At 68.7% G+C, this 91,765-nt stretch carries 82 protein-coding genes (1 of these 82 cut by a window edge); 31 read left to right on the top strand and 51 right to left on the bottom strand.

Features of this window, described 5'->3' with window-relative positions:
* Positions 1–864 carry the 5' portion of a 30S ribosomal protein S1 gene (gene rpsA, locus V2S04_RS12130; protein ID WP_413638672.1) on the bottom strand. It extends 591 nt beyond the left edge of the window, so the window shows 864 of its 1,455 coding nt (coding positions 1–864); it begins with the start codon at positions 862–864; its stop codon lies off the left edge, out of view.
* A 187-nt stretch (positions 865–1,051) separates the two neighbouring features.
* Between rpsA and V2S04_RS12135 the strand changes: the two genes are divergently transcribed.
* Positions 1,052–1,984 carry a 5'-3' exonuclease gene (locus V2S04_RS12135; RefSeq protein ID WP_413638673.1) on the top strand — a complete coding sequence of 311 codons (933 nt, stop codon included), beginning with the start codon at positions 1,052–1,054 and terminating at the stop codon, positions 1,982–1,984.
* A gap of 1 nt (position 1,985) precedes the next feature.
* Here the strand turns inward: V2S04_RS12135 and V2S04_RS12140 are convergent, their stop codons facing one another.
* The gene (locus V2S04_RS12140; protein ID WP_413638674.1) at positions 1,986–2,975 is read right to left on the bottom strand and encodes a PHP domain-containing protein; all 990 of its coding nucleotides are present in this window, start codon (positions 2,973–2,975) and stop codon (positions 1,986–1,988) included.
* 15 nt (positions 2,976–2,990) lie between these two features.
* Entirely contained in the window at positions 2,991–4,055 is a 1,065-nt protein-coding gene (gene trpD / locus V2S04_RS12145) for an anthranilate phosphoribosyltransferase (RefSeq protein ID WP_413638675.1), read from the bottom strand.
* Positions 4,056–4,243: 188 nt separating this feature from the next.
* On the opposite strand from trpD, the gene V2S04_RS12150 reads away from it, so the two are divergent.
* The 5 genes from V2S04_RS12150 (at position 4,244) to V2S04_RS12170 (ending at position 9,249) form a co-directional block, all read left to right on the top strand.
* Positions 4,244–4,900 (top strand): heme-copper oxidase subunit III, encoded by a 657-nt coding sequence (locus V2S04_RS12150; RefSeq protein WP_099196042.1) that lies wholly within the window; start codon positions 4,244–4,246, stop codon positions 4,898–4,900.
* Positions 4,901–4,920: 20 nt separating this feature from the next.
* Positions 4,921–5,754 carry a c-type cytochrome gene (locus V2S04_RS12155; protein WP_413638676.1) on the top strand — a complete coding sequence of 278 codons (834 nt, stop codon included), beginning with the start codon at positions 4,921–4,923 and terminating at the stop codon, positions 5,752–5,754.
* Positions 5,755–5,790: 36 nt separating this feature from the next.
* Positions 5,791–6,870: a ubiquinol-cytochrome c reductase iron-sulfur subunit gene (locus V2S04_RS12160; RefSeq protein WP_099196030.1), complete on the top strand. Its 1,080-nt coding sequence runs from the start codon at positions 5,791–5,793 to the stop codon at positions 6,868–6,870.
* On the top strand, positions 6,867–8,678 hold the full coding sequence (locus V2S04_RS12165) for a cytochrome b (RefSeq protein ID WP_413638678.1): 1,812 nt from the start codon (positions 6,867–6,869) through the stop codon (positions 8,676–8,678). Before V2S04_RS12160 ends, V2S04_RS12165 begins: the two co-directional genes overlap by 4 nt.
* Before the next feature lie 151 nt (positions 8,679–8,829).
* Positions 8,830–9,249 (top strand): rhodanese-like domain-containing protein, encoded by a 420-nt coding sequence (locus V2S04_RS12170; RefSeq protein WP_413638680.1) that lies wholly within the window; start codon positions 8,830–8,832, stop codon positions 9,247–9,249.
* A 109-nt stretch (positions 9,250–9,358) separates the two neighbouring features.
* Here the strand turns inward: V2S04_RS12170 and V2S04_RS12175 are convergent, their stop codons facing one another.
* The 5 genes from V2S04_RS12175 to V2S04_RS12195 all read right to left on the bottom strand — a co-directional run bounded on the left by V2S04_RS12175 (position 9,359) and on the right by V2S04_RS12195 (position 14,378).
* Positions 9,359–9,781: a cytochrome c oxidase subunit 4 gene (locus V2S04_RS12175; protein WP_099196033.1), complete on the bottom strand. Its 423-nt coding sequence runs from the start codon at positions 9,779–9,781 to the stop codon at positions 9,359–9,361.
* Between the two features lie 2 nt (positions 9,782–9,783).
* Complete coding sequence (gene ctaD, locus V2S04_RS12180) at positions 9,784–11,508, bottom strand: cytochrome c oxidase subunit I (protein ID WP_413638681.1); 1,725 nt, start codon at positions 11,506–11,508, stop codon at positions 9,784–9,786.
* A gap of 3 nt (positions 11,509–11,511) precedes the next feature.
* Positions 11,512–12,405 carry a cytochrome c oxidase subunit II gene (gene coxB / locus V2S04_RS12185; RefSeq protein WP_413638682.1) on the bottom strand — a complete coding sequence of 298 codons (894 nt, stop codon included), beginning with the start codon at positions 12,403–12,405 and terminating at the stop codon, positions 11,512–11,514.
* Between the two features lie 89 nt (positions 12,406–12,494).
* Positions 12,495–12,863, bottom strand: coding sequence for an iron-sulfur cluster insertion protein ErpA (erpA, locus tag V2S04_RS12190; RefSeq protein WP_099196036.1), 369 nt, complete (start codon positions 12,861–12,863; stop codon positions 12,495–12,497).
* Between the two features lie 108 nt (positions 12,864–12,971).
* Positions 12,972–14,378, bottom strand: coding sequence for a dipeptidase (locus tag V2S04_RS12195; protein WP_413638684.1), 1,407 nt, complete (start codon positions 14,376–14,378; stop codon positions 12,972–12,974).
* A 44-nt stretch (positions 14,379–14,422) separates the two neighbouring features.
* Between V2S04_RS12195 and V2S04_RS12200 the strand changes: the two genes are divergently transcribed.
* Positions 14,423–14,983, top strand: coding sequence for a DUF3043 domain-containing protein (locus V2S04_RS12200; RefSeq protein ID WP_413638685.1), 561 nt, complete (start codon positions 14,423–14,425; stop codon positions 14,981–14,983).
* Positions 14,984–15,016: 33 nt separating this feature from the next.
* Here V2S04_RS12200 and V2S04_RS12205 read toward each other — a convergent pair whose 3' ends face one another.
* From V2S04_RS12205 to dnaE, 5 genes are all read right to left on the bottom strand, one after another.
* Complete coding sequence (locus V2S04_RS12205) at positions 15,017–16,036, bottom strand: quinone-dependent dihydroorotate dehydrogenase (RefSeq protein ID WP_413638782.1); 1,020 nt, start codon at positions 16,034–16,036, stop codon at positions 15,017–15,019.
* 12 nt (positions 16,037–16,048) lie between these two features.
* Positions 16,049–16,525, bottom strand: a complete 477-nt coding sequence (gene nrdR, locus V2S04_RS12210; RefSeq protein ID WP_413638686.1) for a transcriptional regulator NrdR — start codon at positions 16,523–16,525, stop codon at positions 16,049–16,051.
* A 30-nt stretch (positions 16,526–16,555) separates the two neighbouring features.
* Positions 16,556–17,869: a histidinol dehydrogenase gene (gene hisD / locus V2S04_RS12215; protein ID WP_413638687.1), complete on the bottom strand. Its 1,314-nt coding sequence runs from the start codon at positions 17,867–17,869 to the stop codon at positions 16,556–16,558.
* Positions 17,870–17,873: 4 nt separating this feature from the next.
* Positions 17,874–19,196: a hypothetical protein gene (locus V2S04_RS12220; RefSeq protein WP_413638688.1), complete on the bottom strand. Its 1,323-nt coding sequence runs from the start codon at positions 19,194–19,196 to the stop codon at positions 17,874–17,876.
* Between the two features lie 94 nt (positions 19,197–19,290).
* Positions 19,291–22,809, bottom strand: coding sequence for a DNA polymerase III subunit alpha (gene dnaE / locus V2S04_RS12225; protein WP_413638689.1), 3,519 nt, complete (start codon positions 22,807–22,809; stop codon positions 19,291–19,293).
* Positions 22,810–22,871: 62 nt separating this feature from the next.
* Between dnaE and V2S04_RS12230 the strand changes: the two genes are divergently transcribed.
* Complete coding sequence (locus tag V2S04_RS12230; RefSeq protein WP_099196368.1) at positions 22,872–23,354, top strand: NUDIX hydrolase; 483 nt, start codon at positions 22,872–22,874, stop codon at positions 23,352–23,354.
* Here V2S04_RS12230 and V2S04_RS12235 read toward each other — a convergent pair.
* From V2S04_RS12235 to V2S04_RS12330, 20 genes are all read right to left on the bottom strand, one after another.
* The gene (locus tag V2S04_RS12235; RefSeq protein ID WP_413638690.1) at positions 23,344–23,919 is read right to left on the bottom strand and encodes a GNAT family N-acetyltransferase; all 576 of its coding nucleotides are present in this window, start codon (positions 23,917–23,919) and stop codon (positions 23,344–23,346) included. The two genes, V2S04_RS12230 and V2S04_RS12235, sit on opposite strands and share 11 nt — an antisense overlap.
* Positions 23,920–23,962: 43 nt before the next feature.
* Complete coding sequence (locus V2S04_RS12240) at positions 23,963–24,895, bottom strand: RluA family pseudouridine synthase (RefSeq protein WP_413638691.1); 933 nt, start codon at positions 24,893–24,895, stop codon at positions 23,963–23,965.
* Between the two features lie 2 nt (positions 24,896–24,897).
* The gene (gene lspA, locus V2S04_RS12245) at positions 24,898–25,479 is read right to left on the bottom strand and encodes a signal peptidase II (RefSeq protein ID WP_413638693.1); all 582 of its coding nucleotides are present in this window, start codon (positions 25,477–25,479) and stop codon (positions 24,898–24,900) included.
* A gap of 7 nt (positions 25,480–25,486) precedes the next feature.
* The gene (locus V2S04_RS12250; RefSeq protein WP_413638694.1) at positions 25,487–26,038 is read right to left on the bottom strand and encodes a DivIVA domain-containing protein; all 552 of its coding nucleotides are present in this window, start codon (positions 26,036–26,038) and stop codon (positions 25,487–25,489) included.
* Positions 26,039–26,181: 143 nt separating this feature from the next.
* Complete coding sequence (locus tag V2S04_RS12255; protein WP_099196372.1) at positions 26,182–26,481, bottom strand: YggT family protein; 300 nt, start codon at positions 26,479–26,481, stop codon at positions 26,182–26,184.
* Positions 26,482–26,484: 3 nt separating this feature from the next.
* A complete protein-coding gene (locus tag V2S04_RS12260) occupies positions 26,485–26,958 on the bottom strand; it encodes a cell division protein SepF (RefSeq protein ID WP_099196373.1) in 474 nt (157 codons plus the stop codon).
* Between the two features lie 43 nt (positions 26,959–27,001).
* Entirely contained in the window at positions 27,002–27,679 is a 678-nt protein-coding gene (locus V2S04_RS12265) for a YggS family pyridoxal phosphate-dependent enzyme (protein WP_413638695.1), read from the bottom strand.
* Positions 27,676–28,818, bottom strand: a complete 1,143-nt coding sequence (ftsZ, locus tag V2S04_RS12270; RefSeq protein WP_099196375.1) for a cell division protein FtsZ — start codon at positions 28,816–28,818, stop codon at positions 27,676–27,678. Before ftsZ ends, V2S04_RS12265 begins: the two co-directional genes overlap by 4 nt.
* Positions 28,819–29,024: 206 nt before the next feature.
* On the bottom strand, positions 29,025–30,035 hold the full coding sequence (locus tag V2S04_RS12275; RefSeq protein WP_413638696.1) for an FtsQ-type POTRA domain-containing protein: 1,011 nt from the start codon (positions 30,033–30,035) through the stop codon (positions 29,025–29,027).
* A gap of 1 nt (position 30,036) precedes the next feature.
* Complete coding sequence (gene murC / locus V2S04_RS12280) at positions 30,037–31,437, bottom strand: UDP-N-acetylmuramate--L-alanine ligase (RefSeq protein ID WP_413638697.1); 1,401 nt, start codon at positions 31,435–31,437, stop codon at positions 30,037–30,039.
* A gap of 12 nt (positions 31,438–31,449) precedes the next feature.
* Positions 31,450–32,523, bottom strand: coding sequence for a UDP-N-acetylglucosamine--N-acetylmuramyl-(pentapeptide) pyrophosphoryl-undecaprenol N-acetylglucosamine transferase (locus tag V2S04_RS12285; protein ID WP_413638698.1), 1,074 nt, complete (start codon positions 32,521–32,523; stop codon positions 31,450–31,452).
* Between the two features lie 28 nt (positions 32,524–32,551).
* A complete protein-coding gene (gene ftsW, locus V2S04_RS12290; protein WP_413638699.1) occupies positions 32,552–33,781 on the bottom strand; it encodes a putative lipid II flippase FtsW in 1,230 nt (409 codons plus the stop codon).
* 15 nt (positions 33,782–33,796) lie between these two features.
* On the bottom strand, positions 33,797–35,299 hold the full coding sequence (gene murD, locus V2S04_RS12295) for a UDP-N-acetylmuramoyl-L-alanine--D-glutamate ligase (RefSeq protein ID WP_413638700.1): 1,503 nt from the start codon (positions 35,297–35,299) through the stop codon (positions 33,797–33,799).
* Complete coding sequence (mraY, locus tag V2S04_RS12300) at positions 35,296–36,396, bottom strand: phospho-N-acetylmuramoyl-pentapeptide-transferase (protein WP_413638701.1); 1,101 nt, start codon at positions 36,394–36,396, stop codon at positions 35,296–35,298. The genes murD and mraY overlap by 4 nt, the downstream gene beginning before the upstream one ends.
* Positions 36,393–37,805 carry a UDP-N-acetylmuramoyl-tripeptide--D-alanyl-D-alanine ligase gene (locus tag V2S04_RS12305; RefSeq protein ID WP_413638702.1) on the bottom strand — a complete coding sequence of 471 codons (1,413 nt, stop codon included), beginning with the start codon at positions 37,803–37,805 and terminating at the stop codon, positions 36,393–36,395. Before V2S04_RS12305 ends, mraY begins: the two co-directional genes overlap by 4 nt.
* Before the next feature lie 30 nt (positions 37,806–37,835).
* Positions 37,836–39,638 (bottom strand): peptidoglycan D,D-transpeptidase FtsI family protein, encoded by a 1,803-nt coding sequence (locus tag V2S04_RS12310; protein ID WP_413638704.1) that lies wholly within the window; start codon positions 39,636–39,638, stop codon positions 37,836–37,838.
* A gap of 20 nt (positions 39,639–39,658) precedes the next feature.
* Positions 39,659–40,246: a hypothetical protein gene (locus V2S04_RS12315; RefSeq protein WP_413638706.1), complete on the bottom strand. Its 588-nt coding sequence runs from the start codon at positions 40,244–40,246 to the stop codon at positions 39,659–39,661.
* A complete protein-coding gene (rsmH, locus tag V2S04_RS12320) occupies positions 40,243–41,181 on the bottom strand; it encodes a 16S rRNA (cytosine(1402)-N(4))-methyltransferase RsmH (protein WP_413638707.1) in 939 nt (312 codons plus the stop codon). Before rsmH ends, V2S04_RS12315 begins: the two co-directional genes overlap by 4 nt.
* Before the next feature lie 96 nt (positions 41,182–41,277).
* Positions 41,278–41,709, bottom strand: a complete 432-nt coding sequence (mraZ, locus tag V2S04_RS12325) for a division/cell wall cluster transcriptional repressor MraZ (RefSeq protein ID WP_413638708.1) — start codon at positions 41,707–41,709, stop codon at positions 41,278–41,280.
* Between the two features lie 253 nt (positions 41,710–41,962).
* Positions 41,963–42,349 carry a DUF3040 domain-containing protein gene (locus V2S04_RS12330; protein WP_099196305.1) on the bottom strand — a complete coding sequence of 129 codons (387 nt, stop codon included), beginning with the start codon at positions 42,347–42,349 and terminating at the stop codon, positions 41,963–41,965.
* 92 nt (positions 42,350–42,441) lie between these two features.
* On the opposite strand from V2S04_RS12330, the gene V2S04_RS12335 reads away from it, so the two are divergent.
* Positions 42,442–43,521 (top strand): polyprenyl synthetase family protein, encoded by a 1,080-nt coding sequence (locus V2S04_RS12335; RefSeq protein ID WP_413638783.1) that lies wholly within the window; start codon positions 42,442–42,444, stop codon positions 43,519–43,521.
* Between the two features lie 15 nt (positions 43,522–43,536).
* On the opposite strand, the gene V2S04_RS12340 is transcribed toward V2S04_RS12335, so the two are convergent.
* On the bottom strand, positions 43,537–43,881 hold the full coding sequence (locus V2S04_RS12340) for an Rv2175c family DNA-binding protein (RefSeq protein WP_340088442.1): 345 nt from the start codon (positions 43,879–43,881) through the stop codon (positions 43,537–43,539).
* A gap of 136 nt (positions 43,882–44,017) precedes the next feature.
* Between V2S04_RS12340 and V2S04_RS12345 the strand changes: the two genes are divergently transcribed.
* Positions 44,018–45,214 (top strand): LysM peptidoglycan-binding domain-containing protein, encoded by a 1,197-nt coding sequence (locus V2S04_RS12345; RefSeq protein ID WP_413638709.1) that lies wholly within the window; start codon positions 44,018–44,020, stop codon positions 45,212–45,214.
* 82 nt (positions 45,215–45,296) lie between these two features.
* Positions 45,297–47,246 (top strand): Stk1 family PASTA domain-containing Ser/Thr kinase, encoded by a 1,950-nt coding sequence (gene pknB, locus V2S04_RS12350; protein ID WP_413638710.1) that lies wholly within the window; start codon positions 45,297–45,299, stop codon positions 47,244–47,246.
* Positions 47,247–47,337: 91 nt separating this feature from the next.
* Here the strand turns inward: pknB and V2S04_RS12355 are convergent, their stop codons facing one another.
* Entirely contained in the window at positions 47,338–48,675 is a 1,338-nt protein-coding gene (locus V2S04_RS12355) for a class II 3-deoxy-7-phosphoheptulonate synthase (RefSeq protein ID WP_413638711.1), read from the bottom strand.
* A gap of 84 nt (positions 48,676–48,759) precedes the next feature.
* Entirely contained in the window at positions 48,760–49,458 is a 699-nt protein-coding gene (locus V2S04_RS12360) for a lysophospholipid acyltransferase family protein (RefSeq protein ID WP_413638712.1), read from the bottom strand.
* A 115-nt stretch (positions 49,459–49,573) separates the two neighbouring features.
* Between V2S04_RS12360 and V2S04_RS12365 the strand changes: the two genes are divergently transcribed.
* Positions 49,574–51,400 carry an AMP-dependent synthetase/ligase gene (locus V2S04_RS12365; RefSeq protein ID WP_413638713.1) on the top strand — a complete coding sequence of 609 codons (1,827 nt, stop codon included), beginning with the start codon at positions 49,574–49,576 and terminating at the stop codon, positions 51,398–51,400.
* A gap of 49 nt (positions 51,401–51,449) precedes the next feature.
* Here the strand turns inward: V2S04_RS12365 and def are convergent, their stop codons facing one another.
* A complete protein-coding gene (def, locus tag V2S04_RS12370; RefSeq protein WP_413638714.1) occupies positions 51,450–51,941 on the bottom strand; it encodes a peptide deformylase in 492 nt (163 codons plus the stop codon).
* Positions 51,941–53,740: a MinD/ParA family protein gene (locus V2S04_RS12375; RefSeq protein WP_413638715.1), complete on the bottom strand. Its 1,800-nt coding sequence runs from the start codon at positions 53,738–53,740 to the stop codon at positions 51,941–51,943. The genes def and V2S04_RS12375 overlap by 1 nt, the downstream gene beginning before the upstream one ends.
* Positions 53,741–53,885: 145 nt before the next feature.
* On the opposite strand from V2S04_RS12375, the gene V2S04_RS12380 reads away from it, so the two are divergent.
* Complete coding sequence (locus V2S04_RS12380; RefSeq protein WP_340088448.1) at positions 53,886–54,698, top strand: ParA family protein; 813 nt, start codon at positions 53,886–53,888, stop codon at positions 54,696–54,698.
* Positions 54,699–54,760: 62 nt separating this feature from the next.
* Here the strand turns inward: V2S04_RS12380 and V2S04_RS12385 are convergent, their stop codons facing one another.
* The 3 genes from V2S04_RS12385 to V2S04_RS12395 all read right to left on the bottom strand — a co-directional run bounded on the left by V2S04_RS12385 (position 54,761) and on the right by V2S04_RS12395 (position 56,559).
* Positions 54,761–55,306: a MerR family transcriptional regulator gene (locus V2S04_RS12385; RefSeq protein WP_413638716.1), complete on the bottom strand. Its 546-nt coding sequence runs from the start codon at positions 55,304–55,306 to the stop codon at positions 54,761–54,763.
* A gap of 99 nt (positions 55,307–55,405) precedes the next feature.
* On the bottom strand, positions 55,406–56,095 hold the full coding sequence (locus V2S04_RS12390; RefSeq protein ID WP_099195444.1) for a MerR family transcriptional regulator: 690 nt from the start codon (positions 56,093–56,095) through the stop codon (positions 55,406–55,408).
* Entirely contained in the window at positions 56,095–56,559 is a 465-nt protein-coding gene (locus V2S04_RS12395; protein WP_413638784.1) for an FHA domain-containing protein, read from the bottom strand. Before V2S04_RS12395 ends, V2S04_RS12390 begins: the two co-directional genes overlap by 1 nt.
* Positions 56,560–56,708: 149 nt before the next feature.
* On the opposite strand from V2S04_RS12395, the gene lpdA reads away from it, so the two are divergent.
* Entirely contained in the window at positions 56,709–58,106 is a 1,398-nt protein-coding gene (gene lpdA / locus V2S04_RS12400) for a dihydrolipoyl dehydrogenase (RefSeq protein ID WP_413638718.1), read from the top strand.
* 99 nt (positions 58,107–58,205) lie between these two features.
* Here the strand turns inward: lpdA and V2S04_RS12405 are convergent, their stop codons facing one another.
* The 6 genes from V2S04_RS12405 to V2S04_RS12430 form a co-directional block, all read right to left on the bottom strand.
* Positions 58,206–58,943, bottom strand: a complete 738-nt coding sequence (locus tag V2S04_RS12405) for a methyltransferase domain-containing protein (RefSeq protein ID WP_413638720.1) — start codon at positions 58,941–58,943, stop codon at positions 58,206–58,208.
* Positions 58,933–60,096 carry a type III polyketide synthase gene (locus V2S04_RS12410; protein WP_413638721.1) on the bottom strand — a complete coding sequence of 388 codons (1,164 nt, stop codon included), beginning with the start codon at positions 60,094–60,096 and terminating at the stop codon, positions 58,933–58,935. The genes V2S04_RS12405 and V2S04_RS12410 overlap by 11 nt, the downstream gene beginning before the upstream one ends.
* Before the next feature lie 70 nt (positions 60,097–60,166).
* A complete protein-coding gene (locus V2S04_RS12415; protein WP_413638723.1) occupies positions 60,167–60,775 on the bottom strand; it encodes a CYTH domain-containing protein in 609 nt (202 codons plus the stop codon).
* A gap of 13 nt (positions 60,776–60,788) precedes the next feature.
* The gene (locus V2S04_RS12420; RefSeq protein ID WP_099195450.1) at positions 60,789–61,004 is read right to left on the bottom strand and encodes a response regulator; all 216 of its coding nucleotides are present in this window, start codon (positions 61,002–61,004) and stop codon (positions 60,789–60,791) included.
* 40 nt (positions 61,005–61,044) lie between these two features.
* Complete coding sequence (locus V2S04_RS12425) at positions 61,045–61,515, bottom strand: prepilin peptidase (protein ID WP_413638725.1); 471 nt, start codon at positions 61,513–61,515, stop codon at positions 61,045–61,047.
* A gap of 53 nt (positions 61,516–61,568) precedes the next feature.
* Entirely contained in the window at positions 61,569–61,859 is a 291-nt protein-coding gene (locus tag V2S04_RS12430) for a DUF1905 domain-containing protein (protein ID WP_413638726.1), read from the bottom strand.
* 101 nt (positions 61,860–61,960) lie between these two features.
* On the opposite strand from V2S04_RS12430, the gene V2S04_RS12435 reads away from it, so the two are divergent.
* Genes V2S04_RS12435 through V2S04_RS12445 form a run of 3 tightly spaced genes read left to right on the top strand, consistent with a single transcriptional unit; the run spans position 61,961 to position 67,772 of the window.
* A complete protein-coding gene (locus tag V2S04_RS12435) occupies positions 61,961–62,689 on the top strand; it encodes a hypothetical protein (protein WP_413638728.1) in 729 nt (242 codons plus the stop codon).
* The gene (locus tag V2S04_RS12440; RefSeq protein ID WP_413638729.1) at positions 62,686–64,257 is read left to right on the top strand and encodes a DNA polymerase Y family protein; all 1,572 of its coding nucleotides are present in this window, start codon (positions 62,686–62,688) and stop codon (positions 64,255–64,257) included. Before V2S04_RS12435 ends, V2S04_RS12440 begins: the two co-directional genes overlap by 4 nt.
* The gene (locus V2S04_RS12445) at positions 64,257–67,772 is read left to right on the top strand and encodes an error-prone DNA polymerase (RefSeq protein ID WP_413638730.1); all 3,516 of its coding nucleotides are present in this window, start codon (positions 64,257–64,259) and stop codon (positions 67,770–67,772) included. The genes V2S04_RS12440 and V2S04_RS12445 overlap by 1 nt, the downstream gene beginning before the upstream one ends.
* A 27-nt stretch (positions 67,773–67,799) precedes the next feature.
* Here the strand turns inward: V2S04_RS12445 and V2S04_RS12450 are convergent, their stop codons facing one another.
* Complete coding sequence (locus V2S04_RS12450) at positions 67,800–68,165, bottom strand: hypothetical protein (RefSeq protein ID WP_413638731.1); 366 nt, start codon at positions 68,163–68,165, stop codon at positions 67,800–67,802.
* A gap of 77 nt (positions 68,166–68,242) precedes the next feature.
* Between V2S04_RS12450 and V2S04_RS12455 the strand changes: the two genes are divergently transcribed.
* The 6 genes from V2S04_RS12455 (at position 68,243) to V2S04_RS12480 (ending at position 72,944) form a co-directional block, all read left to right on the top strand.
* Positions 68,243–70,453, top strand: coding sequence for an MMPL family transporter (locus tag V2S04_RS12455; RefSeq protein WP_413638732.1), 2,211 nt, complete (start codon positions 68,243–68,245; stop codon positions 70,451–70,453).
* A 5-nt stretch (positions 70,454–70,458) separates the two neighbouring features.
* Entirely contained in the window at positions 70,459–70,896 is a 438-nt protein-coding gene (locus tag V2S04_RS12460) for a pyrimidine dimer DNA glycosylase/endonuclease V (protein WP_413638733.1), read from the top strand.
* Between the two features lie 49 nt (positions 70,897–70,945).
* A complete protein-coding gene (locus V2S04_RS12465) occupies positions 70,946–71,371 on the top strand; it encodes a pyridoxamine 5'-phosphate oxidase family protein (protein WP_413638734.1) in 426 nt (141 codons plus the stop codon).
* Between the two features lie 113 nt (positions 71,372–71,484).
* The gene (locus V2S04_RS12470) at positions 71,485–71,745 is read left to right on the top strand and encodes a Rho termination factor N-terminal domain-containing protein (protein WP_413638736.1); all 261 of its coding nucleotides are present in this window, start codon (positions 71,485–71,487) and stop codon (positions 71,743–71,745) included.
* A 45-nt stretch (positions 71,746–71,790) separates the two neighbouring features.
* Positions 71,791–72,489, top strand: coding sequence for an NADPH-dependent F420 reductase (locus tag V2S04_RS12475; RefSeq protein WP_413638737.1), 699 nt, complete (start codon positions 71,791–71,793; stop codon positions 72,487–72,489).
* On the top strand, positions 72,486–72,944 hold the full coding sequence (locus V2S04_RS12480; RefSeq protein ID WP_413638738.1) for a hypothetical protein: 459 nt from the start codon (positions 72,486–72,488) through the stop codon (positions 72,942–72,944). Before V2S04_RS12475 ends, V2S04_RS12480 begins: the two co-directional genes overlap by 4 nt.
* Before the next feature lie 469 nt (positions 72,945–73,413).
* Here V2S04_RS12480 and V2S04_RS12485 read toward each other — a convergent pair whose 3' ends face one another.
* Positions 73,414–73,920, bottom strand: coding sequence for a metallophosphoesterase family protein (locus tag V2S04_RS12485; RefSeq protein WP_413638740.1), 507 nt, complete (start codon positions 73,918–73,920; stop codon positions 73,414–73,416).
* Between the two features lie 201 nt (positions 73,921–74,121).
* Here V2S04_RS12485 and V2S04_RS12490 point away from each other — a divergent pair, with 201 nt between their 5' ends.
* Positions 74,122–75,108 carry a TerC family protein gene (locus V2S04_RS12490; RefSeq protein WP_413638742.1) on the top strand — a complete coding sequence of 329 codons (987 nt, stop codon included), beginning with the start codon at positions 74,122–74,124 and terminating at the stop codon, positions 75,106–75,108.
* Positions 75,109–75,337: 229 nt separating this feature from the next.
* Here V2S04_RS12490 and V2S04_RS12495 read toward each other — a convergent pair whose 3' ends face one another.
* The gene (locus V2S04_RS12495; RefSeq protein WP_413638743.1) at positions 75,338–75,712 is read right to left on the bottom strand and encodes a VOC family protein; all 375 of its coding nucleotides are present in this window, start codon (positions 75,710–75,712) and stop codon (positions 75,338–75,340) included.
* A gap of 77 nt (positions 75,713–75,789) precedes the next feature.
* On the opposite strand from V2S04_RS12495, the gene V2S04_RS12500 reads away from it, so the two are divergent.
* Together V2S04_RS12500 and V2S04_RS12505 are read left to right on the top strand one after the other, a co-directional pair.
* Complete coding sequence (locus tag V2S04_RS12500) at positions 75,790–76,227, top strand: MarR family winged helix-turn-helix transcriptional regulator (protein ID WP_413638744.1); 438 nt, start codon at positions 75,790–75,792, stop codon at positions 76,225–76,227.
* A 57-nt stretch (positions 76,228–76,284) separates the two neighbouring features.
* Positions 76,285–77,529 carry a DUF2254 domain-containing protein gene (locus V2S04_RS12505; RefSeq protein ID WP_413638745.1) on the top strand — a complete coding sequence of 415 codons (1,245 nt, stop codon included), beginning with the start codon at positions 76,285–76,287 and terminating at the stop codon, positions 77,527–77,529.
* Positions 77,530–77,596: 67 nt separating this feature from the next.
* On the opposite strand, the gene V2S04_RS12510 is transcribed toward V2S04_RS12505, so the two are convergent.
* On the bottom strand, positions 77,597–78,295 hold the full coding sequence (locus V2S04_RS12510) for a Type 1 glutamine amidotransferase-like domain-containing protein (RefSeq protein WP_413638746.1): 699 nt from the start codon (positions 78,293–78,295) through the stop codon (positions 77,597–77,599).
* A 984-nt stretch (positions 78,296–79,279) separates the two neighbouring features.
* Here V2S04_RS12510 and V2S04_RS12515 point away from each other — a divergent pair.
* The 5 genes from V2S04_RS12515 to V2S04_RS12535 all read left to right on the top strand — a co-directional run.
* Entirely contained in the window at positions 79,280–80,935 is a 1,656-nt protein-coding gene (locus tag V2S04_RS12515; protein ID WP_413638748.1) for an ABC-F family ATP-binding cassette domain-containing protein, read from the top strand.
* Positions 80,932–82,200, top strand: a complete 1,269-nt coding sequence (locus V2S04_RS12520) for an MFS transporter (RefSeq protein WP_413638749.1) — start codon at positions 80,932–80,934, stop codon at positions 82,198–82,200. Before V2S04_RS12515 ends, V2S04_RS12520 begins: the two co-directional genes overlap by 4 nt.
* Before the next feature lie 186 nt (positions 82,201–82,386).
* Entirely contained in the window at positions 82,387–83,289 is a 903-nt protein-coding gene (locus V2S04_RS12525; protein ID WP_413638750.1) for a tyrosine-type recombinase/integrase, read from the top strand.
* 800 nt (positions 83,290–84,089) lie between these two features.
* A complete protein-coding gene (locus V2S04_RS12530; protein WP_413638751.1) occupies positions 84,090–87,941 on the top strand; it encodes a hypothetical protein in 3,852 nt (1,283 codons plus the stop codon).
* Positions 87,938–91,765: hypothetical protein (locus tag V2S04_RS12535; protein WP_413638753.1), on the top strand; the 3,828-nt coding region annotated here is incomplete at its 3' end. The genes V2S04_RS12530 and V2S04_RS12535, both read left to right, overlap by 4 nt.

Below are 91,765 nucleotides of genomic sequence, written 5' to 3' on the forward strand. Positions count from 1 at the left end.
GACCTGCCACGGGTCCTCCTGCGTCGCCTTCAGCGACAGCGACACGCGCTCGCGGTCCAGGTCGACCTCGAGGATCTCGACGGTGACCTCCTGGCCGACCTCGACGACCTCGGACGCGTGCTCGATGTGCTTCCACGAGAGCTCGGAGACGTGCACGAGGCCGTCCACGCCGCCCAGGTCGACGAACGCACCGAAGTTGACGATCGACGAGACGACACCCTTGCGGACCTGACCCTTGTGCAGGTTGTTCAGGAACGTGGTGCGCGACTCGGACTGGGTCTGCTCGAGCAGGGCGCGGCGGCTGAGCACCACGTTGTTGCGGTTCTTGTCGAGCTCGAGGATCTTCGCCTCGAGCTCCTGGCCCAGGTACGGGGTGAGGTCGCGGACGCGGCGCAGCTCGATGAGCGAGGCGGGCAGGAAGCCGCGCAGGCCGATGTCGACGATGAGGCCGCCCTTGACGACCTCGATGACGGTGCCGGTGACGACGCCGTCGTTCTCCTTGATCTTCTCGACGTCGCCCCAGGCGCGCTCGTACTGGGCGCGCTTCTTGGAGAGGATCAGACGGCCTTCCTTGTCCTCCTTCTGGAGAACGAGGGCCTCGACCTGGTCGCCGACGGCGACGACCTCGTTGGGGTCGACGTCGTGCTTGATGGAGAGCTCGCGCGAGGGGATGACACCCTCGGTCTTGTAGCCCACGTCGAGCAGAACCTCATCGCGGTCGATCTTGACGATCGTGCCCTCGATGATGTCGCCGTCGTTGAAGAACTTCAGGGTCTTCTCGACCGCGGCCAGGAAGTCCTCAGCAGAGCCGATGTCGTTGATCGCGACCTGCTTGGTGGCCGGGGCGGTCGTTGCGCTAGTCATGTAGTGGGTTGTCCTTGTGAATGGATGATCGGGCTTCGACGGGCGGCGCGCACGCCGGGATGGATCCTCGAAGCGGTTGGATGTTGAGTGCGATGCCACGAGGGCAGGCGCAGACCTGCCACGAGTGACGCTTCAGATTATCAGATCCGCCGCGGGCGCGCTCCCCCTCTCCTCCTATGCTGGAGCGGTGACCGATCGACTGATGCTGCTCGACACCGCCAGCCTCTACTTCCGGGCGTTCTTCGGCGTTCCCGACAAGGTGAAGGCACCGGACGGATCATCGGTGAACGCGACCCGCGGGCTGCTCGACATCATCGCCAAGCTCGTCACCCTCTACCAGCCGACGCAGCTCATCGCGTGCTGGGACGACGACTGGCGCCCGCAGTGGCGAGTCGACCTGATCCCGAGCTACAAAGCGCATCGAGTCGTGGAGGAGGTCGCGGCAGCTCCGGACGTCGAGGAGGTCCCGGATGCCCTGCAGCAGCAGATCCCCCTCATCCGCGAGACGCTGGACGCACTCGGCATCCCGATCATCGGCGTCGCCGAGCACGAGGCCGACGACGTGATCGGCACCCTGGCCACGCGAGCCGACCTTCCCGTCGACATCGTCACGGGGGATCGCGATCTGTTCCAGCTGGTCGACGACAGCCGCGATGTGCGGGTGATCTACACGGCACGGGGCATGAGCAATCTCGAGATCGTCACCGACGAGACCGTGGTCGCCAGATACGGCGTCCTCCCCTCCCAGTACGCCGACTTCGCCACGCTGCGCGGCGACACCTCCGACGGACTTCCCGGGGTGAAGGGCATCGGCGAGAAGACCGCGGCGACGCTGCTGCGCGCGCACGGTGATCTCGCCGGCATCCGTGCCGCGGCAGCGGCAGGGCAGCTGACCGCCACCGCAGCCACCCGGTTCGCGGAGGCGTCGGACTACCTCGACGTCGCCCCCACGGTCGTGCAGGTCGCGACCGACCTCGACGTCTCCGCGCCGGGCATCGCCCTCACCGCGCCGACCGGCGCGGACCTGGATGCCGTCGACGCCCTCGCCGAGAGGTGGAACCTGGGCACCGCGATGGGCCGGGCGCTCAGCGCTCTGGCATCCGAGCGCGGATCCGACTGACTCAGCCGCGAGCCCAGCCGAGCAGCCGCTCGACACCCCAGGTGGTGACGATCCGCTCCGGCGGGACACCGGCGGCCTCCGCGCGCTCTGCGCCGTGATCCAGCAGCGAGAGCTGGCCCGGGGCGTGGGCGTCGGAGTCGATCGAGAACAGGCACCCCTCCTCGAGCGCGATCGCGATCAGGTCGTCAGGCGGGTCCTGGCGTTCCGGTCGCGAATTGACCTCGACGGCCACCCCGTTCTCGGCACAGGCCGCGAACACCGCCCTGGCGTCGAAATCCGAGCGCGGACGCGTGCCGCGCGAGCCCTCGACGAGCCGACCGGTGCAGTGCCCGAGAACGTTCACCCGCGGGTGGGCGACCGCTCTGAGCATGCGCCGCGTCATCGGAGCGGCATCCATGCGCAGCTTGGAGTGCACGGAGGCGACGACGATGTCCAGCGCGCCGAGCATATCCTCGGTCTGATCGAGCGCACCGTCCTCGAGGATGTCGACCTCGATCCCGGCGAGCACCGTCAGGCGGTCATCCGACTGCGCGCGGACGAGCGGGATCTGCTCGCTCAGCCGCTCCGCCGAGAGTCCGCGCGCGACCTTCAGCCGCGGCGAGTGGTCGGTGATGGCGAGATACTCGTGACCCAGTGCCCGCGCCGCCGCCACCATCGTGTCGATCGGCGTGGTTCCGTCCGACCAGTCCGTATGACTGTGCAGGTCGCCCTTCAGCCGGGCGCGAAGCGCCGAGGGGCGCTCGGGCTCGACCTCGCCGCGCAGCTCGAGAAGGTATTCCGGCACTCGGCCCTGCTGCGCCTGGCGGATCACCGCGAAGGTGGAGTCTCCGATGCCCTTCTGCGCCTTCAGCAGCGTGGGATCGGCCAGGACATCGGCCGGCAGCGAGGAGACGACCGCCGCCGCCTGCCGGAAGGCCTTGGCACGGTAACGGGATGCGCGCTCGCGTTCGAGCAGCGAGGCGATCTCGAGGAGGGCGTCGGCGGCATCCATGGCGGTCCCCTGCGCTCAGGCGGGAAGCGGCTCCCGCGTGACCTGCACCCACTGGTCGAGCTTGGCTGCGGCACGCCCGTCGTCGATGACGGCCGCGGCGCGCGCATGGGCGTCGCGCAGCCGCTCGACGATGGGAATCTGCGTCAGCGTCGAGTCGTGCGACAGCTCGTAGGCGACGATGCCAGCCGCGGCGTTCAGCAGCACGATGTCGCGTACGGCGCCGGTCTCGCCCGACAGGGTGCGTCGCAGCACGGCGGCGTTGTGCTCGGGCGAGCCGCCGACGAGGTCGTCGAGCTCGGCGAGCGGGATGCCGAGGTCGCGCGGGTCGAGATCGTGCTCGTGGATGTCGCCGCGGGTGACCTCCCAGATGCGGCTGTGCCCGGTGGTGGTGAGCTCGTCGAGTCCGTCGTCACCGCGGAAGACCAGCGCAGTCGCGCCGCGGGTGCGGAACACGCCGGTGATCAGCGGCACGCGATCGAGCTGCGCCACGCCGACTGCGTTCGCCTCGGCCCGCGCGGGGTTGCACAGCGGTCCGAGCATGTTGAAGACCGTGGGCACCGCGAGTTCGGACCTGGCGACTCCCGCGTGCTTGAAGCCGGGATGGAACGCCGCGGCCCACGCGAAGGTGATTCCGGTGCGCTCGAGCGCCGCGGCCACCCGCGCCGGGTCGAGCGAGATGTCGAGCCCGAGCGCGGCGAGGACGTCGGAGGAGCCGGATGACGAGCTGGCGGCCCGGTTGCCGTGCTTGACCACCGGGATGCCGGAGGCGCCGATGATGATGGCCGCCGTGGTGGAGATGTTTACCGTGCCGATCCGGTCGCCGCCCGTGCCGACGATGTCGAGCACGTCGGAGGAGACCGGCAGGGGCACTGCGGCCTCGAGGATCGCGTCGCGGAAGCCCACGATCTCGTCGATGGTCTCGCCCTTGGCGCGCAGCGCCACGAGGAACCCGGCGAGCTGGGCATCCGTCACCCTGCCCTGCATCACCTGACGCATCGCCCAGGTCGACTCCCACACGCTGAGATCACGGCGGTCCAGCAGCGTCGAGAGCAGATCGGGCCAGGTGAGGGAGTCAGCCATGACTGCGATCCTAATCGCGGCTCGCACGTTGCCGATTCGAGATGACGCATGCCGGCAGGCCGCACATCCCGCGTTCTCTGCACGATCCCGGCACATTCGCAGGCCCTTCTTAGGTTCTCCTTAGTCGCAGGACAGCGGGACAGGCCACGTCGGTGCGAGAATCCGCGTGCGGAATCGGCCATAATGGTCTGGTGACCACCTCAGCGACGTATGCCCCGGCGGCAAGAACCATCAAGCGCCCCAATCCGGTCGCTGTCGGCACCATCGTGTGGCTCGGCAGCGAAGTCATGTTCTTCGCGGGACTCTTCGCGATCTACTTCACGCTGCGCAGCACCTCCCCCGAGCTGTGGGCCGACCGCACCGAGCTGCTGAACGTCGTCTTCGCAGCGGTGAACACCGCGATCCTGGTCGCGTCGTCGTTCACCTGCCAGATGGGCGTCTTCGCCGCTGAGGACCTGCAGCCGTACCGCATCGAGAAGGGCCGGGTGAACGCCTTCGGCCGTCGCCGCCTGTTCGGCTGGGGCATGGTCGAGTGGTTCTGGCTCACCTTCATCCTCGGCGCGATCTTCGTCAGCGGCCAGGTCTGGGAGTACGCGCAGCTGGTCGCAGAGGGAATGCCGATCCAGGCCGACTCGTACGCCTCGGCGTTCTACCTCACCACGGGCTTCCACGCACTGCACGTCACCGGCGGCCTGATCGCCTTCGTGCTGGTCATCGGCCGTGCGTACGCCGTCAAGAACTTCGGCCACAAGGAGGCGACCTCCTCGATCGTCGTGTCGTACTACTGGCACTTCGTCGACGTCGTCTGGGTCGCCCTGTTCGCCGTCATCTACTTCCTGAAATAAGAGCGGAGCGATTTTCCGAAATGGCACGAGAGAAGAAGCACCGCTCGCGCGGTCGCCGCAGTCCCCTCGCCGCTGCCGCCCTGATCGGCGCCGGCCTGCTGCTCACCGGCGGAGCCTACGCCGGCGCGTCGGCCGCGATGGCCTCCACGGCTGACACGCAGACCAGCGCGGCAGCAGAGCTGACCGTGGAGGACGGCGAGAAGCTGTTCACGGCGAACTGCGCCACCTGCCACGGTCTCGACATGCAGGGAACGTCGGAGGGACCGAGCCTGATCGGCGTCGGCGAGCTCTCCGTCGAGTTCCAGGTCGCCACCGGCCGCATGCCGCTGCAGATGCAGGGCCCGCAGGCACCGCAGAAGAAGCCGCAGTTCACCGACGCGCAGATCCGTGCGATGGCCGCGTACGTGCAGAGTGTCGCACCGGGGCCGACGTACCCGGAGGACTGGGTGACCGAGGGCAAGGAGAACCCCGACAACGCGCAGGACGAGGTCGACATCGCGCACGGTGCGGAGCTGTTCCGCATCAACTGCGCCATGTGCCACAACGTCGCCGCTGCCGGTGGTGCGCTCACCGAGGGCAAGTACGCCCCCGCGCTGACCTCGACCAGCCCGCTGCACATCTACGCGGCCATGGTCACCGGCCCGCAGAACATGCCGGTCTTCGGCGACATGAACCTGAGCACCGAGGACAAGCGCGACATCATCGCCGCCCTCGTATACCAGCAGGAGGCCGTGCAGATCGGCGGCTTCACGCTCGGATCGCTCGGTCCCGTGTCGGAGGGCCTGTTCATCTGGATCTTCGGAATCGGCGCGCTCGTCGCCCTCACCGTGTGGATCACGGCGAAGTCCAACTGACGCACTTTCATCGAAGAGTTACGTACGAGGAGCACCATGGCACACGACGACGACACGCAGGCTCTCGACAGGGCCTACCAGCCCTCGCGGGGGCTGGGCGTCGCAGTCAGCGATCCTGCGGAGAACCCGGGACTGCCGCCCCACCGTGAGCGCATGACCGATAAGGACCCGCGCGCCGAGAAGGCAGCGGTCCGCACGGTCTACACGCTGTTCTACCTGTCGCTCGCAGGCAGCATCTGGGCGGTCGCCGCGTACATGCTGTTCCCGATCGAGAGCGGCCTGGCGATCGACATCCGCCACAACAACATGTACATCGGCATCGGCATCGCGTTCGCGCTGCTGGCGCTCGGCATCGGCGCGATCCACTGGTCGAAGGCGCTGATGTCCGACAAGGAGTACATCGAGCACCGCCACCCCACCCGCGGCAAGGACGCAACCCGTGCCGCAGCGGTGCAGGCGTTCTCCGAGGCGAACGAGGACTCCGGTTTCGGCCGGCGCGCCGTCATCCGCAACTCGCTGATCGCCGCCGTCATCGCGTCGATCCTCCCCGGCCTCACGCTCTTCCGCGGTCTCGCACCGCACAACAACTCGCACGGCAACCCGATCGCGGGCGATCCGGTCGCGCTTCTCAAGCACACCATGTGGGAGAAGGGCATGCGCCTGGCCCGTGACCCGGAGGGCACGCCCATCCGCGCCGCAGACGTGACCCTCGGCTCGGCCTTCCACGTGATCCCCGAGCCGCTCGCCGAGCTGGGTCACGAAGAGGGCTACATGGAGGAGAAGGCCAAGGCCATCGTCCTGCTCATGCGCCTGCGCCCCGAGCAGCTGATCGAGGCCGAGGACCGCAAGGACTGGTCGTACGACGGCATCGTCGCGTACTCGAAGGTCTGCACCCACGTCGGCTGCCCCGTCGCCCTGTACGAGCAGCAGACGCACCACCTGCTGTGCCCGTGCCACCAGTCGCAGTTCGACGTCACGGACCACGCCAAGGTCATCTTCGGCCCGGCCGCGCGTCCCCTGCCACAGCTGCCCATCGCTGTCGACGATGAGGGCTACCTCATCGCACAGCGCGACTTCACCGAACCCGTCGGCCCGAGCTTCTGGGAGCGTCATTGAGCACCGCAACTCTTAAAGAGGACACCAAGCAGAAGCCCCTGGGCGGACGCTTCATCGGCGCGACGGCGAACTACATCGACGAGCGCACCAGCCTGTCGGGCTTCGTCAAGGAGCTGGGCCGCAAGATCTTCCCCGACCACTGGTCGTTCATGCTGGGTGAGATCGCACTGTGGGCCTTCGTCGCCGTCTTCCTGTCGGGGACGTTCCTGACGTTCTTCTTCCAGGCCTCGATGGCTCCCACGCACTACGTCGGCGCGTACGCGCCGCTGCGCGGCGTCGAGATGACGGCTGCCTTCGAGTCCGCCCTGCGCATCTCATGGGACATCCGCGGCGGTCTTCTGGTGCGCCAGATCCACCACTGGGCCGCGCTCGTGTTCATCGCGGGCATCGGCATCCACATGCTGCGGGTGTTCTTCACCGGAGCGTTCCGCAAGCCGCGCGAGCTCAACTGGGTCATCGGCTTCGTGCTGTTCATCCTGGCTCTCGCCGAGGGCTTCACCGGCTACTCGCTCCCCGACGACCTGCTCTCGGGCAACGGCCTGCGCATCATCGACGGCATGATCAAGGGCCTTCCCCTGATCGGCACGTGGACCTCGTTCCTCATCTTCGGCGGCGAGTTCCCGGGCGACGACATCGTCGGACGTCTTTACACCATGCACATCCTGCTGCTGCCGCTGCTCGTGATCGGCATGATCGTGCTGCACCTCATGCTGATGGTGATCAACAAGCACACCCAGTTCGCCGGTCCCGGACGCACCAACGACAACGTCGTGGGCTACCCGATGATGCCGGTCTACATGTCGAAGATGGGCGGCTTCTTCTTCATCGTGTTCGGCGTGATCGTCCTGATCGCCTCGTTCTTCCAGATCCTGCCGTTCTGGGACTACGGCCCCTACGACCCGTCACCCATCTCGGCAGGTACGCAGCCTGACTGGTACATCGGCTTCGCCGACGGCGCCCTGCGTCTCGCTCCCCCGCACCTGGATGTGCCCATCGGCAACTTCACCCTGTCGCTCGGCATCGTCATCCCGGTGCTGGTGCTCGGACTGTTCATCGTCGTCGTGGCGCTGTACCCGTTCATCGAGGCCTGGATCACCGGCGACAAGCGCGAGCACCACATCGCCGACCGTCCGCGCAACGCCCCGACCCGCACCGCCATCGGCGTGGCCGGCATGATCTTCTACGCCGTGCTCTGGGCCGCCGCATCGTCGGACCTCATGGCGACGCACTTCATGCTGACCATGGAGGGTGTCATCCACACGCTCCAGGCGCTGCTCTTCGTCGGTCCGGTTCTCGGCTACTTCGTCACGAAGCGCATCTGCATCGCGCTGCAGAAGAAGGACCGCGAGATCGTGCTGCACGGCTACGAGTCGGGACGCATCGTCCGCCTCCCCGGTGGCGAGTTCATCGAGGTGCACCAGCCCGTCGACGTGTACGACCGCTGGAAGCTCATCGACTACACGTCCTACGAGCCGCTCGTCGTGCGTCCCAACGCCAAGGGCCGCATCCCGTGGCACGAGAACCTGCGCAGCTCCATCTCACGCTGGTTCTACGAGGACCGCCTGCAGCCGCTGACCCAGGCCGAGATCGCCGCCGCAGACGCGCACCAGCGCCACACGCTGGCGCATGACGAGGAGATCGAGGCCGCAGAGATCGCGGGCGCTCACGAGCGTGCCGGTGTCAGCTCGGACGACCAGATCGCTCCGACCGACCTGCACGTCGGCGAGACCCCGAACACCCCGAGCTCGGTCATCGCCAAGGACCCGGCGAAGCCGCGCAAGAACAAGAAGGCGGAGGACGGCGAGTAAGCCGCCACTCCCCCGTGCACGACTGAGGGCCCGTCCGTTTGGACGGGCCCTCAGTCGTATCCCGTCCGCGCGAGTCGCTCGCCTGTCGGCGCCACGTCATGCACTGTCGTCATGCACCGTCGTCCCGACGGCGCGCGAGTAACCTGTCAGCATGATAGATCGACACGACTTCTTCGCCGCCAAGCTCGAGTACGAGACGGACCCCAGCGACGTGTACGCCGCTCAGAAGGCCGGCACGGGGCTCGTGATCGTCGATGTCCGCTCGGATGAGGCCTGGGCCCAGGGGCGCGCAGCGGGCGCGATCCACATGCACTACAGCGAGATCGCCGAGCGCGCGCCGCAGGAGATCCCCACCGGCGCCGAGGTGGTCGTGTACTGCTGGAGCCCGGGGTGCAACGCGGGCGCCAAGGGTGCTCTCGAGTTCGCGCGACTGGGGTACGCGGTGCGCGAGATGATCGGCGGGTTCGAGTACTGGGTGCGTGAGGGGTATCCCGTCGAGGATCGTGACGGCATCCATCGCCGCCCGATCGATCCCCTCACCGGGGTGCCGCGCGTGCGCACCCGCCCCTGAGACGCGCTCTGCCGCGACGGCGTCCCGCCGCGGGACAGGCGGGGCGCCCGATGGCACGAAGAAGGCCCCTGGATGCGTCCAGGGGCCTTCGTGACAGTGCTGTGCGTCGTCAGCGGGCGAAGTGCCCGCGGTAGTACTCGTACACCCAGCCGACGATCGCGACGAGGAAGATCGCCAGGCCGATCGGCAGCAGGAAGTGGCCGACAGCCAGACCCAGCAGGAACACCGCCGCCGAGGCGGCGAGGACCATCGGCCACCACGACCACGGCGAGAACTCGCCGAGCTCGGGGTCACCGTCGTCGATGTCGGCGGTCAGGACGTCTTCGGGCAGCTCGCCACCCTGCGCCTTGTACGTGCGGTGCAGGTAGACGGCCACCATGGCGCCCATGAACGCCACGAACAGCAGCGCCACGGTTCCCGCCCACTCGACGTAGCCGTGGAACGGGTCCACGAGGTTCCACACGGTGTAGACGATGGATGCGACGAGGAAGAACGCGGTGATGATCCACCACAGGACAACATTGCTGCGCATGCTTACTTGACCTCTTCCGCTGCGACGCCGACCGGGTGCTCTGCGGCCTCCGGGTGGTTCAGGTCGAACGCCGGTCGCTCACTGCGGATGCGCGGGATCGACGTGAAGTTATGACGCGGGGGCGGGCACGAGGTGGCCCACTCGAGCGACGCGCCGTAGCCCCACGGGTCGTTGACGGTGACCTTCGGAGCCTTGCGCGCCGTGATCCACACGTTGAGGAAGAACGGCAGCATCGATGCGCCCAGGATGATGGCGCCGATCGTGGAGACCTGGTTGCCCCACTCCCAGTTGTCGTATGTCGAGTAGTCGGCGTAGCGACGCGGCATGCCGTCGACGCCCAGCCAGTGCTGCACGAGGAAGGTCATGTGGAAGCCGATGAACAGCATCCAGAAGTGGATGTAGCCGAGTCGCTCGTTGAGCATGCGGCCGGTCCACTTCGGCCACCAGAAGTAGAAGCCGGCGAACATCGCGAACACGACCGTGCCGAAGACGACGTAGTGGAAGTGGGCGACGACGAAGTACGAGTCGCTGAGGTGGAAGTCCAGCGGCGGGGCCGCGAGGATGACACCGGTCAGACCGCCGAACACGAACGACACGAGGAAGCCGAGGGCGAAGACCATCGGGGTCTCGAAGGTGATCGAGCCGCGCCACATCGTTCCGATCCAGTTGAAGATCTTCACGCCGGTCGGCACTGCGATGAGCATCGTCATCAGCGCGAAGAACGGCAGCAGCACACCGCCGGTGACGTACATGTGGTGCGCCCACACCGAGACCGACAGCGCCGCGATGGCGATCGTCGCGTAGACGAGCGTCTTGTAGCCGAAGATCGGCTTGCGGCTGAAGACCGGGAAGATCTCGGAGACGATGCCGAAGAACGGCAGCGCGATGATGTACACCTCCGGGTGGCCGAAGAACCAGAACAGGTGCTGCCACAGCAGCACACCGCCGTTGGCCACGTCGTAGATGTGCGAGCCGAGCACGCGGTCGGCGGCGGCGGCCAGGATGGCGGCGGCCAGAACCGGGAAGGCCATCAGGATCAGCAGGCTGGTGATCAGCGTGTTCCACGAGAAGATCGGCATGCGCCACATGGTCATGCCCGGCGCGCGCATCGTGATGACCGTCGTGATGAAGTTCACCGCACCGAGGATCGTGCCGAAGCCGGAGAGGCCGAGGCCGAGCATCCACAGGTTTCCGCCGACACCCGGCGAGAACGACGAGTTGGCGAGCGGCTGATAGGCGAACCAGCCGAACGACGCCGCGCCCTGCGGCGTGAGGAAGCCGGCGATGGCCATCACCGAGCCGAACGTGAACAGCCAGAAAGCGAACGCGTTCAGACGCGGGAAGGCGACGTCGGGCGCGCCGAGCTGCAGGGGCAGGATCGCGTTGGCGAAGCCGGCGAACAGCGGCGTCGCGAACATCAGCAGCATGATCGTGCCGTGCATCGTGAACAGCTGGTTGTACTGCTCCTTCGTGGGCACGATCTGCATGCCGGGTGCGAAGAGCTCGGCGCGGATGATCAGCGCCATGACTCCACCGAGGAGGAAGAACAGCACCGACGCGATCAGGTACATGTACCCGATCGTCTTGTGGTCGGTGGAGGTCATCCACTTGACGATGATGTTGCCCTTCTGCTCCACGCGGGAGGAGGTGAGCAGCGCTGCCTGACGCGGAGGCAGAGTGGTCGGGCGGGCGCCCGGAACCGTGGTGGGTTCAGCTGTGGTGGTCATGGCTTACTCCTCTTCCTCGGAACCGGTGCTCGCACCGGTGCCGGGGAGATTGCTGAGTCGATCGTAGGCGTCCGTGATGTCGCCCGTGTTGCCCTGCTCGCGCAGGGTCTCGAGGTACGCGTCGTACTCGTCCTGCTCGACGACCTTCACGTTGAAGAGCATCATCGAGTGGTACTCGCCGCAGAGCTCGGCGCACTTGCCGTCGTACTCTCCGACGCGTGTCGGGATGAAGGACCAGGAGTTGTCCTTGCCGATGTACATGTCCTTCTTGTACAGGAAGTCGATGATCCAGAAGGAGTGGATGACATCGCGCGACTGCAGGTCGATGGTGACCTTCTTGTCGACCGGGAGGACGAGCGTCGGCAGCTTCTCGCGGTCGATGTCGCCGGCCTCGTCGGGGTCTGCCTGGACGCCCATGGTCCACACGGGGTCTTCTTCGTCCTCGGCCCCGTACTGGAAGTCCCACGCCCACTGCTTCGCGATGGCCGTGATCTCGACGTCCGGCTCATCCCACTGCGTCTCGATGTCGGCCTGATCACGAGCCGTGAAGAAGAACATGCCGAGCACGAGGATCAGCGGGATCACCGTGTAGAGGATCTCGATCGGCATGTTGTAGCGCAGCTGGACCGGAAGGCCCGTCTGCCCCGTGCGGCGGCGGTACATGACCAGGGCCCAGGCCATCAGCGCCCAGGTGATCACGCCGACGGCCAGCAGGACGACCCATGATGTGACCCACAGACCGGCGACCGTCTCGGTCTGATTCGTCGTGGGGGTGCCGTCTTCGACGAAGCCCGGAAGGAATCCATGGAGTTCGGTGGGAGTACATCCCGCCAGGGCCACAGCTGCCGCTGCTCCCAGCGGGAGCGCGGCCCAACGAAGGCGGCGTTTCGAGGGCACGATGCACCTTTCAGATCTCGGACAGGAGCGAACTCAAGTCTAGGGCAACCTCACACGCGATTCATGCCAACCACGCAGGTTGGCCCGCCTCAGTGGAAGCTGTCGCCGCAGGCGCAGCTGCCGGCAGCGTTGGGGTTGTCGATCGTGAACCCCTGCTCCGAGATCGTGTCCTTGAAGTCGATGGAGGCCCCGTCGAGGTACGGAACGCTCATGTTGTCGATGATGACCTCGACGCCGTCGAAGTCGACGGTCTCGTCGCCCTCCAGGTAGCGCTCGTCGAAGTACAGCTGGTAGATCAGGCCCGAGCATCCGCCGGGCTGCACGGCCACCCGCAGGCGCAGGTCGTCGCGGCCCTCCTGCTCGAGGAGGCTCTTCACCTTGAGCGCAGCGGCATCGGTCAGCGAGACGCCGTGGGCGGGCGCAGCGGTGGACTCAGAGGTCAGGGTGGTGTCGCTCATCTCAACTCCTTGCAACAGGCAGCGCGGTCTCGCTGCTCGTCTCGATTCTACCGCCGCCGGTGCCCGCAGGGCCGTCCATCGGCGTGCTGCGGGCACCGGCGGCGGGGATCAGGAGTCGGTGGTGCGGGCGTTCATGCGGGCGAGGAGAAGCGCCTCGGTGCGCACGGCGTTGCGGAACGTCTCGAGGTGCAGGGACTCGTTGGGGCTGTGTGCACGGGAGTGCGGGTCCTCGACCCCGGTGACCAGGATCTGGGCGCCGGGGAACTCGCGCACGAGGTCGGCGATGAACGGGATGGAGCCGCCGATGCCGAGGTCGACCGCGTCGACGCCGTAGCCGTCGCCCATGGCGGCACGCGTGAGCTGCACCGCCCACCCCGAGGTGTCGACGAGGAAGCCGTCGCCGAGGTCGACGTCGGTGAACGTGAGCTCGGCACCGAACGGCGCGTGGGCGCGCAGGTGGCGCTCCAGCGCAGCGTATGCATCGGCCGCGCTCTGCCCCGGGGCGACGCGGGCGCTGATGACGAGGCTCACCTCGGGCAGCAGCGTGTTGGACGCCGCGGCGACGCTGGTCACGTCCATGCCGGTGATGGTGATGGACGGCTTGTTCCAGATCCGGCCGAAGATGTCATCGCGTCCGATCGGGCTGACGCTCTCCAGCAGGCCCGCCTCCTCCCGCAGCGTCTGCTCGGAGTACTCGGGCGTCTCGGCCTCCCGGCTGGTCATGCCGTCGACGGCGACCGCGCCGTCGGCGTCCCACAGCGTCGCGAGCAGCGTGACGGCGGCCATCATGGCATCCGGAACAGCTCCTCCGAACATGCCGGAGTGCGAGGCGTGCTCCAGCGTGCGCACGGTGAGGGTGAAGCGCGCGTTGCCGCGCAGCGACACGGTCAGGCCCGGAGTGCTCGAGTCGAGGTTGCCCGAGTCGGCCACGACGATCGCATCCGCGCGCAGCGCGTCGGCGTTGTCGCGCAGGAAGCGGGCGAACGAGCGGGAGCCGTACTCCTCCTCCCCCTCGATGAACAGCGAGACGCCGAGATCGAGGTCGTCGCCGAGCACCTCGGCGACCGCGCGCAGCGCCGCTATGTGCGCCATGATCCCGGCCTTATCGTCGGCGGCACCGCGCCCGTACAGGCGGCCGTCGCGCACGGTCGGCTCGAACGGCGGCGTCTCCCAGAGCTCGTCCGCGCCCGGCGGCTGCACGTCGTGGTGGGCGTACAGCAGGATCGTCGGACGGCCGTTGCGTGCCGCTCGGGTCGCGAGCACGGCCGGCTGACCCAGCTCGTCGGTGTCGTCGACGTGCGCCCGCAGCACGCGCACCTCGTCGAACACCCCCGTGCCGCGTGCGAGCTCGGCGACCGCCTCGGCGGAGCGCTGCAGCTGCGTCTGGTCGAAGGCCGGCCAGGCGATGCCAGGGATGCGCACCAGTGCGCCGAGGTCGGCCAGAGCGGACGGGATGCCGAGGGCGACGGCCTCGAGCAGGCGGTTCTCGGACGCAGAGGATGCGGGGGATGTCATGCGAGTAATCTTAAGGCGAACCCGATTCCGAACTGAGGTCGAACGTGCCCACACCCACCCCTGAAGCCGACGACGCCCCCAAGACGCCCGCCGTGGGCAAGGGCCGCGCCACCCCGACCCGCGCCGAGCGCGAGGCGGCGAACCGCCGCCCCCTGGTCGCGAACACCAAGGAGGCGCGCGCAGCGGCGAAGGCCGATCTGCAGGCGCGTCGTGAGCGGGCGCGCATCGGCATGGAGAACGGCGAGGACAAGTACCTGCCGGCACGCGACCGCGGTCCTCAGCGCCGCTGGGTGCGCGACTACGTCGACGCCGGCTGGCACATCTCGGAGTGGCTGATGGCATCGATGCTGCTGGTGATCGTGCTCAGTCTCATCGACATCCGCGAGGTGCAGCTGTGGGCCATGGTCGGCCTGTGGGGCTTCATGCTTCTCGCCGTCGGCGACATGGTGCTGCTGAGCATGCGCGTGAAGAAGAAGGTCGCAGCGAAGTTCGGCCTCGAACGCCGCGAGCGCGGTCTCGGCTGGTACGCGGCCATGCGATCGCTGCAGATGCGCTTCATGCGCCTGCCGAAGCCCCAGGTCAAGCGCGGCCAGTACCCCGCCTGACCCGTCTTCCGCTCTTTCAGAGGCCTGTGCTGCTCAGCGGCGCAGGCCTCTGTTGATCTGCCTGGCCCAGAGCGGCCCGCGGTACAGGAAGGCCGTGTACCCCTGCACGAGTGTCGCACCGGCATCCAGCCTGCGCTGCACGTCCTCAGCCGTCTCCACTCCCCCGACCGCGATCACGCAGAAGTCGTCGGGCACCGCGGCCCTGACCACGGCGAGCACCTCGAGCGAGCGCGCCTTCAGCGGCGCACCGGAGAGGCCGCCGGCGCCCGCGGCCTCGACGACCGCGGGATCGGTGATCAGTCCGTCGCGCGAGATGGTCGTGTTGTGCGCGATGATGCCGGCCAGCCCCTCGGCGACGGCCAGCCGGGCGATCGCGTCGATCTCGTCGTCGGGCAGGTCGGGTGCGATCTTCACCAGCAGCGGCGTGTCGCCGGCCGCCTGCTTCACCGCACGCAGGAGCGGGGCGAGGGTCTCGACGGCCTGCAGACCGCGCAGGCCCGGGGTGTTGGGCGACGACACGTTCACGGCGAGGTAGTCGGCGAGCGGCGCGAGGCGGGTGGCGGAGACGACGTAGTCGCCGATGGCGTCCTCGACGGCGACCACGCGGCTCTTGCCGATGTTCACCCCGATCACCGCCCGCGGAGCGCGGCGGCGCAGCGCCTCGAGGCGGCGCGCGGCGGCGTCGGCCCCGTCGTTGTTGAAGCCCATGCGATTGATCACGGCGCGGTCGGGGACGAGGCGGAACAGGCGCGGCTTCGGGTTGCCGTCCTGCGCGATGGCCGTCACCGTGCCGACCTCGATGTGCCCGAATCCCAGCGCGTCGAGCCCGCGCACGCCGACGGCGTTCTTGTCGAAGCCTGCTGCGACGCCGAACGGGGACGGGAAGACCAGGCCGAGCGCCTGCACCTGCTGCTCGGGGCGCGGTGCGGTCAGTGCGCGTGCAGCCCACGCGAACGGACGCACGCCGAGCACGCGGATGACCGCCATGGCGGCGTGGTGCGCGAACTCGGGGTCGAAGCGCGCGAGGACGTGGCGGAAGAGCAGTGAGTACATCACTGCCCAAGGTTACCGGTCGGCGGAATTAGTCTCCGCCGGCGCGTGGTCGGCGCGCAGATCGCCGATCGCGCGCTCGAAGTCCTCGAGCGAGTCGAACTCCTGGTAGACGCTGGCGAATCGGAGGTAGGCCACCTCGTCGAGCTCGCGCAGCGGTCCGAGGATCGCGAGGCCGATCTCGTTCGTGTCGAGCTGCGAGACGCCGGTCTGGCGGACCGCCTCCTCGACCTTCTGCGCGAGCAGTGCGAGATTCGCCTCGGTGACCGGGCGCCCCTGGCATGCCTTGCGCACACCCGAGATCACCTTGTCACGGCTGAAGGCCTCCATCACGCCGGAGCGCTTGATGACGATCAGGCTCGCCGTCTCGGTGGTCGAGAAGCGGCCGCCGCACTCCGGGCACTGCCGTCTGCGACGGATCGACAGACCGTCGTCGCTGGTTCGCGAGTCGATGACGCGGGAGTCCGGATGCCGGCAGAAGGGGCAGTGCATGATCCGTCAGCCTACTCGCCCGAGCTCAGCTCACCTGGGAGCGTCCGGGAAGCGCGCATCGACGGCGTCGCCGTGCGCGGGGAGCACTTCGGCGTTCGCGAGTGCGATGACGCCGGCACGCACCTCGGCGAGAGCGGCGTGGTCGTACTCGATGACCTGCTGCGGACGCAGGAACGTGTACGCACCGAGACCAGCCGCGTAACGCGCCTGGCCCCCGGTGGGCAGCACGTGGTTGCTTCCGGCCATGTAGTCGCCGAGGCTGACGGGGGTCTGGTCGCCGACGAAGACCGCACCGGCGCTCGTGAAGCGCGCCGCGGCATCTGCGGCGTCGGCGAGGTGCAGCTCGAGGTGCTCCGGAGCGTAGGCGTTGCTGAAGGCCTCGGCCATCGCGCGGTCGTCGACGAGCACGATGGCCGACTGGGGGCCGGCCAGGGCCTCGGCCACGCGCGCGGCGTGGGTCGTGACCGCGGCGAGCCGCCCGACCTCGCCGGCGACGCGCTCGGCGAGCTCGGGAGAGTCGGTGACGAGCACGGCGGATGCCTGCTCGTCGTGCTCGGCCTGACTGATGAGGTCGACAGCGATGAGGGTGGGGTCCGCGTCGGCGTCCGCGACGATGAGGATCTCGGTCGCACCCGCCTCGGAATCCGTTCCCACGATGCCGGCGACCACGCGCTTGGCCGAGGCCACGTAGTTGTTCCCCGGCCCCGAGACGACGTCGACCGGGTCGAGTCCGAGGTCTGCGACACCGTGCGCGAGGGCGCCGATCGCGCCCGCGCCGCCGATCGCGTAGATCTCGTCGATGCCGAGCAGGTCGGCGGCCGCGAGGATCGTGGGGTGCACCCTGCCTTCGTGCGCCGCCTGGGGCGGCGAGGCGAGGGCGATCGAGGTGACGCCGGCGACCTGCGCCGGCACGACGTTCATCACGACGCTGGATGCCAGCGGCGCCTTGCCGCCCGGGATGTACACGCCCGCGCGCGTCACGGGCTGCCACCGCTGCGTGATGCGCGCGCCGGGGCCGATGTCGGTGGTCTGCGGGCCGGGGACCTGCGCCGCGGAGCCACGGCGGACGCGGTCGATCGCCGCCTCGAGGGCGTCTCGCACCCGCGGGTCGACCGACGCCGCAGCCTCCGCCACGTGCTCGGCGGGAACGCGGATGGCGTGTCCGCTCACGCCGTCGAAGCGGGATGCCTGCTCACGCAGCGCCGATTCGCCCGACGTCCGCACCGCCTCGACGATGGCGGTCGCAGCCTCCAGCGCCTCGGCGCGCGCCTGCGTGGCCCGGGGCACCGCAGCGAGCATGTCGGAGGGAGAGAGCGACTGCCCTCGGAGATCGATCGTGCGCACGCGCTCAGCCTTTCGTGATGTCGGAGATGTCGTGGAGGTAGCCGATGCGGCCGTCCTCATGTCGCACGACGAACGCCCCGCCGCGGTCTTCGATGGCCAGCGCCCATGCGGTCGGTCCGACGCGGAACAGCGGCTCGCCGTGCTCGTCGAGCACGTCGCGGTCGGTGGGGGCGAGGATCCAGAACGGCTCCTGGGGCGTGGAGGCGGATCGGGTCGGCCGTGGGTCGGCGGTCTCCGCGCTGACGGCATCGACGTCGGCGGGGGCGTCCTCGCCGACGGAGCCCGCGATGCCGTCCCGGGCCGTGTTGTGCTCGACTGGGCGGCGCGGATTGGTCGTCGCGTCGACCGCGAAGATGTCCCTGAGCGCCTCGACGGCGGCCGTGTTGTACAGCACCTCGTCGGCGTCGCCGGTCGTCGTCTGCCGGTCGGAAGTGAGCTCTGCGGGCTGCGCCGAGGTCTCGTGGTGCGCCGCCTCGAACGCCCCGGCCACCTGATCGCCGGTCGCCTGATCCGCGGCATTCGGTGCCGCAGGGACGTCCCCAGCGGCGTCCGGTGCCGCGGGGACGCCCCCGGCGTTGTCCGGTGCCGCGGGTGCGTCTCCGGCGTCCTCGGCCGCGGGGATGACCACGGTGAGGGCGGTGTTGACGCGCGGCTCTGAGATCGACGCATCCGCCTGATCGGCGGCGAGGTCAGCCTCCCCCTCGTCCGGTTGCGGCGCGGCCGCCGACGGGGCGGTCTCCCGCTCGGGCCGAGGGCGCGAGATCACCGGGCGGACGGGGTTGGCATTGCGGTGCGCGAGCGTCTCCATGCGACCGCGAAAGTCGTCCTGCAGGCGCGGCAGAACGGGGGCGAACACCGTCGCCGCGACGAGCGCGAGCATCGCCAGCTGTCCGACGACCGCGACCCAGCCGATCAGGATGGCGCCGGTCGCGATGGTCGCCGCGACCTGCTGCCAGAGGATCTGAGCCCACGAGACCGCAGCAACGGAAGCCGCGACGGAGGCGAACTGGTCGATGCCCAGCGAGCCGACCCGGCGGATGCCCTCCGGCGAGAGCCGGCGCAGCACGATGAGGAAGACGGCCGCCGTGGGCAGTCCCATCATCAGGATCCAGTGGATGCCCGTGCTCCAGATCGTGTCGCCGATCGGCCCGATCGGGAAGAAGGAGACGACGAAGCCGACGAGCCAGGCGCCGACGAGGATCAGCTCGCGGAGGGTGAAGCCGATGATCCCGTACTCAGGCTCGACCTGATCCTCGTAGAGCACGCCTGCGTCGTCGTCCGAGGGTGCGTCGTCGTCGAGGCCGGTGCCGCGCCTGTCGAAGCTCATCGAACGGTCCTTTCCTTCACGGGTGGGTCGCCACGCGAGTCACGATCCTACCGAGCGGAGCAGGGAGTTCCGTGAGTCGTGTCGCGACGGGGGCTCAGCCGAGGCACGCGGGCCCGAGCAGCGACTTGAGGTCGCCGAAGAGGTCCGCGGACACGGTGACGGGCATCGGCACCTCGAACACCTTCGCCGAGCTGCCGCGATGCACCCGCAGCACCACCTCGGTCTCGCCGGCGTGGCGGCGCAGCACTTCCGCAAGGTCGTTCATGACCCGCTCGGTCGCGCGCTGCTCGGCCACGAGCAGCGAGAGCGGACCTGCGGCGTCGAACGAGCCCACGTCGGGTGCGAACGCCGACTGGGCGTGCAGGTTGAGCCCGTCGTCGCGACGGGAGACGCGGCCGCGTACGGCGAGGATGGCGTCCTGCTGCAGGGTGTGCTGGAACTCGGTGTACGTCTTGCCCATGAACATGACGGTCACCTCGCCGTTGAAGTCCTCGACGGTGATCATGCCGTAGGGATTGCCGCTGGCCTTCGCCACGCGATGCTGCACGCTGGTCACGAGGCCGGCGACGGTGACCTGATCGCCGTCCTGCAGATCCTCGGACGTCAGCAGGTCGTTGATCGAGATCGAGGCGTGCTTCGCGAGCGGCACCTCCAGACCCGCCAGCGGGTGATCCGAGACGTAGAGGCCCAGCATCTCGCGCTCGAACGCCAGCTTGTCCTTCTTCACCCACTCGGGGCGGTCTGGGACCTTGGCCGGTGCCGCCTCCTCCATGTCGTCGTACAGGCTGTCGAAGTCGAAGCCGATCGCTCCCTGCGCCTCGTTCCGCTTGCGATCGACGGCGGCCTCGACGGCGGACTCATGGATCTCCATGAGCGCGCGCCGGGTGTCGCCCATCGAGTCGAACGCGCCAGCCTTGATCAGCGACTCGACGGTGCGCTTGTTCGACACGTGCAGCGGCACCTTGCTGAGGAAGTCGTGGAACGACGTGAACGCGCCGTCCTTGCGCGAGTCGACGATCCCATCGACGACGTTGGCGCCGACGTTGCGCACCGCGCCGAGGCCGAAGCGGATGTCCTCGCCGACGGCCGCGAAGAAGTTGATCGACTCGGAGACGTCGGGCGGGAGCACCCGGATGCCCATGCGGCGGCACTCGTTGAGGTAGAGCGCCATCTTGTCCTTGGAGTCGCCGACGCTCGTGAGCAGGGCCGCCATGTACTCGGCCGGGTAGTGCGCCTTCAGGTATGCGGTCCAGTACGAGACGAGACCGTAGGCGGCGGAGTGCGCTTTGTTGAATGCGTAGTCCGAGAACGGCAGCAGGATGTCCCAGAGCGCCTTCACCGCGCCCTCGCCGTAGCCGCGTTCCTTCATGCCGCCGGAGAAGCCCTCGTACTGCTTGTCGAGCTCGGACTTCTTCTTCTTTCCCATCGCGCGACGCAGGATGTCGGCCTGGCCGAGGCTGAAGCCGGCGACCTTCTGCGCGATGGCCATGACCTGCTCCTGATAGATGATCAGGCCGTACGACTCCTCGAGGATGTCTGCCAGGGGCTCTTCGAGCTCGGGGTGGATCGGAGTGATCTCCTGCAGGCCGTTCTTGCGCAGGGCGTAGTTGGTGTGCGAGTTCGCGCCCATCGGACCCGGACGGTACAGCGCGATGAGCGCCGAGATGTCGCCGAAGTTGTCGGGCTTCATCAGACGCATCAGCGAGCGCAGCGGCGGACTGTCGAGCTGGAAGACGCCCAGCGTGTCGCCTCGCGCGAGCAGGTCGTAGACGGCGCGATCGTCGAGCCCGAGGTGCTCGAGGTCGAGCTCCTCGCCCCTGTTCAGCCGGATGTTGTCGAGCGCGTCCGAGATGATGGTGAGGTTGCGCAGCCCGAGGAAGTCCATCTTGATGAGGCCGAGCGATTCGCAGGACGGGTAGTCGAACTGCGTGACGATCTGGCCGTCCTGCTCGCGCTTCATGATCGGGATGATGTCGAGCAGCGGGTGCGACGACATGATCACGCCCGCGGCGTGCACGCCCCACTGCCGCTTCAGCCCCTCCAGGCCCAGCGCCCGATCGAAGACCGTCTTCGCCTCCGGATCGGAGTCGATCAGCGCGCGGAACTCGCTGGCCTCCTTGTACCGCGGGTGCGCGCTGTCGTACATGCCGCTGAGCGGCATGTCCTTGCCCATCACTGCCGGCGGCATCGCCTTCGTCAGGCGATCGCCCATGCTGAAAGGGAACCCGAGCACGCGCCCGGCGTCCTTGAGCGCCTGCTTCGATTTGATGGTGCCGTAGGTGACGATCTGCGCGACGCGCTCGGAGCCGTACTTCTCGGTGACGTACTCGATGACCTCCCCGCGGCGACGGTCGTCGAAGTCGACGTCGAAGTCGGGCATCGAGACGCGGTCGGGGTTGAGGAAGCGCTCGAAGATCAGGCCGTGCTCGAGCGGGTCGAGGTCGGTGATCCTCATCGCGTACGCGACCATCGAGCCTGCTCCGGAGCCGCGCCCTGGTCCGACCCGGATGCCGTTGTCCTTGGCCCAGTTGATGAAGTCCGCGACCACGAGGAAGTAGCCCGGGAACCCCATCTGCAGGATGACGCCGAGCTCGTACTCCGCCTGCTTGCGCACCTTGTCGGGGATGCCGCCCGGGTAGCGGTAGTGCAGGCCCGCCTCGACCTCCTTGACCAGCCAGCTGTCCTCCGTCTCGCCGTCCGGCACGGGGAACTTCGGCATGTAGTTGGCCGCCGTGTCGAACTCGACCTGGCAGCGCTCGGCGATCAGCAGGGTGTTGTCGCACGCCTCGGGGTGGTCGCGGAACAGCTGGCGCATCTCCTGCGCGGTCTTGATGTAGTACCCGTCGCCGTCGAACTTGAAGCGGTTCGGGTCGTCCATCGTCGAGCCGGACTGCACGCACAGCAGGGCCTCGTGCGCATCGGCCTCGTGCTGGTGCGTGTAGTGCGAGTCGTTGGTCGCGACCAGCGGGATGCCGAGGTCCTTCGCGAGTCGCAGCAGGTCGGTCATCACCCGGCGCTCGATGGCGAGTCCGTGGTCCATGATCTCGGCGAAGAAGTTCTCCTTGCCGAAGATGTCCTGGAACTCGGCTGCCGCGGCGCGTGCCGCGTCGTACTGGCCGAGGCGGAGCCTGGTCTGCACCTCGCCCGACGGGCATCCGGTGGTGGCGATGAGTCCCTTGCCGTAGGTCTGCAGCAGCTCGCGGTCCATGCGGGGCTTGAAGTAGTAGCCCTCCATGCTCGATCGCGAGCTGATGCGGAACAGGTTGTGCATACCCTGCGTGGTCTCGCTCCACATCGTCATGTGGGTGTAGGCCCCCGATCCCGAGACGTCGTCGCTCTTCTGATCGGGCGAGCCCCACGACACCCGGGTCTTGTCGCTGCGATGCGTTCCGGGCGTCATGTACGCCTCGAGACCGATGATCGGCTTGATGCCGGCGTTCTTCGCCGCGTTGTAGAACTCGAACGCCGCGAAGGTGTTGCCGTGGTCCGTCACCGCGATCGCCGGCATCCCGTAGTCGGCCGCGGCCTGCGTCATCGCGTTGATCTTCGCCGCACCGTCCAGCATGGAGTACTCGCTGTGGACATGCAGGTGCACGAAGGAATCTGAGGCCATGCAACGAGTCTACGAGGCGCCCCCGACACGGAAGCCGGAGGAGCACCGGCTACCCTGATCCGATGGCAACCCCTGAGTTCGTCCTCGCCCTGCGCGAGCACATCGGCACCGCACCGCTCTGTCTCGTCGGCACCACGGCGATCGTCTTCCGCGACGAGAAGGTGCTGCTGGGAAAGCGGGCCGACACCGGCGCATGGCAGGCCATCGCGGGCATCGTGGAGCCCGGCGAGGAGCCCGCGGACGCCGCGGCGCGGGAGTGCCTGGAGGAGGCGGGCGTCGTCGTGTCGGTCGACCGGCTCGCGCTCGTGCAGCAGATGCCCCGGATGACCTATCCCAACGGCGATCAGGTCGACTTCCTCGACATCGTGTTCCGCTGCTCGTGGGTGTCGGGTGAGCCGTATCCCGCAGACGGCGAGCTCACCGAGGTGGGCTTCTACGACCTCGCGGCGATGGGCGACGTCGACGATGATCACGTGCGGAGGATCGCCCTCGCGATGGCCGAGGACGACCCCGCGACCTTCCGCGGCGGACGCGTCAAGCGCTGAGCGCGAGCCGCATCAGCACGCGCGGGAACCCGTCGAGCACAGAGCCGGTGTCCGCCGCCTTCTCGAAGCCGGCGCTCTCGAACAGCGCGCGGGTGCCGACGTACATCATCGTCTGGTTGACCTTCGCACCGCGATTGTCGACGGGATAGCCCTCCACGGCCGGCGCACCCCGCTCACGCGCGTAGCCGACCGCACCCTCGATCAGCGTGTGCATGATGCCCTGCCGGCGATGTCCCGGACGCACGCGGAAGCACCACAGCGACCACACATCGAGCTCGTCGACCTGCGGGATGAGCCGGTTGCGGGCGAAGCTGGTCTCGCGGCGCGGGTGCAGCGCCGCCCAGCCGACCGGCTCGTCACCGAGGTAGGCGATGACACCGGGCGGCGGGTCGTGGTCGCACAGCTCCCTGACCCGATTCGCCCGCGCCTCGCCGCGCAGCGCGACGTTCTCCTTGCTGCCGATGCGGTAGCTCAGGCAGAAGCAGACGTTGGATGCGGGGTTCTTCGGCCCCACAAGGGTCGCGACGTCGTCGAAGCGCGTCGCCGGCCTCACCTCGATGCTCATCCGTGCAGTCTTGCGCATGCCGCCGACATCACGGCGACCGCGATCAGTTCTCGGAGCGCCCCGGGTCGAGCACCTCGAGCGCATGCCGAAAATCAGCCGGGTACGGGGATTCGAACTGCACCCAGTCCCCTGTCGCCGGGTGCGCGAAGGCGAGCTGGTGGGCGTGCAGCCACTGCCTGGTCAGACCGAGCCGCGCGGAGAGTGTCGGATCCGCGCCGTAGAGCGGGTCGCCCACGCAGGGGTGGCGGTGAGCGGCCATGTGCACACGGATCTGGTGCGTGCGGCCCGTCTCGAGGTGGATCTCGAGCAGCGAGGCGCCGGGGAACGCCTCCAGCGTCTCGTAGTGCGTGACCGAGGGCTTGCCGTCGGGGACGACGGCGAACTTCCAGCTATGGTGCGGATGGCGGCCGATGGGCGCGTCGATCGTGCCGCTCAGGGGGTCCGGATGCCCCTGCACGACGGCGTGGTAGATCTTCTCGACCGTGCGCTCCTTGAACGCTCGCTTGAGCGCGGTGTAGGCGCTCTCGGTCTTCGCGACGACCATGAGACCGCTGGTTCCGACGTCGAGCCGATGCACGACACCCTGACGCTCGGGGGCTCCGCTGGTGGCGATCCGGAATCCCGCGGCGGCGAGGGCGCCCACCACCGTGGGCCCCTCCCAGCCGAGCGAGGGGTGAGCGGCGACGCCGGTGGGCTTGTCGACGACGACGATGTCGTCGTCGTCGTGCACGATGCCCAGTTCGGGCACGGGGATCGGCTCGATCCGCGGCTCCTCCTTCGGCGACCAGCTCACATCCAGCCATCCACCGGCTCGCAGGCGGTCGGATTTGCCCAGCGGCGCTCCGTCGAGGCTGACCCCGCCCGCTTCGGCCACCTCGGCCGCGAAGGTGCGGGAGAAGCCCAGCATCTTCGCCAGCGCCGCGTCGACGCGCTGGCCGTCGAGCCCGTCGGGGACGGGGAGGCTGCGGGACTGCACGGTCAGGCTCCTGCCGACGCTGTGACGCCCTCATGCCCGTCGGCGGCGTCGTCTTCGGGGCTCTTCGCGTGATCGCGTTCACGGGTCCCGTCGAGACGCGCCCCGAAGACCACGAGCAGGGCCACCGAGATCATGCCGGAGACGATGAAGATGTCGGCGACGTTGAAGATCGCCGGCAGCATCCACGGCATCGAGATCATGTCGACCACATGACCCACCGCGAACCCGGGCTCGCGCAGCAGCCGGTCGGTGAGGTTGCCGAGCACACCGCCGAGAAGGCATCCGAGCACCACCGCCCACAGACGCGAGCGCACCTCGACGGTCTTCCAGACGATGACGGCCGCGACGACAACCATGGCGATCGTGAAGATCCAGGTCATGTCCGAGCCGATGGAGAAAGCGGCTCCGGAGTTGCGCACGTAGTACAGCTGCAGGAACTCGCCCAGCACGGGCACCGCTTCGTGCTTGGGGAGGTTCTCGATGGTGAGGTGCTTCACATACTGATCGGCGGCCAGCACGAGCGCCGCGAGAATCGCGACGGTCGCGCCGGCCGCCGACCGGTGAAGCGGACGACGTCCTGCCAAGAGTGACCTACAGGCCGATGGCGGAGACGGGCGTCGAGTCCGTCGAGGACTTCTGGTCGAGCTCGCGCAGCTGGCTCTCGATCATCGCGCGGAGCTTGCCGCGGTAATCGCGCTCGAACTCGCGCAGCTCGGTGATGCGTCCCTCGAGAGTGTTGCGCTCGCGCTCGAGTCGTGCCGACTCCTCGCGCTGCTTGGCCTCGGCCTCGGTGCGGATGCGCGCGACCTCGGTCTCGGCCTCCTCGATGAGCTGCTTGCGCTTGGCCTCGCCCTCGGCGACGTGCTCGTCGTGCAGGCGCTGGGCGAGCTCGATGATGCCGGCGGACGTGCCGGTGCTCGAGGTCTCCGCGGCGGGGGCGGGAGCCGCGGCGGGTGCCGGCGCGTTCTCGCCGGACTCGAACGCGGCGAGCTTCGCCTTCAGCTCGTTGTTCTCCTCGATGGTCTTGCGCCATTCAACGACGATCTCGTCGAGGTAGTCGTCGACCTCTTCGGGGTCGAACCCGTCCTTGAAGCGGACGTGCTGGAACTCCTTGTGGACGACGTCATCCGGGGTAAGTGCCATGGGTGGCTCCTCTTTCGATGAGTTCGGTTGCCAGGCGCTGAGAGCCGGCGGTGTGGTTCGTTCGACGCGTACCCGGGGCGCGCGCCTGGGAGCCAAGCATAGTCCCCCAGTCTGAGCTGCGCGATGCGGGCGCGCTCAGCGGCTCACGTGACGATCCGCACGATCGTCATCAGGATGAACACGCTGAGCATGGTCAGCATGAAGCCGAAATCCAGCGCGATCGACCCGATTCGAAGCGGCGGGACCAGCCTGCGGAAGAAGCGGATCGGAGGATCGGTGATCGTGTAGACGATCTCGGCCGCGACCAGTCCGGCGCCGGTGGGACGCCAGGACCGGTTGAACATCGGGATGTACTCGAGCACGAGCCGGACGATGAGCACGAGAACGTACAGCGTCAGCACCAGTTCGACGATGCCGCCGATGATGCTGAGGATCGTCCCCACGGGTCAGGAGTCGAACGAGGCGGAGTCCGCCTGCGCGATGCCGCCCTGACCCGACACGGCGATGTTCTCGGGCGAGAGCAGGAAGACCTTGCTGGTGACGCGCTCGATGCGGCCGTACAGCCCGAGCGACAGGCCGCTGGCGAAGTCGATCAGGCGGCGCGCGTCGGCGTCGCTCATCTGCGACAGGTTGATGATCACGGGAACGCCCTCGCGGAAGTTCTCGGCGATGATCTGCGCGTCGCGGTACTGCTTGGGGTGCACGGTGAGGATCTCGTTGACGGCGCCAGCCGCGGGCTGGCGCACGGCGACCGGGCGACGCAGGGGCGTCACGGGTGCCGGCGCGACCTCGTCGCGCTCGGGAGTCTCGTGCTTGTCACGAGGGGCTCGGGCCGGCGTCTGCGCGGCCTCCTCCTCGTAGACCTCTTCCTCATCGGCGAGGCCGAGATACACCATGGTCTTCTTCAGCGGGTTACCCATCGTGTCCTCCGGTTCGAACGTTCGGGCTGGTCTGGTTGAAAGGCTAACCCCGGTCGGGGCGCGGTCCTGTGATTGCGGAACCGATCCGCAGGTGTGTCGCACCCGCGTCGATCGCCGCTTCGAAATCGCCCGTCATGCCGGCGGAGATCCACGTGGCGTCGGGGGCGATGGTGCGGATGCGGTCGGCCACGTCACGCAGGCGCGCGAAAGCCCGCGCGGGCTCCTCGTCGAGAGGCGCCACGGCCATCACTCCGCGCAGCCGCAGCGAGCCGAGCTGCAGCACGTGCTCGCTGAGCGCCTCCGCGTCGGCGAGGGTGCTGCCGCCCCGACCGGCGTCCTCGGTCAGGTTGACCTGCACCAGCACGTCGAGAGGTCCGCGGCCGGCATCCGCGCGATGCAGCGCGTCGGCCAGCTTCACGCGGTCGACGGAGTGCACCGCATCCGCATCCCGACGGATGGCGGCTGCCTTGTTCGTCTGGGCCTGACCGATGAAGTGCCAGCGGACGTCCACGTCCTCGAGCTCTGCGCGCTTCGCCGACATCTCCTGCTGGCGGTTCTCACCGACATCGGTGACACCGAGCTCGTGCAGCTCGCGCACCAGGGCGGCCGGGTGGAACTTGGTCACCACGATCCGGGTGATCTCACCCGGATCCCGGCCGGCCCGGCGCGCGGCGTCGGCGATGCGCTCGTCGATCGCCGACAGCCGCGCGCGCAGCGTCACTTGAGGAACTCGGGGATGTCGATGTCGTCGTCCGAGAACGCAGGCTCGATGCTGGAGGCGACGGGCGCGGGTGCCGCGGCCGGCCTGACCGGCTCAGGGCGCTCCTCGGCGGCCTTCTCGTCCAGACGCACCTCGGGCAGCGGGTTCGCGGCCGGACGCTCGACGACCATCGGCTCCAGACGCGGTGCGGGCTCGCCACCGTCGAATCCTGCGGCGATGACCGTGACGCGCACCTCGTCGCCGAGCGTGTCGTCGATGACCGTTCCGAAGATGATGTTCGCCTCGGGGTGCGCCGCCTCCTTGACGAGGTCGGCGGCGTCGTGGATCTCGAAGATGCCGAGGTTCGAGCCACCCTGGATCGACAGCAGCACGCCGTGCGCGCCCTCGATCGACGCCTCGAGCAGCGGCGACTCGACGGCCAGCTCGGCGGCCTTGATCGCCCGGTCGGCGCCCCGCGCCGATCCGATGCCCATGAGCGCGGATCCGGCTCCCTGCATGACCGACTTCACGTCGGCGAAGTCGAGGTTGATGAGGCCGGGTGTCGTGATCAGGTCGGTGATGCCCTGCACACCGGCGAGCAGCACCTGGTCGGCGGTGGCGAAGGCCTCGATCATCGAGATGCCGCGGTCGCTGATCTCGAGGAGACGGTCGTTCGGCACCACGATCAGGGTGTCGACCTCTTCCTTGAGCTTGGCGACGCCCGCCTCGGCCTGGCTCTGGCGGCGACGACCCTCGAACGAGAACGGCTTGGTCACGACGCCGATGGTCAGAGCGCCGATCGACTTCGCGATGCGCGCGACGACGGGGGCGCCGCCGGTGCCGGTGCCACCGCCCTCTCCGGCGGTGACGAAGACCATGTCGGCGCCGGTGAGCGCCTGCTCGATCTCCTCAGCGTGGTCTTCGGCGGCGCGACGGCCGACCTCGGGGTCGGCCCCGGCACCGAGTCCTCTGGTGAGCTCGCGGCCCACGTCGAGCTTGACGTCAGCGTCGCTCATCAGCAGCGCCTGGGCGTCGGTGTTGACGGCGATGAACTCGACTCCGCGGAGTCCGAGCTCGATCATGCGGTTGACGGCGTTGACGCCGCCACCGCCGACGCCGACGACCTTGATCACGGCGAGGTAGTTCTGGTTCTGGCTCATGGCCGGCCTCCGTTATTCGAGCCTGACGAGGGATAAACCTTAAACCTCAACGAGAGGGTTAAACTGTTTCCCGGTATTGCGTTCTCGAGTTCGACGGTATGCGCAACGCCCGCGTGCGCGTGCACCGACACGGCGTGTCGCCGCGATCGACGCGCGAGATGCGCCCGGGCGCCGAGAGCCCGCGCTGCGCGGGGATCAGGAGAGCGTCAGCCGACGACGGGAACGGTCGGCGACGACACGTCGAACACCCGCGAATCCGGCGATGCGGCGATCAGGCGCACCAGCACCGCGGCCTTGCGCACCGAGTCCTTCTCACTGCCCCACACGACGCTCTTGCCATCGTTCAGTCGCAGGGTCACATCGTCACCGGATGTCGCGTGCACCTCGGTGACCGTGGCACGCAGATCGGCGGGCAGCGACCGCATCACCAGTCCGGCGCTGCGGAACGCCTCCGAGCCGATGCCGCCGGCGATGTCGAGCGCAGGCGCGCCCTCGGGCGGCTTCGGACTCGTGGAGAGCACGACGCCCGCCGCGTCGACCACCGAGTAGCCGTCGTCGACGCGGATGGCGCCGATCGGCAGGCGCTCCACGATCCGCACGACCAGCTGATGCGGCGGACGCGCCTCTAGCGCGTACGACTCGATGAGCGGGAACCCGGCGAGGGCGGACTTCACATCGTCGGCGTCGACCAGGGCGAGAGGGGCGCCGAGCTGGTCGGAGAGCGATTGCTGCACGAGCGCGGGATCGAGGGTCTTCGCACCGGCGACGGTGATCTCCTCGACGGCGAACAGCGGGCTGTAGGCGGCGATCACGCTGCCGAGCACGAGAGCGGCGACGGCGCCGATCGAGCCCCACACGGCGAACCGGCGTTGGCGCGAGCGCTGGGTGAACCGTCGGATCTCCGCGCGCAGCGCCTTGCGACGAGCTCGCGCCGCCCGCCACACCTCGCCGCTGCCGACCGGGTCGCTCACGGCTCGGCGATCGTCCTCCTCGATCACCGCGGTGACCGAGGAGACGTCCGAGGAGCCATCGTGATCGCCGTCCGCCTCGCCCTGGGTTGCTGCATCCGGATCCGGCGACGGCGTCGACGGCCCTTCGGCGGCCGAGCCGAACCGCAGCAGCGGGCCCCGCCGCCGACGCACCGGCGTCGCGTCGAGGGCGACGTCGTCCGCTGTCGGCTCCTCGGGCGACGCCGGGAGCGGTGCCGGGCGGCGCACCTCAGCCCTCGACGGGACGCCGCAGCGAGTCGAGCACCTGCGGGATGATCTGGTACACGTTCCCGCAGCCGAGCGTCACGACGTAGTCGCCGTCACGCGCGATCCGGGCGGTGTAGTCGGCGGCCTCCTGCCAGTCGGGCACGTAGTGCACGTTCGACGGGTCGGCGAACGCACCGCTGACCAGCTCACCCGTCACACCGGGAACCGGGTCCTCGCGGGCGCCGTAGACGTCGAGCATGACGGTGTGATCCGCCAGCTCCTCGAGCACTTCGGCGAACTCACGGTACATGTGCTGTGTGCGCGAGTACGTGTGCGGCTGCTGGATCGCGATGAGACGTCCGGATCCTGCGACGCCGCGCATCGCCTCGAGCGCGGCGCGCACCTCCGTCGGGTGGTGCGAGTAGTCGTCGTAGACGTGCACGCCGCGCGCCTCGCCGTGCAGCTCCAGGCGCCGGACGGTGCCCGCGAAGCCCTCGACGGCGCGGACCGAGGCCTCCAGGTCGTAGCCCAGGGTGATGAGCACCGCCACGATGCCGCCCGCGTTGATCGCGTTGTGCGCGCCGGGCACGGCCAGCTGCATGCGCACCGAGTCCGCGCCGTGCACCAGCGTGGCCGACACGCCACCCGCGGTGACGATGTCGTCGATGCGCAGGTCGGCGTCCGCCGCGCGTCCGAAGGTCACGACCGTGCGGTGGCTGAGAGCTGCGCGCACCCGCTGCGCTCCGGGGTCGTCGCTGGAGATCACCACGGCCTCGCCGGCCTCGTCGCCGAAGCGCACGAAGGCGTCGTAGAAGGCGTCCTCCGAGCCGAAGAAGTCGAGATGGTCGGGGTCGACGTTGGTGATCAGGGCGATGGCCGTGTCGTAGAGCAGGAAGGTGCCGTCCGACTCGTCGGCCTCGATGACGAACAGCTCGTCGGCGCCCGTGGCGCTCGAGAGGCCGAGCTGCTCGATGACTCCGCCGTTGACGAAGCTGGGGTCGGCGCCGAGCGAGCGCAGGGCGGTCACCAGCATGCCCGTCGAGCTCGTCTTGCCGTGCGCGCCGGCGACCGAGACCAGGCGGCGCCCGCCGATCAGCCAGTACAGGGCCTGGGAGCGGTGGATCACATGCAGCCCGCGCTTCTTCGCGGTGACGAACTCGGGGTTCTCTGGCCAGATCGCACCGGTGTGGATCACCGTGTCGGCGTCGCCGAGGTGCGCGGCGTCGTGCCCGACATGCACGGTGGCTCCGGCAGCCGCGAGAGCGCGCAGGTTGTCGCTGTCCGCCCGGTCGGAGCCGGAGACGCGGATGCCCGCGTCGAGGAACATCCTCGCGAGCCCGCTCATGCCGGATCCGCCGATGCCGATGAAGTGCGCGGACGAGATGGTCTCGGGAATCGGGAGGGAGAGGTCGGGTCTGATCATGTCGCTCCCAGTCTACTTTTCGCCGAGGGCGCGATCGACGAGCGCGATGAGGTCCTCGGACCCGGTGCGCGACCCGATGCGCTCGGCGGATGCCGCCATCGCCTCGATCCGCGCGCGGTCACGCAGGAGCGGGATGATCCGCTCACGCACGGCGTCGCCGTCGAAGCTCGCGTCGTCGAGAAGCAGGGCGGCCCCCGCGCTGACCGCGGAGGCGGCGTTCAGCCGCTGCTCGCCGTTTCCGACCGAGTAGGGCACGTACACGGCGGGGATGCCGAGCGCGCTGACCTCGCTGACCGTCGCCGAGCCCGAGCGCGAGACGATCACGTCCGCCAGCGCGAAGGCCAGGTCCATCCGGTCGATGTAGCGGCGCATGGCATAACCCGGCACCTCCGGATCGACGAGGTCGCTGCGCTCCCCCGTGGCGTGCAACAGCTGCCAGCCGGTTGCGAGGATGTCGCCCCACGACGCGGCCATCGCCTCGTTCAGCCGCAGCGCCCCCAGCGAGCCGCCGAACACGAGCAGCACGGGGCGGTCCGGGTCGAGGCCGAAGTACGCCGCGGCCTCGGCACGCGCGGCGGCGCGGTCGAGCTCGACGATCTCGCGACGCAGGGGCATCCCGACCACCTCACCGCGCCTGAGCGGGGTGCCTGCGAAGGCGACCCCGACGGCGGCGGCGGTGCGCGCGCCCAGCACGTTGGCCAGGCCCGGCTTCGCGTTCGCCTCGTGCACCACGAACGGCACCCGCTCGCGACGCGCGGCGATGTACGCGGGGGCCGAGGCGTAGCCGCCGAAGCCGACGACCACATCGACGCCGTGACGACGGATGTGCGTACGCACCTGCGACACCGCGCGCTGGAACCGCGCGGGGAAGGCGACCGCCGCGCCGTTCGGCCGGCGCGGGAAGGGCACCTTGTCGACGGTGAGCAGCTCGTAGCCGCGCTCGGGCACCAGACGCGCCTCCAGCCCCTCCTTCGTGCCGAGCACCAGGACGTCGTCGCCCTCGCGCTCGCGCAGCAGGTCGGCGACGGCGAGCAGGGGGTTCACGTGGCCGGCGGTGCCACCGCCGGCGAGGAGGTAGGTGCTCACTTCGTCTCGCTTCGCTCGCTCAGCACAGTCACCTGGCGACCCTACCCGCTGCCGCTGACGCGGCGCTGCGCGGGGTCGCGTCCGGCGCGGCGGGCGCATCGGAGGGGGGCATGGTGCGCGCGAACGCGAGCAGCACGCCGCACGCGGCGAGCACCGAGATCAGCGCGGTGCCGCCCTGCGACATGAACGGCAGCGGCACGCCCATCACGGGGAACACCCGAAGCACGACGCCGATGTTGATCAGCGCCTGACCGAGGATCCACACGCCGATGCCGCCGGCCGCGATGCGGATGAAGGAGTCGTCGGAGCGCCGCACGATGCGGAACACGCCGATCGCGAAGACGGCGAACAGCGCGAGCACGAGCACGCATCCGATCAGTCCGAGCTCTTCGCCGACGATGGCGAAGATGTAGTCGTTCTCGGCGGCCGGCAGCCAGCCGTACTTCTCCTGCGAGTTGCCGAGCCCGACGCCGAAGACGCCGCCGTTGGCCATCCCCCAGATGCCGTGCACGGCCTGGTAGCAGGGTCCGGTCTTGTCGCAGTCGTCGGGGTTGAACGCCGACAGGATGCGGTCCATCCGGTTCCTGCTCGAGAGCGCGTAGAAGAGCACGGCGACCAGGCCGCCGATCAGCGGCAGGATGAAGAGCCTGAGCTTGACGCCCGAGAAGAACAGGCAGCCCAGCACGATGAGCACGAGCACCATCGCCGTGCCGAGGTCGCCGCCGCCGATCACCGTGCCGATGACGAGCGCCGACACGGGCACGACCGGGATGAAGACGTGGTGCCAGATGCCGAGCCGGGCGCGCTTGCGCAGCAGCACGAAGGCGATCCACAGCGCCAACGCGAGTTTGAGGAACTCGGACGGCTGCAGCTGGAAGCCGGCGATGTTGATCCAGTTCGTGTTGCCGTACGACGACACGCGCAGGCCCGGCACGAACACCAGCAGCTGCAGAGCCGTCGCGCCGATCAGCGCCGGCCAGGCGATGCGGCCGAGGAACTTCACCGGCAGGCGGCTGATGAGGAGCATCAGCGGGATGCCGATCAGGGCGAAGATCCCCTGTTTGATCGCTCCGTCCCAGGGGTCGGGCTTCGCGCTGGTGGCCGAGAGCACCATGACCCAGCCGAAGACAGTGAGCACGAGCGCGGTGGAGACGATGAGCACGAACTCGGTCGTGGGCGGCACGAACAGGCGCCCCAGCGAGACGCGCGCCGCGAGGCCGTGGCCGTCAGTGCGCGGAGGGCGAGCCGTCTGCGTCATGCGCCACTCCCCTGCCTATGATCCGGATCGCTCGATCCATGAGCGCACCGCCTGTGCGAAGCGCTCTCCCCGTTCCGCGTAGCTGGAGAACTGGTCGAAGGATGCCGCGGCGGGAGCCAGCAGCACCGTGCCCTCGCCGTGGATGATCCCGGTTGCCAGTTCCACCACGCGATCCATGACATCCCCAGTCTCGCCGGGCACGGCCTCGAACACCGGCACCTGCGATGCGTGTCGCTCGAATGCCGCCAGAACGGGCGCACGGTCGATGCCGATGACGATGGCCGCCCCGGCCGTCCGGCCGGCGTCCGCGACGAGCTCGCCGAGGTCGACGCCCTTCAGATCGCCGCCGATGACCCACACCGCCCCCGGGTAGGCGCGCAGCGATGATGCCGCGGCGTGCGGGTTGGTCGCCTTCGAGTCGTCGACCCACCGGATGCCCCGGTGCTCGGCGATCACCTGGATGCGGTGCGCGTCGAGGGCGAACCTCTGCAGCGCGTCGTGGATCGCGGCGGGCGCGACGTCGAGGGAGCGCGCGAGAGCGGAGGCGGCGAGGATGTTCTGCACGATGTGCGGGGCGTCCAGGCCCGCGGCGCGCAGCTCGGCGACGGTGGTCAGCTCCAGCGCGCTGTTGCGCCGGTCGTCGTGGAAGGCGCGGTCGACGAGGATGCCGTCGACGACGCCCAGGTCGCTGGGCCCCGGCGTGCCGAGATCGAATCCGATCGCGCGCGCGCCCTCGGTGACATCCGCCTCCTCCACCATTCGTCGCGTGGCGAGGTCGGCCTTGTTGTAGACGCACGCGACGGTGGTGTGCCGGTAGACGAACGACTTCGCCTCCCGGTACGCGTCGGCACTGCCGTGCCAGACCAGGTGGTCGTCCGCGAGGTTCAGGCACACCGAGGCGTAGGGCACGAGCTGGCCGGGCGGCTGCGACTGCCCGATGTACCAGAGCTGGTGGCTGGAGAGCTCGACCACGAGCACGTCGAAGCCGCCCGGGTCGCGCACCGCGTCGAGCACGGGGACGCCGATGTTGCCGCACGGGGCGGCCCGCAGCCCGCCGGCCTGGAGCAGCGTGGCGGTGAGCTGCGTGGTCGTCGTCTTGCCGTTGGTCCCGGTGATGAGCACCCACTCCGCGGGGGTGCCGTCGGCGCGCACGACCTTGTCGCGAACCCGCCAGGCCAGTTCGACGTCGCCCCACAGGGCGATGCCGCTCTGCTGCGTCCAACGGATGAGGGGATGCGAGGGCGGGAAGCCGGGCGAGGCGATGACGACGTCCGGCGCGAACTCGCGCAGCGCGGCGGGCACCTCGGCCAGCGGACCGAGCTCGAGCCGTGCGCCGATGACCGGCACGAGACGGGCGTACTCCTCCGACGCACCCTCGCTCAGCACGAGCACCTCGGCGCCGAGCTCGGTGAGCGTGTCGGCCGCCGAGAAACCGGTCATCGAGAGTCCGAGCACGGCGACACGCAGCCCCGACCAGTCGGCATGCCAGCTGGTGAGCGAGTCCAGGCGCGCGCTCATGCCTGGATCAGCCAGTCGACGTAGAAGAGGCCGACCGCGGACACGGCGAGAAGACCGGCGATGATCCAGAGGCGCACGACGATCGTGACCTCGGCCCACCCGCGCATCTCGAGGTGGTGGTGGAACGGACTCATCAGGAACAGCCGCTTGCCGCCGGTGACCTTGAAGTACAGCCGCTGCAGGATCACCGAGCCGGAGGAGATCACGAAGATGCCGGCGATGATCAGCAGCAGCAGCTCGGTGCGGGTCAGGATCGCCATCGCGGTCACGACGCCGCCGATCGCCATCGAGCCGACGTCGCCCATGAACACCTTGGCCTTGGGGGCGTTCCACCACAGGAACCCGACCAGGCCACCGGCGAAAGCGGCTGAGACGGTGGCGAGGTTCAGGGGCTCGCGCACCTCGTAGCATCCGGCCTGCACCAGCAGCGATCCCACGCAGGACTGCTTGAACTGCCAGAACGCGATGAGGCTGTACGCGCCGACGACGACCACGCCGGCGCCGGCGGCGAGCCCGTCGAGACCGTCGGTGAGGTTGACGCTGTTCGATGTCGCGACGCCGATCACCGAGACCCAGATCAGGTACAGGATCCAGCCGAGCACAGCGCCGAACGCGAAGAGGTTGAGCCAGGGGATGTCGCGGAACAGCGACACGTAGGAGCTCGCGGGATACTGGCCGAGCCGGTTCGGGAAGTTCAGCGCCACCACGCCGAACGGCACCAGCACGAGGAGCTGCCCGACGATCTTGCGCCACCCCGAGAGGCCGAGACTGCGCTGGCTGCGGATCTTCATGTAGTCGTCGATGAATCCGACCACGCCGAAGCCGACCATGAGCCAGAGCACGAGGATGGCCGAGAGCGCGGGTGTCGTGCCGCCGAAGAAGGATCCGGCGAAGTAGCCGACGATGGTGCCGACGATGAAGATGACGCCGCCCATGGTGGGCGTGCCGCGCTTGGCCTCGTGGCTCGGGTTCGCGATGTCCTCGGGGGTGCGGATCACCTGTCCCCAGCCGATCCGCCGGAAGACCTTGAGGAAGACGGGGGTCAGGAAGAGCGAGAAGGAGAGCGAAATCGCCGTCGCCATAAGCAAGGACCTCACGAGAACGATTCTCCCAGACGATCGCCGAGATGCCGGAGCCCGGCGGAGTTCGACGACTTCACCAGCACCCGGTCGCCGTCGCGCAGCTCGCCGGTGAGGTACTCGAAGGCCGCATCCGCATCCGGCAGATGCACGGCCTCACCGTCCCAGGAGCCCTCGCCGACGGCGGCGAGGTAGAGCCGGCGCGCGTCGGAGCCCACCACGACGATGCGCTGGATGTTCAGGCGCACGGCGAGCAGCCCGATGCGGTCGTGCTCCTCTCCTGCCGTCTCGCCGAGCTCGCTCATCGCACCGAGCACCGCGACGGTGCGCTCCCCCGGCGCCGCGATCTGGGCGAGGGTCCGCAGAGCTGCGGCCATCGAATCGGGGCTGGCGTTGTAGGCGTCGTTGATGATGCGCACGCGGTCCGATCCCATCGGCTGCATGCGCCACCGCTCGGCGATCTCGACCGTCTCGAGGCGGCTGATCGACGCCGCCGCCGGCACGCCGAGGACGCGGGCGGCCGCGATGGCGGCGAGGGCGTTGTGCACGTGGTGTGCGCCGAGCACCTGCAGCCGCAGCGGGATCTCCTCGCCGTCGACGTGGATGACGGCCGCTGTGCCGTGCGCGTCGACATCGATGCGGTCGGCCCTCACCTCGGCATCCGGATGCTGGCCGAAACCCACCACCGACATGCCGCGCTCTCGGGCGATGCCCCGCATCGCCCACACCCGCGGGTCGTCGATGTTGAGCACGGCGGTGCCGTCGGCACGCGCCGCGGCGACCAGCTCGGACTTGGCCTTCGCCGTCTCCTCGATGCCGCCGAACCCACCCGCATGCGCCAGGCCCACCATGAGCACGACCGAGACGTCGGGGTTCACGAGTCCGGCGAGGTGCGCGATGCTGCCCGCGCCCGCGGCGCCGAACTCGCTGACCAGGAACCGCGTGCTCGGCGTGACCCGCAGCATGGTGAGCGGAGCGCCCACCTCGTTGTTGTACGACCGCACGGGCGCGACGGTCTCGCCCTCGTCGGCGAGGATGCGCGCGAGGAAGTTCTTAGTGGTGGTCTTGCCGTTGGAGCCGGTGATGCCGACGATCTTCAGCGCGCCACCCGCGCGGACACGCGCGACGACCTCGCGGGCGAGGTCCGCCAGCGCCGCCACGGCATCGGGCACCACGACCTGGCTGATGGCGACGTCGACGGGCCGTTCGACGATCGCGAGGGCCGCGCCGGCGTCGGCGGCGGCGGCGACGAAGTTGTGGCCGTCGGTCACCTCGCCGGGCTTGGCGACGAAGATCGAGCCGGTGCTCATCTCCCGGGAGTCGGTGTCGACCACGCCGTCGACCACGGTCTCGGCCGTGTCGGGGGCGTGCAGACGCAGCTCACCGTGCAGGATCTCGGCGATCTCGGCGAGCGGAAGGGCGATCATGTGGCATCTCCTTGCGCGGCGCGATGCCGGCTAGTCGAATTTCGGGAGCAGCTCATCCATGGGCTGCGAGGAGGGGGCGACGCGGTAGGTCTTCAGCACCTGCGTCATCGCCTTCTGGAAGGCGACGGCGGTGGCCCCGGAGTTCCTAATCTTAGTCGGCTCGTCGAGAGTGACCAGCACGACGAACTGCGGATCCTCGATCGGCGCGATGCCCGCCATGTTCGTGAAGTACACGCCCGACTTGTAGCCGCCCTTGCCGTTCGACTTCTGGGCCGTTCCCGTCTTGATGCCGATCCGGTAGCCGGGCACCTCGATCGTCTTGGCGAGACCGCCCTGCACGGCGACGTTCTCCAGCATCCGCTGCACGGTCTTCGCCGTCTCCTCGCTCACCACCCGCTCGCTCTTCGGGGCGTCGGGCTCGATCACGGTGCCGTCGGCGGTGGTGCACGACTCGATGAGCGAGAGGTCGACCTTCTCCCCGCCGTTGGCGAGCGCCTGATAGGCACCGGCGATCTGAGCGGGGGTGACGGTGAAGGCCTGGCCGAAGGTGGTCGTGTACAGCGTCTGGTAGTCCCAGGTCTTCGGATCGTGGATGAGGCCCGCGAGCTCCTCGGGGAAGTCGACGGCGGTCTTCTTCGCCACGCCGAACTTCTTCAGGTAGTCGTAGCGCTTGTCGGGCGAGATCATCGTGCCGAACTGCGACAGCGAGACGTTCGACGAGTCGATGAGCGCACCGGCGAACGTGTACTGATAGGTGGGGTGGTTGAAGGGGTCGTTGACGACCGCGCCGTTGGCGAACTTCTTGTGGTCGGGCGCGGTGACCGAGGTCAGCGGCGTCGCCGCGCCCTCGTTGATGACCGACGCCGCGGTGATCGGCTTGAAGGTCGAGCCGGGTTCGAACCAGTACGAGAAGATCTGCGAGCGCCAGTAGTCGTCATCCACCGAGTCGACGTCGTTGGGGTCGACGGTCGGGTACTCCGCCATCGCCCGGATCTTTCCGGTCTTCACGTCGACGACGGTCACGGAGCCGGCCTGTGCACCCTGCTTCTTGGCCTCTTCGGCGATCATCTGCTGGAGGTACCAGTTGAGGTCGCTGTTGATGGTGAGCTGAACGGTGCCGCCGTCGGTCGCCGGGGTGATCTGCTCGCTGCCGGGGATCTTCACCCCGCCCAGACCGCGCAGGTACGTCATCTCGCCGTTCTCGGCGGACAGGCACGCGTTCTCCATGCGCTCGACGCCGTAGCGCGCCTTGCCCGAGCCGTCGAGGAATCCGAGCGCGCTGCCGGCCACGGCCCCGTTCGGGTAGACCCGCACGGATCGCGGGATCATGGCGATGTACGCCAGGCCGTCGTCGGTCTTCAGCTCGCGGAGCTGGAGGTACTGCTCGGTGCTCAGCCCGTTGACGAGCTTGACGTAGCGCGAGTCCGGGTCCTGAGCCAGCCGGTCGGCGACCGCCGAGCGCACGTCGTCACCGGTGAGGCCGACGATGTCGGCGATGCGTTCGCTGGCCTCGTCCCACGACAGCGCGGGCTTCTTCTTCTCGTCTGTCTGCTCCTCGAACTCGCGGATCAGCTTCGGATCCAGCTGGGAGTCGTACACCAGCACGCTCGAGGCGAGCACGGTGCCGGCGGAGTCGGTGATGTCGCCGCGAGCCCCGGCGATGATCTGCGTCGAGCCGAGGTTGCCGGTGTTCACGCCCTCGGCGACGTGATCGTCGGCGTGCACCACTTGGATGTCGACGAGGCGGAAGACGAAAACGGAGAGCACCGCCAGGATCACGGCGAGGGCGGCGGCGGTGCGGCGGCGCTGTGCGCGTGTGGCTCGGGTGGTCATGCGCGTCTCCGTCGGTGCTGCTATCGGGTGGTGGGGGTCGGGAGGCCGTCGCCGGCGATGACCGGCGGTCCGGCAGGCTCGGCGGGCGCCGCCGCCGCGGTGGCGCGCTCGGCCGCGGCATCCTCCTCGGCCTTCTTCTCCGCCGCGGTGGGGGCGGGCGGCGCGAGCAGCGCGTTTCCGACCTTCGTCGCGCCGTTCGGGTCGACGGTGGATGCCCAGCTGGCGCCGTCGCCGGCACCGAGCACCTTCCCGTCGCTGAGGCGGAGGTACGAGGCGGATCCGGCGACGACGAGCCCCATCGCGTCGGCCTTGACCGCGAGCGACTGCGGCGAGCTGATGCCGACGAGGTTCTCGTGCAGAGCCTGCTTCTGCAGGCCGAGCTCGTGCTGCCGGATGTTCAGGTCGGCGAGCACGAAGGCGTCCTGCGTGGTGGCGAGCGAGATGCCCATCTGCGCCGCGCCGATCGCCAGCGCGCCGCCGACGGCCAGGGCCGCGTAGGCGAGCCGCGGGCGGCGTCGGGTGGCGGGAGCGGCGACGGGTGTCAGCCGGCGCGGCGGCTCGACGTGAGGCGCGGGCCGCGGGTCGACGCGGGCGGTCTGGAGGCTCATGCCGACTCCCTCAGCTTCTCGGCTGCGCGCAGCCGCACCGGTATGGCCCGCGGATTGCGCGCCTTCTCCTCATCGCCGGCCATCTCGGCGCCCTTGGTGAGCACGCGGAACCGGGGCGCGTGTTCGGGCAGCTCAACCGGGAGTCCGGCGGGCGCGGTCGAGGATGATGCCGCGGTGAACGCCTGCTTGACCAGGCGGTCCTCCAGCGACTGGTACGACATGACGGCGATCCGGCCGCCGACGCTGAGCGCGTCCATCGCGGCGGGGATCGCATCGGCCAGCACGCTGAGCTCGGAGTTGACCTCGATGCGCAGCGCCTGGAAGACGCGCTTGGCGGGATGGCCCGCGCGCTGCGCCGCGGCGGGGGTGGCCGCGGCGAGCAGGTCGACGAGCTCGCCGGAGCGGGTGAGGGGATGCTCGGCGCGGGCCTCGACGATGAACCGGGCGTAGCGACCGGCGAGCTTCTCCTCGCCGAAGCGCTCGAAGATGCGCCGCAGCTGGCCTTCGCTGTACTCGGCCAGGATGGTCGCGGCCGTGCGCCCCTTGGTCTGGTCCATGCGCATGTCGAGCGGTGCGTCCTTCGAGTACGCGAAGCCGCGCTCGGCCTCATCGAGCTGCAGCGACGAGACGCCCAGGTCGAAGAGGATCGCCGACGCGCCCTGCGCGTGCAGGCCGATCTCGTCGTACACGGTGTGCACCAGCGTGACGCGGTCGCCGAACGGCGCCAGCCGCTCCCCCGCGATGCGAAGGGCGTCGGTGTCGCGGTCCAGGCCCACCAGACGGATGCCGGGGAAGCGCTCGAGGAACGCCTCGGAGTGCCCTCCCATGCCGAGGGTGGCGTCGACGAGCACCGCGCCGTCCTGCTGCAGTGCAGGCGCGAGCAGTTCGATGCAGCGTTCCAGCAGCACCGGGGTGTGGATGTCGCGGATGCTCATGATCTTCTCCCGTGACCTCCGGCTCTGATTCCTCTCCGCTCGACCCGGCACCGGGGAAGTGTGTCGGGGCGGAGCGGCGAGGCATCACAGCCGTGGTCAGAACAAGCCGGGAATCACCTCCTGTTCCAGATCGGCGTAGGACTCTTCATTGCTCTCGAGGTACTCGTTCCAGGCGGTCGCATCCCAGATCTCGGCATGGGCGCCGACACCGGTGACGACCAGCTCCTTCTGCAGGCCTGCGTACTGCCGCAGATGAGCGGGGATGGTGATGCGGTTCTGGCTGTCGGGCATCTCGGCGCTGGCGCCGGAGAGGAACATGCGCAGAAAGCTCCGCGCCTGCTTGTCGGTGAGCGGAGCCTGTCGGATCCGCTCGTGCTTGGCCTCGAACTCCGCGGTGCTGAACACGTACAGGCATCGCTCCTGGCCGCGGGTGACCACGATGCCGCCGGCGAGATCCTCACGGAACTTCGCAGGAAGGATCACGCGCCCCTTGTCGTCGAGCTTCGGCGTGTGGGTACCCAGCAGCACTGGCCATCACCCCCTCTGCGTCCGGCCAACTCGAGGTGCGCACCACTTTACTCCACAACGCTCCACTTTCCTACAGAGATTCACCTCGAACTCGCGCGATGCGCGGACCGCGCGACGCACGACGCCCGCCGTTCCGCGGAACGGCGGGCGTGGAGCGTGGTGGAGGGCGGGTGGAGGGAAAGTGGAGGAGGGGGGGCGCCGCGGGCATGAAAAAACCCGGATGCACGGCATCCGGGTCTCTCAGCGGGTCAGATCAGCGTTCGTCCTGTCGGCGATCCCAGCGATCGTTCATCCGATCCATGAAGGAGGAGTCCTGCGATCTCGGGGATCGCTGCTTCGCGGTCGCGGTGGGAGCCGACGTGCGTCGAACGGGCGTGAAGGCGAGGATCGCCCCGCCGAGCATGGCGAGGAAGGCGACGACGCCGAGGATGATGCTGCCGGCCACACCGACCCTGTCGCCGGCCGCCACCGCGGCGACGAGACCGCCGATGCCGGCGAGCAGAAGCAGTGCCCCGTAGACGAGGTTGCGGTAGCTCAGCGCACGATCACCCGACGGCGCCGTGACGACGTCTGCGTCGTGCTGGAGAAGATGGCGTTCCATCTCGTCGAGCATGCGCTGCTCTTGTTCGGAAAGAGGCATGTCCCACCCCCTGGTTCGGTCCGTCAAGTCTACCCTCGTACGGGGCCGCGGGGCTAGCCGAGCGAGGCGCATTGCCTGCATCTAGGCTGGGAATCGTGCCGCCCTCCCCCGTCTCCGATGCCGTAGCCGAACAGCTCGACCTCTTCCTGCAGAGCATCCGCTCGCGCAGCGCCGAGTACGGGCCCGATGCCGAGGTGTTCATCGGCGCCGCCGCGGCGACGCTGCAGGGCGGCAAGCGCCTTCGGGCGCGCTTCGCACACGCGGGCTGGCTGGCCGCGAGCGACGGCGTCGAGGCTCCGGATGCCGCACTGTGGCGCCTGGGCGCGGCACTGGAGATCTTCCAGTCGGCCGCTCTCGTGCACGACGACCTGATCGACAACTCCGACACGCGCCGCGGCCGCCCTGCCTCTCATCGCGCTCTGGAGGCGGCCCACCGCCGGGCCGGCTGGCACGGCGACGCCGAGGCCTTCGGACGCTCCGCCGCGATCCTCCTCGGCGACCTTCTCGTCGCGTGGAGCGACGACCTGCTCGAGGAGTCGCTCGCCGGGCATCGGCACGCCGCCGCGACGCGCGCGGAGTACGCGCGCATGCGGCGGGACGTGACGGTCGGGCAGATGCTCGACATCACCGAGGAGTGCGCCTGGAGCGTGAACCCGCCGCAGTCGCTTCTGGAGCGGGCGCTCCGCGTCGCCGCCCTCAAGTCGGCGCGCTACAGCGTCGAGCAGCCGATCCTGCTCGGGGCGACGCTCGGCGGCGCCGACGACGGACTGCTCGCGAGGCTGCGTGCGTTCGGGCATCCGGTCGGCATGGCCTTCCAGCTGCGCGACGATCTGCTCGGGGTGTTCGGCGACCCCGCTCTCACCGGCAAGCCGGCCGGCGACGACCTGCGCGAGGGCAAGCGCACCGCGCTCATCGCCATCGCCCGAGAGGCGCTGCCGGTCTCGGAGCGCGCGCTCGTGGACGCGCGCATCGGGGACCCGCACCTCAGCGCGAGCGACGTCGCCGAGCTGCAGGAGATGATCCGAGAGACGGGCGCCGCCGCGCAGGTCGAGCGGATGATCGCCGACTACACCGCCGCCGCAGAGCGCGCCCTCGACGACGCGGCACTGGAGGAGACCGCCGAACACGCGCTGCGCGCGCTCGCTGAGGCCGCGATCGCCCGATCCGCGTGACCTGCGCCCCTCGTCTCAGGCGAGGGTGCGCGCGACCCGACGGACCTCGCTCTTGTGGCCGGCGAGCAGCGCCGCGATCGGTGTGCGCCCCAGCGACTCCTCCTCGGCCAGCAGCCAGTCGATGATCTCGTCGTCCGAGAACGACGCGTCCTGCAGCGCCATGATCGTCCCGCGCAGGGACGGCAGCGGCCGCTCGTCGACGATGAACACGGCGGGCACGGCGAACGCGCCGTGCCGACGGGAGCCGACCAGGTAGTGCTCGTCGAGCAGTCGACGAACGCGCCCGGGCGTCTCGCCGAGAGCCTCGGCGAGCTCGGGGATCGTCAGCCAGGCGGAGGGATCAGGAGCGTTCTCAGACACCCCTCCACTATCTCATCCACACGGCGCAGCACCGGCGTGGCGGCTGACGTTCACTCCATTCACATCCGTCACATCAGTTGACAACGGTTTACATGCGTGTCAGCGTTTCTTCTGGATTCACGGGGAGAGAGACGATATGAGCATCACCACACAGCGCGCCCTGCCGGTGCGGTTCACCGCTCCTGCGGCGGTGGTCGGAACCCTGGCGGCCACCCTCTCCGTCGCACCCGCGGAGGCCGCCGACGTCGGCTCGCGAGCCGCCTCGGTGCAGACTCCGCACGTGCGCGCGCTCCCGGTTGCGAGAAGCGTCGCGAGCGCGCCGGTCCGCCCGGCCGCAGCACGCCCGAGCAGCTACACGATCAGACCGGGCGACACCGTGTCGTCCATCGCCGCCGCGCACGGGATCGCCACGGCCGATGTCCTCGCCTGGAACGGACTCGGCTGGCGATCCGTCATCTATCCCGGTCGCACGCTTCGCCTCTCCCCCGCCGCCCCCGCGGCGGCTCCTGCGAAGCCGGCCGCGGCGAAGCCGTCTTCGCCGAAAGCCCAGACGCACACCGTCGTCCGCGGAGACACCGTCTACGCGATCGCGAAGAAGTACCGCACGACGGTGTCTGCGATCATGTCGCACAACCGCCTGAGCGGCTCCGCGATCATCCGGCCGGGGCAGGTCCTGCGAGTGGGCGCGGCGCCGGCATCCGCCGCTGCCGCCCAGCTCGTCGCAGCGAAGACCCCGGCTGCCGAACCGGCCGCCAAGCCGACCTCGCACACGGTCGCCGCGGGTGACACGCTGTTCGGCATCGCCCGCAAGCACGGCGTCACCGTCGCGGTGCTGCTGGAGGCGAACGACCTCGGCCAGGGCAGCATCATCTATCCCGGTCAGAAGCTGCGCCTCTCCGTCCCGGCGTCCACGCAGCGCTCGGCAACGCTGAACGCCACGCAGAAGGCGCACGCGGTGCGCATCATCCGCATCGGGCGCGAGCTCGGGGTGCCCGACCGGGGCATCGCGATCGCCCTCGCCACCGCGATGGTCGAGTCCTCGATGCGCAACCTCGATCACGGCGACCGCGACTCGCTCGGCCTGTTCCAGCAGCGACCGAGTCAGGGCTGGGGCACCGCCGCGCAGATCACGGACGCCGATCGCAGCATCCGGGTCTTCTACGGCGGCAGGCACGACCCCAACGGCGGCACGACGCGCGGCCTTCTCGACATCCCGGGCTGGCAGCGCATGTCGTTCACGGGCGCGGCCCAGGCCGTTCAGGTCTCGGCCTTCCCGCATCGCTACGGTCAGTGGGAGCGTCAGGCGAACCGCTGGCTCGACACGCTGCGATGACACGCCCATCGTCACCGGATCGAAACCCGGCCGCGGTGCGCCGTTGCCGTTTCATCCAGGGTGTTCTTCATAGACTCGACCTGTGAACACTCCGCAGGCCGACCCCCTCATCGGGCGGCTTGTCGACGGCCGGTATCGCGTGCGCGCACGCATCGCGCGCGGCGGCATGGCGACCGTCTACGTGGCGACCGACATGCGCCTCGAGCGGCGCATCGCGCTGAAGGTGATGCACGCGCACCTCAGCGACGACTCGGCGTTCCAGAGCCGGTTCATCCAGGAGGCGAGGGCGGCCGCACGCCTCGCCGACCCCCACGTCGTGAACGTCTTCGACCAGGGTCAGGACGGCGAGCTCGCCTACCTGGTGATGGAGTACCTTCCCGGCATCACACTGCGCGAGCTCATGCGCGAGCAGAAGCGCCTGACCGTCGCACAGACGATCACGATCATGGACGCGATCCTCTCGGGCCTGGCCGCCGCGCACGCCGCGGGTATCGTGCACCGTGACGTCAAGCCCGAAAACGTGCTGCTGGCCGAGGACGGCCGGATCAAGATCGGCGACTTCGGACTCGCCCGCGCCACCACGGCGAACACCGCCACCGGCGCGCAGCTGCTCGGCACCATCGCCTACCTCGCGCCGGAGCTGGTCACCCGGGGCACGGCCGATGCGCGCAGCGACATCTATGCGCTGGGCATCATGCTCTACGAGATGCTCGTCGGCGAGCAGCCCTACCAGGGTGAGCAGCCCATGCAGATCGCCTTCCAGCACGCCACCGAGCAGGTACCGCGTCCGAGCGCGCGCAATGCGGGCGTGCCCGATCAGCTCGATGAGCTCGTGCTCTGGGCCACGGCGAAGTCGCCCGACGACCGGCCGATGGACGCGAAGGAGATGCTCACGCGCCTGCGCGAGATCGAGCGCGAGATCGGGGTCGCTCCGGTGCCCACGGCGACCGAGGCATCGTCGCGCGCGTACGACTCGGGCTCGGTGACGAAGATCCTTCCCGGCACGGCCGTGCTGCCCGCCGCCGACGACGACGCCGAGGAGGGCGCCGACAACGCGACGCGCTTGCGCCGGCGCACCGCGCGACGGCGCTCCACCGGCGCCGCGCTGCTCACCCTCGTGCTGCTGCTGGCGGTGCTCGCCGGTGCCGCAGGCTGGTGGTTCGGATCCGGCCCAGGCTCGCTGATCGCCGTTCCGTCGGTGGCCGGGATGAGCTACGAGGACGCTGCCGCCGCCGTCGAGGCCGAAGGGCTGGTGCCCGAGCGCGCGGAGCGCTCGTCGATCGACGTCGACCAGGGTCTCGTGATCGAATCGGCGCCCGGCGAGGCCGAGCGCGTCGAGAAGGACAGCACGGTCTCCCTCGTCGTCTCCACCGGCCCCGCCCGGCACGATCTCCCCGCCCTGCGCGGCAAGAGCGCCGACGAGGTGCGCAGCATCCTCGCCGCGAACCGCGTGAACGTCTCCGACGACGTGGAGGAGTACTTCGACGACCTCGAGAAGGGGCTCGTGCTCAACGTGCGCGTCACCCCGCGTGATCAGGGCGAGCCGCACGGGTGCGCGGACGGATGCCAGGTGTTCGAGGACGACACCGCCCTCATCCAGCTCTCCCTCGGTGCGGTGCCGGACGTCACGGGCAAGCCGCTCGACGAGGCGGTGCGCACGCTCGAGGACGTGAAGCTCGAGGTCGCCGACGAGCGTCCGAGCGACTGGAGCGAGTCGGTCGCCAAGGGATCCGTCATCGCCCAGAGCAGCGAGCGCCCGGGTGGCGGTGCGTGGCGCCCCGGAGACACGGTCACGCTGACGGTGTCGAGGGGCCCGCAGCCCCTCCCCATCCCGGACGTCAAGGGAAAGAGCGTGCGCGATGCGGTCTCGACTCTGAAGGACGCGGGCTTCGAGGTGCAGCCGACGATCGAGGATGTGGAGATCCCCCTCGGCGGCAAGTACTGGGACATCTACAAGGTGTGCAGCTACGCCCCGACCGACACCGCCCCTCGGGGCACGACCATCACCCTCACCCCCGGCATCTTCTGCTGACGCCCACCTCGGCCGCGCATTCCGGCGGGCCCTGACGCGACGAGGGCGGCCGCCCGATCCCTCGGACGCCCGCCCTCGTGAGGGATGCGACTCAGCGCTTCTCGAGCTCCTCCGCGACGAGGAAGGCCAGCTCGAGGCTCTGCATGTGGTTCAGACGGGGGTCGCACAGGCTCTCGTACCGGGTCGCGAGGCCGGCCTCGTCGATCTGCTCGGAGCCGCCGAGGCATTCGGTGACGTCGTCGCCGGTGAGCTCGACGTGGATGCCGCCGGGGAACGTCCCGACCGCACGGTGCGCCTCGAAGAATCCGCGCACCTCGTCGACGACGTCGTCGAAGCGACGGGTCTTGTAGCCGCTGGGCGTGGTGATGCCGTTGCCGTGCATCGGGTCGGTCACCCACAGCGGCACCGCGCCGGAGTCCTTCACGGCTTCGAGCAGCGGCGGGAGAGCATCCCGGATCTTCCCCGCTCCCATCCGCGTGATGAAGGTGAGGCGCCCCGGCTCGCGGTTCGGGTCCAGCTTGTCGATCAGCGCGAGCGCGGTCTCCGGCGTCGTGGTCGGCCCGAGCTTGACGCCGATGGGATTGCGGATGCGCGAGAAGTAGTCGACGTGCGCGCCGTCCAGATCACGGGTGCGCTCCCCGATCCAGACGAAGTGCGCCGAGGTGTTGTAGGGCGTGCCGGTGCGCGAGTCGATGCGGGTCATCGGGCTCTCGTAGTCCATCAGCAGGCCCTCGTGACCGGTGAAGAACTCGACGCGCTTGAGCTCTTCGAAGTCGGCTCCCGCGGCCTCCATGAACTTGATGGCCCGATCGATCTCGGCCGCCATGCGCTCGTAGCGCTGGTTGGCCGGGTTCTGTGCGAAGCCCTTGTTCCAGGAGTGCACCTCGCGCAGATCGGCGAAGCCACCCTGCGTGAACGCACGGATGAGGTTCAGGGTCGATGCGGCCATGTGGTAGCCCTGCAGCAGTCGACCGGGATCGGCCTGACGCGACTTCTCGGTGAAGTCGTATCCGTTGACGATGTCGCCGCGGTATGCGGGCAGCGTGACGTCGCCGCGGGTCTCGGTGTCGCTCGAGCGGGGCTTGGCGAACTGGCCCGCCATGCGGCCCATCTTCACCACCGGCATCGAGGCCCCGTACGTGAGCACCACGGCCATCTGCAGCACGGTCTTGATCCGGTTGCGGATCTGGTCGGCGGTGGCGCCGGCGAAGGTCTCGGCGCAGTCCCCGCCCTGCAGCAGGAAGGCGTTGCCGGACGCCGCGCGTGCGAGTCGCGCGCGGAGGTTGTCGACCTCACCCGCGAAGACCAGCGGCGGCAGAGCCGCCAGCTGCCTCGACACCTCGTCGGTGCGCTCGGCATCGGGCCACTGCGGCTGCTGCTTGATGGGAAGGGATCGCCACGCGTCGAGTTCGGGGTGCGAGGGAAGCATGTGCTCCAGCTTAGTGTTCGCCGAGCGCCGGGATATCCCTGTGACGACCGGCCGACGACCCACCGCGACGCGGAGCGCGCGCTGTCAGGGACGGCCCGGAGCGCCCGGGGGCAGGCGGTCCTTCACGGTCGACGCGTACACGTCGTCGTACCGCTGCGCCCCCAGTCGCTGCAGCGCGATCATGATCTCGTCCGTCACCGAGCGCAGGATGTACCGATCGTTCTCCATGCCCTCGTATCGGGAGAAGTCGAGCGGCTCGCCGATCACGATCCCGACCCGCATGACACGGGGGATCCGCTGCCCGATCGGCATCGCTGTGTCGGTGTCGACCATGATCACGGGGATCACCGGCACCTTGGCCTCGAGTGCCATCCGCGCGATGCCGGTGCGTCCGCGGTAGAGCCGCCCGTCGGGGCTGCGGGTGCCCTCGGGGTAGATGCCGAGCAGGTCGCCACGACCGAGGATCTGCAACCCGGTGTTGAGCGACGCCTCCGACGCCTTCCCACCCGACCGATCGATCGGGATCTGACCGGTGCCCTTCATGAATACCCGCGTCGCCCACCCCTTGAGGCCGCGGCCGGTGAAGTAGTCGCTCTTGGCGAGGAACGACATGGGCCGATCGATCAGCAGAGGCAGGAAGATGGAATCGGCGAAGGAGAGATGATTGCTCGCCAGAATGGCCGCACCGCTGGTCGGGACGTTGTCGCGCCCCACGATCCAGGGTCGGAAGATCGCCTTGACCAGCGGACCGATCGCGACGTACTTCATCAGCCAGTAGAACATCGAATGCAGTCTAGCGCCGCACCTCGCTCGGCGACCCAGTTTCACTTACCGTGCGACTGGGTGTCATGCCCTAGACTTTGAGGACTCATATCCGACCGGTGCCGAAGGAGCTGCCGTGGCCCAGTTCGAAGTCCCCGCAATCGTCCCTGCCGACCCGGAGGGCAACGTCAGCGATCTGCTGGCCCAGCGCGTGCAGAAGACGCCAGATCTCGCGCTGTTCAGCGTGCCGGAGGGCAGCGGATGGCGCGACATCTCGGCGAAGGACTTCGAGACCGCCGTCATCGCGCTCGCGAAGGGATTCGTCGCCGCCGGCATCCAGCCGGGCGAGAAGGTCGGCTTCATCGCCAAGACCACCTACGAGTGGACGCTCATCGACTTCGCCCTGTTCTACGCGGGCGCCGTGATGGTGCCCATCTACGAGACCAGCTCGCCCGCGCAGATCCAGTGGATCATGGAGGACTCCGGCGCCACCGCGCTGATCGTGGAGTCGGCAGAGCACTTCACCCGCGCCGACGAGGTGCGCGGCGACCTGCCCCTGGTGCGCGAGATCTGGCAGCTGCACCTGGGCGCGATCGACGCCCTCACCGCCCGCGGTGCAGAGGTCGACGACGCCGAGATCGAGCGCCGTCGTGGCATCGCCGTCGGCTCCGACATCGCGACGCTGATCTACACCTCGGGATCCACCGGGCGCCCGAAGGGCTGCGTTCTCACGCACAGCAACTTCGTCGAGCTGTCGCGCAACTCGGCGAAGGCCCTCGACGCCGTGGTCTCCGCCCCCGGAGCCTCGACGCTGCTGTTCATCACGACCGCCCACGTGTTCGCGCGCTTCATCTCGATCCTCGCCGTGCACTCGGGCGTGCGCACCGGCCACCAGCCGGACACGAAGCAGCTGCTCCCGGCACTCGGCTCGTTCAAGCCGACCTTCCTGCTCGCGGTCCCCCGCGTGTTCGAGAAGGTGTACAACTCCGCGGAGCAGAAGGCCGAGGCCGGCGGCAAGGGCAAGATCTTCCGCGCCGCTGCCGCCGCCGCCGTCGAGCACTCCACCCTGCGCGAAGAGGGCAAGCCGATCCCGTTCGGCCTGCGGATGAAGTTCGCACTGTTCAACAAGCTGGTCTACAGCAAGCTGCGCGAGGCGATGGGCGGCAACGTGTCGTACGCCGTCTCGGGATCCGCGCCACTCGGCGCTCGACTGGGGCACTTCTTCCACAGTCTCGGCGTGGTGATCCTCGAGGGCTACGGCCTCACCGAGACCACGGCGCCGGCGACGGTGAACCTGGCCGACAAGTCCAAGATCGGCACGGTCGGCCCCGCGCTCCCCGGCGTCGGCGTGCGCCTCGCCGAGGACGGTGAGATCGAGGTCAAGGGCATCAACGTCTTCAAGGAGTACTGGAACAACCCCGAGGCCACCGAGGCGGCGTTCCACGACGGCTGGTTCCGCACCGGCGACCTGGGCAGCTTCGACTCCGAGGGCTTCCTGACGATCACCGGTCGCAAAAAGGAGATCATCGTCACCGCGGGCGGCAAGAACGTCGCGCCGGCCATGCTCGAGGATCCGATCCGCTCGAACCCGATCGTCGGTCAGGTCGTCGTGCTCGGCGACCAGAAGCCGTTCATCTCCGCCCTGGTCACGCTCGACAGCGAGATGCTTCCGACCTGGCTGGCCAACAACGGGCTGCCGGCCGACATGTCGCTGAGCGAGGCGAGCCGCAACCAGGCCGTCCGCGACGAGGTGCAGCGGGCGATCGACCGCGCGAACAAGACGGTCTCGCGAGCCGAGTCGATCCGCAAGTTCACGATCCTCCCGGTCGAGTGGACCGAGGCTAGCGGACACCTCACGCCGAAGATGTCGATCAAGCGCAACGTGATCCTCGAGGACTTCGCCGACGCGGTGGCCGAGATCTACGACGCTCCCGTCCAGACGACGACCACGCCCCTGGGCTGACACGTCGAGGCCGGGTCAACGCTGCCAGGCAGCGTTGCCCCGGCGCGTGTCAGAACCAGTCGCTCTCGCGCACCTGGCGCATCGCCGTCCTGCGGGTCTCGCCTTCGAGGCGGTTCAGGTAGACCCGGCCGTCGAGGTGGTCGGTCTCGTGCTGCAGGGCCTGGGCGAGCAGCCCCTCCCCCTCGAGCACGACGGGTGCGCCGTCGAGATCGATCCCCTCCACCCGCGCCCATGGATGCCGCGGGGTGTCGTGCCACAGACCGGGCACCGACAGGCATCCCTCGCCGGTCGGCACGGCATCGCCGCGCACCTCGGTGAGGACGGGGTTGATGATGTAGCCGATCTCGCCGTCGATGTTGTAGCTGAACGCGCGCAGCGCGACGCCGATCTGGTTCGCGGCGACCCCGGCGCGGCCGGGCAGCTCGACGGTGTCGATCAGGTCTGCGATGAGGGCGCGCACGCCGTCGTCGATCTCGTCGACGGGCGCGCAGACGGTGCGCAGCACCGGGTCGGGGTACAGGCGGATCTCGCGGACGGTCATCAGGCGGCCTTCGCCCGCAGGCCCTCGATGAGGGTCGCTGCGATCTCGCGGGCGGCCTGACGTGTAGCCGGCTGCAGGCTGGCGAAGTCGATCGCGCCGCCACCGGCGATCTGCGGGTCGTACGGGATGCGCAGCACGTGCTCGGCACGGGTCGAGAAGTGCGCCTCGAGCTCGTCCAGGCGCACCAGCGGGGCGCCCGGCGTGGACTGGTTCAGCACGACGATCGCGTTTCGCGCGAGCGCGGCGTGCCCGTTCGTCTCGAGCCAGGTGAGCGTCTCGGATGCCAGTCGCGCCTCGTCGACGCTCAGGCCCGAGACGATGACGAGCTGATCGGCCAGATCGAGGGTGGCGCCCATCACCGAGTGCACGATGCCCGTGCCCGAATCGGTGAGCACCAGCGAGTAGTACTGCGCGGCGACGGTGGCGACGTCGCGGTAGTCGGAGTCGCCGAACGCCTCGGAGACCCTCGGGTCGGCGTCGGAGGCGAGCACGTCGAGGCGGGTCTCGTCGCGGGCGACGAGCGCGGAGACGTCGTGGAAGCCGCGGATGTCGTGCTGGGCGCGCACCAGGTCCCGCACCGACTTCGCGTGCGAGCCGACCACGCGCTCGGCGAGAGTACCGCGGTCGGGGTTCGCGTCGACGGCGATCACCCGGTCGTCGCGCGCGTCTGCCAGTGCCATGCCGAGCAGCGCCGTGACCGTCGTCTTGCCGACACCGCCCTTGCGCGAGAGCACCGGCACGAAGCGGGCGCTGCCGGTGAGCGGAGCCGAGATGCGGGCACTGAGCTGCTTGCGCTCGCGCGCCTTGCGACTGTCGCCGACGTTGATGCGGCCGCCGGTGATCGAGTACAGAAGGTGGCTCCACGTGCCCTCGGGCTCAGGTCTGGCCACGCGCGAAGGGTCGAGCAGGCGGTCGGCGGTGAGCAGGTCCGCGGTCTCGCTCGACGACGCCGAGCCGAGGTCGTCGAGGCGCTTCGAGCTCAGCGCGATCTCGGCGGGGCGCTCGGGCGCGGGGCGTGCGGCGGGCGCGGGATCGTGGGAGGCCACGGCGGCGTTCTCCTCTGCGGGTCGGTCTGGTCGCGGTGGGTCGACGGGAGCGGATTCGAGCTCCGGGGTCAGCCCGTCGTCATCATCATCGTCGTCGTCGTGGACGTGATCCGACTCCGTCTCATCGTCGAGCACATCGTCAGCCGCATCGTCGAGCACGTCGTCAGCCGCATCGTCGAGCAGGTCGTCAGCCGCGTCCTCGACGCTGACCTCGTCGAGGGCGGGAGCGTGGGATGCGGACGCCGCTTCGGGCTCGTCGTCCGAGTCCGGGTGAACGTGTGCGAGAACCTCGACCGCAGGCGCCGGCGCCGGCTCGGGCTCCGCGTCGACGTCACGCGTCATCTCGTCGTCCTCGACGATGTCGTCGTCCTCGACGATCTCGGCGACCAGCTCGGCCCCCTCAGGCGCCTCGGCGACGTCGTCGACCTCGTCGGCGCTGTCTGCCGTGGGGGCCGGGAGGTCTGCGGCGGGCAGCTCGATGATGACGTCCGGGGCCTCCTGCTGGATTCGGGCGAGCGTCTCGGCATCAGCCACAGCAGACGTGTCGATGACGAGATCCGTGACCACGGGCGCCGAGACGACCTCGTCGTCGACGACCTCATCGTCCAGGTCGTCCTCACCGCTCGGCAGCACGACCTCGACGTGCGCGGTGCCGCCGACCAGTCCGATCCCGGTCGTGTCCGACGACGGTGTGTCGTCGAGCACACCCAGCGAATCGTCGTCGTCGGGATCGACGTTTTTCTTCGGGTTCACGGTTCAACTCCCAGCTCGGGCGCTCGGGCGCGCCCGGTCAAGATTAGTGGTCTCGGCTGATCACGAGCAAAAGACCGGGCTTCCCGTCGAACGCACCGCCCGGGCCTGAGTGCCCGTCCAAGATGCGCACGGTAACGTGTAGGACGTGCACGTACTCAGCGTCAGCTCCCTCAAGGGAGGCGTCGGAAAGACGACCGTGACCCTCGGTCTCGCATCCGCCGCCTTCGCCCGTGGCATCCGCACTCTCGTGGTCGACCTCGACCCGCAGTCCGATGTGTCCACCGGCATGGACCTCCAGATCGCCGGACGGCTGAACATCGCCGACGTCCTGGGCAACCCCAAGGAGAAGGTGGTGCGCCAGGCGATCACCACCAGCGGCTGGGCGAAGGTGCACCCGGGCACGATCGACGTGCTCATCGGCAGCCCCTCCGCGATCAACTTCGACGGCCCGCACCCCAGCGTGCGCGACGTCTGGAAGCTCGAGGAGGCCCTGGCCACCGTCGAGAGCGAATACGACCTCGTGCTCATCGACTGCGCTCCCTCGCTGAACGCGCTCACCCGCACCGCGTGGGCGGCCAGCGACCGTGTCATGGTCGTCACCGAGCCCGGCCTCTTCTCGGTCGCGGCGGCCGATCGTGCGCTGCGCGCCATCGAGGAGATCCGGCGCGGGCTCTCCCCTCGCCTTCAGCCGCTGGGCATCGTGGTCAACCGCGTGCGTCCGCAGTCGATCGAGCACCAGTTCCGCATCAAGGAGCTGCGCGATATGTTCGGACCGCTCGTGCTCTCGCCGCAGCTGCCCGAGCGCACGTCTCTGCAGCAGGCCCAGGGCGCCGCGAAGCCCCTGCACATCTGGCCGGGCGACTCGGCGCAGGAGCTGGCCGCCGACTTCGACCTGCTGCTCGATCGCATCATCCGCACCGGCCGGGTGCCGGTGCCGGAGACCGGCGCGACGGCCTGATCCTCGCAGCCCGCATATGACGGAAGCCGCCCCTCGGGGCGGCTTCTTTCATGAGACGCGGGTCAGGCGGTGCGCTTGGAACGGCGCGCGGCGAGCTCGTCGACGGGGTCGGGTGCGGTGGGGTCGAACTCGACGAGCGTGGACTCCACCTCGCGCAGCACCTTGCCCACCGCGATGCCGAAGACGCCCTGTCCGCGGCTGACGAGGTCGATGACCTCGTCGTTCGACGTACAGAGGTAGACGGAGGCCCCATCGCTCATCAGCGTCGTCCCTGCGAGATCACGGATGCCCGCTGCGCGCAGCTGCTCGACAGCGGTGCGGATCTGCTGCAGCGAGATGCCGGTGTCGAGCAGTCGTTTCACGAGCTTGAGGACGAGGATGTCACGGAAGCCGTACAGCCGCTGCGAGCCGGAGCCCGAGGCGCCGCGCACCGTGGGCACGACGAGCTCGGTGCGAGCCCAGTAGTCGAGCTGGCGGTAGGTGATCCCGGCTGCCCGCGCGGCGACCGCGCCGCGGTAGCCGACCTCGTCATCCATCGCCGGAAGACCGTCGGTGAACAGGAGTTCGGTCACGAACCGCGGGTCGCCTGCAAGCCCATCCGCACTCATACTCTGTCCCTCCTGAACGGCTTGATCCCACGGTAGAGCAGGACCCCTGCCCCGGCAACGACATCCGCCCCGCGTGCAGGGTGTGTCGCAATCCGTTCGTTACGAAAGCACACGCTCGAGCGACTGGCTGACCAGCTGGCGTCGCACCTCGTCGATGTGCGAGGCCAGTTCGGGCGCCAGCTCTGCTGCCCGGCCGCGCGACGCCGAGTCGGTGCGGCGCAGCAGCGTGGAGAGGGCGGATTCGATGAGAGCGGCTTCGCGTTCGGCGTTCTGGCGCATGCTGCGCAGGTGCCGCGGCTCGATGCCGTGCCGTGCCAGCCTGACGAGCCCGGAGAGCATCGTCGCGGCCTGATCGCTGTAGTGCTCGGCTGCCACGATCAGCCCGGCGCTGATGGCGTCGTTGAGCAGCTGCGCGGTGGCGCCGGTGTGCAGCAGCAGCTCGTCGCGGCGGTGCCGACGCGCCGGGGGCGAGATCGACGGGGGTGCGATGCCTCCCCAGCCCTCCCCCTTGGCCTCGGCGTCGTCGAGCTGCTCGCGGATGACGCTGAGCGGCAGGTAGTGATCGCGCTGCAGCGTCAGCGCGGCGCGCAGGCGCTCGACGTCGGAGGGCGAGAACTTGCGGTACCCGGATTCCGTGCGTGACGGGCTGACGATCCCCTGCACCTCGAGGAAGCGGAGCTTGCTCGAAGTCAGCTGCGGGAACTCGGGGGTGAGACGAGCCAGGACCTGACCGATGCTGAGAAGACCCGCGGATGCGGAGCGGTCCCGTGCGGCGCCGGCCGCCGCCATCAGCCGTTCGCCGTTGCGAGGTCGGTCGGCGAGGCGAAGAAGTTCATGCGGAACTTGCCGATGCGCAGCTCGTACCCGTTGGCCAGCTCGCTGCGGTCGACCCGCTCCCCGTTGACGTAGGTGCCGTTCAGCGACCGCTGGTCGACGATCTCGAACGCGGTGCCCGAACGGGTGATCTCGGCGTGACGGCGCGACACGGTCACATCGTCGAAGAAGATGTCCGCCTCAGGGTGACGCCCGACGGTGGTCACGTCGGCGTCGAGCAGGTAGCGCGCTCCGGCGAGGGCACCCGCGCGCACCAGCAGCAGCGCGGACCCGGAGGGCAGCGCGGAGATCGCGGCGGCCTCAGCCTCGGTGAGGTCGGCGCCGAACGGGACGAAGGAGAGATCGGAATCGTGTCCGAACGTCTGCGTCACATCGTGTCGCTGCTCGCCGCTGCGGTGGATCGCGCCTCCGGCGCCGATCGTGCTGTCGTCTGTCACGGTTCTCCCTCCTCCGGCACTCCAGACTATCTGATGCTTCCGACCACGCGGAGGCCCATACAGTCCTGCATGCCACATTCTGTCGGGTCTCGCGCCCACGCGCGCATTCGGCCAGGGATTAGGCTGTGGGCATGCCACATTACGATGTCGTCATCCTCGGCGCGGGCCCTGGCGGCTACGTCGCCGCCGTCCGCAGCGCCCAGCTCGGTCTGTCCACCGCGATCATCGAGGAGAAGTACTGGGGCGGTGTGTGTCTGAACGTCGGATGCATCCCCTCCAAGTCGCTCCTGAAGAACGCCGAGATCGCGCACACGTTCAACCACAAGGCCGAGTTCTTCGGCATCTCCGGTGACGTGAGCTTCGACTTCGGGGCCGCGTTCGATCGCAGCCGGAAGGTCGCGGACACCCACGTCAAGGGCATCCACTTCCTGATGAAGAAGAACAAGGTGACCGAGTACGAGGGGCGGGGCGCCTTCACCGGCCCGAAGGCCATCTCGGTCACGAAGAGCGACGGCTCGACCGAAGAGGTCACCTTCGACAACGCGATCATCGCGACCGGGTCGACCGTGCGCCTGCTGCCGGGTGTGCAGCTCAGCGACAACGTCGTCACCTACGAGGAGCAGATCCTCTCGCGCGAGCTGCCCGAGTCGATCGTGATCGTCGGCGCCGGCGCCATCGGCATGGAGTTCGGTTACGTCCTGTCGAACTACGGCGTGAAGGTGACGATCATCGAGTTCCTCGACCGCGCCCTCCCCAACGAGGACGCCGAGGTCTCGAAGGAGATCCAGCGCCAGTATAAGAAGCTCGGCGTCGACATCCTCACCTCCACCGCAGTCAAGACGGTCACCGACAACGGCTCGTCGGTGCACGTCACCTACGAGACGCGCGACGGCAAGCGCGGCGAGATCACCGCCGGCAAGGTGCTCATGTCGGTCGGCTTCGCACCGAACGTGGAGGGCTTCGGTCTCGACAAGGCCGGCGTGAAGCTCACCGAGCGCGGGGCGATCGACATCGACGACCACATGCGCACCAACGTCGAGGGCATCTACGCCATCGGCGACGTCACCGCCAAGCTGCAGCTCGCCCACGTGGCCGAGGCACAGGGCGTCGTCGCCGCCGAGACCATCGGCAAGGCCGAGACCCAGACGCTCGGCGACTACCGCATGATGCCGCGCGCGACGTTCTGCCAGCCGCAGGTCGCCAGCTTCGGCCTCACCGAGGAGCAGGCCAAGGCCGAGGGGCGCGAGATCAAGGTCGCCAAGTTCCCGTTCAGCGCCAACGGCAAGGCGAACGGGCTCGGCGAGCCGGTCGGCTTCGTCAAGCTGATCGCCGACGCCGAGCACCTCGAGCTCATCGGCGGCCACCTCATCGGCCCCGACGTGTCGGAGCTGCTGCCCGAGCTGACGCTCGCGCAGAAGTGGGACCTCACCGCCCTCGAGGCCGCGCGCAACGTGCACACCCACCCGACGCTGTCGGAGGCGTTGCAGGAGGCCTTCCACGGTCTCGCCGGTCACATGATCAACATGTGACATCCCGTTTCCAGAAGGAGACCCGGTCCGCTCGGACCGGGTCTCCTTCTGCGTCCGGCGCCGGCGCGATTCGGCGCCGGCGCGCAGCGGCGACGGTGCTCAGAGCAGATGACCGGCGTGAACCAAATGCAGCCGCGACGGGAAGCGCCACCGGACCCGCCACCCCGGCGGCGCGACGGCAGCGAGCTCGGCAGGGGTGTACGAGCGACGGATGCTGAGCAGCCCGTCTTCGCGGATGAACGAATCCTTCAGGAGGGTGCCGGCGATCGGCCGGGTCACCGCGTCGAAGACCGTGTAGGCGGTGCGGCTGCGAGCGAGGTCGCTGTGCACCGCGATCCCGCCGGGAGCGGTGAGGCGCGCGGAGTCGTCGAGCAGGCCCTGCAGCTGTGCGGCGGTGAGATGGTGCAGCACATGGTTCGAGATCACGACATCGAACTGCTCCCCCTCCGCGACGAGCTGGGAGCTCGACGCGCAGCGCCACCGCACGAGGTCGTCGCCGTCGGCATCCGACGCCCAGCGCACCGCCCGCGCGTCGATGTCGGCGCCGACCACCTCGGCGCGGATGCCGTCACGGCGCAGCCGACGGGCCACGTACCGGGCGATGTCTCCACCGCCGCAGCCGATGTCGAGCACCCGGATCGCGCCGTGCCGGGCCCGCGGGTCGATCTCGCGGCGGTGCAGGCCCCTGCGACCCGAGACGATCGCGTTGACGTGCTCGAAGCGCGCGTAGGTGCGAGCGAGCATCCGGGGGTCTGCGTCGTCGGCATCCATCCGCTCGACCAGCTCCACGCCGCGCCGGCGCAGATCGACTCGGGCGCGGTGTCGGTCAGCGGGCATCGGGGGTTCCGGCGACGGTGAGCAGCGCGCTCTCGGCGGTGAGACCGGGGCCGAATGCCATCGCCGCGACGCGCTCACCCGGCTGCGGGTGCTCGTGATCGAGGATGCGCTGCAGCACGAACAGCACGGTGGCGCTCGACATGTTGCCGAAGCTGCGCAGCACCTCGCGCGCGGGCGCGAGCTGCTCGTCATCCAGCCCGAGTCGCTCCTGCACGCGGTCGAGGATGCTGCGTCCGCCGGGGTGCACGGCCCAATGCTGCACGACCTCGCCGATCCGCTGCCTGCCGAGCTCTCGGGCGATGTGGTCATCACCGTGCCACAGCGGCGCCAGAGCGTCGTCGATGTTCGTGCCGATCAGCTGCGGCACGCGGGTGGACAGCACCATCTCGAAGCCGGTGTCACCCACGGTCCAGGCCATGTCCGCCTCGCCGTCCGGGATCAGGCTGGTGTGGAAGCCGTCGAGGGTGAACCCGGGCAACCGCGTCGGCAGATCCCGCGCGCTGACCAGGGCTGCAGCAGCTCCGTCGGCGAACAGCGATGACGCGATGATCGCATCGGGGTCGTTCGACGAGCGCAGGTGCAGGGTGCACAGCTCGACGCTCACCACGAGGACCACCGCCTCGGGGTCCGCACGGCAGAACTGCGCGGCGGCGCGCAGCGCCGGCAGCGCCGCGTAGCAGCCCATGAAGCCGAGGTGGTAGCGCTGCACGGCGGCCGACAGTCCCAGCGCGCGCACGATCGCGTAGTCGGGCCCCGGCGCGTGGAATCCCGTGCACGAGACGGTGACGACGTGGGTGACGTCCGACGCCGACAGGTCGGGGTCGGCGTCGAGCGAGCGCCGGGCGGCCTCGATGAACAGCCGATCCGCCTCACGCGCGTAGATGTCGTTTCGCGCCGCGGTCCCCGGCTCGAGGAGTGCGCCGGACTCGCGGTCGAGGAACTGCGCCGTCGCGACCTCGGAGCTCGGATCGAGCTCGTCGAGCACCGTGTGCCGCGTCTGCACGCCTGCGCCGTCGAACGAGGTCGCGATCAGACGCTTCGCCAGCCGTGAGACGCCGGGCTGCCGAGCGAAGATCTCACTCACCGCGTGCTGCTCGAGGGTCGCCTCGGGTACGAGCGTCTGAATGGAGCGCAGCTGCGCGGCGGTTCTCATGAGACGACTCAAGCATCACCCGCAGCGCGGGTGAAAGGGGTTGCCACCGTGATCACCGTCTGCGTGAGGATCACAGCCCGAGGGCGCGGGCGAGCTTCGAGCCGGACGACGGCTCGCGGCCCCCCGCCGCGAACACGGCGGCATCGACCGCCGCGAAGAACGCGCTCCGATCATCAGGCGCTGCCGGCCCCAGCTCCATCTCCCACTCGCGCCATTCGCGCCGGATGCCGGTGCGCAGATCCGTCGCCCTGACGTGATCGTCGACGAATTCCGCGATCACCCCGTCGGCGCCGTGCAGGAGAAAGGCCGTGCGGGAGTTCTCGATGCGCGCGATGGGATGCAGCTCGGCATCCGTCCACTGGGCGACCATCTCGGCCACGGCATCCGGCAGACGATCCTCGTCGCCGAGCGGCCAGCCGAGTTCGAGCCTGCCGTCGCCCTGCCGCGGACCCTTGATGTGCCAGCCCGCGTCGGGCCCGCCGGTGCGCCGGCGAAGAGCGATGCCGTTCCGGGCGAGGGCCGCGTCGGCGGTGTCGAGATAGCGCGCGTCGAGCTCTCGGAGTTCGCCGTCGTTCACCGAGACGACTCCGGGGACGCCGGACCAGTCGGGAAGCGCCGTGTCGGCGTCAGCGTCGTACTTGCGCTCGATCTCGAAGGTGCGCTGAGGCTCTGCGGTCACGTGATCGGCGCGGTCAGTCGTCGCCGGGGCTGATGTCGTCGCCCGCCTCGACGAACCAGAAGGCGGTCTCGGTGGGTCCGTCGTGCGCGCCGGTGTGGGTCGCCTCACCCTCGCGCCGGTAGGTGAGCTGCGTCTCGCTGTAGGGCAGGATCAGCGAGTCCTGATCCGCGTCGTCGAGCGGGATGATCTGCCCGTCGAGCGGGCCGCCGTGAAGTCGTGCGAGTGCCATGTGCTCACCCTATCCCCCTACGCCGACCGCACGGCGAAGCTCAGCCGATGCCGACGGCGAGGGCCGCCCCGATGATCATCCAGGGCCCGAACGCGATCCGCGTGTGGCGCGTGGCACGCCGGAGGGCCAGCAGCACGAGCGCGTGCAGCGCACCGAGCAGGAAGGCCGCCGCGGCCCCGATCAGCAGCGTCGACCAGCCGTGCCAGGCGAGGACCAGGCCGATCACTGCCGCGAGCTTGACGTCTCCCCCGCCCATGCCCTGCTTCGACACGAGGCGCAGCACCGCATAGAAGGCGCCGAGGGCGAGACCGCCGAGCAGGCTCCGCATCAGGCGCCCGGCGTCTGCCGTCGCGAGCGCCTCGACCACCACGAGCAGGATCAGGCAGGCCAGCGTCGGCAGCACGATGCGGTTCGGCAGCCGGTGCGTGCGCGCGTCGATCACGATGAGCGACAGGCCGACGGCGGCGAGCGCGAGATGCGCGATCAGCACGACTGCGGAGTGGAGTGTCACGCTCGCAGGCTAGGCGATCCGAGAGCGTCGCCGGAGAGGGCTGTGGAGAACCCTCAGACATCGAGGATGTCGAGATCGACCGTGACGACATCTCCCTCGTCGATCCCCTGCCGCTGACGCACCTGCCTCTTCAGCGGGAGCACGAAGGCGGAGCCGTCGAAGAAGATCGACGTCGTCCAGACCGTGACTCCTATCCGCGCCTGCACGCGCAGCGATCCGAAGCCGCGTGGCGGAGTCGGCAGCTCGCGGATCTCGAGCGAGAGCTGCTCGGGCAGCGTGGCGAAGTACCAGGCATCGACCCTGGCCTGCCATCGGGTGACCTCGCTGTCGAACTCGATCCGCATGCCCCCAGCGTAATCGCGGCCGGATTTCGGCGATGTCGGATGTGCGAATTAGCCTCTCAGAAGAACTTGAAGTGTTCGAAGCTTTATTCGAGGATGGATGCATGGGGATCAGAACGACCGCGGCACTCTCCCCCGCCGATGAACGGGCAGGAGACATTCTGCGCCTGCGCCGCGAGATCGGGCGCATGCAGCGCCGTCGCAGCGACGACGCTCACCTGCCGATGCCCGCCGCGCTGCGTGATCTGCTGCCCCAGGGCGGACTGCAGACCGGCACGGTGTACTCGGTCTCACCCTCGCCGAGCCTGATCTTCGCCCTGATGAGCGCCCTCTCGCAGCGCGGCGGCTGGTGCGCCGCCGTCGGCATGCCCACGCTCGGTCTCGAAGCCGCAGCCGCTTTCGGCATCGACCTGTCCCGGCTGATCCTGGTGCCCGAGCCGGGCGAGCGCTGGCTGGCCGTCGTCTCCGCTCTGGCCGAGGTGGTGCCGCTGATCGCGATGAATCCCGGCTCTCAGGTGCGGGATGCCGATGCCGCCCGTCTCGCCGCCCGCCTGCGTGACCGCGGCTGCACCCTGCTCACCACCTCCCCCTGGCCGCAGGGCGAGGGGCTGATCACGCTGCACGACCCGCACTGGGAGGGGCTCGGCGAGGGGTGGGGCCTGCTGTCGGATCGCACGGTGACGGTCACCGCGCAGACCCGCTCCACCCCGGTGCCGAAGAGCCTGCGGGTGCGTCTGCCCGACGACCTCGGGCGCATCGACACGGCCGCCGAACCCGCCGTCGATCCGCGTGAGGCGCTGCCGACGCATCCGAGCTGGGCGGTGGCGTCATGAGCACCTCGAGTGCACCGGTCGCCGAGGCGATGCGTGTGCACGTGCTGTGGTTCCCGGACTGGCCGCTGCGCGCCGCTCTGGGCACCGCGCCCCCGCATCCGCCCACCGCTCTCGTGCGCGCCGGGCTCGTCTCGGCCTGCACAGACTCGGCCCGGGCGCACGGTGTGCGCGTCGGACAGCGCAAGAGGCAGGCGCAGAGCCGGCTGCCGTCGCTGCGGATGCTGCCGCACGACGAGACCGCCGACGAGCGGGCCTTCCTGCCCGTGCTGCGCCTGATCGAGGCGCACGCCCCCGGCGTGCATCTGCTGCGCCCCGGGCTCGCCGCCCTGCGCTCGCGCGGCATCTCGCGCTACCACGACGGAGAGGAGGGGGCGGCGTCCGCACTGCTGCGCGTGCTCTCCGACGCCGGCTACGACGAGGCGCGCATCGGCGTGGCAGACGGCATGTTCACCGCTGAGCTCGCCGCTCGCGCGGCTCCGCCCCGCGACGACGGAGTCGATCCGTGGTCGGTGATCCCGTCCGGCGCCTCCCGGGCGTTCCTCGCTCCGCTGCCCCTGCAGGTGCTCGGCGAACCCGAGCTCGCCGACCTGCTGCGGCGGCTGGGGGTCACCACCCTCGGCGAGTTCGCGGCCCTCGACGCGCTCTCGGTGCGAGCGCGGTTCGGCGAGCACGGGGCACGGCTGCACGATCTGGCATCCGGAGCCGACTCCCGCCCGCTCACCCCGCGCCCGCCCGATCCGCAGCTGGCGCGCGAGGTGCAGTTCGAGACCCCGCTCGGGCAGTCTGATCAGATCGCGTTCGCCGTGCGGCAGACGGCGGATGCCGTGCTGCTCGCCCTCGCCGACGTCTCGGCCGTGTGCACCGAGGTGCGCATCGACCTCACCGACGATGATGGGGCGGTCTTCTCGCGCACCTGGCTGCACCCGACCTGCTTCGATGCCGGCGACCTCGTCGACCGGGTGCGCTGGCAGCTCGAGACGATCGTCGACGACGCACCCGACGATGCCGCACATGCCTTCCGCGGCATCGTCGGAGTGCGGCTCGCGCCGGTCGCGGTCGACGACGCCGCGCATCACCAGCCTGGCCTGTTCGGCTCGGGCACCGATGAGCGGCTGCATCACGCGGTCTCCCGCGTGCAGACTCTGCTCGGGCATCGAGGGGTGAGCACGGCGGCGATGTCGGGCGGGCGCATGCTGGCCGATCGCCAGGTGCTCACGCCGTGGGGCGAGCGCCCTCTCGTGCAGCGGGATCCCTCGCAGCCGTGGCCGGGCAGCCTGCCAGATCCGCTGCCGACCGAGGTGTACACGCCGATGCGTCCGGTGCGGGTGAGCGGTGCCGGCGGCGTCGAGATCCGCATCGACGAGCGCGGTGCGCTGTCGGCGCCGCCTGCGCTCATCGAAGACAGCGAGGTGGTCGGCTGGGCGGGTCCGTGGCCGGTGCACGAGCATCGGTGGGATGCCGAGCGCGCCCACTCCGGACACCGCTTCCAGCTGCTCGACGCCGGGCACCGCGCCTGGCTGGTGTTCCATTCGTCAGACGGCTGGTGGGCCGAGGGGCGGTACCGCTGATGGGCTTCAGCAACCCGCCGCAGACCTGGAAGGAGCTGGAGCGCACCCTCAACATCGACCGTCCTGCTCCCGTGCAGGGCGAGCCGGTGCGCCCTCGCGCCGACCCGGGTCCGGTGAGCCGACGTCGGCGGCCCTCCGAGCTCCCGGGGGTGACGCGTCCGAGTGATGCGGTGCCGTACGCCGAGCTGCACGCGCACTCCTGGTACTCGTTCCTCGACGGCGCCTCCTCTCCCGAGGACCTGCTGGCCGAGGCCGAGCGTCTCGGGCTCAGTGCTCTCGCGATCACCGATCATGACGGCTTCTACGGGGCATCCCGCTTCGCGGAGGTGGCCGAGACGATGAACGCCGGGGTGCAGACGGTGTACGGCGCCGAGCTCTCCCTCGGCATCGTCGAGAACCCGCCTCGCACCCGGTCCCGCGTGCGGGCGGGCGCCCCCGATCCCGAAGGTGATCATCTGCTCGTGCTGGCCCGCGGCGCCGAGGGCTACCACCGCCTTTCCGGCGCCATCTCGGCGGCTCAGCTGCGCGGTGGCGAGAAGGGCCGCCCGGTGTACGACCTCGAAGAGCTCGCGGCGCGGGCTGACGGCCACTGGACCGTGCTGACCGGATGCCGCAAGGGAGCCGTGCGTCGCGGACTGGAGGCCGGAGATGCCGAGACCCCGCTGCAGCGGCTGGTCGACCTGTTCGGACATGACCGGGTGGCCGTGGAGCTGTTCGATCACGGCGACCCGCTCGACACCCGTCGCAACGACGCCCTCGCCGAGCTGGCCGAGCGCATGGGGCTGCCGGTGGTGGCGACGAGCAACGCGCATTACGCCGCCCCAGGCACCGCACGCCTGGCCGAAGCGGTCGCCGCCGTGCGGGCGGTGCGCAGCATGGACGATCTCGACGGCTGGCTGCCCGCGCACGGTGGGGCGCATCTGCGCAGCGGCGCGGAGATGGCGGCCCGGTTCCGCCGCTACCCCGGCGCGATCGAGCACGGGCTGCGCCTGGCCGCCGAATGCGCCTTCCCGCTGCGGTCGGCACGCCCCGCGCTGCCGAAGCAGGAGGTGCCCCACGGGCACACGCCGATGACCTGGCTGCGCCACCTCGTCTGGCAGGCGGTGCCCGATCGATACCCGCGTCTCGACGCGGCCGGGCGGGCGCGGATCGAGCGCGAGCTCGACGTCATCGACGAGAAGGACTTCCCCGGCTACTTCCTCATCGTGCACGGCATCGTGCAGGAGGCCAGGCGTCGCGGCATCCTGTGCCAGGGGCGCGGATCGGCCGCGGCGAGCGCGGTCTGCTATCTGCTGGGCATCACCGCGGTCGACCCGATCCTGTACGGGCTGCCGTTCGAGCGCTTCCTCGCCACCACCCGCACCGAAGAGCCCGACATCGACGTGGACTTCGACTCCGATCGCCGTGAGGAGATCATCCAGTGGGTGTACGAGACCTACGGTCGCGAGCGCGCCGCTCAGGTCGCGAACGTGATCCAGTACCGGCCGAAGAACGCCGTGCGCGACATGGCACGGGCGCTGGGGTACTCCCCCGGTCAGCAGGACGCCTGGTCGAAGCAGGTCGACGGCTGGAGCACGGGTCTGCAGCCGGTGGAGGGCCATGACATCCCCGATGACGTGCTGGGCTATGCCGACGACCTGCTGCGAGCGCCGCGGCATCTCGGCATCCACTCCGGCGGGATGGTGCTCACCGACCGCCCGGTGGGCGAGGTGGTGCCGGTCGAGCACGCCCGCATGGAGAAGCGCACGGTGATCCAGTGGGACAAGGACGACGCGGCGTCGATGGGGCTGGTGAAGTTCGATCTGCTCGGGCTCGGGATGCTCGCGGCGCTGCAGCACTGCTTCGACCTCATCCGGGCATCCACCGGCGAGCACTGGACGCTCGAGACGATCCCCAAGGAGGAGGCGGGGGTCTACGACATGCTCTGCCGGGCCGACTCGATCGGGGTGTTCCAGGTCGAGTCGCGGGCGCAGATGGGTCTGCTGCCCCGGCTGCAGCCGCGCCGCTTCTACGACCTGGCCATCCAGATCGCGCTCATCCGCCCCGGCCCCATCCAGGGCGGGGCGGTGCACCCGTTCGTGCGCCGCAAGCTCGAGAAGGACCGGGTGGATGCCGAGAACCGCGAGCGCCTGCGCCGGGGCGAGCAGCCGGTGCCGTTCGAGATCCCGTACCCGCACCGCGATCTGGAGCCGATCCTCAGGCGCACGCTGGGGGTGCCGATCTTCCAGGAGCAGCTGATCCAGATGGCCACCGCGATCGGCGACTGCACTGCGGATGAGGCGGATCTGCTGCGCCGGGCGATGGGCTCGAAGCGCGGGCTGGAGCGGATCGAGAAGGTCAGGGAGAAGCTGTACGCGGGAATGAGCCGGCGGGGGCTGAGCGCGGAGGTCTCGGATCGCATCTACGCGCAGATCCAGGCGTTCTCGAACTTCGGCTTCGCCGAGTCGCATTCGCTGTCGTTCGCACTGCTCGTCTACGCCAGCTCGTGGATCAAGCTGCACTATCCGGCGGCGTTCCTGGCCGGGCTGCTGCGGGCGCAGCCGATGGGCTTCTACTCGGCGGCCTCCCTCACCGCGGATGCCCGTCATCACGGCGTGCAGGTGCGCCGGCCCGATCTGCATGCGTCCGGCGTGATGGACGGGCTGGAGCCGATCGGCTCGTCCGCTGCCGGTTCCGATGCCGACGCGGGTCCGGATGTCGGGACGGGGCCGACCGGGCGGGAGTCCTGCGCGGCGTTCGATCAGCCGACTCCCCTGCGGTTCGACATCGACGCCCCCGATGAATCGGTCGCGCACCGCCGGGACGGCCGGTTCGCCGTGCGGCTCGGCCTGTCGGGAGTCCGAGGGATCGGGGTGAAGCTGGCGGAGCGTATCGTCGCCTCCCGCGACGAGCACGGGCCGTTCCGCGACCTGCACGACCTGGTGCGGCGCACCGACGCCACGACGGCGCAGATCGAGGCGCTGGCCACCGCCGGCGCCTTCGAGTGCCTGGGGCTGAGCAGACGCGAGGGCATCTGGCTCGCGGGCACCGCAGCCGAGGACCGGGCGCGCTTCCTGCCCGGCACCGCCCTCTCGGTGCAGCCGCCGCTGTTCTCCGACCAGTCCGGGTACGAGCGCCTTGCCGCCGACCTCTGGGCGACGGGCGTCTCGATCGACGATCACCCGATGGCGCATCTGCGGGCAGCGCTCGACGAGCGGGGCGTGCTGACCTCAGCCGGGCTGCGCACCCACGAGACGGGGCGCCGCATCGAAGTCGCCGGAGTGGTCACGCATCGCCAGCGCCCCGCGACGGCGAGCGGCGTCACCTTCCTGAATCTCGAGGACGAGCACGGGCTGGTGAACATCATCTGCACCACGGGCGTCTGGGCGCGGTACCGGCGGGTGGCGCGCGACTCTCCCGCGCTCATCGTGCGGGGGCTCCTGGAGCGCTCCCCGGAAGGCGTCACGAACGTGCTGGCCGATGCGTTCGAGGATCTGCGCACCGGCCTCGCGCACCGCTCACGGGACTTCCGCTGACCCTCCAGCCCGCTTCCCGTGCGGCGCTCACCAGAACCGCTCGGGTACCTCGGCGGGCGGTTTGTCGGCACCGCCCCAGCGGTCGGATTCCGCCTTGGCCGCCGCGGCCGCGGCATCCGCCTCGCTGAGCGCCTCCTCGGCGGCCGAGACCGCATCCGAGAACCCGACGATGAGCGTCGTGCGGGGGTGACGCACCGACTCCGTGACGCGGCAGTCGCGCACGACGGCACGCCAGACGTCGACCTGCTCGCGCGAGGCGTCTCGCACCTCGTACTGGATGCCCCGGTCGAGGTCGCGGACGGCGATCACCGTGCCGTCGGCGGCCTGCGCGATCTCGACGTGATTGCCCCTCGGCACCGGAGCGGATGCCGAGATGACGAGTGTTCTCTGCATGCCCTCATGCTAGGCCTGTCAAGACCTCCGGTGACCTTTCTGCCGCCCAGTACCGTTGATCTGACGAGAGGACCCACATGAAGACGCGAGCCCAGCTCCGCCGGCAGCAGAACCGTCGACCGAAGACCGTCTGGCGCGTGCTGATCTCCGCCGCACTCATCCTGCTCTGGCTCACCGGAGCGGGTCTCGGCGGACCGCTGTTCGGCAAGATCGACGAGGTCTCCTCGAACGACCGCACGGCCTACCTGCCCGACTCGGCAGACGCGACCGAGGTGCAGACCGCCCTCGACGACTTCCTCGGCTCCGACTCCATCCCGGCAGTGGTCGTCTTCGACTCCGACGACGTGATCGACGACGCTCTGCGGGAGGACCTGGCCTCAGCGCTCGAGGAGGCGACGACCGCCGAGGGCGTGAAGGACGGCTCCTCGCCCGTCATCGTCTCCGACGACAAGCTCGCCGCCCAGGCCTTCGTGCCGATCGACGCCGACGCCGACATCGGCGAGATCTCCACCGCGCTCTCGTCCGACCTGCGCGCGAGCGTGCCTGACGGCGTGGATGTGTACATCACCGGCCCCGCCGGCTTCACCGCCGACCTCGTCGCCGGGTTCGCCGGCATCGACGGCATCCTGCTGCTGGTCGCTCTCGCAGCCGTGCTCGTCATCCTCATCATCGTCTACCGCTCGCTGCTGCTGCCCGTGGTCGTGCTCAGCACCAGCCTGTTCGCGCTGTGCGTGGCGCTGCTGGTCGTGTGGTGGGCTGCCAAGTTCGGCATCCTGCTGCTCAGCGGTCAGACGCAGGGCATCCTGTTCATCCTCGTCATCGGAGCCGCGACCGACTACTCGCTGCTGATGGTGGCTCGCTTCCGGGAAGAGCTGCACATCACCGAGAACAGGTGGACGGCGGTGGCGGCCGCGTGGCGCGGCTCGTTCGAGCCCATCCTCGCCTCGGGCGGCACCGTGATCGCGGGCCTGCTGTGCCTGCTGCTTAGCGACCTGAAGTCGAACAGCACGCTGGGACCGGTGGCCGCGATCGGCATCGTCTTCGCGATGCTGGCCGCTCTGACACTGCTCCCCGCCCTCCTCGGGCTGTTCGGCCGGGCGGCGTTCTGGCCCAAGCGCCCGAAGTACGAGCCCGAGCGCGTCGCCGACGCGAGCCCCCTGGATGGGCGCGGACTGTGGCCGCGGCTCGCGCGCGGCATCCGCACCCGACCGCGCCTGATCTGGATCTCGACGGCCATCGTGCTGGCGATCGCCGCGGTCGGTGTCGTGCAGCTGGATGCCAAGGGAGTGCCGCAGTCGGATCTCGTCCTCGGCGTCTCCGAGGCGCGCGACGGACAGAATGTGCTCGGCGAGCACTTCCCCGGCGGATCGGGCAGCCCCGCCTATGTGCTCGTCAATGAGGGCCGGCTGCAGGACGCCGCTGACGTGCTGCTCGGCGACGACGGCGTCGACGGCGTCAGCGTGACCGCCGAGGACTCGCCGTCGGGCAGCGCCCCCGTCACCGAAGACGGCATCACCGCCTTCGGCCCTCCCGGCACCCCCGCACCCGAGCCGACGGTGATCGACGGCCGCGTGCTGCTGCAGGGCACGCTCACCGACGCTGCCGACTCGGCGGATGCCGAGGCGACGGTCGACCGGCTGCGCGCCGAGCTCGATGAGACCGGCGCCAAGGTCGGAGGTGTGACGGCCACGGCTGTCGACACGAACACGGCGTCCATCCACGACCGCAACCTGATCATCCCCGTCATCCTCGGCGTGATCCTCGTGATCCTCATGCTGCTGCTGCGGGCGATCCTCGCTCCCGTGCTGCTGATCCTCACGACGGTGCTCTCGTTCGGATCGGCGATGGGTGTGGCTGCGCTGCTGTTCAACGGCGTCTTCCAGTTCCCGGGGGCCGACCCGGCGGTGCCGCTGTTCGGCTTCGTGTTCCTGGTCGCGCTCGGCATCGACTACAACATCTTCCTGATGACCCGGGTGCGGGAGGAGTCGAAGCGGCACGGCACGCGCGAGGGCATCCTGCGCGGTCTGGCCGTGACCGGCGGCGTGATCACCTCGGCAGGACTCGTCTTGGCGGCGACGTTCGCGGCGCTGTCGGTGATCCCCATCCTGTTCCTCGTGCAGCTGGCCTTCATCGTCGCGTTCGGCGTGCTGCTCGACACGTTCGTCGTGCGCTCGCTGCTCGTGCCGGCGCTCAGCTACGACATCGGTCGAGCGATCTGGTGGCCGTCGAAGCTCAGCCGTCGTGACGCGGAGCCGTCGCCGGCGGCCGAGACGGCCGAGGAGCCCTGACTCGGGTGAGGATCTGGTCGCTGCACCCCGCGCACCTGGACCGGGCAGCTCTCGTCGCCTGCTGGCGCGAGGCGCTGCTCGCCCAGGCGGTGCTGGCCGGGCGCACGAAGGGCTACACCCGGCATCCGCAGCTCGAGCGCTTCCGCGCTCAATCCGACCCGCTCGGCTCGGTCGGGGCGTACCTGTCGGCGGTCGCGGATGAAGCAGATGCCCGTGGCTACCGCTTCGATCGCACGCGGATCCTCAGGCCCGGCCCCGCTGCCGTCCGCATCCCGGTGACAGACGACCAGCTGGCGCTGGAATGGCAGCATCTGGGCGCGAAGCTCGACCAGCGCAGTCCTGCGGATGCGGTGCGCTGGCGGGCGGCGACACCGAGCGCGCATCCGCTGTTCACCGTCGTCCCCGGCCCGGTGGAGGCGTGGGAGCGCGCGAGCACCGTCTGAGTCCGAAGATCCTCTCGCCGTCGCGCGGCGAGAGGCGTACCGTTCTGCTATGACCATCCAGGCCTCCGATCGCGCAGCCGTCGCGCACTTCGTCCGCGTGTGCGGATCCGGTGTGGTGGCGAGCATCGGCGCCGGCGGCGAACCGCAGGCGTCGTACGTCGGCCTCACCGCGACCGACGACGGCGTGCTGCTCTTCGACGCGACGAGCGATTCGCGCAAGGTCGCCAACATCCGCGAGCGCCCGCGGGTGGCGCTGGCGGTGACCGGTGCCGACACCTCGGTGCAGCTGGAGGGCCGCGCCCGCATCGCGCATGACGAGGAGCGCTGGCGGCTGGGCGAGGTGTACAGCGAGCGCTTCCCCGGATCGCGTGCGCTCGACGTCGGGTTCGAGCTCATCGTCGTCGAGGTGGACTGGGTGCGTGTGCACGACGCGGCCGAGCATCCGCCGCGGGTCATCGAGGCGACCTGGCAGTGAGCCGCGGATAGGCGCGGCGCCTGCGACTGTCAAGGCCGTTCGGGTCGGTGCCCGCGCTGCGTATCGTCGTGCGCGTCGCTGACTGCGACGTCCGACGACCCGAGGAGGCGGCCATGCCGAACCAGCCAGAGCTCAAGGACGAAGAGCTGTACGAGAAGCTGCGCGACGACGGCGCCTCGAAGGAGAAGGCTGCGCGCATCTCGAACGCCGCCGCCCGCGACGGCCGCTCGGCGGTGGGTCGCCGCGGTGGCGAGTCGGGCGACTACGAGGACTGGACGGTCGACGAGCTGAAGAAGCGCGCGAAGGAGCTCGGCATCGAGGGCTACTCCGACAAGCGCAAGGCCGAGCTCATCTCGATGCTGCGTGACCACTGAGCCCGCGCGGCCGGCGTATGACGAGCCGCGCCGTACGATGACGAGGTGACCGTCACCTCCCCCATCCGCACCCTCGGCATCATCGGCGCCGGCCGGCTGGGGCGGGTGCTGGCGGCGCTGGCGGTGGATGCCGGATATCGCGTCGTCGTCGCGCGGTCGGGCGATCCCGCGCCGGTGGCACGGACGATCGCCGCGATCGGCGCCACGGCGGCGACCGTCTCCGAGGTCATCGCCGTATCGGATGCGGTGATCCTGGCGCTGCCGCTCAGCCGCTGCCACACGCTTCCGGCCGACGAGATGCGCGGGATGCTGGTGATCGACGCCATGAACTACTGGTGGGGTGCCGACGGCGACCGTCCCGACCTCGACGATCCGCGGACGTCGACGAGCGAGCTGGTTCAGCGGCACCTCGCCGGGGCGCGCGTCGTCAAGGGACTCGGGCACATGGGGTACCACGACATGGAGGACGAGGCTCGTCCGCCAGGCACCCCCGGGCGCAAGGCGATCGCGATCGCCGGTGACACCGCCGCCGACCTCGACATCGTGTCGCGGCTTATCGACGATCTCGGGTTCGACACCGTGATCGCCGGGTCACTGGCATCCGGCATCATGCTCGAACCCGGGGCCGACGCCTTCGGCGCCGACGTCGGCGCAGATGAGCTGCGCGAGATGCTCGACGGGTTCGCGACCTCCCAGCGGGGCATCGTGGTGGCCAGAGCGAGGGGCGGCTCGCTGCCGACATGACCGTCAGCGCTCTGCACGCCGGTGACGGAGTCGACGGCGGCGACGGGCTGCGGGGCCGCGTTGGCGCGGACCAGGTGCTCGAGCTGGTGGACCCAGCCGAGGATCACGGCGAACGCGATCGCCTCGAAGACGGTGAGGGAGATCGCCTCGAGTTTCAGCGCCCCCAGGGCGCAGATGAGAACGAGGGCGCTCACGACCGTGCCGCGCTGCAGCCTGACGCAGAGCTGCCACAGCAGCACGCGGTGCGAGAGCAGCAGCAGCGCGAACGACAGCACGGCGCCGTTCGTCGCCCACTCGTGCGCCACGGGGTCGAGCGAGAGGGGGAAGGCTCCGATCGCGAGCAGGCTCACACCGAGACCCGTGATCGCCTGGGGCATGAACACAGTCGCCAGTCGGAGTCGCTGAGGCTGCGTGGTCATCACGGCGCGCAGGCGCACCCGCAGCACCCAGGATGACCCGGCGATGATCGCGCCGCTGACGATCAGGCCGCCGTTGAAGGCGAGACTCGAGAAATCGCCCATCATGCCGAGTCGACTGAAGTAGAGTCGCCACCAGTCGGCGTCGGTGGTGGTCGCCGCAGAGACGAGGATCGACCCGCACAGAAGCAGCGCGGCGCAGAGCACCCAGGTCAGCCGGGGCACCGCGCCGTCGTCGCTCTCCGCGAGTCGGACCTGGCGGGGCCGTGCGAAGCCCATGCCGAGAACCGGTACCGTCAGCAGCGCCTGCGCAGTCATCTATCCGCCCCATCACCCGCGCGCGAGCGATGCGAGGTGACAATCACTCGAGTGCGCGGATCGAACACGGAGTCCCTCAAATGCTCCGCTTCTTGGAGCCTATTCGGCATCGGTGCTGTCCGGCGACCATTTTCGGGGGATCATACGCCATACGACGCGTCGATGCGCCCTGAGAACCCGACGAACCGGTCTACTCAGAGCGCTCCACCGGGATGATGGCGGCCTCGAGCGTGCTGGACACGACCTCGACTCTCATCATGGTGCAGATCGGCTGACGGCGCCGATCCGTCGGCGAACCGGGGTTGAGCAGCCGCATGCCGCCCGGCGTGACGGTGTCCCACGGGATGTGCGAGTGCCCGAACACGACGACGTCGGTGTCGGGGAACGCGTCGTCCATGCGCTCCTCGCGCCTGCGGGCAGGGCCGGTCTCATGGACCACCGCGAAGCGCAGACCGTCGACGACGAAGCGGGCGACCTCGGGAAGGCGCTCCCGCAGCTCGCCGCCGTCGTTGTTGCCGTATACGCCGTGGAAGCGCGCGGATCGGGTCTCGATCAGGTCTAGGGTGGCGACATCGACCCAGTCTCCCGCGTGCACGACGATGTCTGCAGAGTCGACCGCCTCGAGCACCGCGTCGGGGAGGCGTCTCGCTCGTGCGGGAATGTGAGTGTCGGCGAGCAGCAGGAGCGTGGTCGTCATGGTGCCGTCAGTATCCCATCGACGTCCGCGCGCGTGTGCGGGATGCGTTGCGAGAGCGATTAGACTGATCACCACAAGGGGAGTACTCCTGCGCGGTGGGTCGTCACCACGGATGCACGTCGCATCCCGGTCCACCGGTTCCCGATTCGGGCACGGAGAAGACCTTGGCGTCATTCGTTCGCCTCAGGTCAGGAGACCCCCTTGGAAGTCACGCCCTTCGTCTGGATCATCACGATCGCGGTCACCATCGCGTTCTTCATCTACGAGTTCTTCACGCATGTGCGCAAGCCCCACGAGCCGAGCATCGCGGAATCGGCGCGATGGTCGGCGTTCTACATCGCTCTCGCGCTGGTGTTCGGCGTCGGCGTCGGAGTGGTGTCGGGATGGACGTTCGGCGGCGAGTACTTCGCGGGCTATCTGACCGAGAAGGCGCTGTCGATCGACAACCTCTTCGTGTTCCTCATCGTGATGTCGAGCTTCGCCGTGCCGAAGATCTACCAGCAGAAGGTGCTGATGATCGGCATCGTCATCGCTCTGGTCCTGCGCGGCGTCTTCATCGCCGTCGGCGCGGCGCTGATCGAGAACTTCACCTGGGTCTTCTACCTCTTCGGCGCTCTGCTGCTGGTGCTCGCCTACCAGCAGGCGTTCTCGCACGGCGACTCGAACGTCGTCGACGGCAGGTTCATGCGGTTCGTCCGCCGGCATCTGCCGGTTACGGATGAGTACCACGAAGACAAGCTCACCGTGCGAAAGGAGGGCCGGCGGTGGGTGACGCCGATGATGCTGACCATCGTCGCCATCGGCTTCGTCGATCTCATCTTCGCCGTCGACTCCATCCCCGCGATCTACGGGCTGACCGAGCAGGCGTACCTCGTCTTCACCGCCAATGTCTTCGCGCTGATGGGGCTGCGCCAGCTCTTCTTCCTGATCGGCGGCCTGCTCGAGCGTCTGGTGTACCTGGCGCAGGGACTGGCCGTGATCCTCGCGTTCATCGGAGTGAAGCTGCTGATCCACGCGCTGCACAAGAACGAGCTGCCCTTCATCAACGGCGGCGAGCCGATCACGGTGATCCCCGAGATCCCGATCTGGCTGTCGCTGCTGTTCATCGCGGGCACGATCGCGGTGGCGACGGTCGCGAGCCTCAGGAAGACGCGGGTCGACGACCGGTCGGCGGTGGATCGGGTCTGATGTCGGCGGTTGCGCGCAGCGGTCGCAGAAGCAGTGGAAATGCGCCGGCGGCGAGCGCACCATTGCCTCATGAGCGCACTCAACCCGGAGCGGGTCTTCAGCGGAGAAGGGAATCGCACGGATGGGCCCGGACGGCGCGTCGGGCCCGGAGATCGCATGGTTCAAGGATCCCGCCGGCAACGTGTTCTCGGTGCTGGTGACGACCTGACGGGTGGTCGCCTCACCGTACTCAGCCGCCGGCGTGAACGGTGACGACATAGCCGTCGGGATCACGAAAGGAGAACTGCAGGCCGAACGGCCCCTCGATCGGCTCCTGCACGACCTCGACTCCCGCATCGACCAGTCGTGCGTGCACGCCCGCCGCGTCGGCACTGTGGAACCAGACGCCGATGCCTGCGCCGAGCTGGGGGATCGCATCGAGATCCACACCCGGGAACGGGTCGCGGACAGCGAACGCGACATCTCCTGCGGAGAACACGGTCGCGGCGGGGTTCGAGCCCGGGAGCGGGGTGAGTCCGACGAGGTCCTGGTAGAACTTCGCGGAGGTCGCTCGATCTCGTACCTGGAACGAGACGAAATCGGGTCCGGCGGTGGTGGCTTCCATGAGTGAGCTCCTGTTCTGCTCGATGCTTGAGTGTCAATATGCTGACACTTTGAGCAGTCGTGTGTCAAACTGTTGACATGGATGCATCTGACCGAAGCCCGGAGGCACTGGGCGTGCTGATCAAGGAGACGCAGTCGCTGTTGAATCAGCGGATGGATGACCGGCTTCGCCCGCTCTCGCTGAGCGTGCCGCAGTACGCGTGCTTGACCGCACTGCAGACCACTCCGGGCATCACCGGTTCCGAGCTCGCCCGACGGGCGTTCGTCTCCCGGCAGTCGATGAACGTGCTTCTGCAGGGTCTGGAGAAGCGCGGGCTGGTGACGCGTTCGACCGATCCGGGACCCCGGCGAGAGCGGAGCGTGGTTCTGAACGCCGCCGCGGAGCCGCTTCTCGCCCGCGCGCATGAGGAAGTCTCCTCGGTTGTTCAGGCCATGACCGCGCAGGTCGCGCCTGTGGAACGCGCTCGTCTTCATGAGCTTCTGACTCGCTGTAGAGACGCTCTGCTGGTCAGCTGACGACACCGCGGTGCGGCGCGGTCACAACGGTGCGTCCGACCGTGTTGAATGAGGCGCATGACGAGCACCTCTGGCGGGAGTCTTCTGGTTCACCTGCAGCGCGCGCTGCGCACCGTCTGGGCCAGGGCGATCGGGTTCACCGTCGTCGCAGTCCTGTTCGCGTTGGCGGCCGGAGTCGTCGGCGCCTGGATCCCGTTCGAAGTGACGGTGCAGCTCGGCCAGAACTCGGTCGACTCGATTCTGCAGATCATCGCGACCGCCATGCTCACCGCGACGACCTTCTCCATCACCGCGATGGTGACGGCGTACTCGTCGGCGACGACGATCGCCACACCCCGGTCAACCAAGCTGCTCATCGCCGATCCGACCTCGCAGACGGCGCTCTCGACGTTCACTGGCGCGTTCGTGTTCGCTCTCGTCGGCATCATCGCCCTGTCCACGGGGTACTACACCGAACAGGGTCGCACCATCCTGTTCTTCGGCACGCTGGTGGTCATCGGCGTCATCGTGATCACCCTGTTGCGCTGGATCGGTCACCTCGCCCGATTCGGGCGGATGGCCGACGTCATCGATCGGGTGGAGGATGCTGCGACCTCCGCGCTGACCACGCACATGCGCCGCCCGACGCTCGGCGCCCGCGAGCTCACTCGCATGCCTGCAGCCGGTTTCCCCGTCGCCGTCACCGACGCTCGTTACGTGCTCGCGATCGACGTCGCACGACTCGACGCTCTCGCGCAGGAGCACGACTGCGAAATCTACGTCGCAGCGACACCCGGCACGATCGCCGACGCGCTGCATCCGCTGGCCCATGTGAGCGTGCCACCCACGCAGTCGCTGCGCGAACAGCTTCCGGCCGCGTTCACTCTCGGACGCCACCGCGACTACGACCAGGACCCTCGCCTGGGCGTCATCGCCCTCGCCGAGATCGGCAGCCGCGCTCTGTCACCGGGAACCAACGACCCCGGCACCGCGATCGAGGTGACTGCCGCCCTGCAGCGAGTCTTCAGCAGGGCGTTCACGACCGACACTGATGAGGCCTCGCAGATCGACCACGATCGCGTCTGGATGCCACGCGCGCGGGCGCGCGACCTCCTCACCGACGCCTTCCGGCCTCTCGCCCGAGACGGCGCCGGGTTCGTCGAAGTCCTCATCCGTCTTCAGAAGTGCCTCGCCGCGCTCGCCGAGACGTCGCCCGAGCATCGGGCGCTCCTGCGTGAGCTGAGCGGGGAGGTGAACGCACGAGCTCGCGAGGCTCTGCCGCGACGCGAGCGGGCCGCAGTGCGTGACGCCGCCATGGGATAACGCCGCCTCTCACGGCGTCGTCCGCATCCCGCGCGCGACCGGGCCCGGTGGCTCGGTCGATCTGAGGTCACCGGGCCGCGACGAGTGAACCATCGACGCCGTATCGCCGCCACCGGCCAGACGAGATGACGGTCGGCTCCTGTGCCGGATCGCGAATGAGGAGCGCGGTGTCATCGTCGACGAACCAGACCTCCTGGTTCGAGCGGTCAGCGCCTCGCGCGAACCGCTCCTCTGCATCGTCGGGCATCCAGTCCGCGCCCAGGTGCCCGGCGAAGAACCAGTCGAACAGCGCAACGGCAGGCGCGACCGTCTTGAGCCCGAACAGCTCGAGTTCCTCTTGATCATCGAAGTCGGCGGGCCAGCGACGCAGTCGGCGGGCGAAGATCATCGACCCGGCGCTCCACCCGATGTACACCTTCTCGTGCAGCAGCTCCGCGAGCACCGGCGCCAACCCCGTCGCCTGCCAGGCGTGTGCCGCCCACAGATTGCTGCCGCCGTACCCGATGATCGCATCCGCCGAGCGCAGGCGCGATTCGACGAGGGCAGGCGGACCGGCGAAGAGCGATGCCACATCGAACTCGGCCCACCCCAGCGAGCGCAGGCTCGCGAGGTGCTCGACGAGCGTGGAGCTGTCACCCGGGAAGCCGAGGATGGCGTCGATCACGACGATGACGCGAGACTCGGCCAGCGGCTTGTCGAGCAGATCGACGAGCGCTGCGCGGATGACGTCGTTGGTTATGCCGTTCGACGTGAGGAGCATCCGCATCGGGCCATAGTAGAGCAGCGTGTGGTACCGCTTCACCAGCGCGAGCAGGCGTGACGAGAGGGCCGGATCCTGGCGGATCCGGCCCTCTTCGCTACGTTTACATTTACGTCGGGCTGACAGGATTTGAACCTGCGACCCCTTGACCCCCAGGCGTCCAGACGGCTTCGGCCGGACCGGATTCCGCGTGATTCCGGGCGTCAGATCATGCGGAGCACGTCACGAGATGCATGGTTTGCACGGTTCTGGTCCCCTTCTGGTCCCCTTCTGGTCCCCCTCATCAATCACGAAGATCCTGAACGAGGTTGCTGCGCGGTGCGAACCGCAGACCGAGCGCCGGGATCAGCGGTGCTGCCTGAGAGCACTTGCCACAGGTCCCTCAGGTCAGAACCGACGAGGTCTGACCCGCGTGGAACGTGCCGACCCCAATCAGCGTCAGACAGTTGCGAAAGGAACTCACGCGCCTCTGACGGACGAAGGGATCCTGGTTCGTGGCCCTGTGCGAACTCCGCCCCGAGCGAGTTAGCTGCCGTTCTCGGAACTGAACGCATCCGCATCACCACGCCTGCCTCGGTGTTGACCCCGTGATAGAGCATCGCACCGAGCAGGTTGATGCTTCGCAGGTCGCTCTCGCTGACGTTCTCAAAATCGATACCGCTTGTGGAGGCGTCGGTGTTCGGAGCCCGGTGACCGAACTGTCGGGCGAAGGCGGTACTGAGGACGAACGCGTTGGAGGAGTCGACTTGATGGGCGACCGTCGCGCCGGTGTCGCGGAGGAGGTCGGCAGCGAGGCAGACAGCCGGCGGTGTCATGCGGTAGAATCGAGTCCATGCATTTGTACTTCCTGTGACGGTTGAGCAGGCCTACCGCGCTCGTTGAGAAATCCGAGACTGCGGCGGCCGCTCGTTCTGACCCTTCTGGGTCGCCGTCATTTGCGTACCTATCTGCCTGTCCGTGGCTGGTGGTGCGTCGTCTCGAAGGACTTCAATGCTTACCCCGACGAACCGTCATCCGGCGCGCCATCGCGCGCAACTCATCACTTCCGACGTGTCTTTGATGCGCGGAGCCACACCCGTCCTCCATCATGTCGACCTCACCCTCACTTCCTCATCGCGTGTCGCGATCGTGGGAGAGAACGGGCGAGGGAAATCGACCCTCCTGCAGGTACTCGCTGGCGTCCTGGTCCCGGACAGCGGAACAGTCCAGCGCATTGGCACGATCGCTGTGGCCGAGCAAGAGATGACCGCCGCTGACAGTCGAACTGTTGGGCAAGCGGTCGCAGAGGCGATCGCCGAACCACTGGCCGCGTTGGCGGCGCTCGACGCGGCCGCTCTCGCTCTCGCGGACAACACGGACCGGGCGGAGGAGCAGTACACGGCCGCGTTGGAACATGCCGAAGCGCTCGATGCGTGGGATGCCGAACGGCGCGTGCAGATCGCGCTCGAAGCACTCGACGCGGAGACGGACTCGACCAGGCTTCTCGCAGACCTCTCGGTGGGACAGCGTTATCGGGTACGGCTGGCGTGCCTCCTGGGCGCCGATCACGACTTCCTCCTGCTTGATGAGCCCACCAACCACCTCGACCGAAGCGGGCTCGAGTTCCTGACCGCGCAGCTCCGAGCGCGGAGCGGGGGTGTTGTCGTCGTCAGCCACGATCGCGCGCTGCTGTCCGACATCGCGGAGACCATCGTCGACCTGGACCCGACGCCGGACGATCGGCCGCGCGTGTACGGGAACGGCTATGCCGGCTACCGGGAGGGACGTCTGGCCGAGCGGGAACGCTGGGAACAGGACTATGACCGCCAGCAGGCCGAGCATGCTCGGCTACAGGACAGTCTCAGCGCCGCGCAGAACCGACTCGTCTCGGGGTGGAGACCAGAGAAGGGCACCAACAAGCATGGGCGCGCCACCCGGGCCGGCGGGCTTGTGCAGAACGTGCACCGACGCCAGGAAGCACTCGAAGCCCACGCCGTCACCGTGCCGGAACCGCCTCAGCTCTTCCGGTTCCCCGAACTCCCCACAAGAACCGGCGCGGTTCTCCTCAGCGTCGATCACGTCAGCGTCGCCGGGCGGCTGAGCCAGCCAGTGTCGTTCTCACTCTCCCACCGCGGCCGTCTCGTTGTGACCGGCCCGAACGGTGCTGGCAAGTCCACACTGCTGAGCGTGGTCGGTAGTGAGCTATCGCCGGACACCGGAGCGGTTCGGATGCCTCGGAGCACGCGCCTCGGCTTTCTCCATCAGGAGACGGCCCTGCCGCCCGATCGGAGAGCGAGCGAGGTGTACGCCACGCACGTCGGCGCGCTCGTGTCCGAAGGTACCTTGCAGGAATCGGATGCGATCGGCCTCTCCCAGCTTGGTCTCCTGCGCCCGCGCGAGGCGGGCAAACGAGTGGGCGAGCTCTCGATGGGGCAACAGCGCCGGCTCGATCTGGCACTCGTGCTCGCGATGCGCCCGCACGTGCTGCTCCTGGACGAACCCACCAACCACCTTTCAATCGCGCTCGTTGACGAACTCACCGACGCGCTCGGAGCGACCGCGGCGGCGGTCGTCCTGTCAACACACGACCGGCAGCTGCTCCGTGACGTTGACGAATGGCCGAGCCTCGAACTGACTTCGATGGTCGAAGGCGAGGCGCTGGTATGAGCGAGAAGAACCTCAACCGGATACGTGCCCTGCGGCCACTGGCTTCGCGGGATTATCGGCTCCTGTTCGCCGCAGTCGGCATCGAGGTCTTCGGCACCGGGATGTGGACCATCGTGATGGTCTTCCAAGTCCTCGCGCTCGATGACAGCCCGCTCGCGCTCTCAGCGGTCGCAACAGGGATGAGCTTGGGCCTGTTCGCCTTCTCGATCCTGGGTGGCGTTGTCGCCGATCGGTTCTCCAAACGACGCATCATCATCACCGTGCAGGGATGCACCGCGGCTGTGATGACCGTGGTGGCAGTCCTGTCCCTCACCGAGACGATCGAACTGTGGCACGTCGGCGCCGCCTCCTTCGCGATGGGCGCAGGAAGCGCGTTCTTCTACCCCGCCTACAGCGCGTATCTGCCCCAGGTGCTTCCGTCTGAGCAGCTCCTCGCCGCGAACGGGCTCGAAGGCGCTCTCCGACCCTCGATGGGGCAAGGCCTCGGTCCCGCCCTCGGCGGAATCGTCGTCGGCACGTTCTTTCCCGCCATCGGGGCCATGATCGTCGCAGCGTCGTACGCGATCGCGTTCATCCTCACTCTGTTCCTCAGTCGGCGCGACGAACTGACCACGGTCACTTCTCCGGAGCAGCGCACGAGTGTGTGGGGCGACCTTCGAGCAGGCGTCAACTATGTGGCTCGCACTCGCTGGTTGCTCTGGACTCTGATCTTCGGCTCCTCTCTCGCCCTCATCATCCAGGGACCGATCGAAGTGCTGCTGCCGTTCATCACCCGCGACAGGTTCGAGGACGCCGAATCGACGTTCGGTTTCCTCCTTGCCGCATTCGGCATCGGCGGGGCGATCGGCTCACTCGTTGTGTCATCGCTGAAACTCCCGCGCCGCTACCTCACATTCATGATCGCTTGCTGGGGCGGCGGAACCCTCCCCCTTGCGGTCATCGGCGTCGCCGACAACCTGATTCTGATGCTCTCAGCACTGTTCATCGTCGGCGCGGCGACCGGAGCCGGTGTCGTCATCTGGGGAACCCTGCTGCAACGTCTGGTGCCGCTCGACATGATCGGCCGAGTCGCGAGCCTCGACTTCTTCGTCTCGATCGCCTTCATGCCGGTCTCGATCGCCATCGCAGGCCCGCTCTCACTGCTCGTGCCCATCCCCGTGATCTTCGTCATTGCAGGCATCGCGCCACCCGGCCTTGCGCTGATCGCTCTGCTGGCGGGGCGGATGCGCGAAAGCGAGATGGAACGCTCACTGGACGAACGCTGAGACGTGACTGTCCGGGTCAAGAACATGTTGGGATTCGAGGCAGACGAACAAGGCCTGCGCTCACGCATCACGGCCTTGACCCGGACCGAGCATCGTCCGATCGGTCCGGTGGCGTATGACTGCATCAAGGTTGTCATCGTCCGCTCTGGGTCCGCGGCTCCTCGACCAAGGGCATGGAATGTGTCCATGACGCTGCTGGAGTTCGTCACCTCCATCGGCGACCGGTGGGCGCGTGGCCTGGACCCGACCTCCACCGGCGAGACCTACGGGTACGAGCTGAAGCTGCGGGTGCTGCCCGCGCTCGGGCATTTGCCGGTCACCCAGATCACCGCCGGCATCATCGACCGCACCATCGATGAGTGGGAACAGCGCCACGGTGCCTCGACCATCAAGAACACCATCGCCCCGCTCGTCCGGGTGCTCGATGAAGCCGTGCGGGACGGGCTGATCCAGATCAACCCCGCGAAGAACCGCACCAAGCGGAGCCTGAACCGCAACGCCTTCCGCGGCCAGTCCCACAACGACTTCGTCATGCTCGCCGCGCTGCTCGCGGCCCGATCCTCAGAGGTCTCCGGGTTGCAGGTCGGGGACGTCGACTTCGACAAGAACCTCGTGGTGATCCGCCGGCAGGTGTTCCCCGGCAAAGGCGGACTGGTCACGAAGCCGACCAAGAGCCGCAAAGAACACCGCGTGCCGAGCCTCGAACCGCTCCGGCCCGTGCTGGAACGCCACACCGGCGGCAAGGAGCCCGAGGACTCGCTGCTGGTCGGTCCGAAGGGCGGCTACCTCACCACCGCGACCGTCCGCGACGCCACGAACTGGGACGGCGTCGTGGCGAAGCTCGGGCTGCCTGACCTCACCCGGCACGGCCTGCGCCACACCGGGGCGACCTGGATGGCCGACGCCGGCATCCCGCTGCACGTCCTCCAAGACATCCTCGGGCACGCCTCGATGGAGACCACCCGCGGCTACCTGCACCCCGACGACCGCCACCTCGCCTCCGCCGCTGAGCAGGCCAACGACTTCCTCTCCGCCGCCGGACAACGCAAGGACACCCGGCGCAGTGGCCCCGCGACCAGGGGCCTGTGATGCGCTCCCACCCCCGCGGGAGTGCTCCCGGAAGCGTTCTGGTCCCCTTTTGGTCCCCCTTTTGGTCCCCGTATCCACAGGAAGCAGGTCCAGGGCGGTCCGTTCGTCCACAGTCGACCACCAACGAGAGCGCCGGGGGACCAGAGGGGGACCACGGAAAACGACCCCCGGACGTGAAGAAGCCCAGGCGAGAAACCTATTCTCACCTGGGCTTTTACGTCGGGCTGACAGGATTTGAACCTGCGACCCCTGACCCCCAGGCGTCCAGATGGCTCCCGAGAGAGCGATTTCCGCGTGATTCCGGACGCTAGATCATGCAGAGCGCGGCACGACATGCATGGTTCCCATGATTCTGGTCCCCTTCTGGTCCCCCTCGCAGGGGACGCAGCGGGGCTCTCTTGAGGCGCCTCCTACGCCGCCTGCTCCTTACGACCGCATCGCGCGGCGAGCGGCGACTTGACCCAGTCAAGGGGTGGGCGCTCCCCCGCGCTTCGCCGGGCCAGCAGACGCCTGCCATGTCGGTCACCCTCGCTATCGTCGTTCTATGGGTCGAGCGCAACCCGCGCTCGACCGACTGGAGTACACACCTTCGCGAGGGAATCACCATGGGTTCGTCTGGCAGGGGCCGAAAGAGGCCACGTAGACGAGGCCCGACCGCGTCACGAGGTGCCAACACTCCGACGCCGCCACACCCTGCGGACAGCGACGCGCGCGAAGAGCTGTGGGGGAAGCTGAGGCACGGCTCGCGCAACGTCGCGGGTGTCACTTGGCAACTTGCTGTCTCGGTGCACGTGCTTGTGATGTCTCGTGCAGGCGTTCTGCCGTTCACCACGCTAGTTCCCGAAGGCTTCGAAGACCTCGACTGTCGCACCGCTGCAGGCGACGAGACCTTAGTGCAGGTGAAGGAGGTCAGCGCTGGAGCGGGACAGCTAGAGACTTCAAGAATCCGCGACGCGATCTTGCACGCTATGCATGCGACTGCTGGCCCGATCGTTATCGTCACCGATGGCAACGTCGGCTCGGGCCTGCAATTCACCGGCTGGGACGAAGCACTTGCCGCGCATCCTGAGCGGTGCACCGCCTTGGTCGACGCTCTCGTCGCCCAAGGCCTGACCCGAACAGACGCAACCATTGCACTGGGACGTGTCCACCTCGTGTCGTTGCCGTGGAACCTACGTGAACAGACCGAAGCGCTACTCAGCGATCAACAAGGTGTTCATCCATCCGTTGCGTCATTCACTGTCGGCGCACTGTACGAAGCGTTCGGGATGGCCAGTGCAGACCAACGTCATCTAGGCCTCGATCAGGCTCGAACCCTAACCCTCGGCGACGTTGACACCGCGTTGCACGCGGTCCAGTCAGCTGTCGACGTGACCGGCTTGGACGCTGCGGTATCCGCCGGCGTGTGCCGCCCCGCAGACTACTCGACCACAAGGATGACGTCCGCCAGTCGGTTCTATCTGGGTGTGGACGGGGCGCCTATCCACATCGCACAGGGCCTGGATGTTATTAGGGCTGGCGAGATGGATCAGATCACGCAGGCGGCCCAAGAAGGCGAGTACACCGTCATTGTCGGACCATCCGGTTCGGGCAAGTCGGTGCTCCTCTGGCGCGCAAGCCGTGACGTGATCCTGGGTGCTCGCGTCGTTCGTGTCGCCCGCGTGACTACTGATGATGACGCCCGACTGCTGCTCCGACATGTCGAGCTGCTTCGCGCTACTGCCACCTCTCCGGTTGTCGTCGCAGCGGACAACCTCGGCCGACCATCCACCAACGCGTGGCCGAATGCTATTGCCTCCCTGCGCGAGATTCCCCATGTCTTCGTCATCGGAGCGGCACGCGAAGAAGACTTCAGCCCTCGTCTACTGAACGGCAGTACACGTGTCATCCGACCCGTGCTCGAACGCCTCACCGCTGAGCTGATTGCCGAGCGTATCGAGCGCGCGGGCCTTACGACGAAGATGGCCACCGTAGAAGCTCTTGCGCACAGCAACGGCCTGCTCATGGAATTTCTCTCCTTGCTGCGCGAAGGCAAGCACCTGGAACAGGTCCTCGCCTCACAAGCCGCCGAACTGGCGGCTCCTGGACGAGAGATTCAGCGAGAGGCCGCTCGCCTTGTTCTCGCAGCTCACGCAGTTGGCCTGTCGTTGACTGCCCGAATGCTCGGAGATGCACTTGCGGCCGTCGCTGGGAGCAATAGCGCGGTCGGCGACGCCTTGGCGACACTGAAAAACGAACATGTCATTCTCGACCACGGCGACGTCTGGACAGGCCTCCACGAACTTCGTTCGCAGACACTGACCACTCTGCTTCACGACGCCCCACCCCCCACGCTCGGCGACACCCTGAGCGTCATAGCTCAGTTGCTCCCCGCGAACGAAGCGGGCTGGTTGCTACGTCGATCCGCCGAACGCTTTCCAGAGACCGTCGTCGCTGTTGCCGACGCGGTTGCGGGTCATCTCCACGCGCCGGATACCACCACCTCGGGGGTGGCCGAACTCCTCGAAGGAGCCGAGCGCGCGGACAACGTCGCCTACGCCAAGACCTGTCTCCCGATCATCCGACGCCTTGCGCCTTCTGGGGTCTCGCCGACTCTGATAGCTCCATTCGTCTACGGAATTCGCAACCAGGACACGACCCTCGACCCGATCGGCTCGCCAGCGTTCGATCGTGCGGCTACGCAGATGACCCGGATCGCGCGAGCGTTGCCGCCGCGTACTTCGCCAATACTGGAAGCCATCACCACGCACCTCAATTCTGCCCTCGTCGTGCGCCTGCTTACTGCGGGAACTCTTGTCGAGGCCGTGCGTCTCTTGGAGGCCCTGGCCGGAACCGTGCCGCTCGACGCATCGGAGGCTGCTGCGGTATTCCGGGAATTTGACGAGCCGACAAACGCCACGCAAGCCGACTCCTGGGCACGTCTGATCGATGCGCTGAGCCCCTTCGTCTCCGCCGAGAACCGAGAAGCTACGCTCGGAACGGTGGGGCACCGAGCCCTGGTGATCGCGCGATCCGAACCTTCGGCCGTCGCATTGACGATGCAGACGGAGGTGGATCCGTCCGTGACGGTCATGCACGGTCTTGATGTTCAGGAGCAATCGCCCGGCATGCCCTGGGACGCCCCATCGGCAAACAGCAGCGATGCCCTCAACGACTTCGTCGTCACGCTGGCGCGGCAGTTGGCGTTCGCGTGCCCAGAGGCAAGTCATGTCGAGGTCATCACCATCACGCCATCAGGACAACGCTACAAAGCCGGTGGGTTTGAGCCGGGCTTCAAGCACATGGCACGTGAGGTCTTCAAGGAGCGTGCTGGAGTCCGACGTAATGTCGGCTTCCAGGGAGCCATCCGGATGTTATCAGCGGCACCGACATGGACAGCCCTGCTCCTCGAACAGGCACAGATTGCCCAGCAACTCGTCGATCTTGCAGGCGAGGGCGCCTTCCGGCTACGGGCCAACGATCCGCCTCACCAGGCGCAAGCTTGGGCAGAGCGTGTGCGAGCTGCAAGCGAGCGAGCAGGCGAACTAGCCCCCACACCGAAGGACGGATCGAAGGAACGATCCGTTTCCCACGCCAGCGAGGATGATGCGCAACGGCAGAATGACCCGGTGTCGCAAGCGCTCGGGGCCGCCGCGCAGGCGCTGAGCAACCTCAGAGCGAAGGATAATCGTGTCGCGGTGGCGATGTCGCTTCGAGATGCGGCTGCCAAGGTCGAACACGCGCGATCGCTGACACCGACCTACTTCGGCCTCGATCAACCAGTCCCCGATGCACTCGGCACTGAACTTGAGCGGCTGGCGCGGGCGGCGATCAGCGCTGCGAACGACCCCGATGCCTGGCGCTCAGTCCGATTCGGCGACCATGCGACAGTCGATGCGATCACGGCGGCCTCGGCAATCACAGCCCAACAGCAACAACATGCGGTGTTGTCCGTGATCGAAGCCGCCGTTCCCGGCGCCGTCCTACAGTCGGTGCCGGACCCCGCACCCTTCCCCAGCAGCATCGATCAGACCGGATGGTTGGTGACAGCGGGGCTGCAGGACTGGGACGAAACAGTTAACGCCTTAGCAAACATTGACGCAGAGGCCCGTCACGCTCTCGACTGCAACGTGTGGGCGCTCGCGGTCGATGGCGTCCGCCCGCTTCCGCTAGCCGTGATCATGGCGCACTACGGTGAGCAACCCGTTCTCCCACTGGCGGGCGAATCTCTCGAACAGCACCTCACGGCAGCCGGACTCCCGTTGGCACAGACGGTAGATGCCGCGACCGCGAAGGTCCACGAGCTGGCCGCTCGGGTAGCCCGCGCCTCATGGGCGTTAGCCCTGCATCGAAGACGGCCGACCGAATGGCCGTCCACGGTACCGGCGCCAGAGATCGACGAGCTGGACATAATAGGGATCGCTGCCCAGAGCGCAGTCGCACAACTTCCAGGTTCCGTGGGCCCGGTCCTGGGGGCCGCCCTAAACACGTTGGTCGCACAAGTCAAATTGGAACTGCAAGAGGCTACCGGCCTGACACTCGCCGGGGAACTACTCGAGGTAGTCGATCGGGGACCCACCCCCGCAGCCATCGACGCGGGTCTCTGGCAAGCCCTGACCGACCTTTCCCTCACCCCCGCCGTTGATCTCCAGGCCAGCGAGGGGTCCGCATGAACATTCCGGATATCGACTTCGCGCGCGTGCGCTCGCTTGGCGCGGGAGGCCAGCGCGACGGATACGAGCAACTCATCTGCGAGCTGGTCGCGCAAGAGCCCCCGCACGCCGACGCGAAGTTCGTGTCCCTTCACGGAGCCGGAGGCGATGGAGGCGTCGAGTGCTACTGGACCCTTCCCGGCGGCGCCGAGCACGGCTGGCAAGCGAAGTATTGGACCAACCACGCCGCCGTCGATAAGTCGCAGCTCGACGCATCCGTCAAAGCAGCCCTCACCAACCACCCGGATCTCACCAGGTACATCATCGCCATCCCCGCCGACCCGACCGGCCCCACGGGCGGCAAGGGGAAATCGCTACTAGAGAAGATCAACGACCCTGGTGGTTGGCTCGAGGGTTGGCAGACGATGGCGGCCGACCGCGGCATGACCGTTACCTTCGAGTTCGAATGGGCGACGAACATTGCCACACGCCTAACCCGCTTGGACGCCTCCGGCGCCCAGCGGCGGTACTGGTTCGACGCCGACGTTCTCTCCCAACAGTGGTGGATCGACCGACTGCAGGACGCAACCGAGGCTGCTAGACCTCGGTACACCCCAGAGTTGAACGTGGACGTCCCTGCCGCTCGAAGCATCGCCGCGCTCTGCTCGGACGATGAGTGGTGGCAGGTCGTCCTCGGCCAGGTCGACGAGCTCACGGAAGCGACACGACGCCTGCAGCACGCCGGAAGCGATGCAACGGCGGCCGATCTGGATTCTGCCCGTAGCACCGCCACGACCGTCATCGAGGCACTCAAGACCTGGGAGGGCGCCCGGACGGACGCTGAGTTCCAGCGCCTCGGCCAAGCGCTGAAGGCCGCCGCCACTGCGGTCAGGGAGCAGGAGGCCCTCGAGGTCGACCAGATGAACGCGACGCACGAGAACTGGGACACCGCGGGATGGCGCCAGTACCAGAGCGAATACATGGTCCAGTTCCCGGCCGAAGCCGTCGATGCTCTCCGCGACTTGGGCGACAAACTCGAAACCGCGACCGAGCTCCTCATCAGCCCCCTCGGGACGCTCGCCAGCGCTCAAGCTGCGTTGATGACCGGACCCGCCGGTATCGGCAAGACCTACCTTGCCCTGGATGCCGCCGCCCGGCGCCTTCAGCGAGGGCGGCCCAGCATCGTGATGCACGGTCGCTGGTTCAATGACCACGACCCGCTCACCCACCTTCGCGACGTTCTCCAGATGCCGGCCGACCTGACCACCGAGGAGACCATCGCACTGCTGGACCAAAGCGCACGCGCCGCAGGAGCACCCACCTTGCTCGTCATCGACGCGCTCAACGACACCCGCCCGCGGTCGGTGTGGCGGGACAATCTCGATCGCCTCATCTCCATCGTCACCCGGCACTCGCACGTTCGGCTGCTGCTGACCGCACGCACCCACTACGTCAATCAGGTCCTCCCGCCGGGCGTGTCTATTCCTCGGTTCGAGCACACGGGGTTTGAGGGTGTCGAGTTCGAGGCGGTCAGCGAGTATGCCGCGTTCTACGGTCTCGAACCTCCGACGTCACCGCCGATCCACGGCGAGTTCGATAACCCGCTCTACCTCCGGTTGGTCTGCGAAGCGCTGCAATCCGATGGCCGCCTCTCGCTCGACCAGGCCAACATGGGGCTGGGTGAGCTCACCAAAATGGTCCTCGACCACGCGAACGAGGCCGTCAGTAATCGCGTCGACGCATCGGTGTCCGACCAGATCGTTCACCGCGCGATGCACGCTTTGGCCGACGCTATCGCAGACCAGGGCGGAGCCCCGCTCACCCGCCTCGCCGCGCAGGCCGTGCTGAACCCGATCTGGTCCGACAACAGTGCGGAGAAGTCGTTGCTCGATGGACTCATCGCACAGGGTCTTGTCGAAGAAGACGTTATCCCGGACAGCAGCCCTTACGGCACCGACATCATCACCATCACCTTCGAGCGCATCAGCCACCACCTGATCGTCTCCGATGCGCTCGCTCATATGAATGACGCAGATGGCGTCCGCGCCCAGTTGTCCGGTCGCCTCGGGGAGCTCATCGGACTCGACGCGACCATCGACGTCGGACTCCTCGAAGCGACCTCGGTCGTCGTCGCCGAACGCTTCGGGATCGAACTGACTGCCTTCACCGCCGAGATCACCGACACCGTCGCGCGCGACGCTGCCGTCATCGCCGGCACGGCATGGCGATCTGTGTCCTCCATCACCCCCGACACGGGCAGCATCATCACCAACGCTTTACATCGCCGTGACACCTTCGACGCAGGCCTCACGATGCTGTTCAGGCTCGCAGCTCGCCCCGGCCACCCGCTCAACGCCGACTTTCTCCATGAGTTCTTCAGTGAACTCACCATGTCCACCCGAGATCAGTTCCTCGCCGAGTGGCTGCACACCAGTCACGGCACCAGCGGAGCGGTCGACCGCCTGATCCGCTGGGGAGGCGAGAAGCCGCTCGACCAAGTCGGCACGGAGACCACCCGACTGTGGGTCACCGCACTGCTATGGACGACTAGCGCCACTGATCGCCGCGTTCGCGAGCCAGCCACGATCGCCGCAGCCCGCCTGCTTGCGCATCACCCTCACCAGACCGCCACCCTGCTCGAACGATTCTGCACCGTCGACGACGAGTGGATCGTCGAACGCGCGCTTCAGGTCTCCTACTCGGCGCTGCTGGCTAGCGGTAGCGACGCGGACTGGGGCGCTGCCGCCGAGGTCGTCTCGGCCGCCTTCTTCGCGCCCTCCGCAGACCTCACCCCCAACGCCGCCGTTCGCGACGCCGCCCGCTGCATTCTCGAAGCGGCACTCGATCGCGAAGCGCTCCCCGTAGAGGTGACGCCCGAACATTTCCGCCCCCCTTACACCAGCACCTGGCCACTGACCTGGCCCACGGAAGAGGACATCGCCACCTACGACAATCGCGACTACCCGAAGCTCGTGCACTCCACCACGACAGACGACTTCTTCACCTATCAGCTCACGCCCGAGTTGCGTGACCGGCCAGGTGTCGACGTCGCCGCCGGCGCGCGATGGGCGGTCGCAGAGGTCATTCGGCTCGGATACCGACCCCGGCTGCATTCAAACTTCGACGGCTACGTCTTGGGAAAGTACGGGCCTGGACGTGGGAAGCCAAAGTGGATCGAACGGATCGGCAAGAAGTACCAATGGATCGCACTCAACCGGCTCATCGGGCATCTGTCCGACCACGCACCCAAGACCAGGAGCTCCTGGGAAGCCCCGCCGCCGACTGTGCCCGGACCCGAATCCTCCATCGTCCGGCAGGTCGACCCCACAGTAACCGAGTTCGAACCCGCGAGCGATGCGCCCCGTCCCTGGGTTCCGGCCTACAACTGGGAGGCGAAGATCGGAAGACCTGACGCCCATTGGGTGGCCGATGACTCAGACCTGCCCACTATCGACGTCACCTCCGCCGAACGAGACGGACGCCCCTTCATCGTCGTGTCGGGCTCATACAGTTGGGATCTCACCGGCGACAGCATGAAGCGCACCCACCACGTCTGGACCAACCTCTACACCCACCTGGTGAGCACCGACGATCTTTCCGTTGCCCTTGGCGAACTCGAGGGACGGGACTTGATCAACGGCCTGGGGATGTCCCGGCTCCCCATGAGCTATAACGGGTACGTCGGCGAGTACCCGTTCGGGCACCACCACGGTGCAACTCTGAGTGTCGTGGAGCACGAGTGGACGGACCCGCTCAGCGTTCCGACACGCCCAGCGGTGTGGGAGCTGCTCGGCGAAAACGAGTACGCGCCAGGCAACCTCGAAACGATCTCGTTCGACGCCCCC

Source organism: Microbacterium sp. OR21, from assembly GCF_047306785.1.
Taxonomy (GTDB): domain Bacteria; phylum Actinomycetota; class Actinomycetes; order Actinomycetales; family Microbacteriaceae; genus Microbacterium; species Microbacterium esteraromaticum_E.

What these genes read in the sequence shown, in the direction of transcription:
- V2S04_RS12155 (WP_413638676.1), top strand. Translation starts at nt 4,921, where the DNA reads ATGGCACGAGAGAAGAAGCACCGCTCGCGCGGTCGCCGCAGTCCCCTC.
- V2S04_RS12480 (WP_413638738.1), top strand. Translation starts at nt 72,486, where the DNA reads ATGACCGTCAGCGCTCTGCACGCCGGTGACGGAGTCGACGGCGGCGAC.
- murD (WP_413638700.1), bottom strand. Translation starts at nt 35,299, where the DNA reads ATGAGCGCGCGCCTGGACTCGCTCACCAGCTGGCATGCCGACTGGTCG.
- V2S04_RS12385 (WP_413638716.1), bottom strand. Translation starts at nt 55,306, where the DNA reads ATGAGTGCGGATGGGCTTGCAGGCGACCCGCGGTTCGTGACCGAACTC.
- V2S04_RS12525 (WP_413638750.1), top strand. Translation starts at nt 82,387, where the DNA reads ATGACGCTGCTGGAGTTCGTCACCTCCATCGGCGACCGGTGGGCGCGT.
- V2S04_RS12450 (WP_413638731.1), bottom strand. Translation starts at nt 68,165, where the DNA reads ATGCAGAGAACACTCGTCATCTCGGCATCCGCTCCGGTGCCGAGGGGC.
- V2S04_RS12500 (WP_413638744.1), top strand. Translation starts at nt 75,790, where the DNA reads ATGGATGCATCTGACCGAAGCCCGGAGGCACTGGGCGTGCTGATCAAG.
- V2S04_RS12405 (WP_413638720.1), bottom strand. Translation starts at nt 58,943, where the DNA reads ATGCCCGCTGACCGACACCGCGCCCGAGTCGATCTGCGCCGGCGCGGC.
- V2S04_RS12230 (WP_099196368.1), top strand. Translation starts at nt 22,872, where the DNA reads ATGGCAACCCCTGAGTTCGTCCTCGCCCTGCGCGAGCACATCGGCACC.
- V2S04_RS12140 (WP_413638674.1), bottom strand. Translation starts at nt 2,975, where the DNA reads ATGGATGCCGCCGACGCCCTCCTCGAGATCGCCTCGCTGCTCGAACGC.
- V2S04_RS12260 (WP_099196373.1), bottom strand. Translation starts at nt 26,958, where the DNA reads ATGGGTAACCCGCTGAAGAAGACCATGGTGTATCTCGGCCTCGCCGAT.
- V2S04_RS12305 (WP_413638702.1), bottom strand. Translation starts at nt 37,805, where the DNA reads ATGATCGCCCTTCCGCTCGCCGAGATCGCCGAGATCCTGCACGGTGAG.
- V2S04_RS12485 (WP_413638740.1), bottom strand. Translation starts at nt 73,920, where the DNA reads ATGACGACCACGCTCCTGCTGCTCGCCGACACTCACATTCCCGCACGA.
- def (WP_413638714.1), bottom strand. Translation starts at nt 51,941, where the DNA reads ATGACCGTCCGCGAGATCCGCCTGTACCCCGACCCGGTGCTGCGCACC.
- V2S04_RS12515 (WP_413638748.1), top strand. Translation starts at nt 79,280, where the DNA reads ATGCTTACCCCGACGAACCGTCATCCGGCGCGCCATCGCGCGCAACTC.
- V2S04_RS12345 (WP_413638709.1), top strand. Translation starts at nt 44,018, where the DNA reads ATGAGCATCACCACACAGCGCGCCCTGCCGGTGCGGTTCACCGCTCCT.
- V2S04_RS12430 (WP_413638726.1), bottom strand. Translation starts at nt 61,859, where the DNA reads ATGCGGATCGAGTTCGACAGCGAGGTCACCCGATGGCAGGCCAGGGTC.
- V2S04_RS12440 (WP_413638729.1), top strand. Translation starts at nt 62,686, where the DNA reads ATGAGCACCTCGAGTGCACCGGTCGCCGAGGCGATGCGTGTGCACGTG.
- V2S04_RS12330 (WP_099196305.1), bottom strand. Translation starts at nt 42,349, where the DNA reads ATGCCTCTTTCCGAACAAGAGCAGCGCATGCTCGACGAGATGGAACGC.
- V2S04_RS12505 (WP_413638745.1), top strand. Translation starts at nt 76,285, where the DNA reads ATGACGAGCACCTCTGGCGGGAGTCTTCTGGTTCACCTGCAGCGCGCG.
- V2S04_RS12510 (WP_413638746.1), bottom strand. Translation starts at nt 78,295, where the DNA reads ATGCGGATGCTCCTCACGTCGAACGGCATAACCAACGACGTCATCCGC.
- V2S04_RS12390 (WP_099195444.1), bottom strand. Translation starts at nt 56,095, where the DNA reads ATGGCGGCGGCCGGCGCCGCACGGGACCGCTCCGCATCCGCGGGTCTT.
- V2S04_RS12235 (WP_413638690.1), bottom strand. Translation starts at nt 23,919, where the DNA reads ATGAGCATCGAGGTGAGGCCGGCGACGCGCTTCGACGACGTCGCGACC.
- V2S04_RS12465 (WP_413638734.1), top strand. Translation starts at nt 70,946, where the DNA reads ATGACCATCCAGGCCTCCGATCGCGCAGCCGTCGCGCACTTCGTCCGC.
- dnaE (WP_413638689.1), bottom strand. Translation starts at nt 22,809, where the DNA reads ATGGCCTCAGATTCCTTCGTGCACCTGCATGTCCACAGCGAGTACTCC.
- V2S04_RS12470 (WP_413638736.1), top strand. Translation starts at nt 71,485, where the DNA reads ATGCCGAACCAGCCAGAGCTCAAGGACGAAGAGCTGTACGAGAAGCTG.
- V2S04_RS12495 (WP_413638743.1), bottom strand. Translation starts at nt 75,712, where the DNA reads ATGGAAGCCACCACCGCCGGACCCGATTTCGTCTCGTTCCAGGTACGA.
- erpA (WP_099196036.1), bottom strand. Translation starts at nt 12,863, where the DNA reads ATGAGCGACACCACCCTGACCTCTGAGTCCACCGCTGCGCCCGCCCAC.
- V2S04_RS12420 (WP_099195450.1), bottom strand. Translation starts at nt 61,004, where the DNA reads ATGGCACTCGCACGACTTCACGGCGGCCCGCTCGACGGGCAGATCATC.
- V2S04_RS12410 (WP_413638721.1), bottom strand. Translation starts at nt 60,096, where the DNA reads ATGAGAACCGCCGCGCAGCTGCGCTCCATTCAGACGCTCGTACCCGAG.
- trpD (WP_413638675.1), bottom strand. Translation starts at nt 4,055, where the DNA reads ATGGCTGACTCCCTCACCTGGCCCGATCTGCTCTCGACGCTGCTGGAC.
- V2S04_RS12160 (WP_099196030.1), top strand. Translation starts at nt 5,791, where the DNA reads ATGGCACACGACGACGACACGCAGGCTCTCGACAGGGCCTACCAGCCC.
- V2S04_RS12445 (WP_413638730.1), top strand. Translation starts at nt 64,257, where the DNA reads ATGGGCTTCAGCAACCCGCCGCAGACCTGGAAGGAGCTGGAGCGCACC.
- V2S04_RS12205 (WP_413638782.1), bottom strand. Translation starts at nt 16,036, where the DNA reads ATGTACTCACTGCTCTTCCGCCACGTCCTCGCGCGCTTCGACCCCGAG.
- lpdA (WP_413638718.1), top strand. Translation starts at nt 56,709, where the DNA reads ATGCCACATTACGATGTCGTCATCCTCGGCGCGGGCCCTGGCGGCTAC.
- V2S04_RS12175 (WP_099196033.1), bottom strand. Translation starts at nt 9,781, where the DNA reads ATGCGCAGCAATGTTGTCCTGTGGTGGATCATCACCGCGTTCTTCCTC.
- ftsZ (WP_099196375.1), bottom strand. Translation starts at nt 28,818, where the DNA reads ATGAGCCAGAACCAGAACTACCTCGCCGTGATCAAGGTCGTCGGCGTC.
- nrdR (WP_413638686.1), bottom strand. Translation starts at nt 16,525, where the DNA reads ATGCACTGCCCCTTCTGCCGGCATCCGGACTCCCGCGTCATCGACTCG.
- V2S04_RS12520 (WP_413638749.1), top strand. Translation starts at nt 80,932, where the DNA reads ATGAGCGAGAAGAACCTCAACCGGATACGTGCCCTGCGGCCACTGGCT.
- rsmH (WP_413638707.1), bottom strand. Translation starts at nt 41,181, where the DNA reads ATGAGCATCCGCGACATCCACACCCCGGTGCTGCTGGAACGCTGCATC.
- V2S04_RS12455 (WP_413638732.1), top strand. Translation starts at nt 68,243, where the DNA reads ATGAAGACGCGAGCCCAGCTCCGCCGGCAGCAGAACCGTCGACCGAAG.
- V2S04_RS12355 (WP_413638711.1), bottom strand. Translation starts at nt 48,675, where the DNA reads ATGCTTCCCTCGCACCCCGAACTCGACGCGTGGCGATCCCTTCCCATC.
- V2S04_RS12435 (WP_413638728.1), top strand. Translation starts at nt 61,961, where the DNA reads ATGGGGATCAGAACGACCGCGGCACTCTCCCCCGCCGATGAACGGGCA.
- V2S04_RS12315 (WP_413638706.1), bottom strand. Translation starts at nt 40,246, where the DNA reads ATGAGCCTCCAGACCGCCCGCGTCGACCCGCGGCCCGCGCCTCACGTC.
- murC (WP_413638697.1), bottom strand. Translation starts at nt 31,437, where the DNA reads ATGATCAGACCCGACCTCTCCCTCCCGATTCCCGAGACCATCTCGTCC.
- V2S04_RS12220 (WP_413638688.1), bottom strand. Translation starts at nt 19,196, where the DNA reads ATGAGCTTCGACAGGCGCGGCACCGGCCTCGACGACGACGCACCCTCG.
- V2S04_RS12195 (WP_413638684.1), bottom strand. Translation starts at nt 14,378, where the DNA reads ATGACATCCCCCGCATCCTCTGCGTCCGAGAACCGCCTGCTCGAGGCC.
- ctaD (WP_413638681.1), bottom strand. Translation starts at nt 11,508, where the DNA reads ATGACCACCACAGCTGAACCCACCACGGTTCCGGGCGCCCGCCCGACC.
- V2S04_RS12250 (WP_413638694.1), bottom strand. Translation starts at nt 26,038, where the DNA reads ATGGCACTTACCCCGGATGACGTCGTCCACAAGGAGTTCCAGCACGTC.
- V2S04_RS12310 (WP_413638704.1), bottom strand. Translation starts at nt 39,638, where the DNA reads ATGACCACCCGAGCCACACGCGCACAGCGCCGCCGCACCGCCGCCGCC.
- V2S04_RS12530 (WP_413638751.1), top strand. Translation starts at nt 84,090, where the DNA reads ATGTCTCGTGCAGGCGTTCTGCCGTTCACCACGCTAGTTCCCGAAGGC.
- V2S04_RS12170 (WP_413638680.1), top strand. Translation starts at nt 8,830, where the DNA reads ATGATAGATCGACACGACTTCTTCGCCGCCAAGCTCGAGTACGAGACG.
- V2S04_RS12360 (WP_413638712.1), bottom strand. Translation starts at nt 49,458, where the DNA reads ATGTTCTACTGGCTGATGAAGTACGTCGCGATCGGTCCGCTGGTCAAG.
- ftsW (WP_413638699.1), bottom strand. Translation starts at nt 33,781, where the DNA reads ATGACGCAGACGGCTCGCCCTCCGCGCACTGACGGCCACGGCCTCGCG.